Source organism: Curtobacterium sp. PhB172, from assembly GCF_003752545.1.
Taxonomy (GTDB): domain Bacteria; phylum Actinomycetota; class Actinomycetes; order Actinomycetales; family Microbacteriaceae; genus Curtobacterium.
The window spans coordinates 57,391-168,375 of record NZ_RKIF01000012.1; the positions used below are offsets into that span (position 1 = coordinate 57,391).

The following is a 110,985-nucleotide window of genomic DNA, read 5'->3' on the forward strand; positions in this document are numbered from 1 at the left end:
GGGAACCGCGTCGTGATGGTCGTGTGGGCGCCGTCGCGCAGCAGGCGGAGCGCGATGTACATGCCGATCTTCGCGCGGCCGCCGGTCAGCAGCGCCCGCTTGCCGGTCAGGTCGGTCCGGGCATCACGCTTCGCGTGGCTCATCGCCGCGCACGAGGGGCACAGCTGGTGGTAGAACGCGTCCACGACCGTGTACTGCTGCTTGCACATGTAGCAGGGGCGTGACTTCAGCAGGGTGCCGGCGGTGGACGCCGTCGTCGAGGTGCTGATCGGGACGCCGCGGGTCTCGTCGTCGATCCGGTCGGCGGCTCCGGTCGCGGTGGCGGCGATCACCAGGCGGTCGGCCTCGGCGATGACCGCGCGCTTCTCGAGCCGGTGCGCCCGCTTCACGGCCTTGAACATCTTCGCCGTGGCCTGACGCACCCGCACGAAGTCGGGGTGCGTCTCGTCGATCTCGCTCATCTGCTCGAGCACCCGGAGTGTGGCGTCGAGGTCCTCGGGGAGGATGCCGCTGGGTTCGGGGTGCTCGGAGATCACACGGGATTCTACGTTGGATCAGGCCGCGTCGAGCTCCCGCGTCAACGCCGCCACGAAGTCGTCGATGTCCTGCTCCGACGTGTCGTACGCGCACATCCACCGCACCTCGTTGCGGCTGGCGTCCCAGTCGTAGAACCGGAAGTGCTTGCGCAGCCGCTCGGCCACCCCCGCGGGCAGCGTCGCGAACACCCCGTTCGCCTGGGTCTCCTGGCTGAACCCGACGCCCTGGATGCTGCCGTCGGCGATCCGGGCCTCGAGTGCGCCGCGGAGCCGGGCGGCCATGGCGTTGGCGTGCCCGGCGGAGCGCAGGTACAGGTCGTCGGACAGCAGCGCGATGAGCTGCGCGGAGACGAACCGCATCTTCGACGACAGCTGCATGTTCATCTTGCGCAGGTAGTGCAGTCCCTCGGATGCCGCGGGGTTGAGCACGACGATCGCCTCGCCGTAGAGCATGCCGTTCTTCGTGCCGCCGAAGCTCAGCACGTCCACGCCGGCATCGGTGGTGAAGTCGCGCAGGGGTAGGCCGAGGGTCGCGGCGGCGTTGGAGATGCGAGCGCCGTCCATGTGCAGCGTCATGCCGAGCGGGTGGACGTGGTCCGCGATCGCCCGGATCTCGTCGACCGTGTAGGCGGTACCGAGCTCGGTGGTCTGCGTGATCGACACCACGAGCGGCTGGGCACGGTGCTCGTCACCCCATCCCCAGGCCTCCTTGTCGATGAGCTCGGGGGTGAGCTTGCCGTCGGGGGTCTCGACCGGCAGCAGCTTGATCCCCCCGATGCGCTCGGGAGCACCCGCTTCGTCGGTGTGGATGTGCGCGGTCGTGGTGCACACGACGGCGCCCCACCGCGGCAGCATCGACTGCAGCCCGACGACGTTCGCGCCGGTCCCGTTGAACACCGGGAACGCCTGCGCCTGCGAGCCGAAGTGGTCGCCGATCACCTCGTTGAGGCGGGCCGTGTAGACGTCCTCGCCGTAGGCGATCTGGTGGCCGTCGTTGGCCGCGGCGATCGCGTCGAGGATCTCGGGGTGGACACCGGCGTAGTTGTCCGAGGCGAAGCCCCGCAGGTCCAGGTCGTGGAGTCGAAGGGTCACTGGTTCATCCTAGGTTCGAGGCCGCAGCTGGAGCGGCTGAGAGCGGGAGACGGGCGCCGTTCACGTCGGCCGGCGGCGCCGTCCAGAGCCGCACGACTTCGTCGCCGAGCCGCTCTTCGAGACCGGCGAGGGCGCCGACGACGAAGACGGTGGCTGCCGCCGAGTCCGGTGCGTCCTTCTGGAAGCCCTGGGCCACGGCACGGACCCATGCGTCGGAGGCGGCCTTGGCGGCTGCGTAGTTCGCGGCACCCGCGGTGGGAGAGTCGACGGCGGTGGACGAGACGAACGCGAGCCGTCCGGCCGGGGACGCCACCAGGTCGTCGTAGAAGACGCGTGTGGTGTTCCGCAGGGTGCGGAACGCCCGGTCGAAGAAGTCCCAGTCGTCGTCCGACTGGCCGACGATGCCGCCGCCCCCGCGCCACCCACCGACCAGGTGGATCAGCCCGTCGACCGGACCCGCCGTCTCGCGGACCGCAGCCGCGAGCGCGGTGACCGCCCCGAGGTCTGCGAGGTCGCACATGTGGGTCGTGACGCCCGGGACGGAGGCGCGCAGGGCCTCCAGTGCGTCTGGTCTGGTGCCGACCGCGACGACGGCCGCTCCGGCGGAGGTGAGTGCGCGCGCGACGGCCGCGCCGCTGGTGCTGGTCGCGCCCGCGACCAGCACCGTGCGACCGGACAGGGATCCAGCGCTCACGCGGCGACGTCCGGAACGGACGGAGCAGTGGACGGAGCAACCGACGACGAGCCGGTGATGCCGGCCGTCGATGCGATGACCGCAGCCATCTTCTTGTTCAGGGCCTCGTAGAACATCGACAGCGGGAATTCGTCGTCGAGCACGGCGTCGGTGTAGCCCTTGGGCATTCCGGCGAGCGTTTCCTCCGGCAGTCCCCGCGCCCATCTCGATGCCGGGTGCGGCGTGAGCGTCCGGGTCAGCATCTCGTACGCGGCGAGCCAGTGCGCTGATTTCGGTCGGTCGATCGACCGCCGGTACAACTCGTTGATCTGATCGCTGAGCGCGATGATCACATCGGGAACGGCATCCCAGTCGATGGTGAGCTGCGTGTCCGTCCAGTGCAGGACATCGTGCTGGTGCATCCACGCGAACAACAACTGCCCGCCGAGCCCGTCGTAGTTCCGGACACGGCTGCCGGTGATCGCGAACCGGAAGATGCGGTCGAAGACGACGGCGTACTGCACCAGGCGGGCGTGGTCGCGGATCGCGCGTCGGGCATCGTCGAGATCTGCGTCCGGCACCGCGGAAAGCGCGCGTTCGAGCCGCACGGATTCCCGGAACGCCGTCAGGTCGCAGCGGAGTTCTTCCAGCGAGTAGAGGAAGAACGGCATCCGCTGCTTGATCATGAACGGGTCGAACGGCAGGTCGCCGCGCATGTGCGATCGGTCGTGGATGATGTCCCACATCACGAAGACCTGTTCCGTCAGCTCCTGGTCGTCGAGCATTGCTGCAGCGTCGTCCGGCAACTCCAGTTTGGTGATCTCCGCAGCGGCACGGACGACTCGGCGGTAGCGAGCGGCTTCGCGGTCCTGGAAGATCGCACCCCACGTGAACGTCGGGATCTCGCGCATCGCGACCGTCTCGGGGAACAGCACCGCAGAATTCGTGTCGTACCCGGGCGTGAAGTCGACGAACCGCAACGCGACGAAGAGCGTGTTGCTGTAGTCGCCCGCTTCGAGTTCCGCGATGAACTCCGGCCAGATGACCTCGACCAGGACGGCTTCGACCAATCGCGAGGAACTGCCGTTCTGCGTCACCATCGGGAAGACGACCAGGTGGCCGAGTCCGTCGATGCGGTGCTGTTGCGGATGGAATGCGTTCAGTGCGTCGAGGAAGTCGGGAACGCCGAAACCGTCGCGTTCCCAGCGTGCGAAGTCGCGCTGCAGTGCAGCGAGGTACGCCGCATCGTGCGGGAAGAACGGGGCGAGTTCGGCAACGGCCGGGAGGATCGTGGCCAGGTGTTCCGAAGCAGTCGCGTGGTCCGACTGGTCGGGTATCGAGCCGTCGGCCGTCTGCAGCGCACGGAACGACACGACAGCGGCTTTCAGCCGCGTCCACGCGGGATGCTTGGCGACCTCGCGCACCGACGGGCGGTCCTCGACGACCTCGGGTTCTCCGACGATGGCGCCCTGCGTGAACTCCTGGACGAACTGTGACATGTCGAACCTCCCGTCATTGGGCCGGCCGCGGATCTGCGGCGTGGTGGTGCGCTTGTCATGAGCCTAGGGAGGATCGGGGGACGCATTCTTGCCCATCCGCGGGGGAATCGTGCGCCGGGGCATTGTCCGCGCACGCGATGCCGCTCGGCGCGCAACGTTTCGTCGCTGCGGCGTGGATCTGGCGGTCGAGCGCGGTGCCGACTCGGTCGATACGGTTGTCTGCATGGCACGCTTCACGCCCCCAGCCGCCGACGCGATGCGCGCACGACTCCTGCTCGCAGCACGCGACGAGTTCGCCGCGGCTGGGCTCGTCGGCGCCAAGATCGAACGGATCGCCGCGGCGGCGTCGAGCAACAAGGCGCAGGTCTTCCACTACTTCGGCAGCAAGGAGGGGCTGTTCGACGCCCTCCTCGCCCAGACCGTCGCCGAGACGTTCGACGAGGTCCCGGTCGACACCGATGACCTCGCCGAGTGGGCTGCCCGGCTGCACGACTCGTACGTCCGGCGTCCGTGGGCCGAACGGCTCGCCACGTGGCACCGCCTCGAGCGGGGGAGCGACGGTGCGCTCGAAGCCGTCGTCGCGAGCAACGCCGAGGCCGTCGCCGCGGTGGAGCACGCCCAGCGCGCCGGGGTCCTGCCGCGCAGCTACCGGCCGGCGGTGCTGCTCGGTCTGGTGATGCACCTCGCCGCGTTCTGGAGCTCGAGTTCTCCCGAGTACGGCTCGTTGGTCGCGGCGGTCGCACCTGCGCGGCGTCGGCAGATCGTGATCGACGCGGTGAAGGCACTCGTCGGGGGCTGACGTGTCGCACGGCCGGGCGTAGGGTTCGGCCCATGAGCAGCGACAACCGATTCCTCCGCGCGACCTTCGGACGTCCGCTGGTCTGGGTCGGCGTCGTGTGGCTCGCGGTCGGGGTGCTCTGGAGCGTCCTGGCGATCATCGAGCCGAGCACGTTCCGCGCGATCATGGCCGTCCTGTGGCTCGTGCTCGGCGGCAGCATGCTCGCCGTCGCACTCCGCGACAGGAAGCGCGGCCTCGGCCGGTACCAGCGCTAGTCGAGGCGATCCGAGCGCGCAGGCAGGACCCGCACCGGGCCTCCCGTCAGCCTGCCGCGTCCGCGGCCACCCGCAGCGTCCGCTCCGCATCGTCGAGGTAGTCCGCCAACAGCGCCGACGCTCCCGCCTGGTCGCCGGCGCGCAACGCCGCGACGATCGCGTCGTTCCGGTCCACGAACTCGGCGTGGAACGACCCCGGGTCGTCGGTCGTCAGGAAGGCCAGCCGCATCTCGGCGAGCAGCCCGTCCATCAGTCCGTGGATCCGCGCGCTCGGGACCGCGCGCACGAGCTCGGAGTGGAACCGGATGTCCGCGGTGCCCACGGCGCCCCAGTCGCCCGCGGTGGCAGCGTCCCGTGCGGTCGTGACGGCCGCAGCGGCTGCGTCGAGCGCGGGTGACGTCGGCGAGCACGCGCGGACCGCGGCTTCCTCGAGCACCCGTCGGGCGGCGTACAGGTCGGCGACGTCCTCGGTGGAGAGGCGTCGCACGAAGACCCCGCGGTTGAACACGTGCTCGACCAGCCGGTCCCGCGCGAGCAGCCGGAAGGCCTCGCGCAGGGTGTTCCGTGACACCCCGAGCTGGTCGCTCAACCGCTCCTCGGACAGCTGCGTCCCGGGGGAGAACTCGCCCGCCGCGATCATGGTGCGCAGCCGGTCGGCCGTCGTGTCGGCACCGCTGACGGTTCGGGTCATGTCCCGATCCTGACACGGCCTCGGGCATCGCAGGTGCGAACCCCGCACCGTGTGACCGTCGTGTTACAGAGCAGAACACCCCCTTGCGATTGTTGAACAATGCGGTCCAGACTGTCCCGCATGTTCGTCCTCATCGGCGTCGCCGTCGTCATCATCGGGTTCGCGTTGCGCATCAACGCGCTGCTCGTCGTGACCGTCGCGGGCATCGTCACCGCGGCCATCGGCGGGATCGGTCCCGTCGGCATCCTCACCGCCTTCGGCGACGGCTTCGCGTCGAGCCGGTCCGTCACGACCTTCGCGCTCGTCCTGCCCGTCATCGGCCTGATCGAGCGCTACGGGCTGCAGGACCAGGCCAAGCGCCTGATCGCGAAGCTCGACAAGCTCACGACGGGTCGTCTGCTGGCCGGGTACCTGGCCATCCGGCAGGTCACGGCCGCGGTCGGCCTCACCAGCATCGGCGGGCCGGCGCAGACCGTGCGGCCCCTCGTGCACCCGATGGCCGAAGGGGCGGCGATCAAGAAGTACGGCCGGATCGACGAGCGGATGCGCGAGAAGATCAAGGGCTACTCGGCGTCGTCGGACACCGTCGGGGTCTTCTTCGGCGAGGACGTCTTCGTCGCCGTCGGCTCGATCCTGCTCATCACGACCTTCGTCGACGCCACCTACGGTCTGTCGCTCGAACCCATCGACCTGGCGCTGTGGGCGATCCCGACCGGCATCGCCGCGCTCCTGGTCCACGGCACGCGGCTGCTGCTGTTCGACCGCACGCTCGACAAGATGGCCGCCGACGCACGCGTCGACGCCCCGACGCAGGGAGCCGCAGCGTGATCACCAGCGAATGGCTCTACTGGCTCATCGGCGCGTTCTTCATCGCGGTCGCCGTCTTCATCGTCACGGACACCTCGCACGCGAAGCGACTCGGCAACGCGGCGTTCTGGGGGATCCTCGGGGTCTCGTTCTTCTACGGCACCTTCGTCGCCGCGAAGACGGCGCCGTCGTGGGTGCTCGGCATCGCCGTCCTGGTGATGGTCGCGCTCGCCGGACTCGGGTTCACCGGGACCACCAGTCGCACGCGGGTCGCCAGCATCCCCGGTGCCGGCACGGGTGCCGAGACCGGTCCCGCCGAACCCACCGCTGCCGCCACGAAGCCGTCCGCCAGCACGAGCGTCCTCGCGACGACCAGCCCCGACGAGCGCGCGGCGTTCGCCACCCGGTTCGGCAACAGGCTCTTCATCCCGGCGCTGGTCGTGCCCGTGGTCGCCGTCCTCGTGGCGACGCTCGGTCCGCTCGTCTCGATCGGCGGCGAACCGCTGCTCGCCGAGGGCAGCGCGACCCTGACCGGCCTGGGCATCGGGTCGGTGCTGGCTGTGGTCGTCGCGGTGTTCGTCCTGCGCCCGCCGAGGATCGCCACGCCCATCCGCGAGGGCGGCCGACTGCTGCAGGCCATCGGGTGGGCGGCGCTGCTGCCGCAGATGCTCTCCACCCTCGGCATCGTCTTCACCCAGGCCGGGGTCGGCGACGCCGTCGGCACGATCATCAAGTCGATCCTGCCCGGCGGGTCGCTGATCGCCGCGGTCGTCGTCTACTGCCTCGGCATGGCGCTCTTCACGATCATCATGGGCAACGCGTTCGCCGCCTTCCCGATCATGACGGCCGCCATCGGCTGGCCCGTCCTGGTGCAGGGCTTCGACGGCAACCCGGCCGCGATCTTCGCCATCGGCATGCTCGCCGGGTTCTGCGGGACGCTCGTCACGCCGATGGCCGCGAACTTCAACCTGGTGCCGGCTGCCCTGCTCGAGATGCGGGACAAGTACGGTCCGATCAAGGCGCAGATCCCGACCGCCGCCATCCTGCTCGTCGTCAACATGGGAGTCATGTACCTTGTCGCTTTCTGATGCTGCCCCGCTCGACCTGACCCGGGCCGCGTGGGCCGACCGCTTCGCGGCCGTCGCCGCCGAGAACACCACGCGCGAGTACCCGTACGCGGCGCACCACACGACGTCCGGCCCGGACGACCGGGCGCTGCCGGTCGAACTGCACCCCGCCTTCGCGACGTCCTACGACTGGCACTCGTCCGTGCACATGCACTGGCTCGCAGCGCGTCTGGTCGCGCACGGTCTGCCGGCCGATCTGGAGGCCCGGCTCACCACGATCCTGCGGGCCCACCTGAGCGCGGATCACCTGGCGACGGAAGCCGCCTACTTCCACACGACGCCGCACTACGAGCGCCCCTACGGGTGGGCCTGGCTCGCGAAGCTCGCCGCCGAGGTCTCCGCGTCCGAGGTGCCGGCCATCCGGCAGCTCGCCCCCGGGTTCGCGCCCGTCGTCGACGTGCTCGAGGACCTCGTCACCCGGTGGGTCGACGGCGCTGCCCACCCGGTGCGGCACGGGGTGCACTCGAACTCCGCGTTCGGGCTGCTGCTCGTGCTCGAGGCCGCACGGTCGCTCGGCCGCGACGGGCTCGCCGCAACGGTGGAGCGGGCGGCGCGCGACTGGTTCGGCGAGGACGCCGGGTGGCCGTTCGCCTGGGAGCGCAGCGGGCACGACTTCCTGTCCGCCGGTCTGGCCGAAGCCGACCTGATGCGGGCCGTGCTGACCCCGGCCGAGTTCGCGACGTGGTCGGACGGCTTCTTCGCCCAGGTGCGGTCGGGCGACGCGATCCTGCAGTCGACGGTGGTCCGTGACGAGAACGACCCGCAGCAGGTGCACCTGTTCGGGCTCGACCTGTCGCGAGCGGGATCGGCCCGACGCATCGCGGACGCCCTGCGCGCCGGCGAGCTGGACGACGACGGACTCGCGAGCCTGCTCGACGAGGCGGCGGACCGGCTGCTGGCCTCGGGCCTGGCCGCCAGCGTCGGCGAGGAGTACTACTCCACGCACTGGCTCGCGAGCTTCGCCTGGGACGCCATGGAAGCACGCGAGCACGCCGCGCGCTGACCCTCGAACGAGGGGCATGGTCGCCGGTCCGGCGTGCTGCTGTCAACCCCCTGCATCGGTTGCAGAATGCACCTACCCTCGGTGCGCAGCCGAGATCCGGCTGGGTGCCCGCGGGGAACGGGTGCCACCAGTCACACCAGGGAGTGACACATGCAGCACCGCAGGATCAGGCGGACCGCACTCATCGCCGCACTCATCGGAGCCGTCGTCGTGGCGGCACCGCTCGGAGCAGGATCCGTTGCCTACGCGGGGGTCACCGCCCCGGTCGGCAACGTCGGCAAGTTCAAGCAGACCTTCGTCGAGAACTTCAGCACGACGGCCTCGGCCAACGGCCAGTTCGCGAAGACCTACGCGAACTCGTGGCAGCCCTACCCGGACGGGACGGGCGGCACGTACTACTCGGGCTCGCAGGTCAGCGCCCGCAACGGCTACATGGACGTCACGCTCGACGGCAAGCACGGAGCCGCGGGGACCTTCGGGAGCCCGAACGGCGCGTGGTCGCACGTGGGCGGCAAGTTCAGCGTCCGAGCGAAGGCCACCGGCGGCGACGGGAACGGTGCAGCGTTCATGCTGTGGCCGTCGTCGAACGTCTGGTCGGACGGCGAGATCGACTACCCGGAGGCGAACTTCGAGGGGGCGCCGATGCTCCACCACCACTCGATGGTCGCCGGGCAGGAAGCGAACTCGACGAGCATGAGCACCGGGGTGACCTGGCGCAGCTGGCACGTCTACTCGGTCGAGTGGATTCCCGGCAAGTCGGTGCAGTACCTGCTCGACGGCAAGGTCATCAAGACGGTCACGTCGAACGTGCCGAAGACCGCGCACCGGTACATGTTCCAGGTCGGCAACTGGGGTGCCGCCGGGCACCTCGACATCGACTGGGTCAGCACCTACGAGTACACGGGCTGACCCGCAGCAGGTCAGCTGATCGCGATCGTCCGTGCGAACGTCCGCGCGACGGGCGGTGCGGCGACGATCGGTCCGATCGCTGCGGCACCGTCCGGGGTCGCCCGCCATGCCTCGTAGGCGTCGTGGGCGGCCCCGCTCGTCCAGGACTCGACGACGACCATGCGCGTCGGGTCGGCGTCGTCGACCAGCACCTCGAGGGACTCGCAGCCGTCGAAGGCGCGGGTCTGCGCGAGCGTCTCGCGGATCGCCGCCTCGACGGTGTCGGCGGGGACGTCGCTCCGGAACTGGACCTCGAGCAGGACGGTGATCGACATGTGGTGCACCTTTCGTCAGCAGTGTCCGACTCAACCCGCAGCGGCGCCGACCTGTTCCGGATCGGTCAGCGAGCCGGTCGTCAGTGGACGAACCGGAAGCGGATGGTGTCGCCCGGGCGGAGCTGCGCGGCACGGTCGACCGACTCCGGCGTGAGGACCGCCACGACGGGGTAGCCGCCGGTCACCGGGTGGTCGGCGAGGAACAGCACTGGGAAGCCCTCCGGCGGGACCTGCAGTGAACCGGTCTCGACCCCTTCGCTCGGCAGCTCGTGCGTCACGGCGCGGACGAGCGGCTGCGGAGCCGTGGTGCGGACCCCCACGCGGTCGCTGTCCGACCCGACGGTGAAGTCCTGACGGGTCAGGGTGTCGCGCCAGTCCGGCGTGAACCAGTCGTCGCGGGGGCCGGCGGTGACGTCGAGGACGACCGGGTCGTCCGGCCAGTGCTCGTCCGGTTGCGGCACGGCGTCGACGATCGGCCACGAAGCGCGCGCGTCGCCGATCGGCAGGACGTCACCCGGCGACGAGGGCGGAGGCCCGAGGCGTGCGAGCGAGTCCCATGAGCGACTGCCGAGCACGGGCTCGACCGCGAACCCGCCGAGGACGGCGATGTAGGAGCGCAGCCCGGCGGTGGCCGTACCGATTCGGAGCGTGTCACCCGGTGTGAGCATCAGGACCTCGTGCGAGGCCGCACCGCGGACCCGGCCGTCCGCCCGCTCGATCTCGACCGGGCAGGCGGCCCCGGCGGTGGCGACGGCCACGTACGCGTCGGTCCGCAGCGTGACGGAGCCGAGCAGGGCCTCCAGGACGGCCGCATCGGGACGGTTGCCGACCAGTCGGTTGGCCAGTGCTGCGGACCCGCGGTCGGCGGCGCCCGCCGCGCCGAGGCCCATGTCACTGAATCCGGGACGCCCCAGGTCCTGCGTTGCCGCGCCGAAGCCGACCTGCAGGACGGTCAGCGCGCTCATGCCGCACCCGCGTCGACGAACCGGACCCGTGTGCCGGCGGGTGCCAGCGCCGGCGGTTCCCGGTCGAGCGACCACATCGGCACGTCGGTGCGGCCGATGAGCTGCCAGCCGCCGGGGGAGACGCGCGGGTAGACGGCGCTGAACTCGCCCGCCAGTGCGACCGCACCGCTCGGCACGGCGGTGCGCGACGTGCTCCGGCGAGGCAGGTCGAGTGACGGCTCGGTGCCGGTGAGGTAACTGAAGCCCGGGGCGAAGCCGCAGAACGCGCTCGTCCAGAGCTGGCCGGTGTGCCACGCGATCACGCGGTCGCGGCGCATGCCCGTCAGGGCGACGACCTGGTCGAGGTCCTCGCCGTCGTAGACCACCGGGATGACGAGTGGGTCCGCGGCGCTCGCCGCGTCTGCGTCGGCGGACGGGACGACCCGTTCGAGTGCGCCGCGGAGTCTCGCGGCGTCGGTCGTCGCCGGGTCGTAGCGGAGCAGCAGGGTCCGCGCGCCGGACACGACCTCGGTGAGGCCGGGAAGCCGAGTCGCGGTCAGCCCGGCACGGAACGCGGCGACCTGTGGCAGGGAGTCGAAGGTGGCGAGCAAAGCGGAGCGCCCAGCGGGCCGGAGGTCGAGGACGGTCACGGTGCGAACGGCGCGATCGTGACGCCGTGCTCGGTCAGCAGGGCTCGGATCGCACGGGCCATCGCGACGGCACCGGGGGAGTCGCCGTGGACGCAGACGGAGTCGGCGCTGACCCGCAGCTCGGAGCCGTCGACGGCGGTCGCGACCCCGTCGGTGACCATGCGGAGGACGCGGGCGGCGACCTCGTCCGGATCGTGCAGCACCGAACCCGGCGTGCTGCGGGACACCAGGGAGCCGTCGGGTTCGTAGGCGCGGTCGGCGAAGGACTCCGCGACCGCGCGCAGCCCGTGGCGTTCGGCAGCGAGCAGGAGTTCGGAACCCGGCAGCGCGAGCACCGCGAGCGAGCTGTCGACGTCGGCGATCGCCCGGACCACGGCCTCGGCCTGGACCGGGTCGGCGCACGCGGTGTTGTACAGGGCGCCGTGGGGCTTGACGTAGGTGACCGCGGTGCCGGCGACCCGCGCAGTGGCGGCCATCGCGCCGAGCTGGTGCACGACGTCGGCGTGGAGTTCGTCCGGGGTGACGTGCACCGGACGGCGACCGAAGCCGGCGAGGTCGCGGTAGGCGACGTGCGCTCCGATGGCGACCCCGCGCTCGGCGGCAGCGCGGGCGGTGGCGAGCATGATCGTCGGGTCGCCGGCGTGGAATCCGCAGGCGACGTTGGCGCTCGACACGACGTCGAGCATCGCGGCGTCGTCGCCCATCGTCCAGGCGCCGAACCCCTCGCCGAGGTCGCTGTTCAAGTCGATCGTCGTCACGGGGACTCCCTGTCGTCGCGGGTTGTTGAACAATCTACCGAGCGGCGACTCCGCTGTCGACCGGTCGGGGCACGCGGCTGGTGGGTGGATTCCGAGCAGCGGCACGTAGCGTCCGAGGTCAGCACCTGCCGGGGGCGTCGCCCTCGGTTCGACCACTGCACTGGAGCAGACCATGACCGACAGCAGCAACACGCACGACGACGACGCCAAGGCCCCCGTGAACGACTCCGAGGGCATCGAGAAGCCGGGCGGGCTCGGCGACGACAACACCATCCCCAACGACCCGGACGGCCTCGCCGCTGGGCACGTCGGGGACGACTCGCACTTCAACCCGGAAGAGGACGGCGAGAAGTAAGGATCGTTCGTCGACTCGGAACGACGTCCTCGTTGTCGTACGACGACGAGAACGTCGTTCCGAGTCGACCCGGTGTCGTTCCGAGTCAGTCCCTACAACACCCGCTCCAGCAACCGCAGCGTCCCCGCGATGTCCACGTTCCGGTCCAGCAGCCACTGCACCTGCAGCCCGTCGAACGCCGCGATGATGAGGGACGCCACCTGCCCGAGGTCGGCGTCCGAGTGCCGCCCCGACGCCGCGAGCTCGTCATGCAGCTGGGCGACCAGGTTCCCCCGTGCCTCGTCGAACCGTGCGGCGAAGAACTCCCGCGCCGTCTCGTTGCCGGACTCCACCGACGCCCCGAGCAGGGTCGTGTAGAGCGTCACGAGTGCCGGCTCGCGGACGTTCCGGTCGGCGACGATGGCCAGTCGGGTGAAGACCCCGGCCGTGTCGCCGAGCGCCCGGTCCGAGGCGGCATCGCGTTCCCGCAGGACCTCGACCAGCAGCGCTTCGCGTGACGAGAAGTAGTGCTTCAGTGCCGCGTGCGAGACCCCGATCGCATCGCCGATGGCGCGCAGTGAGGTGCCGTCGATCCCGCGCGAGGCGACGACGTCGAGCGTCTGGTCGAGGATCTCCCGCCGACGCTGCACACCCTTGGCGTAGGGGCCCCTGGTGCCGATTCCATCGTTGGAGGTCACGCGTGCCAATGTACCGGCGCAACAATCGGGACAAAAACTTCCGGTCGGAGGTTTCCGGTGCTACAGTCCCGATCACCTAGCAGCACTAGGTATTCGAGGGCCCCGAAGCCCCCTATGACTCGAGGAGGAGTCATGTCGACACCGACGTCGAAGGAAGAACCCACCCGCGGCATCGCCGGGACCGCATCACCAGCGGTCACCGCAGCCGCCGGTGCCACCGCCTCGGACGCCGCGGCGCCCCGAGCGTTCTCGGTCGAGGGGATCACGCAGTCCGTCAGCACGATGCGTGTGGGCCGCGGCTACCTCTGGGGCCTCAGCTTCGCCCAGTTCGGCCTGTTCGTCGCCCTGCTCACACCGGTCTTCGTGAGCATGTCGATCAAGGCGACCGAGCTCAACCCCACGAGCCCCGAGACCGTGGTCGGCTCGGTCCTGCCGTTCGGTGCCCTCGGCGCGCTGTTCGCCAACCCGCTGTTCGGCGCGATCTCCGACCGCACCCGCAGCCGGTGGGGCCGCCGACGCCCGTGGATGCTCGGCGGCGTCATCGTCTTCGTCGGTTCGCTCGCCTGGCTCGCGTTCTCGCCGAACGTCCTGCAGCTCACGCTGGCCTGGGTCCTCGCGCAGGTCACGGCGAACGCCGTCCTCGCCACGCTGACCGCGAGCTTCGCCGACAACGTGCCGGAGTTCCAGCGCGGCAAGGCCTCGAGTGTCATCGCCCTCGCGCAGAACATCGCCATCCTCGCGGGCCTGTACCTCGCCGTGTACCTGGTCGGGAACCTGCCGGTCCTCTTCATCGCCCCGGGTGTCCTGGCGATCATCGCGATCCTCGTCTACTGCTTCGTGGCCCGCGACGACCTGCCGACGACGCCGGTCAAGCCGTTCAGCTGGATCAACCTGATCAGCTCGTTCTGGACCAACCCGATCAAGCACCCGGACTTCGGTCTGGCATGGTGGGGTCGCTTCCTCATCACGTTCGGCACGTTCATGTTCACGACGTACCGCCTGCTCTACATGCAGGACCGCATCGGTCTGCCGCAGGCCGAGGCCGTCGGGGTCGTCGCGTTCGGCGTCCTGCTGTACACGGTCGCCCTGCTCGTCAGCGCCGCCGTCTCCGGTTGGGTGTCGGACCGCGTCCAGCGCCGCAAGGTCTTCGTCTGGGGCTCCACCGCACTGACCGCGGTCGGCCTCGTGATCCTGGCCCACGTCGACACCGTCGGCGGCTTCTACTTCGCCGAGATCGTCCTCGGCTTCGCCTTCGGCATCTACGCCGCCATCGACACCGCCCTGATCGTCGACGTGCTGCCCGACCCGGAACGCCCCGGCAAGGACCTCGGCGTCATCAACATCGCGAACGCGCTGCCGCAGTCGCTCGCTCCGGCCGTCGGCCTGTTCCTGCTCGGCATCGGCGGTGGTCAGAACTACACGCTCATGCTCTGGGGTGCCGGCGTCGCCGTCATCCTCGGCGCCCTCGTCATCCTGCCGATCAAGTCGGTCCGGTAGGCAACGCACCAAACCAGCGGCCTGGAGGCGCGACTCGCGTCTGCAACGCGAGTCGCGCCTCCAGGCAGTCACCTGTACCACTCCCGGAAAGGACCCGACATGGCTCCCGCCATCTCCCTGCAGCTCTACACGGTGAACGCCGCGCTGGAGCCCGACCTCGACGGCGGCGTCCGCCGCCTGGCCGAGATCGGCTTCGACACCGTCGAGGCGTTCGCGTTCGTGGACCGAGCACCGCAGCTCAAGTCCGCGTTCGACGCCCACGGCATCACCGCGAAGACCGGCCACGCGTTCCTGGTCGAGGAGACCATCCCGCTGCCCGACGGCACCGTGATGACCGCTCCGTCGCACGCCGACACCTTCGCCGCGGCGAAGGAACTCGGCCTCGAGATCGTCATCGACCCGTTCGTCGGACCCGACGCGTGGACGACCCGCGAGGGCGTCGAGCGCGTCGCCGCACGACTGAACGCCGCCGCCGTCGAGGCCGCCGAGCACGGTCTGCGCGTCGGCTACCACAACCACGACCACGAGCTCCGGCCGCAGATCGACGGACAGCCCGCGCTGCAGGTGCTCGCGTCGCTGCTCGACCCGGCCGTGGTGCTCGAGCTCGACCTGTACTGGGCGTCGGCCGCGGGCATCGACGTCGTCGCGTTCATCGAGGAGCTCGGTGACCGCATCGTCGCCGTGCACGTCAAGGACGGTCCGATGCGCGACGACATCTCCACCGCGACGATCCCCACCGACCAGACCCCGGCCGGCCAGGGCGACGTCCGGCTCGCCGAGGCACTCCGTGCGGCGACGGCGCTCGAGTACGCCGTGATCGAGTTCGACGGGTTCGACGGGGACGTCTTCGACGGTGTGCAGCAGTCGTACGAGTGGCTCGCGGCGCACCTCGCGCCGGCCGGTTCGTCGTCCGCATCGGAGGTGTCCGCATGACCCGCACCGGACGCGTCGGCATCGGCTTCATCGGCGCCGGCATGATCAGCGAGCAGTACCTGGCCAACCTCACGACGTTCCCCGACGTCGAGGTCGTCCGGATCGGCGACATCGACACGGAGCGCGCCGCGGCGTCGGCTTCGAAGTGGGGTGTCGCGGCCTCGGGCGACGGCGCATCCGTGCTCGCCGATCCCGACGTCGAGATCGTCATCAACCTGACGCTCCCCGCCACGCACGTCGCCGTCTCGATGGACGCCCTGCGTGCCGGCAAGCACGTGTGGAGTGAGAAGCCGATCGGCGTGGACCGTGCCTCGGCCGCGTCGCTCGTCGAACTCGCCGACTCCCTCGGGCTGAAGCTCGGCATCGCGCCCGACACCGTGCTCGGTCCGGGCTGGCAGACCGCCAAGCGTGCGATCGAGGCCGGTGCGATCGGCACCCCGCTCACCGCAGTCACGAGCATGCAGTGGCAGGGGCCGGACGTGTTCCACCCGAACGCGTCGTTCCTCTACGCCACGGGCGCGGGCCCGCTGTTCGACATCGGCCCGTACTACTTCACGGCGCTCGTGCACCTGCTCGGACCGATCGACTCGGTCGTCGCGACGGGTTCTCAGTCGCGGTCGACGCGGCAGTTGGTCGTCGGACCGAACGCGGGCGACTCGTTCCCCGTCGAGGTGCCGACCCACGTCTCCGTCCTGACCTCGTTCGAGCAGGGTGGCAACGCACAGTCGCTGCTGTCGTTCGACACCCCGCTGTTCCGGCACGGCGTGTTCGAGGTCAACGGGACCGAGGGCACGATCGTCCTGCCCGACCCGAACACGTTCGGTGGCGGACACCCGATCCGGATCGCGCGGCCGCTGACCGCGGACGCGACGTTCCCCTTCTCGCAGGAGTGGGACGTGCTGCTCGACGAGGAGCCCACCGTCGGCCGTGGGCTCGGCGTGCTCGACATGGCGCGGGCGATCCGTGGCGGCGGCTCGCACATCGCGACCGGCGAGGTCGGCTACCACGTCCTCGACACCATGGTCGCGGTCGAGGAGTCCATCGCCGCCCGCTCGTTCATCGAGGTCGAGTCGACCGTCGCACCGATCGCGTCGCTGCCCGAGGACTTCGACCCGCTCGCGGCGACGCTGGAGGGCGCGCAGGTCTGAGGGCTGGATCGACCCGGGATCGACTCGGAACGACATCCCCGACGTCGTGCGACGACGGGGATGTCGTTCTGCGTCGGTGTCGGTCTCAGCGCACCGCGTGCTGGCGGAGGGCGACGACGACCTCGTCGAGGAAGTCGTCCACCTGGTCCTGGTCGTAGCCCTCGCGGAACTTCGTGGGCTGGAACCGGGCGGCGGACACCTGCTCCGGTGTGAGCGGATCCACCGGCCGCCCCTGCTCGTATCCGGCGAGGGTGGTCTGGATCCGGTCGAGGAAGGCGTCGACCTCACCCTGGTCGTAGCCCTCCCGCCACTTGGTCGGTCGGAACCGCTTGTCGGACACGTCCTTCGCGAGCATCTGCTCCCCCTTCTGCATGCCCGTCATGCTCTCACGGGCGTGCGAACGGGCCGGGGCAGCGGCGGTACCGGCAGTTCAGCGCAGTGGGAGTCGGCGGCCGAACACGGCGTCGAGGAACCGCGCGAAGCGGGACTCCGTCGGCGGCGCGGTCTGGACCGTGCGCGTCGGCGACCGGAACGCCAGGTCGTGCAGCATGTTCCGCTTCGAGCCGTCCCAGTTCGCGAACAGGTAGGTGCCGCCGATGAACGACATGCTCCTGACCGGCGTGCGCTTCCAGGAGTCGGCAGCCACGTAGTAGCCCGTGTGTCCGGAGCGGATGTGCTGGATCACGGTGTCGACGTCGATGACGCTGGTGGTCGTCACGACGGCGGTGATGCCCGTGCGGTCACGGGCGACGTACTCGATGAGGTGTTCGGTCACAGTAGGACTCTTCGTCACAGAGGCGGGACGCCACGACGGTGAACGTGGCGAAGGGTGTTCGGAACCGCCGTTGCTTCCGACAGCAGAATACGTCCGGTTCGTCGTGGCGTCACCGGAATGTCCGACGGTCGCACACGCTCGAACGTTCAGACGGGCCGTCGGACCACCCACGAAGCGATCAGGTCGACGGCAGCCGTGAAGTCGATGCTGCCCGGTCGGTTGAGGAACGCGTGCCGGCTGTCGGGCAGGACGTGCCGTTCGAGATCGACCCCCGCGGCACCGAGCCGCCGTGCGAACCGGTCGCCGGATGCGCGCATCGTGTCCCGCTCGGCGTCGAGCACCAGGGTGCGCGGGAACGTGCTGAGGTTCTCCGGTGCCGGGAACGCTCCGGCGCCGAGCGGCCCGGCGTAGGTGCGGTTCGCGGCGTCGAGCAACAGTGGAGCGTGCGTGATCCGCCGGTGCCCGCGCACGAGACGCTGCACCGCTGGGTCGCGGGGGATCCGCGCGTGGAAGAACCCGTACGCGAGCACGGTGCCGGCCAGCGCGGGTCCGTGAGGGACCGCGGTGGCGGCGAGGCAGGCTCCAGCGCTCGCGCCACCGAGCACCAGACCGGCCGGACACTCCTCTGCGAGCGAGCGGAGCACGGCCACGACTTCGTCCCGAGCGTGCGGTGCGCGTCGGCGTGCTCGTGGACCCGTCCGCCCGATCCAGGGCAGACCCGGCAGCGGGCCGAGGCGGTAGTCGACGGTGACCACCGGGATGCCGCGGGCGCTGAGCACCCGGGCCACGGCGTCCGACTCGGGCAGGTCCAGGTCGCCCCGGAAGAACCCGCCGCCGTGCAGCCAGACCAGGGTCGGAGCGGCTGCGGGGTCCTGCGGTCGGTAGCGCCGGATGAGGACCGGTCCGTGCGGACCCACGACGTGGTCGTCCGCGACGTCCGCCGATGCGCCGATGCCCTCTCCCCGCATGCCAGCAGACTACGGGCCGGTAACGATGCGAGCGCCGACACCGCGGTCGGTGCACCGTGGAGTGGTGCGCACCTCGAAGACTGCTCTGTTCCTGACCGGCGCGGCCGTGGTCGCCCTGCTGACCGGCTGCTCCGGCGGCGGGGACGGCGGCGACGCGACCCCGACCGTCACCGAGACCGTGACCGCAGCGCCGACGGACACGGCAGCGACCCCGACGCCGACGAGCACGCCGAGCCAGACACCGACGCCCACCCCGACCTGTGGTCCCGCGGCCGGCTCCGAGGCAGCCGCCGCCGGGATCGCCGCGCTGCCGTCGCCCGCCGGCCTCGAGGGCACCGAGTGGGACGCCGCGAACGCCGACTACACCGGCTACGACGCCTGCGCCTCCCTGTCCTGGTCTGTCGTCTCGCCCGAGTTCGCCACGGCCGGCTCGCCTTACGCGATCCTGCTCTTCCACCAGGGCCGGTACCTCGGCACCGCGACCTCCGAGCAGTACGCGTTCGAGCCGACGGTCGAGCGGCTGGCCGACGCCTCGATCAAGGTCACCTACACGTACGCGAAGGCCAACGAGGCGAACGCTGACGCCTCCGGTCGCACCACCGCGACGTACATCTGGAACGACGGCACCGAGCGCGTCGACATGACCGGCGAGGTACCGCCCGTCGGCTGATCCGGCGTCGGCGGCTCAGCGGCGCTCGCGCGCTCCGTGGTGCGGATCGAACTCCCGCCGCAGCGACCGGAGCACCTGCATCAGGATGTGGATCTTCGTCACGCTCGCGCCGAACGGCCGCCCGATGACTGCGCGCGGCAGCAGCACGAACCGGCCCACCGCCTCGGTGACGATCCAGATCCCGGTGTCGGTGCGCTGTCCGCGGACGTCCGTCGAGGCCAGCTCGATCGTCCTGACGTCGTCCCACACCAGGTCGAACACGGGATCGTCGCGCTCGGGTGACCACGCGTGGAGACCCGCCGCGTCGACCGTCCACAGCTCCGGCCTCGGGTCCGGGAAGTCGTCGGCGGCGTACGGGCCCGTGCGGAGGACGGGCAGGTGGAAGCGTGTCGTGGTCCCGTTCCGGCGGATCCGGTCCAGCACCACGCGGTCGCGCCGCCCGCGCAACCAGGACAGCACCGCGGCCACGGGCCCGAACCCGAGCAGCAGCACCGAGAACAACGGCACGGCGAACGGGCGTCGGGCGTCCGAGTGCAGGATGCCGTCGAGGTGGGTCGCCGAGAAGTACACCCCGATCCCGCCGGCCACCGTGACGATCGCGAGGCCGACGAGGAACGGCCACCGCTTCGGTGTCTCCCCGTCGCGCAGCCGCTGCACCCACCGCTCGCCCGAGTACTCCACCACACCATCCTGCCCGGCTGGACCGCACGACGGCCGCGAGCACGAGATGCTGTTCCCATGCAGTTCGCCCGCACCGCCGCACCCGGAGTCGCCGTCGCCGTCGCGATCGGCCTCGTCGCGACCCTGATCGGATCGGTCGTCCCGGTCGTGGGCGGACCCGTCCCCGCCGTCCTGATCGGCGCGGTGCTCGGTTGGCTCGTCCGTCGGCGCACCGGTGGCACCCTCGCCGTGCTCGCTCCCGGCGTGAAGTTCTCGTCGAGCCGTGTGCTGCAGTTCGCGGTGGTGCTGCTCGGCGCGCAGCTGTCGATCGGTGAGGTCCTGCGCATCGGCGGCGAGACCCTGCCGGTCATGGTGACGACCCTCGTGGTGTGCCTCGGTGCCGCCTGGGGGATCGGCCGGCTGCTGCGGGTGTCGAGCGCCCTCCGCACCCTGATCGGCGTGGGGACCGGCATCTGCGGTGCGTCCGCGATCGCGGCCGTCACGCCCGTCATCGGTGCGGTCAGCGCGGACGTCGCCTACGCGATGTCGACGATCTTCCTGTGCAACATCGCCGCGGTGTTCGCCTTCCCCCTGCTCGGCCACGCCCTCGGTCTCAGCCAGCACGCCTTCGGCGTCTTCGCGGGGACGGCGGTGAACGACACGTCGTCCGTCGTCGCCACCGCGACGGTCTACGGTCGCCAGGCGACCGACACGGCGGTCGTCGTGAAGCTGGTGCGGACCCTGATGATCATCCCGATCGTCATCGGGCTGGCCGGACTGGAGGCCCGACGCGCCTCCCGCGAGCAGCTCGCGCCCGACGCGGGGTCGCGCAGCGGCTTCCGTGTGTTCCGGTTGGTCCCGTGGTTCCTGATCGGGTTCCTCGTGGTGGTGCTGCTCCGGACCGTCGGGGTACTGCCGGCTGACGCTGCCCCGGGGTTTTCGACCGCGGCGTCGTTCCTCATCACGGTGGCGCTCGCGGCGATCGGCTGCTCGACGGACTTCGCGGCGCTGCGACGTGCCGGGTTCCGTCCGATGCTGCTCGGCATCGCGCTCTGGGTGTTGGTGGCGGGCACGAGCCTCGGGGCGCAGGCGGTGTTCGGCCTGCTGTAGGTCGGAGCCGGGCGGGGTCTTGCACAAGTCCGACCCATCGTTTATCGTTGTATCGAAATTCGATGGTATCGATGATCGACAGGGGAAGACGCCATGACCGCACCCGTGTACGAACCACCCCGCGGGCGGAACTCCTACCTCGCCTACGTCGCCTGCTGCGTGATCGGCATCGCGCTCGTCGTCTGGCGGTACGTCGACCTGCTCGTCCGCTCGGTCAGCTCCGGGACGGTGTCGGTGCCCGTCCGGATGACCGCGACGAGCGACGTCCCACAGCCGCCCGGCGGGGCGACCGTCACCGCCGACCACCTCGTGCTCCGGGCCCCGATCGCGGACGTGCCGGCGGGGGCGATCGGGTACATCCGGGTCGGTGACGCGCTCGAGGTCCTGCTCGTCAGCGCCCTCATCGCCCTGGTGGCGGCGGTCGCGTGGAAGATCTCGCGCGGCGGGCTGTTCGACCGGTCGACGACCCGCATCCTCGACTGGCTCGCCGCCGCGGTGCTGGTGGCGGGGTTCGTGCCCCAGTTCGTCCGCCGGATGGGGTGGAACTGGGTGGTGTCGGGGCTCGGCTGGGACGGGCGCCTGCCGACGCCCGACGTCGACCACCAGTTCGTGCCCGTGTACCTCGGTCTGCTCGTCGTCATCTGCTTCCGGTTCGCCCTGACCGCCTCGCAGCGGATGGTACGCGACCAGTCCGGGCTGGTCTGATGCCCCCGGAACAGGAGGACGGCCACGCGGTCGTCTGCCACCTCGACGAGCTGCTCGCCGCTCGGGGCATGACGCTGACCGAGCTCGCGGACCGGGTCGGGGTGACCGTGGTGAACCTGTCGGTGCTGAAGAACAACCGGGCGCGCGCGATCCGGTTCTCCACCCTCACCCGGCTCTGCCAGGAGCTCGGGTGCCAGCCGGGCGACGTCTTCTCGGTGCGGACCGACTGAGCCCGGACGCACGGGTCAGATGATCCGCGAGTCGATCACCGCCCGGTCGCCGCGGTACCGCGAGAAGCCGTACTCGACGGGCGTCCCGTCCGCCAGGCACATCAGCCGCTCGATGTGGAAGATCGCCTGCCCGGGGTCGATGTCGAGCAGGTCGGCCGTCCACTGGTCGGCGTTCACGGTGCTCAGCAGCAAGCGTCGAGCCTCCGGACGCGCACCGGCCTTCCGGACCAGCACGTCCGGCACGTACTCGGTGAGCGGCTCGGCGACCAGGTCGGGGAAGCGCTCGTGCGGCACCCAACTCGTCCGGACCCGGCTCGGTTCGCCGTCGAACGAGATGAGGCTCTCGACGAAGAACGCGCTGCTGCCGGTCATCTGCAGGTTGCGTCGGACGGTCTCCGGCGCGGTCACCTGCTGCACGCACAGGTGCACGATGCTGAGCCGGGGTGACTCGAACACGCTGCCGCCAGCCGTCTCGCCGTAGATCGTGACCTCGTCGGACGTGCGGGCCAGGCTCACCGAGGCGACGGGCCGGACACCGAACGTGCCGGATCGCGGTGCACGGGTGAGCAGCCGCTGTTCCTTGAGCAACGTCAGCGCAGCCCGCAGGACGTTCCGCGTCGTGCCGTACAGGTCGAGCAGCTCCCACTCGTAGGGCAGCGGCCCGGTGAACCGGCCCGCGACGATGTCGGCCCGGATCAGGTCGGACACCTGGCGCGCCGCGTCGGAGCGTCGGTTGAACCCGATCCAGTGCCCCGGCGCCGACGGGGTCGTCCCGACGCCCATGTCGGTCCAGGCCGCGGTCGGGGCGAACTCCTCCGGCGCGATCCCGGTCACGAGGCCACCCCCACCGTCGAGACGTCGCCGGTCCAGCCGGCCCAGCGCAGGAACTCCCGCGCCAGGCGCACCGGGTAGTCGGGCGCCTGGATGTCGAGTGAGACGAACACGCGTCGGTAGAACGTCGGTCCGCCGAGCAGGTCGACGGCGATGCCGAGGTCGACGTCCGGACGCAGGTCGCCGGCGTCCATCGCCCGCTGCAGCATCGCGTTCACCCGCAGCCGCCGGTCCAGGTGCCACTCGGTGACGGCCTCCGCGACGCGCGGCTCGTGCGACGCGGTCTCCACGATGAGCGGGAGCGCGCGTCCGACCGGCGTCGCGACCAGGGCGTGCACCCACCCCCGGGTGAGCCCGAGGACCCCCTCGGCGATCGGGGCGTCCTGGATCGTGGGGATGTGCTCCTCCATCAACCGGATGACGGTCTCGGTGAGCAGGACCTCCTTGCTCGACCACCGCCGGTAGATCGTCGCCGCGCCGACCCCGGCCGCATCGGCGACGGCCCGGATCGTGAACGCGCGCGGGTCGCCCTCGGCCAGGATCTCGACGCACGCCGTGTAGACGGACTCGCCGACGGCGGCACTCCGAGGCCGACCGCGGACCGACGCCGCGGTGCTCGTCGCGGGGCTCATGCCACGTTCCAGTGCTCGAGGACCCGGCCCATGCTCCAGACCTCGCCGATCTTGGCGGCGATGTCGAACAGGTTCGCCTCGTGCACGCTCGGCAACCGGTCGCCCACCGCCTCGCGCACGACGATCGGCACGAACCCGTGCTGCATGGCGTCCGTGGCGGTCGCGCGGATGCACCCGCTCGTCGACAGCCCCGCGATGAACAGGGTGTCCACACCGCGGGCGACGAGGTCGGCAGCCAGCGAGGTGCCGAAGAACGCACTCGGGTACTGCTTGGGCACCAGGGTGTCCCCGTCCTGGGGCTCGAGCCCGTCGACGAACGCCCCCGTGGACGCCCCCGGCAGGTACGCGGCGAGCGCCGGCACCTTGCGGAAGAACACCCCGGCGTTCGACCCGTCGGCGGACAGCGCCATGGTGGTGATCGCCACGTGCACCCCGGCGGCGCGGGCAGCGATCGTGAGCTCCCGCATCCGCTCGACGGGTTCCTCGACCCCGGCGTAGAGCCCGCAGTCGGGGTCGACGTAGGCGCGGACCGGGTCGACGACGACGAGCGCAGCGCGTCGTCCTGGCTGCAGCGCGCCGGTGAACCCGGCCGCCGCGTAGTCCTGGTGGTCGTCGGTCATGGGGTCCTGCTTCCGTCGTGGGTGGTCGTTGCCAGGGCGGGGACGGTCACGTGGACGCCCCCGGCTCGGGGACCGGACCCGACCTGTCGGGCCGGAGTGGTGCCTCCCGGTCGGGTGGTCCGAACGGACCGAACGCGACGATGAGCGCACCGAGGGCCGCGCAGCCGGCGAAGGTGAGCGCTGCGGCGCGGACGCCGTCGACGAACACCTGGACGTCGCCGGCCGGCAGGCCGAGCAGGCTGCCGTCGTAGGCGGCTGCCGCCTGGGAGGCGGACAGGCCGCCCGTCGCGATCGCGAGTCCGAGGGCCGTCGAGAACAGGAAGCCAGCGTTCTGCAGGGCGGAGCGGATGGCGTTGGCGATGCCACGTCGGTGTTCCGGGACCCGGGTCATCAGTGCGGACGTGCTCGGCGTCATGAACACGCCCGTCCCGACCCCGACCGCGCCGAGGCCGGTGGCGGTGACGACGTAGGCGCTGCCGTCGGCGAGCGAGACCGCGAGCACCGCGGCGCCGAGGGCGATGAGGAGCATCCCGATGGTCGACAGGGTCCTGGCGGCCACGCGACGGGCGAGGAACCCCGCGGTCACGGCGGCGACGGTCGTGCCGATCGGGGTCGGGAGCACCCAGAGGGCGGCCTCGACGGCGTCCTTGCCGTCGACGGCCTGGAACGACAGGGACGCCAGCAGCACCAGTGCGTAGCTGGACAGGGCGCAGAGCCCAGCGGCGGAGAACAGGGTGATGGTGGCGCGGTCGCGGAAGATCGCCGGGTCGACCAGGGGGTGCGCGACCCGGCGCTGGGTCCACACGAACACGCCGCCGAGGACGACCGCGCCCGAGGCCATCGCCACGACGGGCACGGCCGACCAGCCGACCGAGCCGCCCATCGAGACGGCACCGACGAGCAGGCCGACGGCCGCGACCGAAAGGATCGACCCCGGCACGTCGAGGCGCTCGCCGGAACGGGGGCGGGTGCTGTGCGGGATCAACCGGAGCGACCAGACGAGTCCGGCGAGCGAGATCGGCACACCGGCGAGGAAGATCCAGCGCCACCCGAAGGACTCGGCGACCAGCCCGCCCACGACCGGGCCGATGACCTGCCCCACCGCGGCGACGGTGGCGTTCAGGCCGAGGCCGAGCGACAGGATCGACTCCGGGAAGACGTCGGTGAGCAGTGCGGTCGTGTTCGTGACGATGGCCGCCGCACCCACGCCCTGCACGAGTCGGGCGCCGAGCAGGACGGCGGCGTCCGGTGCGAACCCGCACGCGAGCGAGGCGAGCAGGAAGACGAGGATGCCGGCGATGTACAGGCGCCGCCGACCGACGAGGTCGGCGATCCGTCCGAAGACCAGGATCAGGGTGGTGGTGGTGAGCATGTAACTCAGGAGCACCCAGCTGGACTGCACTGCGCTGGCGTCGAGGTCGCGGCTGACGTCGGGGAGCGCGACGAGCAGGGCGCTCGAGGAGATGAAGACGAGGATGACGCTCAGGCTCGAGGCGCAGAGCACCTGCCAGGCGCGTCGTCGGGCGGCGCCCTCGTCGATGGTGCGGCTACTGATCGGTCGGCCCTCGCACGGCGGACGACGGCGGCACCAGGCGGTGGTGCGTCGTGACCCGTTGGAAGGCGGCGGCCGCGGACAGCACCAGGCGGTCGTCCCACGGCCGCGCGACGAGCTGCACGCCGACGGGCAGACCGTCGGTCGCGGTACCCGCCGGCATCATCAGCGCCGGGAACCCCACGTAGTCGAACAGGCGGGTGTTCCGGGGGATGACGTCGTGCAGGTTGAACCGCTCGCCGTCGACGGACATGGTCAGGTCGTCGAGTCGCGGGGCGGTGGCCCCGATGCCGGGGGTGAGCACCACGTCCACGCCGGCCTCGTCCATCCGGGCGACCATCGCGGCCTGCACGAGCGGGCGGCGGCGGAGCGCCCGGAGGTAGTCCGCCGCGGTCGGCAGGAACGACACGTCGAAGCGCGCTCGGGTCCCGGCGTCGAACAGGTCGGCCGTGGCGGTGTTGGCCTCCTGGTTCGCGGCGAGCTCGCCGTAGAAGACGGTCCAGCACTCCGCGTCGATCGATTCGAGGTCGTCGAACTCGATCGGCACGAGGGTCGCCCCGAGGTCGCGGAACTGCTCGGTCGCGGCGGCGTGGGCGTCGAGCACCGCGGTGTCGATGCGTTCGGTGAACCAGCCGCGCGGCACCCCGATGCGGAGCCCCTCGACCCGTTCCGGTGCTGCTTCGATGAGCGGGACGGCGGTGAACGTCGTCGGGTCCTCGCCGTCGGACCCGGCGATGACCGCCAGGACGAGCGCGAGGTCCTCGGCGGAGCGGGCCATCGGTCCGACGTGGTCGAGGGTCCACGACAGGCTCGCGACCCCGGTGCGCGGCACGAGGCCGTAGGTCGGCTTGATCCCGGTGGTGCCGCAGAGCGCGGACGGCACGCGGATCGACCCGCCGGTGTCCGATCCGAGCGCCAACGGGACGATCCGGGCGGCGAGCGCCGAACCCGACCCCGTGGACGAGCCACCGGTCCACCGCTCGGGGTCCCAGGGGTTCCGCACGGCACCGTAGCGGGCGTTGTGCGGCCCACCGCAGGCGAACTCCGTCGTGGCCGCCGTGAACACGGGGATCGCGCCGGCTGCACGGAGTCGGGCCACGACGGTCGCGTCGGCCGGGGCCACACGGTCGCCGGTCTGGAGCGAGCCGCTCGTGACGATCGTCCCCGCGACGTCGATGATGTCCTTCACGGCGAACGGGATGCCCTCGAGCGGCCGGGCCTCGTCGTCCGCCCAGCGGCGGGTGGACTCGGCGGCGGCTGCCTCGGCTCCGTCGACCAGGCGCAGGACCGCGTCCGACCAGACGTCGTCGCTCGTCCAGTGCGGGGCGAGTGCGGTCAGGACGGCGGACGGGGTGGTGGTGCCGGAACGGTAGGCGTCCAGGAGCTCGACGACCGTGGCTGCGGCGGGGTCGGCGGCGGGCCGGGACGCCGACGGCGCGTCTGCGGGCCGGGACGCCGACGGCGCGTCTGCGGGCCGGGCCGGGGCCGTGTCGGCGCCCGTGCCCGGTGTCGCCGCCACGGCCGGGGCCGCCTCGATCGCTGCGCCCAGGAGCCGACCGAACAGCTGCGCACTGTGTGCCGGTTCCGCGCGCAGCGCCGACGGGGCTGCCGGCAACGGGTTCGCGCGGCTGGCGGCCAGCGCCCGGTCGAGCTGCGGGGCGATGGTGCCGCGGACCACGGCGGCGACGTCCGTCACGCGGGGACCGCCGCCGGTGCGTGGGCGTCGGCGAGGTACCGGAACACCCCGGGCTGGCGGTCGCGTCCGAGCGGGAAGTCGTGGCGTGCCGCGGCGACCTCGCCGACGTCGATGGTGGCCCGGATGATCGGCCCCGCCTGGTGGGCCGGTGCCGAGACGACCAGGTCGCCCCGTGGTGAGACGACCGACGACCGGCCGAAGTAGCTCACGGTCTTGCCGTCGACGGTCTCCTCGCCACCGCGGTTCGGGGCGACGATCCACGTCTGCGTCTCGAGCGCGCGGACCTGCAGTTCCTGGGTGAACAGGGTCTCGCGGAAGCCCATCGACGACACGAGCACGAGCATCACCTCGGCACCGGCGGCCCGCGATGCGAGCCAGTACTCCGGGAAGCTCCGGTCGTAGCAGATGAGCATCCCGAAGCGGGTGCCGAGCGCGTCGAACACGACCGGTCCGGAGCCGGCGGCGAAGTAGTGCTTCTCGTCGACGTCGGAGATCGCGTTGGTCGGGATCGAGGTCTTGCGGTACGACGCCACCTGCTCGCCGTGCACGTCGGTGCCGTGCACGAGCGTGCCGTCGGCGTCGATGAGCACGGCGCTGTTGTACTGCGCGTCGCCGGCGTCCTCGTACAGGCCGAAGGCGACGGCGGTGCCCAGACGCTTCGCCGCGGCGGCGAACCGGGCGGTCGCGGGGCCGGGGACGGGCTGCGCCCAGGCCTTGCGGCTGTCGTTGACCACGCCGCAGAAGTAGGGCGTGGTGCAGAGCTCGGGGAACACGACGAGGTCGGCGCCCTCGGCCGCCCGTTCGAACAGGGCGATGAGTTCGTCGAGCGCGGCGTCGCCGTCGGCCGGGGTCTGTCCGGCCTGCACGACCGCGACCTGGATGACCGGTCGGCTCGCTGCGGCGCTCATGCGGTGACCGCGCTCGGGGCAACGGACTCCACGCCCTCGCGGGTGCGCATGAGCGGCTGGATGCGGGTGCCGAAGTCGTCCATGCCCTGCAGGAAGTCGTCGAACACGACCATGATGCCCTTCGTGCCCTCGACGACGGCGGCCTCGTCGAGCATGGCCGCGACCTGCTCGTACGAGCCGACGAGCGTGCCCATGTTCATGTTCACGGCGCCTTCGGGCAGCGAGATCCGCTTGGCGGTGTTGCCCTCCTCGCCCTCGGTGTCGGTGAGCGCCTGGCCCGTCATCCACGAGATCGCCTCGACGTCGACACCGTCGTTGTAGAGCGCCCACTTGGCCTGGGCGGCCTCCTCGGTCTCGTCGGCGATGATCATGAACAGCACGTACGAGCCCACGTCGCGACCGGTCTTCGCCCGCGCCTCGATGAGGGCCTTGTTCTGGTCGGCGTAGGCGGTCGGGGTGTTCACGCCGACGCCCATCGAGAAGTTGTAGTCGGAGTACTGGGCGGCGAACGCCATGCCCTGCGACGACTGCCCGGCCGAGACGATCGGGATGTGTCCGGTCGGCTTCGGCAGCATCTTGCAGTCGTTCATCGTGAAGTAGTCGCCCTTGAAGTCGGACTCGCCGTGCTCCCACAGCTCCTTCATGACCTGCATGTACTCGGTCTGGTAGGCGTAGCGGCGCTTGAAGTGCACGTCGTCGCCGGGCCACAGGCCCATCTGGTCGTACTCGGCCTTCTGCCACCCCGCGACGAGGTTCAGACCGAAGCGACCGTGCGAGATCGAGTCGACCGTCGCGGCCATGCGCGCCGCGATCGCCGGGGGGATCGTCAGGACCGCAGTCGTGGCGAACAGGCGGATCCGCTCGGTGCGGGCGGCGAGACCGGCCATCAGCGTGAACGACTCGAGGTTCTCGTCCCAGAACCCGCTCGGGCCGCCGTACCCGTGCAGCTTGATCATCGACAGCGCGAAGTCGAAGCCGTACGACTCGGCCTTCTGCACGATCTCGAGGTTCAGGTCGAAGGACGGCTTGTACTGGGGCGACGTGGTGGAGATGAGCCAGCCGTTGCTGCCGATCGGGATGAAGACTCCGATGTCCATGGGGGACTCGCTTTCTGTGGTGGGTGTCGAGCAGGGAGGGGGAGGACGAGGTGGGTCAGGAACGCTTCGCGGCGGCCTTGGCGGCGGTCGCGACGGAGTGCCGCCGGATGGTCTGCGACACGGCGACGGCGACGATCAGGGCGCCGCCGTAGAACAGCTGCTGCACGAAGTTGTCGGCGCCGAGCATCTGCAGGCCGACGACCCCGGAGAACAGGAAGTACACGGCGATGAAGGTGCCGATCGCGTTGAAGCGTCCGGGGATGATGGCGGTCGCGCCGAGGTAGCAGGCGGCGAACGCCGGGAGCAGGAACGACTGTCCGCTCGACGGGTCCGCGCCGCCGAGCGTGCCGGCGTAGACGACCCCGGCGACCGCGGCGGTGAGGCCGGCGCCGACGAACGCACCGACCCGGAGCCGTCGGACGTTCAGCCCGGACAGCTCGGCGACGGTGCGGCCGGTGCCGACGAACAGCAGCCGTCGGCCGACCGGGGTGGCGCTCAGCACGACCAGGACGACGACGGTGGCGATCAGACCGTAGACGAACGCGAGCGGCAGGCCGGCGAGCCCGCGCCACCCGACCGTGGCCTGCACGAGGGCGGGGTCGATGCCCGTCACCGACGACGAGGCGCTCATCCACTGGATGATCCCGATCATGAACGTCGAGGTGCCCAGCGTGACGATGAACGAGTCGATGCGGAACCCGACGGTGAGCAGGCCGTTGACGAGCCCCACCACGACGCCGATGACGAGACCGGCGGCGATCGCGGGCACGAGCGGGACGTCCATCTTCGCGTTGAGCACGGCGATGGTCATGGCGGAGAGCGACATCGTCGAGGCGCCGGACAGGTCGAACTCGCCCGCGGTCAGCGGGAAGAGGAACCCGAGCGCCAGGATGAGCAGCACCGACTGGGACCCGAGGATGTTCTGCAGGTTGCCGAGGGTCGGGTACGTGTCGGGCAGCGCGATGCTGAAGGCGATGACGATGACGAGCCAGGCACCGAGCAGGGCGTAGCGCTCGGTGTGCCCCCACGAGAAGCGCGGGCGGGTCGGACGGACGATCGAGGTCTCGAGGACGGGGTCGGCGGTGGTGGACATCAGGCGTTCTCCTTGACGAGGGAGGGAACAGCAGCAGGGGACGGAGCAGCGGGGGACGGAGCAGCGGGTTGGGCCGCGTCGACGAGGCTCGCCACGACGGCGGCCGCGATGACGTCGCGGTCGACGCGTTCGTCGGTCAGCACGTCGTGCACGCGGCCGTGGGCGAGGACGACGACGCGGTCGCACAGCTGCGCGAGCTGGTCGTAGTCGGTGGAGGCGCAGACGATGGCGACGCCCTGCTCCGCACTCCGGCGGAGCATCGAGAAGATCGCCGCGCGGGCGCCGACGTCGATGCCCTGGGTCGGTTCCTGCAGCAGCACGAGCCGGGGGTCGTCCTGCATCCACTTCGCCAGGACTGCCTTCTGCTGGTTGCCGCCGGACAGCGTGCCGAACAGGGCGGACGGGTCGGCGGGTCGGACGTCGTAGTCGCGGACCAGTCCCGCGACGTGCGACCGTTCCCGCGCGGGGGAGAGGCCGAGCAGTCCTCGGAGCTTCCCGAGGACGGGCAGGGTGACGTTCTGCTCGACGGACAGGGTGAGCGCCCCGCCCTCGCGCTTGCGGTCGGCGGGGACGTACACGACACGGCGGGCGATGGAGGAACCGGGCGAGACCCGGGTCAGGTCGGTCGGGGCAGCCTGCACCCCGTCGTCCCGCACGGTGAGCGAACCGGTCGCGGGTCGTGCGCCGTACAGGCCGGGCAGCACGTCCTCGACCCCGGAGCCGGCGAGGCCCGTGATGCCGACGACCTCGCCGTCGGCGACGTCGAACGACAGGCCGTCGACGACACCGACCCGGAGGTCGCGGACCGCCACCACGGCGTCCCCGGTGGTCGCCGGGCGCGGGGCCCTGGCTGCGGCGCCGTCGAGCCCGCGTCCGACGATGAGCGCGACGAGTTCGTCGGCCGTCGTCGTGGCGGTGTCACGGTGCGCCTGGACCCGGCCGGCCCGCAGGACGGTGACCCGATCGGCGTGCTCGAGGACCTCCGACATGTCGTGCGACACCAGCAGTGCCGAGGTGCGGCCGTCCGCGACGAGGTCCTTGACGACCCGGAACAGCAGGTCGGCGTCCTCCTTCGGCAGGAACACCGTCGGTTCGTCGAGCACGATGAGCGCTCGGTCGTCACCGAGTTCGGCGACGGCTCGCAGGATCGCGACGAGCGCCTTCTGGGTGTCGGAGAGCTCGTCGATCCGTGCGCGGGGGTCGATGTCGACCCCGTACCGCGCGAACAGCTCGGCGGCGGCGCGGTGCTCGGCGCCCCAGCGGACGAAGGGGCCCCGGCCGGCCACGACGGTCGCGAGCCGCAGGTTCTCGGTCACGCCCAGGGACGGGACGAGCGCGAGGTCCTGGTGGACGAAGCTGATCCCGACGCGGCGGAAGTACCCGGGCGGCACCGGCAGTGGCAGTCGGGCGCCACGGACCTCGATCGTCGCTCCCGGCTCCGGCGCGTAGGTACCGGACAGGATCTTGATGAGGGTCGACTTGCCGGAGCCGTTCTCGCCGAGGAGCGCGTGGACCTGGCCCGGCAGGACCTCGAGGTCGACGTCGTCGAGTGCGGTCAGTCCGCCGAAGCGCTTCGTGAGTCCGCTGATCCGCAGCACCGGCACGGCGGTCACTCGGCCGCGCCCCAGATGGCCTCGTAGCCGGTCTTGTACGCGTCGCCGTAGCCCTTGCTCGGCGCCGGCGGGGTGCCCGTCTCGTCGACGTTGTCCTTCGTGAAGACCTTGAGCGGGGTCTTCTCGTCACCGTCCTCGATGATCGGGGTGTCGGTCAGGACACGGCCGGCCTGGTCGAGCGTGGCGTACGCGAGCCACTCCATGTTCTCGCCGATGTCCATCGTGAGGACGCTGCCGTCCTGCAGGATCTTCAGCACGGCGGGGGTGCCGTTGTACGACGAGGTGAACACCTGGCCGGTCTTGCCCGCCGCGGTCACGCCGGCCTCAACGTAGAGGGTCATCGAGTCGTAGACCGGCAGCACGTAGTCGAGGTTCGGATTGGACTGCACGGCGGACTGCACCGTCGACGAGATCTTCGTCGCCCAGTCGGCGACCGGCACGTTCGTCACCTTGACGCTGCAGCCGTCGCACTGCGCCTCGAACTCGTCCTGCATCGCCTGCACGATGCCGTCGGACGGCGGGACCTCGGACGAGGTGATGATCAGGACGTCGCCCTGGCCCTTCGTCTCCTTGATGGCCCAGTCGGCGTTGAGCTTCGCGGCCTCGTGGAACGGGGCGGTCACCTGCGCGGCGACGAGGTCCTGCAGCTGGTCCGGCAGCGCCTCGCCGGTCTGGTACGTGTGGCTGATCAGCACGGGGATCCCCGCGGCCTTCGCACGCTTCAGCGCCGGGACGATGAGTTCACCGTTGACGCCCTGCGCCAGCACGATGATGTCGGCGCCGCGGCTGATCGCCTGGTCGATGCCGGCGGAGTGCTCGGTGGGCGTGCCCTGGTTCGTGTACTCGATCCACTTCGCGCCGTACTGCTCGGCGACCTTCTCGCCGGCCTCGTCGACCGCGGTGATGAAGGGGACTGCGGACGAGTTCGGGATGTTGAAGATCGTCTTGCCGGCGATCCCCGACATGTCGAAGGGCTCGCCCTCGAAGGTGAACTCGGGGTCGACGCTGGCCGCCTTGATCTGGCTCGTGGCGTGCTCGACCCCGGCGGTGTCGTCGCCGGAGGTCGTCGATGCGGTCGACGTGGCCGAGCAGGCGGACAGGAACAGCACGCCGGAGAGTGCGGCGGCGAGGAGCGCGGGGCGGGGGAGACGCGTTCGGGACGGTGCGGGGGACGACATCGGTCGGGGACCTCCTGGACGGGTGGAGCAGGGAAGGTGCGGGGAAGCTGCAGCGGGTACGACGAACACCCCGCGGCGCGGGGTGGCGTGTGCTGGGAGCCGGGAGACGTTCACCGGCGGCGGGGCGTCGGGGTGACGCCGGCCGCTGCAGTGGGGCTGATGCGAATGTAACGGCAGCGGGGAGCCAGCAGGCGGTCGCCCGGTAACGGTCCTGTTAGGCGTTTGTTTCGCTGGTGTTAGGCCACCCGCCGCGATGGTGCGCGCGGGGCGTCCGCCCCGTGGTTCCGCGGGGCACGACTGCGCCACCGAGGCCCGTGCACGCGCGGATCCGGGCGGTGACGGGGCGGCGACGGCGGGGCGAAACACGCCGGACGCATGAGAGGCGACTTCCGGTAACGGCGCTCTCACAATTCGCAGGTGACGGCCGCGCACGGCCGCTGGCGGAATGCCCAGGGGCCCCGGCCGCACAGCCGCGCTGACCGGGACATTCCGGCGTTGCCGGTCCGGGGGCCGCTGGCGTAACCCAGCCGATACGGATCCGGCACGGCGGCGAAACGAACGAGCGGTGGACTGCACCAACGACCGCAGCACCAACCACCACGACAGGAGCACCCCGATGATCACCACCGTCGTCGCCGGCAACCCCAAGCCGGCCTCACGGACGCTCGACGCCGCGACGGTCGTGCTCGAACGACTCACCGGTCGCGCCCCCGACCACGTCATCGACGTCATCGACCTCGGCGCCGGCCTGCTCGGCTGGGGCGACACGGCGGTGTCCGACGCCGTCCGGACCGTCGCCGGCTCCGACCTCGTGGTCGTCGCGTCGCCGACGTTCAAGGCGACCTACACCGGGGTGCTCAAGCTGTTCCTCGACCAGTTCGGCACCGCAGACGGGCTCGCCGGCGTCGTCGCGGTACCGCTCATGCTCGGTGCCGGCCCGGCGCACGCGCTCGCCCCGGAGGTCTTCCTCAAACCGGTGCTGGTCGAACTCGGCGCGACCGTCCCCGCCCCCGCCCTGTACCTGAACGACAAGCAGTACTCGGACCCCGCATCGACCGACGTCTGGCTCGCCCGCTGGCGGGACGTCGTCCTCGGTGCGACCGCCAGCCACCAGGAAGGAACCGCGTCATGATCAGCCCCTACTCCACCGAGGCCCCGGACCTCTCCGCACTCAAGCAGGCGTTCTCGGGCTTCCCCTGCGGTGTCGCCGCACTGTCCGCCGTCGTGGACGGCGAACCGACCGTGCTCGTCGCGTCGTCCTTCACCGTCGGGGTCTCGCAGGACCCGCCGCTGGTGATGTTCGCCGTGCAGCACACCTCGACCACGTGGCCGGTGCTCCGCGACGCCGGCACGATCGGCGTCTCGATCCTCGGCGAGGGGCACGCGCAGGTCACGCGGCAGCTCGCCTCACGCGACAAGTCGGTCCGGTTCGTCGGGGTCGACACGACGGTCGCCGACACGGGAGCGGTCTTCCTGCAGGGGGCGCCGATCTGGCTGGAGTGCTCGGTCGAGCACACCTACCCGGCCGGCGACCACGACATCGTCGTGCTCCGCGTGCTCGGACTCATGTCCGACTTCGCGCACAGCCCGCTGGTCTGGCACCGGTCCGCCTTCGCGACGCTGAGCGCCTGACCGGCGCTGCGTGCCGGACCGACGCTGCCTGCCGGACCGGCACCGGGCAACGGACAGGAGGCCCGTCCCACGTGAGCCGGTCTGCTCACGTGATCCGGGCCTCCCGTCCGCACCGCGGCGTCAGCCGCGCAGCGCCTCCGTCAGCTTCACGCGACTGCCCGTCCGCAGCAGCGCGTTCTCGTAGACGCGGGCGCCCACCAGGACGACCACGACCACCGCGGCGACCACGATCAGGAGCGACAGGATCGGCTCCCACCACTCGGCCGTGCCGAGGAAGATCCGCATCGGCATGCCGATCGGTGCACTGAACGGCACGTACGACATGATGCCGAGCACCGTCGGGTTGTTGTACGCGACGATGATCAGGATGTACGGGATCATCACGAGCATCATCACCGGCGTGGTGACGCTGCCGACGTCCTCCTGACGCGACACCAGCACGGCCGCCGCGGCGAAGAGCGACGCGATGAGCACGAAGCCGACGGCGAAGAACCCGACGAACCACAGGATGCTCGGGCCGAGCATCGAGAACATGTTGTCCTGCCCGGTCACCGCCAGGGTGACGACCGCGGCGATGGCCACGGCGACGATCTGCGCGAACGCCATCACGCTGTTGCCGAGGACCTTGCCGGCGAGCAGCGCCCTGGCCGAGATCGCGGACATCAGGATCTCGACGACCCTGGTCGACTTCTCCTCGACCACGCTCTGCGCGATGGACTGGCCGAAGGTCACGGCCGAGGCGAAGTACACGACGCCGAACGCGATGGCGATGAGGTACACGAGTCCGCCGGGCAGCGCGTCCGGGTCGAGCAGCTCGATCCGCGGTGTGACGCTCAGCGCGGAGACGACGTCGGTCGGGGCTTCGTCGAAGCCGACGACCTTGTAGCCGAGCGGGTCGTCGGACGGCACGATCGCCGCGTCGACGTCGCCGTTCTGCACGAGCCGTTCCGCGTCGGCGACGGAACCGGACTTCGTGACGTCGAGCCCGCTCGTGGTGGGCAGCGAGACGCCGTCGACCACGGCGACCGGCGTGGTGTCGTCGGCGGTGGCCTTGCCGACGATCCCGCCGACCACGATGGACGCGACGACCATGCCGATCAGGATGAGGGCGGAGACCACGAAGGCCTTGCTGCGGATGCGTGCCTGGATCTCGCGTGCGGAGACGAGCCGCACGGCCTGCACGAAGGAGTCGTTCATCGGATGACCTCCCGGAAGACCTCGCTGAGCCGCGGGACCCGCGGGGCGAACGAGCCGACGGTGCCCTGCTGGACGGCCCGCTGCAGGACGTGTTGGGCGGTGGACGGGTCGGCCTCGAAGACGGCGTAGCCGCCGTCGAACTCGCGGACCGTCACGCCGGGCTCGTCGCGGAGCCAGGCGACGTCGCCGTCGACCAGCAGCTCCCAGGCGGCGGGGCCGGCCTGCTTGCGGAGTTCGTCCTGCGGACCGGCGGCGCGGATGGTGCCGCCCGCGATCACGACGACGTCGTCGCAGAGCCGTTCGACGACGTCGAGCTGGTGGCTCGAGAACAGCACCGGGACCCCGCGCGCCGCGGTCTCGCGCAGGACACCGAGCACCGTGTCGACCGCCATCGGGTCGAGGCCCGAGAACGGCTCGTCGAGCACCAGCACCTCGGGGTCGTGGGCCAGGGCCGCGGCGATCTGCACCCGCTGCTGGTTGCCGAGCGACAGCTTCTCGACGGCGTCGTCGGCATGGCCGGTCAGCTCGAGTCGTTCGAGCAGCTCGGTGGTCCGCGTGGTCGCCGCGCGCTTGTCGACGCCGTGCAACCGGGCCATGTAGGTGATCTGCTCGGCCACCGGCATCTTCGGGTACAGGCCGCGTTCCTCGGGCATGTAGCCGAAGCGGCGGCGGTCGGCGGGCCGGACCGCGGAGCCGTCGATCGAGACGGATCCCGCGTCGGCCTGCAGCACGCCGAGCATGATGCGCATGGTGGTCGTCTTGCCGGCGCCGTTGCCGCCGACGAACCCGGTGAGGCGGCCGTTGCCGACCGTGAACCCCACGTCGTCGAGCACCCGGCGGTCGCCGAAGTGCTTGGTCACCCCTTCGATGGTGAGCATGTCGTACCCCTCTCGCGACGGCCTGCGCCGCCTGCGTCGACGCTATTGGCCGGGAGGCCCGGGGCACCTCCGCCATCCGGCGGGACTTGGGTGGGTGGTCGGCTCCACCGCGCGGGGGAGCGGGTGGGCGGCGGGCACGGTCCTGGGTTGTTCGGCCCGTGGGCGGGCACGGTGCTGGGTTGTTCGGCGGGTGGGCGGCGGGCACGGTGCTGGGTTGTTCGGCCGGTGGGTGGGCGGGCGGGCACGGTGCTGGGTTGCTCGGCCGGTGGGTGGGCGGGCACGGTGCTGGGTTGTTCGGCCGGTGGGGCTCTGGTTGCTCGGTGCGTCGTCGTGGCGGGGCACGGTGCGGTCAAGGCTGCACGGGGTGAGCGAGGGCGCACGGTGCGGGCGTGGTGCGGGCGTGGTGTGAGCACGGTGCGAGCACGGCACGGTGCGGACTTGTCCTGCCGGTGCCGGATCGGTCGGCCTCGGTCAGCCGGCGACACCGTGCTCGAACGCCCAGACGACGGCCTGGATACGGTCGCGCAGCGCGAGCTTCTGCAGCACGTTCGACACGTGGGTCTTCACGGTGGCGTCACCGACGTACAGCTCGGCGGCGATCTCGGCGTTGCTGAACCCCCGGGCGAGCAGCCGGAGCACCTCCGTCTCGCGCTCGGTGAGCCCGGCGGCTGCCAGCGCGCCGTCCGCGGTCCGCGCGCTCGCCACCGGTGCGGCCGTCGCTCGGCTGATCACCCGGCGCGTGACGTCGGGCGCGAGCAGGGCGTCCCCCGCGGCGACGGTCCGGACGGCGTCGATCAGCCGTTCGGGGGAGGCGTTCTTCAGCAGGAAGCCGCTGGCACCCGCCTCGAGCGCCTGGAACAGCGCGTCGTCGCTGTCGAACGTCGTCAGGACGAGCACCGCCGGCGGGTCCGGCAACGCTGCGATCCGCCGTGCTGCCTCGAGCCCGTCGACGCCGGGCATCTGCACGTCGAGGCAGACCACGTCGGGGCGCAGGGCCCGGACGGCCTCGACCGCACGGGCGCCGTCGGGGGCTTCGCCGATCACCCGGAACCCCGGCTCGGACTCCAGGATCACGCGGAACCCGGCCCGCACCAGCTCCTGGTCGTCTGCGAGCACGATCGTCAGGTCAGTCGTGCCGTTCAGGTCGTTCGTGCCGTTCAGGTCGTCGGCAGCCATGCCCGCACCAGGTAGCCTCCCCGGGCGCGTGGCCCGATCTCGATCCGTCCGTCCACGGCGGCGACCCGCTCCCGCATGCCGATGTGCCCGAGGCCGCTGCCCGACGGGCTCCGCGCAGCACGGTCGCCGTGCCCGTCGTCGGTGACCTCGACCTCGACGCCGTCGTCGAGGTACCGGAGCCGGACGTCCGCGCGGGCGGTGGGGCCGGCGTGCTTCAGGACGTTCGTCACGGCCTCCTGCACGATCCGGTACGCGACGGCGGCGACCGTCGGCGGCACGGGACGCTCGTCGCCCACGACCACGAAATCGGTCGGGTGACCGGCGACCCGGGCGGACTCGGCGAGCTCGACGATGCGTGCGATGCCCACGGTGCTCGGAGCATCCCCGACACCGCGGTCACCCGTGCCGGGTTCGTCCGCCGACCGCAGGGTGCCGAGCATCCGTCGGAGCTCCTCGACAGCCGTGCGCGCGCTCTCCTCCACCACGCCGAGCGATGCCGTCGCCTGCGCGGGATCACGGTCGATGACCCGTCGGGCAGCGCCGGCCTGCACGCCCATCAGGGACACGTGGTGCGCGACGACGTCGTGCAGCTCGCGGGCGATCCGGACCCGCTCGATCGTCACGGCCTGGGCAGCGCTGCGCTCCCGTTCGGCCGCGAGCTCCGCGGTGCGCTCGTCGAGCTGGTGCCGGGCGACGGCCGAAGCCCACGCCCGGTTGCCCGCGTACCAGGCGGCGCCGAAGTAGATGACGTTGATCACGATGTTCAGCAGCGAGTACGCGATGTACGGCGGGATGAGGGCGCCCTCGTCGTTGGGCAGTGCGTTCGGTACCGCCCAGCCGAACGAGATCGCGAGGAACAGCCACGCGAACATCCCGCCGATGACGACCCACCGGACCACCTCGGCCCGCACCCGGTCGGCGCACCACGCACCGACCGAGTACAGCGAGATGAACAGGGTGAAGTTGACCAGGAACACCTCGGGCACGTGCAGCAGCTGCGTGGCCGCGAACGCCAGCGCGGACACCACGGCAGCGGACATCGGGAACCGGCGACGGAACGCGATCGGGACCGCGTTCGCGACGATCATCAGCGCCGAGACCCACCAGGCCGCCTGGTCGTCGCCGTACGTCCCGGCCGACCCGTACAGGACCGTGGTGACGGCCAGGCCCGCGGCGAGCACGAGCGCGAGCACGGCGTCCTGCCGGTGCTCGCGGCGCCCCACGGGCAGCCGCGACCACTCCGTCGTCGTCCCCATGCAGAGAACGCTAGCGGGTGCCGCCCTCGTCCAGGCCGTCAAGGGCCTCGAGGACCGTCGCGACCTCGGTGCGCGTCGTGTAGTCGACGTGCACGTCCACGAACCGGACCACACCGTGTTCGTCGATGACGAAGACCGAGGGGAACGGGATCGCGGCGGTTCTGTCGGCGTTGCTGTCGGCGACGTCGAACCCGAGCTCCGTGTGGGCTGCTCGAGCCTCCGGGCTCGGTGCCGTGACGACGCCGAACCGACCGGCGAGCACGTTCTCCGGGTCGGACAGGACCGGGAACGCCAGCTCGCCGTTCGCGATCGACAGCTCGGTGCCCTCGGGGGTCTGCGGCGAGACGGCGACGAGGCGTGCCCCGCGTCCCTGCAGTGCGGGGAGCAGCTCCTGCTGGTAGGTGCGGAGCGTGAGGTTGCAGTACGGGCACCAGGCGCCGCGGTAGAACACCAGCACGGTCGGCGTGTCAGAACGCGCGGCGCCCAGTGACGTGGCGGCGCCCGTCGCGTCCAGCAGCGGAGCATCCGGCGCGTCGTCCCCGACGGCGAGGACGCCGTCGGGGACGCCGTCGGCACGCAGGTCGGCCTGTTCCCGGTCGAACACGGCGCTGAGCTCGGGGCCGATCTGCGCGGTGAAGCCGGCGTTGAACTCGTCGACTCGACGAGCGATGGTGTCGTGGGGCATCGGGTACTCCGTGGTCGTGGGCGGCCGGGTCGCCGTCGGAGGGAGCGTAGGCACGTCCCAGGGTTCGCGGTCCCGTCGCCCGTCACGGAGCGTCACGGAAGCGGGTGGTCGGGGAGTAGCCTCCCGCCAACGAGCAGGGGAGTCACCATGCAGTTCCTCGTCAACGTCATCGACGACGGGCAGGCCGTCGCCGCCGGTCGGACGGAGTCCGCCACCGAGGCCGAGGCCACTGCGGTCGACGCCCTGAACGAACGCCTGGGTGACGCCGTCGTGTTCGCCGCCGGGGTGTCCGCGCCCGCCGACGGCACCGTCGTCGACGCCCGCGGTGGTGGTTCGGACACCACGCCCGGACTGGTGGCCGACAGCTCCGAGTTCGTCGCGGGGTTCTGGGTCATGGAGCTGCCGGACGCCGAGACCGCGCTCCGTGTGGCGCACGAGGCGTCGCAGGCGTGCAACCGGAAGATCGAGGTGCGTCCGCTCCTGTGACGGCGGCGTCACCGTGCGGAGGGCCTCCGCGCCTGCCGACCGCGGCGGGCACGGCGCTCGCCGCGGTGACGCCCGCCCCGACCAGGAACGTCGCCGCGTAGCCCGCCGTACTGACGAGCGCTCCCGCTGCCGCCGCTCCCACGGCCTGCCCGAGCACGAGCGCGACGAAGAGCATCGACGTCCCGGCCGACGACCGCGCAGCGTCGAGTTCGGTCGTCCAGGCGATCAACGCGCCGGTCGCGGCCGTGTAGCCCCAACCGAACACCGCACACGCCAGCATCGCCAGCGCCGTGGACTGCGGCGCGGTACCGAGTGCGACGACCGCCACCGCCACGGCGCCCGCGGTCAGCGCCCAGAGCGTCCGTGCGCGGAGTCCGCTCGTCCACCGTGCCGTCACGGCGACCGCAGCACCGCCGACCCCGAGCGCGATCCACGCCGACACCGACACCACGACGGGCGCGCCGGCGTCGACCAGCGCGGAGCGGCCGTACGTCCACACGACCGCCGACCCGGCGCCGAAGAGCAACGCGAGCGCGATGACCCGTCGGTGCGCTGCGAACCACGCCGTCCCCGGTGCGGCTGGCCGGTCGCCACCGGACCCGCTCCCACGGGACACCGCCGACAGCAAGACGCCGACGACGAGTGCGAAGACCCCGGACCACGCCCAGGCCGTCCGCCAGTCCGGCAGGAGCACGAGTGCGAGCGCCCCGGCGGCGACCAGCCCCGGACCGGTCCCCGAGTTGACGACCGCCTGCGCCGTTCCCTGCGCGGAACCGGGCACCGCGCGTGACACGAGCTGCACGAGGGCCGGGGAGGCGAGCCCGGCCCCGGTGGAGGCGACCACGGCGGCGATCCCGAAGGACCACGGCCCCGGCGCCGCTGCCATCGTGAGCGCACCGACCCCGGCGACCGCGGCGGCTGCGGCGACGAGCACCCGGGGAACGCGTGCGGCGACCAGGAACCCGACCACCGCGCCGACGCAGTACATCGCCGAGGCCCCCGAGGAGACCCAACCGGCGGCGTCCGGGCGCAGGCCGAGGTCGCGTTGGACGTCGGGCAGGAAGAGGCCGAACGCCAGGCGTACCAGCCCGTACGTCGCGGCGATGAGGGCCAGCCCGCTGCCGAGGAGGACCCACTGTCGTAACAAAAACGATCGTTTCACTTTTGAGAGCCTAGGGTGCTTGCATGGCGATGCGTCCAGGAACCGAGCAGCGGCTGCTCGACGCGGCCGAGGAGCTCTTCTTCACGCGCGGCATCGCCGCCACCCCGATCGACGCCGTGCTCGACCGCGCCGGGATCTCGAGCGCCACGCTCTACCGCGGCTACGCGAGCAAGGAAGCCCTGGTCGCCGCGGCCCTCGACCGCCGGCACGACGACTGGCTCGCCACGTGGGACCGCGCGGTCGAGGCTGCTCCCGACGATCGTGGGCGCCTGCTCGCGGTGTTCGACGCGCTCGACGACTACCGGTCGACCGCCGCCGGCTCGCGCTGGTGCGCGTTCCTCGGGACCGCTGCCGAGTACGCGGACGCCCCCGCCGAGGTGCACGAGGTGCTCGACCGCGAGACCGGTGCGCTCCGGACCCGGCTGACCGAACGTGCCGCACCCGTCGTCGGTGAGCGCGCCGGCGCCCTGGCCGACCAGCTGCTGCTCGTCGTCTCCGGGTACCTCGCGATGCGTCTGCGCGATCCGTCGGTCGGCACGGCGACGGCGCGCACGGTCGCCGCCGCGCTCGTCGCAGCAGCCTGACCGCTTGTCAGCGCCCCGGGTTCTCCGACGCCACGCTGGGTATCTTGCCCGGTGTGCAGCGACTCTCCTCGACCCTCGTGATGAAGCGCGTGACCTCTGACGGAACGGTGCCCCTCGGATGACCCGTTCGCGCGCGTCGACGATCACCCGTCGGGCGCTGCTGATCGGGGGAGTCGGCATCGTCGCCGCGGGTGCAGCGGCCGAGGCGGTGAACCTCGACCTGCTGCCGGGTCGGTCGACGATGTACCGCGTGCTCGGGCTCAACGGTGCCGACGGCACGATCCCCGACGTCGACCCGGTCCCCTCGGTCTCCGGCACCTTCGTGTCGGCTTCCAGGAAGGGGCGCACGGTCGGCTGGACCATCGCCGCCCCGGCGTCGGACAACCCGCTGCCGGTGGCCGTCGCGTTGCACGGCTACGGCGACGACCACTCGGCGTTCTTCGGGCGGGCGCTCGGCTGGGACCGGTTCCTCGCGGCGCACATCACGGGCGGCGGCGCTCCGTTCGCGATCGCCTCGATCGACGGCGGCAACCGCTACTGGCACCACCGTTCCGACGGGGACGACCCCGCGGCGATGGTCGTCGACGAGTTCCTGCCCCGGATCGCGCGGCGCGGGTTCGACACCGACCGGCTCGCGCTGACCGGGTACTCGATGGGCGGGTTCGGCGCACTCCGGCTCGGCGGGGTGCTCGGTGCGTCCCGCGTCCGCGCCGTGTCGGCCATCAGTCCGGCGCTCTGGACGTCAGCAGCGGACACCGCCCGAGGAGCCTTCGACGACGCGGCCGACTTCCGTGCGAACACGGTCCTCGGTCGGCAGCGCGCGCTCGACGGGATCGCGGTCCGTGTCGACTGCGGCAACGGTGACGGGTTCGCTCGGGCGGCCCACGCCTACGTCGACGGTTTCGCGACGCCACCCGCCGGGGGCTTCGAGCCCGGCGCCCACACGCACGGCTACTGGCGCCGCCTGGCACCGCAGCAACTCGCCTTCCTCGGCCGCCACCTCGGCCGCTGACCCAGCCCGCGCCCTGGGCGGTCGCCGAGGCGGACGGGAGGCCCGTGGCGGCCCCGCACCGCGCCTCCAGGCCGCCGACCGGTCGCGCCCACGGCCCGTGCCGTGTGGCGAGCAGCGCTCAGCCGCGCCCGCGGTTGCGGCGCCGGATCTCCTTCGGCGCCCGACCAGCCATGAAGGACCTCGCAGGATCGACGAGGAAGCCCTGCCGCAGGGCCTCGCGCCCGACGAGCATCCGGAACCCCATCTGGTCGCGGTTGCTCAGGGTGACCTCGGACACGACGGCGCGCCCGGCCAGGGTGATCGTGGTGAGCACGACGATCCGCTCCTGAGTGTGCCCCGTCGAGCTGCGGATGATGCGCCGGTCGTGCACGTCGCACTCGATCGTGACGGCGTCGGCATCGGTGTCCTGCCACGGGTGCACCGAGAACCGGACCCGGTTGCCGGGGAGTTCTTCGAGGTCGAACGCGTGCAGTGCCGAGCTGCGCGCACCGGTGTCGAGCTTGACCTTGATCCACGGCAGCCCGAGGTCCGGCAGGCCGGCCCACTCGCGCCAGCCGGCGACGACGAGCCCACCGTCGGGGGACTTCGGAGCACGGGCCATGTGCCCATCCTGTCCCATGCGCGACCGTGCCGGTCAGGCGGGCGGGTTCGGCACCATCCGGACGGCGCTCTTCCGCGGCGGCCCGGGCAGCACCGTGACGCCGGCTGCCTCGGCCGCACGTGCTCCGTCGATGACCGCGGTCGCGCCGCCGAGCGACGGTGCCGGCCCCGCGGTTCCGAACAGTGCCCACGCCTCGCCCCCCGGGTCGAATCGCGAGTCGTAGCGGAGCGCATCGACCCGGTCCTTGAACAGCTCGGCCCATGCCTGGGTGACGGCGTAGTCGCCCATGGTCGTGAGTTCGCTCGTCACCCCGAAGCGTGCGGCGCCGGCGCCACTGACGTGGGCGGAGCTCGCATCGGACGGCGGCGTGATCGTCGAGACGCGGAGGACGGCAGCGTCGGCAGCGCTCACTTCGTTGCGGCGGACCTTCGGGCCGAAGAACTCTCGGACAGCGGTCGAAGCTGCGGCTGCGAAGCAGCACGTGCCGTTCGGGTCCCGGAGGTTGAAGCGACCGTGGGGGTGGCTGGCGAAGTACCAGGGCGCGAACTCGGCGAGGTGCGCGCGGAACGCCTCGGCGGGGAGTCTGCCCCCGTCGGGGAAGCCGGTCAGGTCGAGACCGGCCGGTGGTGCGGCCTGGACGACGTCGGTGCGTGCGGCGGTGGTCATCCGAGTCGGAACGCTCCGGCGAGCGCGGCGAGACGGACCGCTTCGTCCGCGCGGTCCGTCCGGAGCGCCTGGGCCGGCGTGAGCCCGTCGAGTTCGTCCGCCGGCGCGTTCAACCACACGGCATCGCCCCAGGGGTCGACCCGCTCGGGGTCCAGGCCAGCCAGGACGTCGCGCAACCGTGGCAGCAGGATGCCCCGTGCATCGAACTGGAACGACGGGTAGAGCCGGAAGCCATCGGCTGACATCACGCAGAGCACGTCGCCGACCTTGGCTTGCGCGTCGAGGGTCTGGCGGCTCATCCGGAACCAGTTCCGCAGGCCGGCGGTGTCGTAGAACGGTCCGACGCGGTCGTCGAGTACATCGGCGCCGGGGATGCTGGCGAGCATCCGCTCGGCGACGGCGTCCATCGATCCGTTCACGCGCTCGACCTCGGCGAGGTCGATCAGGTCGACGTGCCGCAGGAGTGCGGCCACGAGGCGATCCCGGAGGTCGTCGGCCGGACCGGTGGAGGTGGCGGTCGGCGCCGTGACCGGCTCGGTCGAGGACGGTCTCCGCGATCGGACACGCCACTCGGACGACGCGGCTCGCCGCGACGTCGATCGTCCGGACCCTGCGAGCCGAGGGGTCCGGTTGCTCCGGGTCGCCCGGAGACCGTGCTGGTTCTTCGTCATTGCGTACCGTCCGATCAGTCAATCCAACGTACCGCACATGCGTCAAGAAAGTACAACGCGCTCGCTCTCCGAGGCGGTCGGCGGCATCGCGGCGCGGGCGTGCTTGGATGGACCGTCGCCGTCGATCCCACCCCGCGGAGAACCCCTCGATGAAACTCGCCATCCTGTCCCGCGCCCCGCAGGCGTACTCGACCCAGCGCCTCCGTGCTGCGGCGCTCGACCGCGGCCACGACGTCAAGGTGCTGAACACGCTGCGCTTCGCGATCGACCTGTCCGGCGAGGACCCGGACCTGCTGTACCGCGGCAGGCTCCTGTCCGACTACGACGCGGTGCTGCCCCGGATCGGCAACTCGATCACCTACTACGGCACCGCGGTGGTGCGGCAGTTCGAGCAGATGGACGTGTACACGCCGAACACCGCGACCGGCATCACGAACTCCCGCGACAAGCTCCGGGCGAACCAGATCCTGTCCCGCCACCACATCGGCATGCCCGCGACGACGTTCGTGAACAGCCGGGCCGACGTCCGCGGCGCGATCGAACGGGTCGGCGGGGCCCCGGTCGTGATCAAGCTGCTCGAGGGCACGCAGGGGATCGGCGTGATCCTGGCACCGGAGGAGAAGGTCGCCGAGTCGATCGTCGAGACCCTGCACTCGACGAAGCAGAACGTCCTGATCCAGTCGTTCATCTCGGAGAGCCGTGGCCGTGACATCCGCGCCCTCGTCGTCGGCGACCGGGTGGTGGCCGCGATGCGCAGGACGGCGTCGGGGGACGAGTTCCGGTCCAACGTGCACCGTGGCGGCACCGTCGAGAAGGTCACGCTGTCGCCCGAGTACGAGGCGGTCGCTGTTCGGTCGGCGCAGATCATGGGGCTCAAGGTCGCCGGTGTCGACATGCTCGAGGGCAACGACGGTCCGCTCGTGATGGAGGTCAACTCGTCACCGGGGCTCGAGGGGATCGAGCGTGCGACGGGCCTGGACGTCGCCGGCGCGATCATCGACTTCATCGGCAACCAGGTGGCCTTCCCCGAGATCGACGTGCGCCAGCGGCTCAGTGTCTCGACGGGCTACGGCGTCGCCGAGCTGCTCGTGCACACCAACGCCGACCTGGTCGGGAAGACGATCAAGGAGTCCGGGCTGTGGGACCGGGACATCACGGTGCTGACCCTGCACCGGGGCGCGACCGTCATCCCGAACCCGCGCAGTGGCGTCGAGCTGCAGGCCAGTGACCGGCTGCTCTGCTTCGGCAAGCTCGAGGAGATGCGCTCGATGGTGCCCGACCGTCGACGCCGTCGCAGCAAGATCCGGAAGCTCCCGAAGGACGCCTGACACCGCGCGTCCAGCCGAGCCGGACTGCACACACAGGTGAAATGAGGAAGTATGTGTCGGTGACGATCATGACGGAACGGCCGGTCGACCGGGCAGCGAGCAGTGACCGGGCGCCGAGCAGTGAACCCGAGCAGCCCGGCAACGCCACGGCGAAGCACCACAACGTCTCGCTGCTGTCCGTGGCGACGACGACCGCCGAACGCGTGACGACCTCTGCGGACATCGAAGCGCGGCTGCGTGGCGTGCTCCGCCGCCTCCGTCTGCCGATGGGACTGCTCGAGCGGGTCGCCGGTGTGATCGAGCGCCGCAACTGGGGCGAGGGCCAGACCTTCCAGGACGCCGCCATCGACGCCGGCCGTCGTGCCATGGCCGAGGCGGGGGTGCGCCCGGACGAGATCGGCCTGCTGATCAACACCTCGGTGACCCGTCCGCACCTCGAGCCGTCGGTCGCCGTGCGCCTGCACCACGGGCTCGGTCTGCCGTCGTCCGCGATCAACTTCGACATCGCGAACGCCTGCCTGGGGTTCGTCAACGCCATGAGCGTCGCCGCGGGCATGATCGACTCCGGTCAGATCAAGTACGCGCTCGTCGTCGACGGTGAGGACGCCGACCAGGTGCAGCTCAACACCATCGACCGCCTGAACCAGGGCGGTCGGAACCGCAAGGACTTCATGAGCGAGTTCGCGAGCCTGACCCTCGGGTCCGGTGCCGCGGCCGCCGTGCTGGGCCCGGCGGACCTGCACCCCGAGGGACACCGGATCGTCGGCGGCGTCACCCGCGCGGCGACCCAGTGGTACGACCTGTGCGTCGGCAGCGTGGACGGCATGTTCACGGACGCCAAGATGCTGCTCAAGGGCGGCATGGAGCTCGTCGTCGCGGCCTGGACCGAGGCCCGCGCCCACTTCGACTGGGCCGACATGGACCGCTACGTCCTGCACCAGGTCTCCGACGTGCACACCAACGCGTTCGTCGAGGCCATCGGCATCCCGCGCGACAAGGTCCCCACCACCTACCAGCGCTTCGGCAACGTCGGCCCGGCGTCGATCCCGATCACCCTGGCCGACGAGGTCGAGTCCGGCGGCATCCGCCGCGGTGACCGCGTGTTCCTGGGTGGCGTCGGTTCCGGCATCAACACGGCGATGATGGAACTCCACTGGTGAGGTCCCGGCTGCCCCGCGTCGCCGCGAGCACGGCTCCGGCGACGCAGGCGCCCTCCCTGCCCGGACTCGACCCGGCCTGGTCGCGCCTGGTCACGGTGCCGGAATGGTCCGAGAACCGTTCGGGAGGTGGGCCCACGCGGGCCGGTTCCGGGGCGTCGCGGAGCTTGCGGAGCGACGTTCCGGCCGAGCCCGTGGGGACGGATCGCGCCGCGCGCACCTGGCACCTCCTGGACACGGCCGGGTCCCTGGCGGCGCTCGGCGTGGAACCGGTCGGCACCATCCTGTGCGTGCACGGCAACCCGACGTGGTCGTACCTGTGGCGGTCGGTGCTCCGCACCTCGCTCGAGGTCGCCCAGGCCGGTGGCCCGGCCTGGCGCGTGGTCGCCGTCGACCAGCTCGACATGGGCTTCTCGGAGCGCACCGGGGTGGAACGGGGGCTGCCGCAGCGCGTCGCGGACCTCGGCGCCCTGACCGACGAACTCGGGCTGACCGGCCCGGTCGTCACCCTCGGCCACGACTGGGGCGGAGTCGTGTCGCTCGGCTGGGCGGTCGACCACCCCGACGTCCTGGCTGCCGTGGTGACGTGCAACACCGCCGTGCACCAGCCCGACGACGCCCCGATCCCGGCGCCGCTGCGGCTCGCCCTGGGCCCGGGGCTGCTCGGCCGTGCGACCGTCGTGACGCCGGCGTTCCTCGAGACGACGCTCGGCATCGCGCACCCGAAGCTCGACCGTGCCGTGGCCGACGGCTACCGTGCCCCCTACCGCGGTGCCGCGCGTCGTGGTGGCATCGGCGGGTTCGTGGCGGACATCCCCGTCGACGCCCGGCACCGGAGTGCGCCCGAGCTCGACCGGATCGCCGCCGGGGTCGCTGCGCTCGACGTCCCGGCGCTGCTGCTCTGGGGTCCCCGCGACCCGGTGTTCCTGGAGCGCTACCTCGACGACCTGTCCGAGCGGCTGCCGCAGGCCGACGTGCACCGGTTCGAGGGTGCCGGCCACCTGCTGCCCGACGACGCCGACGTGGCGGGGGCGGTGTTCGACTGGATCGGCGACCGCCTGCCGGACGGACACGTGCCTGCTCCAGCCGAGAAGGGCCTCCCGGTCGACGCCGACCAGTCGACCGACGTGAGCCGCCCGCTCGGCGCCGCGCTCGAGGACCTGCGCGACAGCGACGAACCCGCCCTGGTCGAGATGGCCGCGGCCGGCGGCCCCCGGACGATCACGTGGCGTCTGCTCGCCCGTCGGGTGGACGAGATCGCCGCCGGGCTGGACGACCTCGGTGTCCGGAGCGGTGACCGGGTCTCGCTCCTCGTCACCCCGGGAGCCGACCTGACGGCCGTCCTGTACGCCTGCGTGCGGATCGGCGCGGTCGTCGTGGTGGCGGATGCCGGACTGGGGCTGCGCGGCCTGACCCGTGCGGTCCGCGGAGCCCGGCCCGACTGGATCATCGGCGCGCTGCCCGGCCTCGGAGCCGCTCGTGCACTCGGCTGGCCGGGTCGGCGCATCGCGACGGTCCCGCTGCCCGCACCCGCACGGCGTGCGCTGCGCGTCGAGCACACGCTCGTCGACGTCGCCCGGCGGGGAGCCCGTCGGCTCGCCCACGGTTCCGTGCTGCCCACGGTGCCGGCGTCCGACGCCCCCGCCGCGATCCTGTTCACCTCCGGGTCGACCGGACCGGCGAAGGGCGTCGTCTACACGCACGGACAGCTCGGTGCCGTCCGCGACGTCCTGGCGGCCCAGTACGACATCGGTGTCGGCACCGGCCTCGTCGCGGGCTTCGCCCCCTTCGCGCTGCTCGGTCCGGCCCTCGGTGCCCGGTCGGTGGCGCCGGACATGGACGTCACCGCGCCCCGGACCCTGACGGCGCACGCCGTTGCGGCCTCGGTGGCCGCGGCGGACGCGACGGTGGTGTTCCTGTCGCCGGCGGCGTTGGCGAACGTCGTGGCGACGGCATCGGTGCTGACCGACGCCGATCGCGCGGCGCTCGCGCGCGTCCGGTTGTTCCTGTCGGCGGGCGCCCCGGTGTCGGCCGCGCTGCTGACCGCGGCGACCGAGCTGATGCCGAACGCGAGTGCGCACACCCCCTACGGCATGACCGAGGGGCTGCTCATGACCGACGTCGACCTGGACGGCGTCCGTTCGGCAGCGGCCTCGGACGACGAGGGCATCTGCGTCGGACTCCCGGCGGCGAACGTGCGGGTGCGGATCGCGCCGCTCGACACCGCGGGTGCTGCGACCGGTGCGCTGACCGACGCGGCGGGCGTCACGGGCGAGATCGTCGTCGTGGCACCGCACGTGCGCGACCACTACGACCGGCTCTGGCGGACGAACCGCGTCGCGCGGCTCGGCGTCGAGGACCCGCGCGGACACCGCACCGGTGACGTCGGACACCTGGACGCCTCCGGGCGCCTCTGGGTCGAGGGGCGGATGCAGCACGTGCTCACCACCCCCGACGGTGTCGTCACCCCGGTCGGACCGGAGCAGCGCATCGAGGGCGTTCCCGGGGTCGGCCGTGCCGGCGTGGCGGGGATCGGCCCGCGCGGGACGCAGCAGGTCGTGGCCGTCGTCGAGACCACCGGCGGGCGACGTGCCCGACGGCCCGCCCTGGCTCCGCCGGCGTTGGCCGCGTCGGTCCGGGCCGCGGCCGGGGTCCCGCTCGCAGCGGTGCTGACCGTGCCCGTGCTGCCGACCGACATCCGGCACAACTCGAAGGTCGACCGCGCCCGGCTGTCCCGCTGGGCCACCGTGGTGCTATCGGGTGGACGGATGGTCCGCCCGTGAGGGTCCTGGTCACCGGGGCGAGCGGGTTCCTCGGACAGGCCACGGCCGCAGCCGTGCGGGACGCCGGACACGAGGTCCGCACGTTCCAGCGACGGCCGTCCGGGGTCGCGGGCGTGCGGGACGTCGCCGGATCGATGACCGACGCCGCAGCCGTGGCACGCGCGGTCGACGGTGTCGACGCCGTCGTGCACCTCGCCGCGAAGGTCTCCCTGGCCGGTGATCCGGCCGACTTCGTCCGCGTGAACGTCGAGGGCACTCGAACGCTCGTCGACGCCGCACGTCGTGCCGGTGCCCGGCGCTTCGTGTTCGTGTCGTCGCCGTCGGTCGCGCACACCGGATCGTCGCTCGTCGGGGCCGGAGCGGGCGTCGCCGAACCGCAGCACGCGCGCGGCGACTACGCCCGCACGAAGGCCGCGGCCGAACTGCTCGCGCTCGACGCCGACGCTCCGGGGTTCGCCGTCGTCGCCGTCCGGCCGCACCTGGTGTGGGGCCCGGGGGACACGCAGTTGATCGGCCGCATCGTCGAGCGGGCACGGGCCGGGCGACTGCCGTTGCTCGACTCCGGTGCCGCTTTGATCGACACCCTGTACGTGGACAACGCCGCGTCGGCCATGGTCGCGGCGCTCGAGCACGCTGCCGACGACGGGGTGCACGGCAACGCCTACGTCGTCACGAACGGCGAGCCCCGGCCGGTCGCGGACCTGCTCGCCGGGATCTGCGCGGCCTCGGGGGTCGCGGTACCGCGGTGGCACGTGCCGGCAGCGGTCGCACGGGCCGCGGGGTCGCTGGTCGAGGCCGTGTGGCGGGTGCGTCCGGGGCAGGACGAGCCGCCGATGACGCGGTTCCTCGCCGAGCAGCTCTCCACGGCGCACTGGTTCGACCAGCGCCGCACCCGAGCCGACCTGCAGTGGGCCCCGTCGGTGTCGATCGACGAGGGCCTCGCGCGCTTGGCAGCGGCTCAGACCTCGTCGGCCGCCACGTAGACCCAGGCCGACCGACCCGAGGTGAGCTCGACCCGGATGCGCTGGTAGTCCGACACCTCGTACGCGTCGACGGCACGCAGGTGCCACTCGTGGCCCAGGGTCAGAGCCACGCCGTCGACGACGTCGCCCGCTGCGCCCCGGCGGAGGATCGGGTGGCGGTCCGAGCCACTCGCCCGGATGACCTCGGGGTCGGTGATCGTCACCCAGTCGAGTCGCCAGCCGGGCAGCGTGTCCGGGGTGGTGGGGACGTGTTCGCCGAACAGCGACTCCTGCACGAGCGGCTGCCGCAGCGTGCCGTACGAGAACACCCGGTGTGTGGTGCCGGGCCACGCTGCGGAGCGTCGGATCGGCTTCGGACCGATCGTCGGGGTCGACGTCCACACGAGTGCTCCGGTGACTCCGGTGAGGCCGAGGTGGAGCAGCCCGGCGACGACGAGGAGGATCCCCCAACCGGCGCCGACGGCGATCGCGATGATGCCGACGACGAGACAGACGAGCGCGAACGCGCCGAGACCGATGACCCAGCGCTGGCCGGGGGAGAGACGCTTCACGTCGCGAGGGTAGCGGACGGGAGGCCCGGATCACGTGCGCCGATCGGCGCAGGTGATCCGGGCCTCCTGTCCGGACGCGGCGTCAGCCGCAGAACTCCGTCGGTGGCGACTGGTCGACGGTGCTGACCCAGACCGAGTTCGCCCGCTCGCCCGAGCCCACGGATGGGAACCGGAAGCTCACGAACACCCCGTTGACGGTGGTCGTCCAGCCGCCGTAGGGCGAGTCCGACGGCTGGGCGGCGTCGTTGCCCGGCTCCGTGTAGTGCAGGTCCGGGTACGCCGCTCGCAACTCGGTGAGGGTGCTGCCGGTCCCGAGTCCCGCAGCCGTCGTCGGTCCCGCCACCTCGTCGGAGTTCATCCCGACCATGACGCTCGCGATCGTTCCGTCGTCCGCCTTCACGACGGTCAGTGCCGGGTTGTTGCGGTCGTCCGCGTACCAGAACACCACGTTCGGGTTCAGGCAGCCGTCGCTCGCCGTGTACACGCCGTCCAGGTCGTCCGTCTCGGCGGTGTACTCCCCGCCGAGCGCGATCGGCCCCACCTCGCTGCCGGAGATCGTCCACGTGTCCGGGTCCGACAGCGAGTACGGCGCCCGTGTGGAGGTGGGCGTCGCCGATGGTGTCGACGTCGGCGTCGGCTGTCCGACGACCGGGGCGCCCGACGGCGTCTCGGTCTGCGTCGGTTCCGTGGACGGTGACGCGGTCGGAGTGGGCTCCGCGGTGATCGACGTCGGGATGAGGCCGAGTGCGACCCCACCGCCGGCGGCTCCGAGCAGGAGCACCCCGACGACGCCGATCGCGATGCCGACACGACGGCCGTGGCGCTTCGGGCGAGGGGTGGCCCGCTCGAGGACGTTCTGCTTCATCGAGACGAGCATGCGCTGCAGGTCGTCTCCCTCGGGAGGTTCAGTGTTCATCGTGCGTCACCGCCTTCCTGAGTCGTCGGCGGGACCGCGAGACCCGCTGGGTGACCGCTCCGACACTGAGTCCGAGCAGCTGTGCGGCCTCGGCGTAGGAGTACCCCTGCAGCAGGCACAGCTCGCAGATGCGGCGATCGGTCTCCGGCAACGCGGCGATCTCGCTCCGGACCCACCGGAGTTGCTCGGAAGCATCGGTGGTGTCGGCGGGGGCGGCGAGGTCGAAGGGCAGTTCGTCGCCGGCGTGCTTCGCGTTGCGGCGACCGAGGTTCTTCGCGTGGTTGCGGCACACGACCAACAGCCACGGCAGGAGCGTGCCGGTGGGGAGCTGGAGGCCGTCGGCGCGTTGCCAGAGCGTCAGGAACGTGTCCTGGACCAGTTCCTCGACGTCCTGCTTGCTGCCCGCGATCGCCCACGCGTACCGGGTGAGCGTGGGCGCGAACCGGTCGAACGCGGTCGCGAGTGCTGCTCTGTCCCCCGAGGCGAGGCGCCGTGCGAGGCCGGCGTCGTCATCTGCGGTGTTGTCCACGGTGCTCCCTTCACTACGACAATGTCGTGAAGAGGCCGAACATGACACGGATCACGACACGATTCGTCCGTGTCGTGATCCGATGGTGATGCGGGAGGTGTCAGCCGTGCCGCTTCGCGGCCTTGGCGATCTTCTTGCCCAGCTTCTTGCGGGCCTTGCGGGCGTGCGGGTCGTTCCAGGCCTTGCGGACGGTCTCGCCCTTGGACGTCTTGATCACCGGACGGTTGGCGCGGGAGCCGAACCAGAACCCGACGAGGACGATCAGGACGATGACGATGATGCGGTTGCGCATGGTGGGACTCCTTGGTCGATGGTGCAGGTGCCGGCGGATCAGCCGGTGAAGCGTTGCCAGAGCTCGGTGATGATGGGCCACACGTCGCCGGCGCGGTCGGCGGACCCGACGGCCACCAGCACCACGGGGACGATCGTGACGGCGATGCTCACCAGGACGGCGAGCACGACCGAGATCGTCGCCGTCGTGGTGTGCCGACGGGTGAGCGCCGTCGCGAGGAGCGCCAGCACGACGACCAGCCCGAGGACCGCGACGACCGTGACCCGCACGAACGGGAACGGCACGAGGCCCGCGGTCGTGGCGGTGATGCCGCCGAGGAACCCGACCAGGGGCAGGAACGCCCCGAGCAGGACCCCGGCGACCAGGACCACACCGACGCCGCCGGCGATCCAGACACCGCGCGGCCGGGGTCGTCGGGTGCGGGGCCGACGACCGCCGGACCAGGCGGTGGTCACGGTCGGTCCGTGGTCGGGGCGGCCGGCTGGTCGCCGTCGCGGGCTGCTGCCCGCGCTGCCTCGCTCGCGTCGGCTGCGGCGTCGGCGGCGTCCTGCGCGGCGTCCTCGGCGGAGTCGGCGGCACGCACGGCGGCGTCGGCAGCGGTCTCGGAGGACACGACGGGGGTCGCAGTGTCCTCGTCGGCTGCGACGGCCGCACGTGCACGGCCGGCGGCGTCGCGCGCGGTGTCAGCGGCGTCCCGTGCGCCCTCGGACGCACGGTCGAGCGCATCGGACGCGGCTTCGTGCACACGGCCGGCGGTGGCGGTCGTCGCGTCCACGGCCTGTGCAGCGGCGTCCGCGGACACGTCGGCCGCACGCTTGGTGGCGTCGGCTGTCGCATCGGCAGCCTGCTTGGTCGCCTCGGCGGTGGCCGCCGCCGCACGCTTGGCGGTGTCGACCGTTGCGTCGGCCGCACGCTTGGTGGCGTCGGCGGTGACCTCGGCGGCCTGCTTCGTGACGTCGGCCGTGGCGTCCGCAGCGCGCTTCGTCGCCTCGGCCGTCGCGTCGGCCGCCTGCTTCGTGGCGTCGACGGTCGCCGTCGCCACACGCTTCGTGGTCTCGCTCGTCGCCTTCGCGGCGTCCTGCACGGCATCGCCGACAGCAGTGGCCGCTCGCTCGACGGGCGAGGGCTCGTCGTCGAACGGTCCGTGCACGTCGAGCACGCGGACGTCAACGGTCGTCGGCACGGATGCGACCTGGCCGGCTGCTGCGGCGACCTGTCGTTTCACCTCGTCGGCGACCTCGCGGACGTTCCGCGGGTAGGTCACGATCACGGAGACCTGCACCGCGAAGGTGCCGTCCTCGTCGTCGACCTGCACACCGGCGGTCCCGGCGGAGCGGCCGAGCCGCTTCCGCACTTCGTCGGCTGCTCGGGACACGGTCCCGCCGAGGTGGTGCACGCCGGGCACGCCGAGCGCCGTCTCCGCCGCGGTTCGCGCGATGAGCATCGCGGGGGTCGCGTCGTCGGGCAGCGGCTCCGTCAGTTCTGCGGGCAGGGCCACCTCGGTGACCTGCGTGTGCGCATGGGGGTCGTGCTGCATGGTTCCTCCTCGTTCGGGTCCGCGGAACGCATCGGGGCACTCGACGTCGCGAGTGCCCCGACACGCATCGAGCGTCCTAGTTCTTGAAGACGTCCTTGACGTCCTCGCCGGTCTTCTTGACGCTCGCGGAGGCCTGGTCCTTCTGGCCCTCGGCGACCTTGGAGTCGTCGTTCGTGGCGTTCCCCACTGCCTCCTTCGCCTTGCCGGCGAGGTCCTGGGCAGCGTTCTTGATCTTGTCGTCGAGTCCCATGACGGGTCCTTTCATCGGTCGGGCGTTCGCCCGGTGGTGGGTGTTGCGTGGGTCTTCGGTGGGCCGGGAGGCCCGGGGTCGCGTCCGGCTGACGGGTGTCAGTGGACGCGGGTCGACTTCGCGAGCGCCGAACGGGTCCCACCGGTCAGGTGGACCAGGACGGGCACCTCGCGGCCGAGCGTGCGGTCGAGGACCGCGACGGCGCGGTCGACGGCGTCGAGCACCGAGACGGCGTCCCCGCCGCGGCGGACCGCGACGCGGATGCGAGCGGCACGCTGCTTGCGCACCAGGTAGGTGTCGACGCGGGAGCCGACGACGTCGCGGACACCGGCGAGCTCGTGCTCGACGACGTCGCGGACGAGTGCGACGTTCACCGTGACGGCGTCCTCGCCCGAGCGCTCGCGGACGGCGACGGACGTGCCGCCCCCGCCGCGGGTGAACACCCAGACCAGGGCGAGCACGATCACGACGGCGCAGGCGGCGGCGACGATCCAGAGCGAGGACGCGGGGACGTCCAGGCTGCTCGGCAGGTCGATGGTGGGCTTGATCGCGTCCTGCACGGCGGGCACAACGCCCGCGCCGATCGTGAGACCGACGACGACGGCGACGAGGCCGAGGACGAAGAGGATGATCCGGTTCATGGTCCGGTTGCTCTTGGTCATGCGAGGGTCCCCTTCTCGTCGACGCGGACGCGGATGTTCCGGCCGAATCGTTCGTCGAGACCACTGAGGCGGTCGCGGACGGCTGCCTGCACGGCCTGCTCGTCGACCGGGATGCCGGTGACGGGCACGATCCGGACGTCGGTGCGCCGACCGCGGGCGGTGGCCGAGGCGTTGCCCTCGGGGACCCCTGCTGCCGTGCCGGCGGCGTTGGCCGCCGTGGAGGCGACGATGCGGGTGTCGATGACGACGGCACCACGGTCGTGCTGGACGACCGAGCGGTGCTGGCGACCCGGCTTCAGGGCCAGGACGATCAGCACGATGCCGAGGACCACGAGCACGACGGCGATGACCTCGGCGATCGTGACGAACGCGGCGTCGGGCTGCAGTGCGGCGTCGACGGCGGTCTGCGGGTCGGCGAGGAGCGGAGGCCGCCCGATCGCCCGCAGGACCGACTCGGTGCCGATCCACGCGGCGACCAGTGCGAGGACCACCAGCGCCACCGCCACTGCGGTCGAGCGGGAGCGGTGCACGCTCCGACGACGGATGCGTCGTTCGACGGAACCGTTGCTCATGATGGTCTCCTACCGGGTTCGGGACTCGCGCTCGCGCACGATCCCGGTGAGTTCGATGTGGGCACTGCCGACGCGGCGGCCGGTGAGTTCGCTCACGCGGCGCTTGACCTCGTCGGCGACCTGGGCCGAACGGGCGACGAGGTCGTCGCCCGCGGCGATCGGGCCGGTGACGTCGAGGGCCATCGCTCCGGCCGCGTCTCCGAGACCGACCCTGACCCGCTTGGCGGGGGCGCCGAGCCGTTCGGCTGCGACGGCCCGCGCCAGCGAGGTCAGTGCACGAGCGGTGATCTCGACGCGGCCCGGGACGACGTCCGGGCCGGCGTTCACCGGGAGCTCCGGCGCCCGGTGAGCACGTCGGTCAGGGCGCCACGGTCGATCTTGCCGGTGGCGAGGGCGGCCACGAGGGCCCCGATCGCACCGAAGACGATGACCAGGACGAAGCCCCAGAACCCGAACTGCAGTGCGACGACTGCGAGGACGGCGCCGATGAGGGCACCGATCAGTGTGTTGCTCATGCGACTCGCGCTTCCTTCTTCTCGTCGTTGTCGTCGTCGTCGTCACCCGGGATGAAGACGTCCTGGACGGTCACGTTGACCTCGGCGACCTCCATGCCGACGATCTGCTCGAGGGCACGTGCGACGCTGCTGCGGACGCCGTCGGCGACCTGCTGGAGCGACACCGGGTACTCGGCGACGATGACGATGTCCGCGGCGACCTGCTTCTCGCCGACCTCGACCTTGACGCCCTGACCGTGGTCGCGCTGGCCGATCGCGTCGCGGAGGGCGCCGATCGCACGGGCAGCGCCGCCGCCGAGCGAGTGCACGCCGTTGACCTCGCGGGCCGCGATGCCGGCGACCTTCGACACGACGGTGTCGTCGATGACGGTCTTGCCGGTGACGCCGCTGTTCGAGCCGGCGTGCGAAGTGGTCCGGGCCGCAGCGGTGGTTGCCGGGGTGGTGGTGATGGAGTCAGCCATGGTTCGTTCCTTCCGAGTGACCCGCCGGGCGTTCCCAGCGGTTGCTGTTCACGGATGAGACGGGCTGCACCAGAGATTCGTCACACATGACTTTTCGGATTCGGCGGAAGTCCAGGAATCTCCGGAAACACGGGGATGTGGCTGTACCCCCTGGCCGTCCGCTCAGGCGGTTTCGCGTGTTCCGTCCGCCGCGTTGCGTTCTGCAGCGGCGCGGATCGCCCGGGCACACGCCATCGGGGACTCGCCCCGCTCGGCCCGGAAGAGCTGCTGCAGGCGTCGCGGCAGGACCCCGGCGGCGTCGGCGATGTCCTGCAGGGAGAGGTCCTCGTCGGTGTGCTCCTCGATGAACGCGACCGCGCGGCGGACGCGCCACGACGACCGACCGCTGTCGGGGCGTGCGGCCAACGACGTGCGGAGCGTGGCGGCGGGGTCCTCGCCGAACCGCTCGCGGTAGGCGGTGGCGAACCGGCCCGGGTTGGTGAAGCCCCACCGACGCGCGACCACGGCGACCCCGTCCGCACCGGGGGCCCGGTCGTCGCCCGCGCGCAGGAGCTCACTCCGGGCACGGTCGAGCCGGTGCTCGCGCAGGAACCGGTGCGGCGTGGAGTCGAGGGTGCGGGCGAACACGTCCTGCAGTCCCCGCTGGCTGAGCCCGCACGCCGCGGCGATGTCCGACACCGCCGGACGTTCGGCCGCGTGCTGCTCGACGTAGCGGATCGCGTCGCGCAGGCGGTTCGCGACGGGGACGTCGTCGCCGCGGTTGCGGATCGGGAAGGTGTCGAGCACGACGATCGCCAGGCGACGGTTCAGGGCCGTCCGCATCGGACCGACCACGCGGTCGTCCACGAGGGCCGGGCCGAGCTCCCCGATCAGGTGGCGCAGCGGTTCGCGGCGAGCGATGACCTCGTCCTGCTGCTCGAACAGCAGTGGGCCGTCCGGCAGCCGGTAGCCGAGGTCGCGCCCCACGGTCCGCAGGAACGAGTCGGCGATGTGCACCCCGTTGTAGACGGTGCCGTCCGACTCGAAGCGGTACGCCTCGGACGCACTCGCGATGTACGGGCTGCCCGGCTCGACCACGCGCGTGCGGTCGGGGAAGTGCATCTCGAGTCGGCCCCTGGTGAGCCAGAAGACCACGTGGTCCGCCCGCGCCCCGATCACCCCGCCGCGTCGCCCACCCTCGGCACGCATGGTCCGCAGCGTCAGGTCGTCGTCGCCCACCACGGTGTACTCGTAGCGGGTGTCGTTCGTCGCGTACGTCTCCGAGGCGAAGTCGGACCCGTGGTACTCCGCCTCGAAGATGTCGGAGTAGTCGGAACCGTCGCCGTCGGCGAACCGCAGTCTGCGGAAGCCGTTCGTCGCCGGATCGGTCATGGTCGAAATCATGACATCGACGGCACGGCGAGGTGAATACCCTCGTTCGTGTCCGGGGGTCGATCCGAGGGAATACCCTAGGGGGGTACCGTATTGAGGACCGTGGAGGCCACCATGCACGAACACGTCGGGTACATCGGCGACAAGGACGACCTGCTCAAGCGGCTCCGTCGCGCCGAGGGCCAGGTACGCGGCATCGCCCGCATGGTCGAGGACGAGACGTACTGCATCGACGTCCTCACCCAGATCTCGGCGGCGAACCGGGCGCTCGAACGCGTGGCGCTGTCGCTGCTCGAGGACCACCTCAAGCACTGCGTCGCCGAGGCGGTCGCCGAGGGTGGCGACGCCGCGGACGAGAAGGTCCGCGAAGCGAGCCAGGCCATCGCCCGGCTCGTGCGCTCGTGACCGCCGCCCGCACCCGAACCACAGGAGGAGACACCGTGACCACCGAACTGCTGCTCGTCGAGGGCATGACCTGCGAGCACTGCGTGCTGAGCGTGACCGAGGAACTCACCGAACTCGAGGGGGTGTCCGACGTCGCCGTCGCGCTCGTCCCCGGCGGTGCCTCGTCGGTGACCGTCACCTCGGACGCACCCGTCGACGCCGGTGCCCTCCGCGGTGCGGTCGCCGAGGCGGGGTACGAGGTCGTGCCGTCGTGACGGACGGCATCGTCGAGCTCGACATCACGGGCATGACCTGCGCCTCGTGCGCGAACCGCATCGAACGGAAGCTCGGCAAGCTCCCCGGGGTCACCGCCACCGTCAACTACGCCACCGAGAAGGCACAGGTGCAGGTCGCCGCGGACGGCCCCGCCGACCCCGCTGCCCTCATCGCCGCCGTCGAGTCCGCGGGTTACGGTGCGACCGTCCCTGCGCCGCCGGCCGACACGACGGAGCCGGACGACGACGCCGACGACCCGGCCGCTGCGCTGCGCCGACGACTCGTCGTGTCGACGGTCCTGGCCGTGCCGGTCGTCCTGCTCTCGATGGTGCCGGTCCTGCAGTTCCCGAACTGGCAGTGGCTCGCGCTGACGCTCGCCGCGCCCGTCGCGGTGTGGGGTGCGCTCCCGTTCCACCGCGCCGCGTGGGTGAACGCCCGACACGGTGCCGCGACCATGGACACCCTGGTCAGTGTGGGTGTGCTGGCCGCCTTCGGCTGGTCCCTCTACGCCCTCTTCTTCGGCGACGCCGGCACCACCGGCATGCACATGACGTTCTCGTGGATCGCGACCGATCCCGAGGCGACCGACCTGTACCTCGAGGTCGCCGCGGCCGTGACGGTGTTCATCCTGGCCGGCCGGTACATGGAGGCCCGCGCCAAGAAGCAGTCCGGGGCGGCACTCCGCGCCCTGCTCGAACTCGGCGCGAAGGAGGCCACGGTGCTGCGCGACGGCGTCGAGCAGCGGGTCGCCGCGTCGGCGCTCGTCGTCGGGGACGTCGTCGTCGTGCGGCCAGGGGAGCGGATCCCCAGCGACGGCCTCGTGCAGGACGGGTCCTCGGCCGTGGACCGCAGCATGGTCACCGGCGAATCCGTCCCGGTCGAGGTCGGACCGGGCGACCGGGTGACCGGCGCGACGATCAACGTCGGCGGCCGGCTCGTGGTCGCCGTCACCCGCGTCGGCGCCGACACCGAGCTCGCCCGGATGGGACGGCTCGTCGAGGACGCGCAGACCGGCAAGGCCGACGTCCAACGCCTGGCCGACCGGGTCTCCGGCGTCTTCGTGCCGATCGTCATCGGGCTCGCCGTGCTGGCGTTCGTCGGCTGGCTCGTGCTCGGCGGCTCGGTCACGGCGGCGTTCACCGCGGCCGTCGCCACGCTCATCATCGCCTGCCCGTGCGCCCTCGGACTCGCGACGCCGACCGCACTGCTCGTCGGCACCGGCCGCGGGTCCCAGCTCGGCATCCTGATCGGTGGCCCGCAGGTGCTCGAACGGACCCGTGGCGTCGACACCATCGTGCTCGACAAGACCGGCACCGTCACCACCGGCGAGATGACCCTGCGCGCCGTGACCTCGATGGACGCGACCCTCGACGCGGACGCCGTGCTCCGACTGGCCGCCGCCGTCGAGCACGGATCGGAACACCCCGTGGCACGAGCGGTCGTGCGGGCCGCGACAGCCCGGCAGCTCGACGTCCCGGCCGCCGAGCAGTTCGACTCCACCCCCGGCGCCGGCGTGCAGGCCGTCGTGGACGGCGACGTCGTGCTCGTCGGCGGGACCGGCTGGCTCGCCGCGTCCTGGGCGGTCGTCGTGCCCGACGACGCCTCGGCCGCGATCACCGCCGCCGAGGCCGACGGGGGCACCGCGGTCGTCGTCGCGCGGAACGGCCGCGTGCTGGGCGTCGTGGTCGTCGGCGACACCGTGAAGCCCGAGGCAGCCGACGCGGTCGCGCGCTTCGTGGCCCTCGGTCTGCACCCCGTCCTGCTCACCGGCGACAACGACGGCGCCGCACGGGCCGTCGCCGCACGGGTCGGCATCGACGAGGTGCACGCCCGCGCGACCCCGGCCGGCAAGCTCGACGCCGTCCGGGGCATGCAGGCCCAGGGGCGGAGCGTGGCCATGGTCGGTGACGGCGTCAACGACGCTGCGGCGCTCGCCGCGGCCGACCTCGGCATCGCGATGGGGGCCGGCACCGACGCCGCGATCGCGGCCAGTGACATCACGGTCGTGAGCGGTCGGCTCACCGTCGTCGCCGATGCCGTCCGACTGTCGCGCGCCACGCTCGGCATCATCAAGGGCAACCTGTTCTGGGCGTTCGCGTACAACGTGGCGGCGATCCCGCTCGCGATGGCGGGGCTGCTCAACCCGGTACTCGCCGGCGCCGCCATGGCGTTCTCGTCGGTGTTCGTCGTGACGAACAGCCTGCGGCTGCGGCGTTTCGCACCCCGGCCCTGAGGTCGACCACCCGCCGGACGTGACGCGCGCAGCGAACGCGCCCCGTGCCTCCCGTCCGGCGGTGCGCGCGACGGTGCCGACGGCACTACGCTCGAAGACGGTCCGCGACGCACTGGTGCGGTGACCTGCGGGCTGTACGTCTCGAACGTGATCCCAGGAGGACCGAAGTGACCGAATCCGCTCCCGTCGACCCCACATCGACCGAAGGCTGGAAGAAGCTCGACAGCATCGCTGCCGACTTCACCCCTGACCTGCGCGGGTGGTTCGACAGCGACCCCGGCCGTGCCGAGCAGTACACGTTCCAGGCAGCCGACCTGACCGTGGACCTGTCGAAGGGCCTCGTCACCGAGGACATCCTCGCCGCCCTGCTGCAGGTCGCGAAGGACACCGGCGTCGCCGAGCGCTTCCAGGCGATGCTGTCCGGCGAGCACATCAACGTCACCGAGGACCGTGCCGTCCTGCACACCGCGCTCCGCCGTCCGAAGGCGACCGAGGGGCTCGTCCCGGCGGCGCCGCTGACCGTCGACGGCCAGGACGTCGACGCCGACGTGCACGCCACGCTCGACAAGGTCTACGCGTTCGCGTCGCAGGTGCGTGACGGCTCGTGGACCGGTGTCACCGGCAAGCGCATCGAGACCGTCGTCAACATCGGCATCGGTGGGTCCGACCTCGGCCCCGTCATGGTCTACGAAGCACTCAAGCCGTACGTCCAGCCCGGCCTCGAAGCGCGCTTCGTGTCGAACATCGACCCCGCGGACATCTACGAGAAGACCGTGGACCTCGACCCCGAGACGACGCTGTTCATCGTCGCGTCGAAGACCTTCGGCACCCTCGAGACCCTGACGAACGCGCGCCTCGCACGCCAGTGGCTGTGGGAGCGGCTCGGCCTGACCGACGCCGGTGACGACGAGAAGACGAACGCCGTCGCGAAGCACTTCGTCGCCGTCTCCACCGCGCTCGACAAGGTCGAGGCCTTCGGCATCGACCCCGAGAACGCCTTCGGGTTCTGGGACTGGGTGGGCGGCCGCTACTCCGTCGACTCCGCGATCGGCACGAGCGTCATCGTCGCGATCGGCCAGGAGAACTGGGAGCAGTTCCTCGCCGGCTTCCACGCCATCGACGAGCACGTCCGCACCACGCCGCTCGAGCAGAACGTCCCGGTCCTGATGGGCCTGCTCAACGTCTGGTACACGAACTTCCTCGGTGCGCAGAGCCACGCGGTCCTGCCGTACACGCAGTACCTGCACCGCTTCGCCGCGTACCTGCAGCAGCTCACCATGGAGTCGAACGGCAAGCGGGTCCGCTGGGACGGCTCGCCCGTCACCACCGAGACCGGCGAGGTCTTCTGGGGCGAGCCCGGCACGAACGGCCAGCACGCGTTCTACCAGCTCATCCACCAGGGCACCCGCCTGATCCCGGCCGACTTCATCACGGTCGCGAACCCGGCCCGTCCGCTCAAGGACGAGACCGGTGACGGCAAGGGCGTCGCACCCGGCACCGACGTGCACACGCTGTTCCTGGCGAACTTCTTCGCGCAGACCAAGGCGCTCGCGTTCGGCAAGAGCGCCGACGAGGTCCGTGCCGAGGGCACCACCGACGAGGGCATCGTCGCGGCGCGCACGTTCCCGGGCAACAAGCCGACGACGTCGATCCTGGCGCCGGAGCTCACCCCGAGCGTGCTCGGCCAGCTCATCGCGCTCTACGAGCACATCGTGTTCACCGAGGGCACGATCTGGGGCATCGACTCGTTCGACCAGTGGGGCGTGGAGCTCGGCAAGCAGCTGGCGCTGCAGGTCACGCCCGCCGTCGAGGGCGACCAGGCCGCGCTCGACGCGCAGGACGCCTCGACCAAGGCGCTCATCGCGAAGTACCTGGAGCTGCGCAAGTAGCGAGGTGCCCACCTGACGGACGGGAGGCCCGTGGCGGATCCGCCACGGGCCTCCCGTCCGTCTGCCGGTCGCGCTGGCCGCGGGGCGGACGCGGCCCGAGACTCGGGGTGAGCGACAGTTCTCGGGACGCGCGCGCCGAGAACTGTCGCTGAGCGCGAGTCTCGGGCCCTGCGCTCCGAGACTCGCGGTCAGCGAGCGAGCGGGTCGAGGTTGAGCGTCGTTCCTTCGTACAGGTGCTGGTCCGTCCCGAACACCTGCACGCCCTCGTTGAGCCAGACGAGCGCCCGCACGCTGATGCCGAAGCGGGCGGCGACGTCGTCGATGAGGTCGTCCGGCGCGACCGTGTACGACCGCGGCGCCCCGCCCGTCGTCGTCGCGGTGACCGGACCCGTCGCGTTCGCCCGGGCGCCGGCGTCCTCCGGGTGCACGTTCGTCTGCCGCGCCGGGACGGACCACCGCACGGTCGTCACCGCGAGCACCTTGCCGGCCCCGATCTCGACCGGGACCTCCTGCCCCGGAGCCGCCGCGGAGTAGGTCACGAGCGTGGTGAGGTGCGACGGGTCGACGCCGGATCCGCTCAGCGGGACGTCCGCCGCGGTCGCCGTGCTGGTCGACCCACCGAGCGTCCGGTCGCCGACGCCGGGGTAGGTCAGGCCGTCGCCGACCGCGCGCGGCAGGTCGAACAGGCCGACCCCGACCGGCACCGGCAGGGTCGAGGTGAAGCCGGAGTACTGCGCGGTGAACGTGTCGTCGCCGACCGCGACCACGCGGAACCGGAAGTGCACGCTGCCCTTCGGGGACGCGACGTCACCCTGGGCGAGGACGGTCCCGGCGGGGATCGGCGTCAGCGTCGGAGCCGGAGCCGCCGACTCGGTCGGTTCCGGGGTCGGCGTGCGGGGGTGGGCCGACGACTCGAGGAGGTCGCCCTCCGGGTCGGCGTCGGGCGTCGGTGTCGGGGTGGCCGACGGGGTCGGCGTCGTCGCAGGGGTGGACGGGGGGGGAGGGCTCGGTCCGACCCGCGCAGCAGCGAGCACCCCGACAGTGCCACTGTGGCCGCGACGACGACCCCGATCGCGAGCGTCCGGTTCATGATTCCCCCTCAGCTCGATGCTAACCGCGCGATGTCCCCGGGGCGAGCGCAGCGCCTCCGTCCTGTGTCTGCAGACTTCCCGCGGATCCTCCGGCGTCCACGACGAGTGATACCATCGGTATCAACGAGAGCAGGTGGTCATGGGCGTCAGGGTGGTCCCCGGGCGACGCGGTGGGTCAGACCCCCGTCGACCCGACACAGAAGCCGTCGTGCGCGCGTTGGCCGGTCGGACCGACAGTGCGCCCGCGACCGTCCGTGCGGCGGTCGAGCACGTCCTGCACAGTCGTGAGCAGCAACACCACGCCGAGATGGAACTGCGGCGCGGGATCTTCAAGCTCGCCGACCTCGGCGTCCCGCAGCGCGAGATCGCGAAGCTCGCCGGGATCTCCCAGCCCGAGGTCTCGCGGCGGCTCTCCCGCCGGACCCTGACCACGAAGCGGCCGTCTCCGCGTGAGGTCATCTCCCGGCGCGAAGGCGGCCAGATCGACTCGGAGACGATGCTGCGCGAGCTGTCGTCGATGGCGTTGACGCACCGCACCCCGAAGCGTGGTGCGGCGTTCGACGGTGCCGCCTCGGCCACCGGCACCACGAAGGAACTCGCGGCGGCGTTCCAGGACGGCCTCCTGTCCGAGGTCGAGTACGAGACCGTCCGCCGGGCGATCGCCGAGCGGCAGACCCGCAAGCGCACCCGGTGACGGAACTCCGCGACCGGGTGGCCGTCGAGCTGGGCCGTGCGCTCCGGGCCGACTCGCTCGACAACCCCTGGTCGGACACGGCAGGCGCGAGCACCAGGACGATCTACGCACCGGATGGCTTCCTGTACGAGGCGAGCCGCCTGCGGTTCCACGAGTCCGTGCTCGAGGAGCACCGCGCGCTCACCCCGTCGCCGGTCACCGACGGTTCGCTCGCGGTGGTCGTGACGGCCGGGCCGCCGGGGTCGGGGAAGTCGACCGCCCTGGAGCGGATGCCGGAGCTGTGCGGGTACCGGTCGATCGACGCCGACGAGTTCAAGGACCCGCTGCTCCTGCGCGCACAGGCGGACGGTCTGGTGGACCGGTGGACGGCTCGCCGCCTGGCCGACGACCGGCCGGTGCAGCTGCGTGAGATCGCCGGGTTCGTGCACGCCGAGTCGACCACCGTGGCCGACACGCTGCGCCGCCGCGCCCTCCGCAACGGCGAGAACGTCGTCGTGCACGGCACCCTGTCGAGCGTGGACTACCTCGACGACCTCCTCGCCGAGCTCGACGACGCCGGCTACGAGAAGCTGCGCATCGTCACCGTCGAGGTCCCGCTCGAGACGGCGATCGCGCAGGCGACCGATCGGTGGTGGAGCGTGCGTGATGCCGCCACGGATCCGCTCGGTGGTCGGTTCGTCCCGGAAGCAGCCATCCGTCGCTACTACCCGACCGGATCGACCGAGTCGGTGTGCGGCGCGAACGCCCGGGTCCTCGGTGACCGGGCAGCCGACCTCGGCTGGGACGTGTCGATCGTCTGAGCGGTCGCCGGTGTCGGTCGGAACGGCTACCGTCGAGGCCATGGAGCGTTCGGAGATCCTCGCCGCGGCTGCCGCCGCGCACGCCGCCCGCATCGCAGAAGAAGGCGGTGACGACGGCGCTGCTCGTGAACGGGCAGAGAGTGTCCGGCGCCGGGCCGACGGCCTCACCGACCGGTACGACACGGTCGAGGGCGCGAGCGAATCCGACGCGCGTGACGCCGCGCGCCGTCGAGCGGGCGAGGCCGACCGGGCGGCCTCCCGGACCGAGGGCGTGCTGTCCGACTGGCACCGCATGGGCACGCGACGGGGTGTGACGCCGGACGCCCAGGTGCGCACGGCGTGGACGGTCACCGGGGTGCCCGAGCGCGGTGACGCCCGAGCACTGGCGAACGTGCTGCTCTCGACGGCGGGGCACGCGGGCCGGGTGGCCGACGCCGCGCGACGCAACCCGGCGCTGTCCGGTGCCGCGAGCGCAGCTGCTCGACGGACCGTCCGGCGCTACACCGACCACGGCGCGGACATGGCCTCGCTCGGCGACGTGCTGGGGGACAGCCCGGAGCCCGACGAGTCCTGACGCTCACCCGGAGTGCGTTGGAGCGCTCCTGCTCTGATCAGGCGTTATGTGGACCGATCCAATCGTCCTGACGACAGAATGTCCAATTGACAGGACATGGATTCGGGTTACCATCGGTGCACGCACTGAAGCGCGATCACCGACGAAGGAGTCACCGAATGGTCGACATCAAGCCGACAGCCCCGACTGTCGCACTGCCCCCGATCGGGACCGGACCACACCGACGCCGCCTCGGCGTCCTGGCCCTGGTCGCCACGTTCGGCGGGCTGCTCTTCGGGTACGACACCGGTGTCATCAACGGTGCCCTGAACCCGATGAAGGCCGAGCTCGGCCTCACGAACTTCACCGAGGGCGTCGTCACCAGCTCCCTGTTGTTCGGCGCCGCGATCGGTGCCATGCTCGGCGGCCGCATCGCCGACGGGTGGGGGCGTCGCAAGACGATCATCGCCCTCGCCGTGACGTTCTTCCTCGGCACCTTGATCTGCGTCTTCGCACCGACGTTCGGCGTCATCGTCGTCGGCCGTGTCCTCCTCGGCCTCGCGGTGGGTGGTGCATCGACCGTCGTCCCGGTGTTCCTCGCCGAACTCGCGCCGTACGAGATCCGGGGTTCGCTGTCCGGCCGCAACGAGCTCATGATCGTGATCGGGCAGCTCGCCGCGTTCGTGGTCAACGCCATCATCGGCAACCTGTGGGGTGAGGGCAACGGCGTCTGGCGCGTCATGCTGGCCGTCTGTGCGCTTCCTGCCATCGCACTCTTCGTCGGCATGCTCCGGGTGCCGGAGTCGCCGCGCTGGCTCGCGTCGAAGGGGCGGTACGACGAAGCGCTGTCCGTCCTGCAGCAGGTCCGCACCACGGAGCGTGCGACCGCCGAGCTCGACGACATCAAGCGGAGCAACGACCTCGAGGCGAAGGCCGATCGCGTCAGCGGGTGGCAGACGCTGCGCGGCAACAAGTGGCTCATCCGCATCGTGCTCATCGGTGCCGGGCTCGGCGTCGCCCAGCAGCTCACCGGCATCAACTCGATCATGTACTACGGCCAGACCGTCCTCATCGAGTCCGGGTTCCAGGCGTCGGCAGCCCTCATCGCGAACATCGCCCCCGGCGTGATCGCCGTGGTCGGTGGCGTCATCGCGCTGTACAACATGGAGAAGATCAACCGCCGGACGACCCTGATCATCGGGTTCTCGCTCACGACGGTCTGCCACTTCCTGATCGGCATCGCCTCGGTCGCACTCCCCGAGGGCAACCCGGCTCGTCCGTGGGTGATCCTGTTCCTCGTCGTCGCGTTCGTCGGCTCGATGCAGACCTTCCTCAACATCGCCGTGTGGGTGGTGCTGTCGGAGATCTTCCCGACCCAGATCCGCGCGCTCGGCATGGGCATCTCGGTGTTCTGCCTCTGGATCGCCAACGCGTTCCTCGGGCTCTACTTCCCGACCATCGTCGCCGCCACCGGCATCACCGGGACGTTCTTCGGCTTCGGCGTCGTCGGTCTGCTCGCACTGCTCTTCATCTGGAAGTTCGTGCCGGAGAGCCGCGGCCGCACCCTCGAAGAGGTGGAAGAGGGCGTCACCACCGGCAACATCTTCACGGTCCCGCAGAAGGCGTCGCGCGGCTAGGTCACGCGCGTGGCGCGGTGATCGCGCGTGCAGACGGCGAGGGAGGACGGTGCCAGCTGGCACCGTCCTCCCTCGCAGGCTCGGTCGGCGCGCCCCGCGCAACGCTTCGCGTTGCCGCTGAGCGGGGCGCGCCCGTCCGTCACGCTGTCGCGTCTACGGGCGCAGGAGCACCTTGCCGACGCGGCCGGCGGTGTCCGAGGCACGCACGGCGTCGCGGACGTCCTCGAAGGCGAAGGTCTCGGCGACGGGGAGCGTCAGCGAACCGTCGAGCACGCGCGTGATGAGCTCGCCGAAGAGCTGGCCCTTCGTCTCGGCCGGCATCGTCTTGCTGACGACGCTGCCCCAGAAGCCCTTCACGGTGAGCTGGCCGAAGATGACCTTGCCCGACGGGATCTCGAGCGTGGGCGAGGCCATCGCGCCGAAGACGACGAGGGTCGCGTTCTCGCCCAGCACGCTGGCGATGTCGCCGGCGGCCTTGCCGCCCACGGACTCGACACCGGCGACGATCGGAGCGCCTCCGGTGATCGCGGCGACCTGGTCCTTCCAGTCGTCCGCGTCGGTGGCGACGATGCGCTCGATGCCCTGCTCGCGCAGCTCCTCGACACCGGCGGCGCGACGCACCAGGCCGATGACGTTGATGCCGCGGGCCGCGCCGAGCTGGGCGACCATGCGCCCGACGGCACCGTTCGCGGCGTTCTGGATCAGCCAGTCGCCCTCGTGCAGGTCGAGCGAGTGCAGCAGGCTGATGGCGCTGAACGGCATCGAGACGAGCTGTGCCGCGGCCTCGTCGGTCATGGCGTCCGGCACCGGGACGAGCCCGGCGGCGTTCGCGGTGTAGTACTCGGCCCAGACGCCGAAGGCGCCGCCGGCGACGCGCTGGCCGACCGTCAGGTTCGTGACGCCCTCGCCCAGGGACTCGACGACGCCGAGCGCCTCGGTGCCGGAGGCTGCGGGCAGCTCGGGCTTGAAGCCGTAGGTGCCGCGGACGGTCCACAGGTCGTGGTTGTGGATGGGGGAGAGGACCGTGCGGACGAGGACCTCGCCGGCGCCGGGCGTGGGCACCGGGCGCTCCTGGACGCCGAGGACCTCGGCGGGCTCGGCGAAGGTCTCGTGGACGACGGCGCGCATGGTGGTGGGGGTGGTGTCGGTCATGCTCAGTCCTCCGAGACGGTGATGGTGACGTCGATGTTGCCGCGGGTCGCGTTCGAGTACGGGCAGACCTGGTGCGCGGCGTCGGCGAGGGCCTGGGCCTGGTCGTGCTCCAGGCCGGGCAGGACGACCTCGAGCAGGACGGCGAGCTGGAAGCCGCCCTCGCCGTTCGGGCCGATCTGGACGCGGCCGCCGACGGACGAGTCGGCGATCTTGACCTTCTGGCTGCGGGCGACGCCCTGCAGCGCGGAGTGGAAGCAGGCGGCGTACCCGGCGGCGAAGAGCTGCTCGGGGTTCGCGCCGTTGCCGGAGCCGCCCATCTCCTTGGGGATGGCGAGGTCGAACTCGACCGTGCCGTCGCTCGTGGCGACGTGGCCGTTGCGGCCGTCACCCGTGGCGAGGGCCTCGGCGGTGTAGAGGGCTTCCATGGTGTTCCTTCCTTCGTGGGGTCAGTGGTCCGCGGCGGCGCGGTCGGGCGTCGCGGCGGTGTCGTTCGTGGCCGCGGCGTGCATCGTCTCGGTCAGCCGGTGCAGGGTCGCGATGAGCTCCGTGGCGGCCTGCTCGTCGGGGAGCCCCATGCCGGCGGCGATCGTCGCCGGGATGTGCGCGAGGTCGGCACGGATGGTGCGGCCGCGGTCGCCGAGCATGATCGTCACGACGCGCTCGTCGGCGCTGCGGCGCTCGCGGCGGACCAGCTCGGACTGCTCCATGCGGCGGAGCAGAGGCGACAGGGTGCCGGAGTCGAGCTGCAGGTGGTCACCGAGGCTCGAGACGGTCTGGTCGCCCTCGATCCACAGGGTCACGAGCACGAGGTACTGCGGGTAGGTCAGTCCCCAGGGTTCGAGCAGCGAGCGGTACGCCTGCGTGGTCGCGCGGCTCGCTGCGTAGAGGGAGAAGCACACCATCTCGTCGATCACGGGCATGCCACCAGGATCGCACGCAACTCGGTTGTGCACAACCCAACACGTACTCTGGCCCGGACGGTTAGGCTGACGTGACCCACGATGACCAGCAGCGACCTCGACTCCACCACGACCCCCGGCTCCGGGACCGCGTCGTCCCACGGCAAGACGATCCTGATCGGTGAGCACGCCGTGGTCTACGGCGCACCCGCACTCGTCCTGCCGGTGCTCGACGCCCGGGTCGTCGCGACCGTGAGCCCCGTCACCGCCGGCGTCGACGAGGCCACCGGCACGGTCGTCGGGCACACCCTCGAGTCCACGGTGCACACGGGGCCGCTCGACCTCGCACCTGCAGCCGTGATGCCGACCGTCACCGCCGTCACCGCGACCCTGCGACACTTCGGCGTCACCGACCGGCACTTCCACGTCCGGGTCGACAGCGAGGTCCCGACCGCCCGGGGCATGGGGTCGAGCGCAGCGGTCGCCGCCGCCGTGACGGCAGCCGTCGCGGACGCCCTCGGCGAGACCCTCGACGCCGAGACCCACCACGACCTCATCCAGGAGTGCGAGCGGGTCGCCCACGGCCGCCCGTCAGGACTCGACGCCCGCGGTGTCGTCGCCGCGGTGCCGGTCTGGTTCGAGGGCGGCCGCATCGAGCCCGTCGCCCTCGGGGCCCGCTTCACCTTCGTCGTCGCCGACACCGGTGTCCCCGGCCACACCCGGCAGGCGGTCGCGGCCGTGCGGGAACGGCACGACCAGGACCCGGTCGCCGTCGACGCGGTCATCGACCGGATCGGCGCGCTCGCACGGCGGGCACGGGGGACACTCGAGGCTGGCGACGCACAGGGGCTCGGTGCCACGATGGACGCCGCGCACGACCTGCTCAGCGCACTCGACGTGTCGAGTGCCGACCTGGACCGGCTCGTCGACGCCGCACGTGCTGCGGACGCCCTCGGCGCGAAGCTGACCGGCGGCGGGCGGGGCGGGTGCGTGCTCGCACTCGCCGCGGACGACGACCACGCGGACCGCATCGCGGCCGCACTCCGCGGCGCAGGGGCCGCAGCCACCTGGACCACCACGATCGGAGCCCGCGCTTGATGACCGCCACCGCCGTCGCGCACCCCAACATCGCCCTCGTCAAGTACTGGGGCAAGGCGGACGCGCAGCTCGCGCTGCCCGCCACGGGCAGCGTCTCCATGGGCCTCGACGTGTTCCCCACGACGACCACCGTCACGGTGGACGGCGGCTCCGGTGACGGCCAGGAGGCGCGTGACCGGTTCACGCTGAACGGTCACGTCGTCGAGGACGGCGCCCTGGTGCGCGTGCAGCAGTTCCTCGACCTCGTGCGGGAGCTCGCCGGCAGCGACGCCCGCGCGTCCGTCGTGTCCGAGAACACCGTGCCGACCGGCGCCGGACTCGCCTCGAGCGCGTCGGGGTTCGCGGCGCTCGCCACCGCGGCCTCGGCGGCGTACGGCCTCGACCTGTCCCCGCGCGACCTCTCCCGCCTGGCCCGACGCGGTTCGGGGTCCGCGACGCGGTCGATCCCCGGCGGCGTCGCCGTGTGGCACGCCGGCGACGACCAGGGGTCCTTCGCCGAGCCGATCCCGGCACCGCCGATGGCCATGGTGGTCGTGACGATCGACGCCGGACCGAAGCCGATCGGTTCGCGCGAGGCGATGCGGCGCACCATCGCCACGTCGCCGTTCTACCCGGCGTGGGTCACGTCGACCACCGAGACCGTCGGCGACATGCTCGACGCCTGCGCAGCCGGCGACTTCACGCGCATCGGCGAGATCACCGAGAGCAACGCGCTGCGCATGCACGCCACGATCGAGGGCGCCTTCCCGCCCATCCGCTACCTCAACGCGCGCAGCGTCGCCGTGTTCGACGCCGTGGGCGAACTCCGCGCCGCCGGGCTCGAGGCCTACGCCACCGCCGACGCCGGCCCGAACGTGGTCGTGCTCTGCCGGCCCGAGGACCGCTCCGCCGTGGCCACCGCGCTGGCGTCCTTCGGCGACGTCGTCGAGTCCGGCACCGGACCTGCCGCTCGGGTGCTCCGCTCCGAAGAGATCGGGGTCGCCGCAGCGAGCGACAGCCCCGACCAGAAGGAGTCCGTGCAGTGATCGAGTTCCGCGCCCACGGCAAGCTGTTCGTCGCCGGCGAGTACGCCGTCGTCGAGCCCGGCCAGCCGTCCGTCCTCATCGCCCTCGACCGCGCCATCACGGCACGCGTGTCCGAGGCGCACGGTGCGGGCAGCGTGCACTCGGAGGAGTACGGCCACCTGCCGCTGACGTGGACGCGCGACGAGGACGGCCTCGCCCTGGACCGCGAGCACCACCCCTACGACTACGTGATGGCGACGATCGACCTCGTCGAGAAGCTCCGCGCCGAGCGGGGGATCGCCCCGCGCTTCCACGACCTGCGGATCGAGAGCCAGCTCGACGACGCCAGCGGCCGGAAGTTCGGGCTCGGATCCTCGGCGGCGGTGACCGTCGCGACCGTCGGTGCCCTCGACCGCTTCTACGGGATCGGCCTGACGCAGCGGCAGCGCTTCCAGGTCGCCCTGCTCGCCACCATCCGGGTGAACCCGCGGGCATCCGGCGGGGACCTCGCCGCGAGCACCTTCGGTGGGTGGCTGCGCTACAGCGCCCCGGACCGCGACCACCTCGCCTCGTTCGTCGACGAACGCCGCGTGTCCGACATCCTCACCGACGCCGACGCGTGGGCGGGCTTCGACGTCCAGCGGCTGCCGGCCCCCGAGAACCTGCAGCTCCTGGTCGGCTGGACCGGCTCGCCGGCCTCGACCACGAAGCTCGTCGGGGTGGTGCGTCGGCACCGCAACGGCGGGTACCAGGCGTTCCTCGACGAGAGCCGCAGCTGTGTCGACGACCTGACCACGGGCCTCCAGACCGGCGACGCAGAGCAGACGCTCGACGCGCTCCGACGTGCCCGGGTGCTGATGCAGCGCCTCGGCGACTCGGTCGGGTCGAAGATCGAGACCGAACGCCTCGCGACCCTGTGCGACGTCGTCGAGGCGGCCGGCGGAGCGGCGAAGCCGTCCGGCGCCGGCGGCGGCGACTGCGGCATCGCACTCGTCCCCGCGGACATCGACCCCGCCGGCATCCACCGCGCCTGGGAGGCGCACGACATCAGACACCTCAGCGTCGCGGTGCGAGCACCAGAAGGAGCCCTCGATGAGTGACCTGCTCACGCCGATCCCGACCAAGTGGGTCGGACCGATCCGCATCAGCGGCAACGCGGCCCAGGGCGAGCACGAGGTCCCGCTCGCCACGTACGAGTCGCCGCTCTGGCCGTCCGTCGGCCGCGGCGCCCGGATCTCGCGCATGGTCGACGACGGCATCGTCGCGACCGTCGTCGACGAGCGCATGACCCGCTCGGTCGTCGTCCGAGCAGCCAGTGCCGCGGCGGCGCACGTCGCCGCGGGGCAGATCCTCGCGCGACAGGACGAGCTCGAGGCGCTGGTCGCCGGGCAGAGCCGGTTCGCGAAGCTCATCGAGGTGCACCCCGAGATCGTCGGTGACCTGCTGTTCCTGCGGTTCGCCTTCACGACCGGTGACGCCTCTGGCCACAACATGGTCACGCAGGCGGCGGACAAGCTCCTGCCCGCGATCCTGGCGTGGCAGCCGGGCCTGCGCTACGTGTCCGTGTCGGGCAACTTCTGCACCGACAAGAAGGCCAGCGCGGTGAACGGCATCCGTGGTCGTGGCCGCAACACCATCGCCGAGATCGTGATCCCCGGCGAGATCGTCGAGAAGCGCCTGCGGTCGAGCACCGAGCGCATCGTCGAACTGAACATCGCGAAGAACCTCATCGGCTCGACCATCGCCGGGGCGCTCCGCTCCGCGAACGCGCACTACGCGAACATGCTGCTCGGCTTCTACCTGGCCACCGGGCAGGACGCCGCGAACATCGTCGAGGGCTCGCAGGGCATCACGAGTGCCGAGAACCGCGACGGCGACCTGTACTTCGCCACCTCGCTGCCGCACCTGATCGTCGGCACGGTCGGCAACGGCAAGGGCGGGGACCTGCCCGTCGTCGAGGACGCCCTGGTGCGCCTCGGCTGCCGCGAGGACCGCGAGCCCGGTGCGAACGCCCGTCGTCTCGCTGCCCTGTGCGCCGCCACGGTGCTGTGCGGGGAGCTCTCGCTCCTCGCCGCCCAGACGAACCCGGGTGAGCTGATGGCCGCCCACGTCGCCATGGAGCGACGCGGCACGAAGCAGGCCGGAGGCGCAGCATGACGCGCATCGGCATCCACGACATCGCCATCGCGACCGGGCACCACGTGCTCGAGCTCGACGACCTGGCCGAGCGCCTCGGCGTCGACCCGGCGAAGTACCACGTCGGCATCGGCCAGGACGCCTTCAGCGTGCCCGCCCCGGACGAGGACATCGTCACGATGGGGGCCGCCGCGGCCAAGGAGGTCATCGACCGCCACGGTGTCGAGGGCATCCGCACCGTGCTGTTCGCCACCGAGTCCGGCGTCGACCAGTCCAAGGCTGCCGGCGTCTTCGTGCACGGACTGCTCGGCCTGCCGAAGAACGTCCGCGTCGTCGAGCTGAAGCAGGCCTGCTACGGCGGGATGGCCGCCGTGCAGCTCGCGCTCGGCATCATCGCCCGGGCACCGCACGAGCGCGTACTCGTCATCGCCGCCGACGTCGCCCGCTACGACGTCGACACCGCCGCCGAGCCCACGCAGGGTGCCGGTGCGGCCGCGATCCTGATGTCCGCCGACCCCGACCTGATCGAGATCGAACCGGCCGCGGGCGTGTTCACCGCCGACGTCGACGACTTCTGGCGTCCGAACGACCGCTCCACCGCACTGGTCGACGGCCGTCTGTCCGTCAGCGCCTACGTCGATGCGTTCGTCGGCGCCTGGGACGACCTGGCGGACCAGGGCGGACCGGCGTACGAGGACATCGTGCGCTTCGTCCACCACCAGCCGTTCACGAAGATGGCGCTCAAGGCCCACCGGAAGCTGACGCAGCACGTGGGCGTGCCGTTCGACGAGTCGGAGCTGTTCGTCGGCTTCACGTACAACAAGCAGACCGGCAACACCTACACGGCGTCGCTCTGGATCGGGCTCGCCGCGCTCCTCGACCTCGACGAGGACCTGGCAGGTGAGCGCATCGCCCTCTTCAGCTACGGCTCGGGCAGCGTCGGCGAGCTCCTCACCGGCATCGTGCAGCCGTCCTACCGTGAGCACCGTCGCGTCGGCCGCGTCCGGCAGCTGCTCTCGGCCCGCGTGCCGCTGACCGTGGACGCGTACCGCGAGCTGCACGCGACCGGCGCCGCGACGAGCGACGACGTCGAGCGACCGCGCGTCACGGCTGGGCCGTACCGCTTCGCCGGGGTGCGCGGCGGCGCGCGCCACTACGAGGCGACAGCGCAGGCCTGACCCCTCCGCGCACGCCTGACCCTCCGCGAAAGCGACAGATCTGTGCGGAACGTTCGCAGGGATCTGTCGCTTCCGCGCGACGGACGGGAGGCCCGTGGCGGTTCCGCCACGGGCCTCCCGTCCGTCCGTTGGTCACGTGGCGGACAGGACCTCGCGTTCCAGACGCTGGTAGCTGGTCTCCATGCCGTCGGTCATGCCGGTGGCCAGGATCACGTCGCGCTGCGTCTGGTCGGGGTAGGTGATGCGCAGCGTCAGCAGGGTGACGCCGTCGGCCTCGTCGAACTGCAGGTCGTTCGTGTTCGGCGGGAACGGCGCACCGGTCATCCGCTCGGTCGACACCATCCGCCGCTCCGGTTCCACGACGAGGTTCTCGCCCTCGAAGCCGAACGGCTCGCCCTCGGTGTCACCCGTCGGCGCCCACGCCTGCCGGAACGTGCCACCCGGGGTCAGGTCGTTCTCGTACACCGTCATCTCCCACCCGTCCGGTCCGAGCAACCACTGCCGGACGAGCTCGGGCTCGGTGTGCGCCCGCCACAGCAGGTGGCGTGGTGCTGCGAAGGCCCGCGTGATGCGGACGTGGGTGTCGTCGACGAGCTCGGCGACGGTGCCGTTGCCCAGCGCGTACTCGCGCAGGTCGGCGAGGACGGCGTCGAGCTGTCCGAAGGCCTGCTCGTAGCCCTCGACCATGCCCATGTCCACCATGGTCTCGAGGTCGGCGGTGGACCCGAACGACGACCGGACGGTCACTCGCGACCCGGTTCCGACGGTCTCGAACGACAAGACGGTCTCGCTGGCAGGCAACGCGTCGTCGACCTCGCCGTCGGCGTCGGTGAAGAGGTCGCGGAACACGATGCGGTGTGGCTCGTCGACGTCGGTGACCTGCCAGACGGCGTGGAACCGCTCGCCCTGAGGTGACGTCATCCGGTAGTCGGCGCGGCCGCCGGGCCGCAGGTCGAACGAGGTGAAGGTGGCGGGGAAGCCGGGCGGACCCCAGAAGCGTTCGAGCTGACGGGGATCGGCGAAGGCGCCCCAGAGGCGCTCGACCGGGACGGGGAACTCGGCGACGAGCGTCAGCGCGAGGGCCTCGGGATCGGTGTGGACGGACGTGGTGGGCATCATTGCTCCTTGTCGGTGTCGAGCAGGGTGTCGAGGCGGTCGAGCCGACCCCGCCAGAGGTCGCCGTAGGCGTCGAGCAGGTCGCGGACCCGGGCGAGCTGCCCCGGCTCGGCGCGCACGATGCGGGTGCGGCCGCGTGCTTCCTTGCTCACGAGTCCGGCTCCTTCGAGGACGGCGACGTGCTTCTGGACGGCGGCGAACGACATCGAGTACGCGTCCGCCAGGTCACTGACGGACGCGGACCCGACGAGCGTGCGTCGGACGATGTCACGACGGGTCGCGTCGGCCAGTGCGTGGAACACCCGGTCGACCTCGGCGTCGGACAGTGCAGTTCGTACAACCATTTGGTTGTACGTTACGACTGTCCACCCTCGTGCGCAAGGGGGACGTGCAGGTAGTCTGTCCGCGGAGATCGAAAGGGGCGATGCAGTGGGCTCGAGCGCGTCGGACACCGTCAGTGCCCTCGTCGCGACCCTTCCTCCGTCGCCGAGGCTCCCCGACGTCGTCGCCGGGGTCGGGCGGTTCGTCGGCAAGCCGACCCGCGTGGTCGACGTCGACGGCCCGAGCTGGGGACCGCTCACCGCGCTGGTGTCGCAGTTCGAGCACGAGAACCTCGTCCTGGTGCCGGCCGGCGCTCCCGAGCTGTACCGGATGCACTGCGTCCTGCACGAGCTCGGACACCTCGTGCACGGCGACGCCGGGGCCCCGACCACCACCTCGATCGTCGAGTTCGCCTCGGGCGGGCACGTGTGCCGCCGCGCCCTCGACGGCGACACCGGACTGGTGAGCATCTCGGACGACGACGAGCACTTCGCCGAGCGGTTCGCGTACGAGCTGGCGACCGTGCTGCTCGCCGGCAGCGCGAGCGCGGACGAGCGGGCCTACGGCTGATGGCCGTCCTGCACGCCGCCGCCTTCTGGTGCGCGGCGCTGATCTTCCTCGCCCGCACGCCCTACGTGCTGCGGAACCCACGTGGCCGCGCCGCCTGGGGCGCGACCGGCGTCGGTGCGCTCGGGCTGCTGACGCTCGGCAGCGTCGTGCCGCAGACCGTGCTCGACGGCGCCCTCGGGGGCACGAACCTCATCAACCTGGTGCAGAACGTGTGCGCCACGGCGGCCTTCTGGCTGATGCTCCGGGCGAGCACGTCCGATCTGCCGAAGCGGCCGGGGTTGGCGAGCCCGCTCGCGCTCCTCGTGGTGGTCGTGGCCTTCGCCGTCCCGTTCTTCGCGGTGCGCGACCGGGGCGGCACCGACTTCCACTTCATCGTGCGGGAGATCCACCAGCCGGCGATGTGGCTCTACGGGTCGGTCTACATGGTCGGTGTCGGCGTGATCGCCGCCGCGACGCTCCGGTACGGCGTGCTGCGCAACCCGGTCGCGCTCGTGGTCTTCCGGGTGGGGCTCTCGCTCGTGGTCATCGCGAGCATCGACGAGCTGCTCTCCCTCACCGCCGACCACTTCGGGTGGTTCCCCGCTGCGCTGCGGGACGGACTCCGTCTGGGCTTCGACCCGCCGTTCTACCTGGGCATCGTCCTCATCGTCGTCGCGATGGCATCCCTGACGTTCCGCCGGTGGTGGCGGGACGTGACGTGTCGTCGGCACCACCGACTGCTCCGCCGCATCGCCCGGCGCCACGAACTGCGCGCCGTCGAACGGGACGGCGACGTGCAGGCACGGACCTACGACCTCGTCATCGCGATCCGCGACGCCGAGGTGCAGGGCCGCACCCTCGACGACGCCGAACTCGCCCAGGTGCGCTCGGCGGAACTGACCCTGACCCGCAGTCTCGGAGGCTGATGCGATGACGATCGTCTGGTGGGTGCTCGGTGTGCTCGTCGTGCTGGCGGCGGCGTTCCTGCTCGTGGTGCGGAAGGTCGTCGGCAAGATCGTGCTGCCCGGCGGCGACCGGTGGACCCCCGTGCTCGAGACGACCGACGACTCGATCCGGCTCCCGATCACCGACGACACCGTGCGCCCGGGGGAGTACGGCCTGTGGCACGACGGCACCGGGCACACCACGGTCGGACCGGTGCTCGACGTCGACGAGGCCGCCGGCACCGTGCGGCGTGCGGTGGTCCGGACGACGGGCGACGTGTCGACACGGGTGCGTTGGAGCGGGCACGTGCACCCGGACCCCGCCGCGATGGACGTCGACTGGGCGGAGGTCGACCTGCCGACGCCCGTGGGCCCTGCGCCGGCGTGGGTCATCCGGCCCGGTGGCCCCGAAGCCGAGCTCGCGCAGGCCACCGCCGACGCGCCCGGCGCCGACGCGCCCGGCGCCGGCGCGCCCGGCGCCGACGCGCCCGGCGCCGGCGCGCCCGGCGCGACCTGGGCCGTCCACGTGCACGGCATCCGCACCACCCGCGTGACGGCGCTCCGGACCGTGCCGGCGGCACTCGAGGCCGGCTGGACCTCGATCGTCCCGTCGTTCCGCGGCGACGGCGAGGCTCCCTGGCAGGGCCGCGCCTCGCACCTCGGCGCCCGCGAGTGGCCCGACGTCGAGGCCGCACTCGACCACGCCGTCGCGAACGGGGCCGAACGGCTCGTCATCGTGGGCTGGTCGATGGGCGCGACGATCACCCACGAACTGCTCGCCCGGTCGGCGCACCGCGACCGGTTCGTCGGACTGGTCCTCGTGTCGCCGGCGCTCGACTGGGCGACGACGGTGCGCTCCCAGGCCGGTCGTGCCGGGCTCCCCGGGTTCGTCGTCGGTGCCGCGCTCCGGGCGATGGCGCTGCCGCTCGTGTGCCGCCTCGTCGGGCTCCGATCACCCGTGGACGTCCGCGCACTCTCCTGGTTGCACGCGCCGCGGAGCCTGCCGCCGACCCTGCTCATCCACTCGTCGGGGGACACCACGGTGCCCTTCGCCGTCAGTCGGGAGTTCGCCGACGCGCACCCCGACACCGTGACGTTGGCGGTGAGCGAGCCCGCCGAGCACGCCTGGGAGCGGAACGTCGACGCCGTCTGGTTCGACTCCACGATCACGAACTGGGCGAGATCGCTCGACCACACCGGCGCCATGGAGTAGAAGGGGCCATGGGTCAGCTCATCTACGACGGCCAGCCGCTCGACCTCCGCATCGACGACCGCGCCATGACACACCTGCAGATCGTGATCGTGAACATGCTCCGACGCGAGCACCGGTTCGCGTTCTCGTGGAAGGACGACGTCATCCACGGCAACGGCCGCAGCACGATCTGGCTGAACCCGAACGTCAGCCTGCACTTCAAGTTCTCCGGTAGCCGGGTGCCGTCGATCAACCGCAGCTGGCTCGAGGACCTGTACGCCTCGGCCACGTCCGGGTCGGGGCTCGTCCTGACGCCGGAGCCGACGGACACGAGCACGGCGGCCGACTCGGCGTGGTCGCGGGCGGTCGCACCGGGGGACGCCGACGACGCTTCGGGGACACCGAGCGGTAGCACGGCTGAGTGATTGCCGTCAACGGGTTCCGAAGATCCGGTGATCGTCGTACGGTTTCTGTACCGCGGATCAGAGTCGTCCCTTCGGGCCGGCATCCAGGGAGCCGGTGACGGCAACGAACCGCGGCAGGAGGGGGACCCGAATGACCGTGACGCAGTGCGCGCCCGGCGCCGACCAACCATCGGCGATCGAGTGGCGAGCACGACGGGAGTCCCGGATCAGGAGACTCGTCGTCCAGGAAGCCGGGTCATCGCACCCGGGTCCTTGCGTCACGCCACTGGGCTCGTCGGTCAGGCCTCACTGACCGGCACCCTTCCACAGGACGCCCCGGCAGTCGGATTCGGGTTCCGCTACCGGGGCGTTCTGCTGCCCGGGCGTTCTGCTGCTCGCATCGGGCGTGGGCTGCTGGCTCAGTAGACGTCGCGGACGTACCGCTTCGTGCGGCGCAGGTCGGCCAGGTACGACAGCGCGTCGTCCTCGTCCCGCCCACGGCCGGTGCGGATGACGTCGAGCAGCGCGGCCTCGACGTCCTTCGCCATCCGCGAGGCGTCGCCGCACACGTACACGTGGCCGCCGTCCTCGAGCCAGGCGAACAGCTCGGCGGACTGCTCGCGCATCCGCGTCTGCACGTAGACCTTCTCGGCCTGGTCGCGTGAGAACGCCAGGTCGAGGCGGTTCAGCACGCCCTGCTCCTGCAGCTCGGTGAGCTCGTCCTGGTAGACGAAGTCGGTGTCGCGGTGCTGGTCGCCGAAGAACAGCCAGTTGCGCCCCGTCGCACCCGCCGCGGCCCGCTCGTGCAGGAACCCGCGGAACGGGGCGATGCCGGTGCCCGGACCGATCATGATCATCGGTGCGGACGCGTCGGCCGGCACGCCGAACGACGCGTTCGGCTGCAGGTAGACGTCGACCGTACGGTCGGGGGCGACCCGGTCGGCCAGGAACGTCGACGCGACGCCGGCGTACATCCGGTGCGGGTCGCCGTACCGGACGGACGCGATGGTCAGGTGGATGCGGTCCGGGTGCGCCAGCGGGCTCGACGAGATCGAGTACTGGCGTGCCTGCAACGGGCGCAGGTTCGGCAGCAGCTCGTCGAGTCCGGGAGCGGCCGGTCCGGCGTCACGCAGCAGGTCGAGGACGTCACGGCCCCACAGCCAGCGGTCCAGTTCGTGCTTGTCGCCGTGCGAGACGACCGCGGCGAGTTCGCTCGCCGGGGCGCGCTGCACGAGGTCCGCGATGAGGTCCTTCGACGGCGTGCGGATCTCACGGTCGCTCCGCAGGACCTCGGTGATCGGTCGGCCGTCGAACGACTCGCCGCCGTTCGCGCCGACCTGCTCGAGCAGCTCCGCGACGAAGACCTCGTCGTTGACCGGCACGACCGCCAGGGCGTCGCCGGCGGCGTACTCGATGCCGGAGTCGCCGAGGTCGAACTCGTAGTGCCGGATCTCCTTCGCGCTGCGCGGCGAGGAGAGCAACCGGTTCTCGGCCAGCCGCGACGGGTACGGGTTGCGCTTGTTCCACTGCGACCCCGGCCGGGAGGCACGGCCCGCGCCCGCCCCGCCGGTCGCGGTGGCACCGTCGCCGGCACCACTGCCCGTGGTCGCGCCGGGTGCGCCCGTCACGCCGGCCTCGGCTGCGAGCCGGTCGAGCACGGCGGCGCTCCAGAGTGCGGCGGCGTCCTCGAAGTCGACGTCGCAGTCCACGCGGTCGTGCACCCGGGTCGCGCCGAGCTGCTCGAAGCGGGTGTCGAGGAGCTTGCCGGCCTGGCAGAACTCGTCGTAGCTGGTGTCCCCGAGGCCGAGGACGGCGTACTGCAGCCCCTCGAGCCGCGGCACGGTGGACGCCTGGACCGCGTCCCAGAACAGGCCGGCGTTGTCGGGCATCTCGCCCTCGCCGTACGTCGAGGTGACGACGAGCACGTGGGTCATCTCGGCGAGCTGCTCCGGGGTGACGGCGTCGAGTGCAGCGGCACGGCCACCGAGCCCGCGGGCCTTCGCGCCGGCGACGAGCACGTCGGCCAGGAACTCCGCGTTGCCGGTCTGCGTGCCGAACAGCACGTCGATCGTCGTCGTGGGGGCGGCGCCGGACGCCTTCTTGCCGGCGGCGGCGATTCCGGCGATGAACCCGGCCAGCCAGGACTCCTGGGCGGCCGAGAACGGTGCGTCGACGGGGATCAGCGATCCGGTCGGGGGGAGCAGGCTCACGCGGACACCGCCTCGGTCGGCGCCTGGGGTGCACGGCGGGCGATGTCCTCGAGCGCCGCGGTGGCGAGCAGCTCGTCGAAGCGGGCCTCGCGGACGCGGCCGTCGTTCTTGGCGTTCTGGTGCATGATCCACCCCGTGGTGCCCGGTGCGTCCATGCTGCGGTTGTTCCGCTGCGTGAGTGCACGCTTGTAGTCGTCGAGCCGCTTGATCGCGATGAGCGTCGCGAGCTGGTCGTCCGCGAACCGGTCGAGCGTGCCGCGCAGGTACTTCACGACGCGCTGCTTCACCGAGAAGTCCTCGGTCAGGACGAGGTTCTTCACCGCTTCGGTGACGCGGGGGTCGTTGGGACCCGCACCGGGGACGCGCTCGAGGGCGACGTCCTGGGCGACACCGAGCACCGTGTACGACGACAGCAGCGAGAACATGTCGTCGCCCTGGTCGCCGAGGGCCGGGGCACGGCCGTCGAGGACGGTGCGCTGGTCGCGGTAGTCGACCTTGAACGCACGGAGCTTGTCCGTGGCGATCGAGGACGCGAGCTCGTCGAGCAGCTCGGGGCGGGTGGCCGCCGCGAGGATCTCGCCGGCGTCCTGCGAGAGCAGCAGGGCGCGCGGCATGCCGACGAAGACGTGCTGCCGGGTGGTCTCCCAGTCGGCGAGCAGCCGCTCGGCCAGCGCCGACCCGGTCGCCTCGAGGTGCCACTCGAGCAGCAGGCGCGCGCCGGCCTCGTGGAACGCGCCGCGCTCGGTGTCGGTGACGGGGAACACGAGGAGTGAGTCGGTGCTGGCGCGCTGGGCGACCTGACCGGACGGGTCGTACTGGTACAGGAACCCGCCGGACATGCCGTTGCCGAGGCCCTTGCCGAACGCGCCGAGGTTGAACACGGCGCCGCCCGTCATGTACTCGCACCCGAAGTCGCCGACGCCCTCGACCACGGCCGTGGCGCCGGAGTTGCGGACGGCGAAGCGGTCTCCGGCCTCGCCCTCGACGAACGTGCGGCCGCCGGTGGCCCCGAAGAGCGCGAAGTTGCCGATCAGCACGTTCCCGCCCTGGTCGGCACTGCCGCCGCCCGGTGCGCGGACGATGATCCGACCGCCGCTCTGGCTCTTGCCGACGCCGTCGTTCGCGGTGCCGGTGTGCTCGAGCACGATGCCGTCGTTGTTGAACACGCCGTACGACTGACCGGCCGAGCCCTGGGTGCGGATCGTGACCGCACCGTCGACCAGCCGGCGGCGCCCGCGGTCGTCGGTCGCCACGGCGGGCAGCCCCCGGACGTCCTCGGCGCGGAGCTCGTGGTTGAGCAGGCGCTCGACGTCGATGCCGAGCTGGCCGCCGACGGACTTGTCGCTGTTGCCGAGCAGGACCCCGTGCACGAGCACGTGCTCCTGGGCGTGGTCGACCAGCGCCGTGCGGATGCGCTCGAGCAGCGCGTCGTCGGTGTGGAAGTCCTTCTCCAGGTACTCCGGGTCCGTCACGACCTTCTCCGGCACCTGCGCGAGCAGGGCGCGGGCGTCCAGACGCCCGACGCTCGCCGGGTGGTCGAGGAGCTGCAGCAGGTCGGTGCGACCCCGTGCCTCGCGCAGCGAGCGCAGGCCGAGGCGGGCGAGGATCTGCCGCACGTCGTGGGCGATGTTGAGCAGGTACTGCGCAAGGGCACGCGGGTCGCCCTCGAACGCCTCGGCGTTCGTGGTGAGGCCGGCCGGGCACTTCACGTTGCAGTTCTTCGCCATGACGCAGCCGAGCATCATGAGCGCGGTCGTGCCGAACTCGAAGCTGTCGCCGCCGAGCAGGGCGCTCGTCACGACGTCGGACCCGGTCTGGTGCGCGCCCGAGCACCGGAGCGTGACCTTGGAGCGCAGGCCGTTCGCGACGAGGGCCTGGTGGACCTCGGCGACGCCGATCTCCGCCGAACGTCCCGCGTACTTCAGGCTCGTGACGGCCGCGGCGCCGGTACCACCGGTGTTGCCCGCGACGTTGATGACGTCCGCGCCGGCCTTGGCGACGCCGACCGCGATGGTGCCGATGCCCTCGGAGGACACGAGCTTCACGATCACCCGGACGCGGGCGGCCTTGCAGTCGTGGATGAGCTGCGCCAGGTCCTCGATCGAGTACGTGTCGTGGTGCGGCGGCGGCGAGATGAGCTCGACGCCGGGCGTGCCACCACGGGCCGCGGCGATGTCCACCGTGACCTTCGGCGCGGGCAGCTGACCGCCCTCGCCGGGCTTCGCGCCCTGACCGATCTTGATCTCGAGTTCCTCGAGCATGGGGTCGGCGAGGTAGCCCGCCCAGATGCCGAAGCGCCCCGAGGCGAACTGCTTGATCCGCGAGCCGCGGATGGTGCCGTAGCGGGAGTGGTGCTCGCCGCCCTCACCGCTGTTCGACATGCCGCCGACCATGTTCGTGCCGTGCGCCACCGCTTCGTGCGCGGTGGCGACGAGGGCGCCGTGGCTCATCGCGCCGGATGCCAGGGTCCGGGTGATCTCGTGCGCCGGCTGGACCTCGTCGAGCTCGACGCTGTCGGGCGCGCTCTCGAGCAGGGCGAGCAGCCCGACGGCCGCGCCGGTGGCGCGGAGCGTCACCTGGGTGTCGTCGACGGAGTCGACGTCGACCTGGCCCGGGTACAGCAGCCCGAGGCCGTCTGCCAGGGCCTGGTGGCGCAGTGCACCCGTGGTGCCCGTCGACGCGAGTTGCAGGCGGAACTGCTCCGTGCCTCCCGGAAGACCGTCGGAGGACGCCGGACGCGAGCCGGACAGCCCGCGCACCGTGACGCTGGCGTTGCCGGTCGTCGAGAACCGACCCAGCTCGCGGGCGAAGTCCTCGGCCGTGTCGATGCCGGTGACGTCCGCGGGCAGCGCGAGCACGTCGCGGAGCGCTGCGGGGCGGCGGGACCGCTCGTCGTGTGTGGTCTGCAGGAAGGTGACGTAGCCCGGCGTGATGCGGTGCGCGTCGATCTCGGCGTCGCTCAGCCGGTCGTACCCGGTGTTCCGGTACGCGGCGTCGGTGATGCCGAAGGAGTCGTCGAGCTGGCCGAGCGTCAGCAGGCGCAGTGCGTCCGAGTCGCCGGAGCGCTCGAAGGACGGACGCTCCTCGGTCATGCCGCCGAACCCGCGGACGCTCGCGACGCCGAACGAGTGGCCGGCACCGTCCGAGCGCTCCTTGAACAGGCCGAGCAGGGGGACCTGGCCCTCGGCCGCGACCGAGCGGGCACGCTCGTGCCAGTCGGTCGCCGCCTGGGCGATGCGGGCGAAGCCGACGCCGCCCACCGGGGCCTGCATGTGCGGGAACACCCGTGCCAGGACGTCGTCGCCGGTGTCCAGGTAGTTCGGCTCGAAGAACGCGCCACCGATGTAGCTCTCGGCGGTGCAGAGGCCGACGCGGCCCATGGTCTTCGCGAGCGCCTTCTCGGCGGCCTTGCGGAACTGCTTCAGCGCGAGGTCCGTCGCGGTGAGCTCACCGGCGGGGGCCGGCGCGGCGGGGTACTTCTCCTCGGCACGCAGGCGCGCGCTCAAGCTGTACACAGCCGAGGCGCCGAAGCCCAGGGCCGTCGCCACGTGGTGTGACGACGGCAGCTGACCGCTCTCGGCGACGACGGACACCCGCAGGCGCAGCCCGGTCTCGATGAGCCGCTGGTTCACGGCGGCCACGGCCAGGATCACGGGCAGGGGCGCACGGGTCGACGACACCTCGCGGTCGGTCAGCACGGCGATGCCGCCGGACGTCCCCGCGAACTGCTCCACGGCGTCGCACAGGGCGTCCACGGCGTCGCGCACGGCGTCCGCGTTCGCCTGCTCGTCGCCGAGCACCGGCACGTAGAGCATGTCGAAGCGCTCGAGCGGCACGATGTCCTGGTCGCGCAGGCGCACCATGTCCAGGTGGCCGAGGATCGGCGACTGCACGACGAGCTGTCGGCTCGTCGAACCCGTGCCGTCCGGCTTCGCCCCGAGCGCCACGCGCATGCTCATGCCGTCGGCTTCACGGATCGAGTCGAGCGGCGGGTTCGTCACCTGGGCGAAGCGCTGCGAGAAGTACTTCGCCATGCCGCCCTCGGTGTCGCTCAGCGCGTTGATGGCGTTGCCGTAGCCCATCGCCGAGATCCGCTCAGAGCCGTTCTGCAGCATCGGGTCGAGCATGAACCGGAAGCTCTCCTGGTTCAGCGAGTACGCCACGTACCGGCCGGCGAGCGACAGGTCGCCCTCGTAGCCCAGGGTGGTCGTCGTGCGCTCGTAGTCCGGAGCGGGCAGGTCGTCGAGGTCCACACGGGCAGCGTCGAGCAGCGTGCCGTAGTCGCGGCGGGCCGCGAGCATGCGCAGCACCTCGTCCGTGCGCATCCGGGTGCCGGTGCGGTGGTCGACGACGAGCATGCCGCCGGCCTCGATGCGGCCGCGGTGCACGACCTCGTCGGCGTCGAACGTGACCTGACCGGCCTCGGACGAGACCATCAGGTACTCGGTGGTCTCCACGGTGCGCAGCGGACGCAGCCCCAGGCGGTCCAGGCGCGCGCCGACGACGTCGCCGTCGCTGAAGATCACGGCGGCGGGGCCGTCGTTCTTCTCCTCGTACAGCGAGAAGTACTCGAGCATGTCCCGTACGTCGGCGGTCAGCGTGCGGTCGTTCTCCCACGCCGGCGGCATGAGCGAGACCACGGCCTCGACGATCTCGAGTCCGTCGTCGAACACGCGGCTCTGCAGCGTCTGGTCGAGGCGACTCGAGTCCGACTGCCCGGGCGGGCGGACGATGCTGCGGGTGCGGGCTCGCGCCAGCGCCTCGTCCGACAGCCGGTTCTTCCGGTCGGTGTTCAGCTCGCCGTTGTGCGCCATCAGCCGGAACGGCTGCGCCATCGTCGGGTGCGGCTCGGTGTTCGTCGAGAACCGGGTGTGGAAGTACAGCGTCCGCACCGAGTGACGCGGGTCACGCAGGTCCGTGAAGTACCCGATGACCTCGCCCGAGTTCAGACGGCCCTTCAGGATCTGGGTCCGGGCGCTGAGCGACAGCGGGTACAGCGCCGCGTGCTCGGCGCGCTGCTCGGCGGCCTCGCCGTAGGACACCGACTCGATCGTGAGCAGGGCACGGTTCGCCGCCGCGTCGACCTCGGTGCGGTCCCACTGCTCGGGCGCGCGGAAGACCCACTGCACGATCGGCAGCTGGTACTGCTCGGCCTCGGGCCGGGCGACGGAGTGGTCCACCGGGACGTCGCGGACGACGAGCAGCTCGAAGCCCTGCTGCTCGATGGCGTCCGTGACGGTCTGCTGCGCACGGGCGCGCTCAGCGTCCGCCGCCGCACCTGCGCCGCTCGGCACGAAGCAGTTCGCGACGCCGAAGTGTCCGGCGCGGAGCTCCTGGCCGGTGATGGCGCTGAAGAACTCCACCGACAGGTCGATGCTCACACCGGCGCCGTCACCGACACCCTCGGCGGACTTGCCGCCGCGGTGGGGGATGGCGCAGAGCGCTTCGTCACCCTTGCGGATGACGTCGTGGTGGGGCGTGCCGTCGAGTCGGGTGATGAAACCGACGCCGCAGTCGCTCGATTCGCGGGCAGGGTCGTAGAGACCGAAAGATGTGGGGTTCACGTGTGCGGGTCCAGTGGGGCGTTGCCGGCAGCGGACGGCCAGGCTGCATCGATGGAGCGCTCGCCGCGGGCAGACCGGTGTTGGCAGTCGGGCCCTGTGGGGATGTGGTGCGGTACGGCGATGCTACGGCGCGGTATACCGCCCACGCAACACCGCGCGGTGCGGCGCACCGTGCGCGCCTGTCCGGCTGGTGCGAGGTTGCCCGCTCGGTGCGCTGTTGTTGCGCTGCACGGAGCGTGAAACCTCGCACGGGATGGGCCACACCGCACGGTGCGACGGGCCGCGCGGGCCGAACGACGCCGCACCGAGTGGCCAGCCCGGCACGGTGTCAGGCCGCGCGCTCGCCGGTCCGTTCGTCGACGGCGATCGGCTCCGTCACCGCCGTGCTGGCGTCGGCGGCGGGGGTCGTGCCGGGGCGGATGAGCTCCGGTCGACGGCGGCCGCTGCGGAACACCCACGCCTTGAACAGCACGAACCGGACGCAGGTCGCGACCAGGTTGGCGGCCGTCAACACCAGGATCTCGGCACCGTGCGACGCTCCCGGCACGCTGCTGCGCAGCACGACCAGCGACCCCGACGTGATCGCCCAGGCGACGCCGAACACGACCAGCCCCTGCACGTGGTGTCGCCCCGCTCCGGCCCGCCCGCGGAGGCCGAAGGTGAAGCGCCGGTTCAGTGCGGTGTTGCCGATCGCCGTCAGCAGCAGTGCCAGGAAGTCCGCCGTCTGCGCCCCGATCGCCGGACGGAACAGCGCGTACAGCACCGCGAACGCGACGGTCGACAGCACCCCGATGGCGCCGAAGCGCAGCACCTGCCCGAGGAACCCGACGTGCGGCGGCGTGAACGGACGGCGGCCGATGGTCTCGTACACGGCACCCACCGGCACCCGCCCGCTGGCGATGCCCCGCGAGACGCGCCACATGCCCTTGAGGTCCTCGGTGGCAGTCGAGGCGATCTGCACCGACGAGTTCACGTCGTCGACCCAGTCCACCGGGACCTCGTGGATGCGCAGTCCCGCGTGCTCGGCGAGGACGAGCATCTCGGTGTCGAAGAACCACGCGTCGTCCTCGCACAGCGGCAGCAGCTGGTCGGCCGCCCGTTTCGTGACCGCCTTGAACCCGCACTGCGCGTCCGAGAACGACACCCCCATCGTCGTCCGGAGCAGCAGGTTGTACGAGCGGGAGATGAACTCGCGCTTGCTGCCCCGCACCACCCGCGACGAGTCCGCCAGCCGCGTGCCGATCGCCAGGTCGGAGTGCCCGGAGAGCAGCGGCGCCACGAGCGGCTCGAGTGCCGCGAGGTCCGTCGACAGGTCTTCGTCGACGTACACGAGCACCGTCGCCGGAGACGCACCCCACACGGCCTTGAGTGCCCGCCCACGACCCTTCTCGGTCAGGTGGACCGCGTGCACGCCGGGCAGCATGGCGGCCAGGTCGTCGGCGATCCGCGCGGTGTCGTCGGTCGAGGCGTTGTCGGCGATCGTGATCCGCCAGGTGTGGTGCAACGACGTCCGGCAGAACGTGTGCAGGCGTCGCACGTGGGCCGCGAGCGTGTCCTGCTCGTTGTAGCAGGGGACGACGATGTCGATGTCGAGGGTCTGGTTCGTCTCCGTCATGCCGCTCATGCTCGGCAGCGGGCACATGCGGACCGAGGCAGTGCGCTGTGCTCCCGGTAAGAACGGCGTTCGGCGACCGTTCACGTCACGGTCGAACACGACAGGTGTCGCGCGGATACGGTCGACGGACGATGACGACCGAGCGCGACGACGCACACCGATCGGCGGTGCTGCTCCCGGGGGAGCGGCTCGGCCTGGCGCTCGACGAGCGGTGTCCGGAGTTCGAGGAGCTCCTGCTCACGCCTCCGCTGCACGGCATCCGACCGGCCGGCCACGACTGGCTGCGACGCCGGTACGCCGAGATCGTCCCGCTCGTGCTCCCCGCCGCGCTGCGGGCAGTCGAGCGCGGTGAACCCGTCGACCGCGAGTGCCTCGCTCAGCTGCGCGAGGTGGCGGCCGCGAGCGCCGAGGACCCCCGCGTCGACGTGTCGGTCGTGCTCCGCGGGGCCCTGCCGGCGATCCGGGTCTTCGCCCTCGTCATGCACACGGCCACCCGCGACCACGCCGTCACGCTCGACCACGCCGGCCGGACGATGCTCGCGATGAGCCGCGCCTCCCTCGTCGCCCACGAACTCGGCTCGTGCTGGGCCGAGGCCTGGGCCGAGCAGCGACGGCGATCGGCGGGCGAGTCCGCGGCGGCGGTCACCACCGGGGAGATCGACCTCGTCGCCCGTGCGCCCGGCCTCGACGAGACCGAGGAGCAGATGCTCGCGCTCGCCGCGCAGGGGCTCTCCAACGACGAGATCGCGAAGGAGACGGCCTACAGCCGCCAGGCCGTCGCGTGGCACCTCGGACGGCTGATGAAGTCGTGGAAGGCGCCGAACCGGACGGCGCTGGTGTCGGTCGCCTTCGTGAAGGGGTGGATCCGTGCACGGCGTGAGGTCCGCGGTGCAGCACGGACCTGGCCCCCGGCGATCGAGCCCGCCGCCGAGCGTCCCGCCACGCACGACGACGCCCCCTGAGACCGTGGTCCCCGGGGGCGTCGGCGCAGCGCTGGCGGATCAGCGCTGGCGGATCAGCGCCGGCGGATCAGCCGCCGTTCACGTGGATGACGTTGTCGATGCGTTCGATGTTGCCGAACGCACCCCAGTTCAGCCAGCCGCCGTCACCGTTGTTCGTGATCGAGCCGGGGCCCTTGAACCAGTAGATGACGTAGTTGCCGCCCTTGATGTCGATCGACTGCGCGTCCGCGACGTCGCCGGACACCGTGATGTCCTGGTTCTTGTTGACCACCGCGACGGTGAGGCGGTCGGGGTTGCCGGCGTTCCAGTAGCCGACGTCGAGCGCGGCCTGCACGGCGCCGCCGCGGTCGCTCTGGTCGTTCACCGCGTCCTTGATCGCGTTCACGATCGCGACCGGGTCGAGGTTCACGTTGACGTTGCCGCCGACGGAGGCCGAGGTGCTCGGTGCGGGTTCGGCGGCCTGTGCCGGTGCCGCGACGAACGCCCCGGCGATGACGGCGCCACCGAGGGCGGTGCCGGCGAGGAGCTTGACGGACTTGCGCTTGAACGAGTTCATGATCGTGTTCCCATCTCTGCGGTGGTGACCCGTGTGGGTCGTCCAGCTCGGACAGGACCCAGCCTGCGTCGCCGGGTGCCCGGTCGCACGCGTTCAGCCCGGACGTTGGACGATCGTCTGACGATCCGGACGGTTGCGCCGGGCGTGTGCCATCCTCCGGCGCGGGCTGCTGGTGGCGTGTGAAATGCGACGCTGGTAGGGTCGGATCTGCTCGTTGCGTTGAGCTTCGGGAAGTGGACCCGGGACCCATCCGGACGGTTGGGCGCTCGGGTCTTGCGCTTTCCCGGCGAGTTCTGCGGATCAGACGTCGACGACCGTGACGACTGACCCGCAACGCCGTCTCCAATCGCCGCCCTTCGCCCACGCCCAGCCGAGGGCATCAGGCAACGCCAGGAGTGGCTCGTGCGCGGCGGTCTCGTGTCGGTGTGTGAACGCGGCGGGGTCTTCGCCCGCGTGCACGGCTTCGACGATCCACTGCCGGTCCTTCCGGACGAGGGTCTCGTCGAGCTCGAAGCAGACGTCGGCGGTCGGTCCGTTCCCGATCGACTCAACGAGGCGCCGGATGCACGACGAACGACGCTGCATGTCCGTGCGGCCGTCCTTCGGCGCCCGGAAGATCGTCACCTCTGGATCGATCGGTGCGATAGTCGCGAGGATCAGGCGGCGACGTGCGTCGCTCTCCTTGCGCATGTGCAGCCGTGACTGTCCGCGCAGGATGAGCGCGGAGACAGATGTGCGCGCCGGGCGGAGCTGCGTCCTCGGCAGCGTGACCGCGACGAGCAGGTAGTCCCGGACCTTGGACTCGTCGACGAAGACTGCTCGGCGCTGATCGTGCCCATCACCCATGGCCGCCTCTCCTGGCGTACCACTCTACATATCAGTCGGCGAGCATTGTCAGTGTGGCAGCAGGATCTGCACGATCGCGACGACTGCGAGGACCGCGATCGGCACGCCCGCGATCCACATCCCTGCACGGACCTGGGTCCGGCGGATCGTCGGCGGTGCGTGGGAACTCCGGGCGAACTCGGTCGCTGCGACGAGCTCGGGTGCGGCCGCCGGCGGCGCAGGTTCGGGTTGCGGACGGTCGTCTTCGAACGCGGGCACTTCGACCACGAGTTCCGACGGGTCCGGGCGGCCCGGAAGCTTGCCGTACTCCTTCGTCATGCGACCAGTATGCGACGCCGTCGGGATCGGCATCCTTCGTGAGCAGGAATGGTCGAGTGGGGCCGGAGCACGCGACCATTTCTGCTCACGAAGCGGGCGAGGCGGACGTCACGAAGCGGGCGAGGCGGACGTCACGAAGCGGACTGCCCCGGCAGGTCCACCGTGAACGCCGTCCGACCGGGGCCGGAGGCCACCCGCACGCTCCCGCCGTGCGCCGACACCACGGCCTGCACGATCGCCAGCCCGAGGCCGCTCGTCCCCTGTCCCTGCGCACGGGTCCGCGAGGCCTCACCCCGGGTGAACCGGTCGAACAGGGTCGGAAGGGCTTCCGAGGGGATCGGCGGCCCGTCGTTGGCCACGACGAGGCGAGCGGCCGCACCAGCACCGGACGGCCCCATCCGCTGCAACGACACCACCACCGCGGTGCCGGTCGGGGTGTGCGTCCGGGCGTTCGCGAGCAGGTTCGTCACGACGCGGCGCAGCTGCTCCACGTCGCCCGTCACGGTCAGCGGGTGGTCGTCGACGATCTGCAGGGTCCACCGGTGCCCGGGCGCGGTGGCCCGGGCGTCCATCGTCGCCTCGACCACGATCGAGGTCAGGTCGACGGGTTCGCGCACGATCGGGGACACCGGAGCCCCGGACGCCAGGGCCGTCGCGTCGAGCCGCGCGAGCAGCAGGAGTTCCTCGACGAGGTCGCCCATCCGCACGGCCTCCCGGCCGATCCGGTCGACGTTCCGGTGGATCGCGTCGAGGTCCGACGAGCGCGCGGTCAGCTCGGCGTAGGCCCGGACGGTCGCGATCGGCGTCCGCAGCTCGTGCGAGGCGTCGGCGACGAAGGTCCGCATGCCGGCCTCGGCGTCGCGGCGCACCGTCAGGGCTCGGGCGACGTGCCCGAGCAGCCGGTTCAGCGCGGTGCCGACCTGCCCGACCTCGCGGTTCGCGGTGAGGTCGGCATCGGCGACCCGCACCGGGATGTCGGTGTCGCCGCGTTCCAGGTCGAGGTCGGTCACCCCGGAGGCGACCGCGGCGACGCGTTCGAGCGGTCGGAGGGACCGCCGCACGAGCAGCGCGAGGGCCCACGCGGCGACGACGAGGCCCAGCACCGTGACGATCCCGATGACGAGCAACAGGCGGGCGATGGCGGCGTTCAGGTCACCGAGGGGGAGTGCGGTGACGAACACGTCGCCGTCGTCCCCGACCGCCTGCACCCGGTAGGTGCCGAGCGAGCCGAGGTCGATCGTCGCCGGGTCGGCGCCGCTGTCGACCGCGGTGAGCGTCTGCCGTTGCGCCGACGACAGCCCGTGCTGGTCGCCGTCGCTGTCGGTGTACCCGCCGAGCACGACATCGCCGTCGCGGACGATCGCGACGACGGTGCCGGCGGACTGCCCCGGCGCCCCGATGAAGGCGTTGTCCGGATCCGGACGGTCCGACGACGATCCGGACGACGACCCGGGCGGCGGGCCGGTGGGAGCGTCCGCACCGTCCCGGCCGCCGACGGTCCGGTTCGCCGCCGTCGACAGCTCCGCGTCGAGGCGGTCGACCAGGTACCCCCGGAACGCGACGACGGTCACCGCTCCGACGACGACGTTCGTCGCGACGAGCAGGAGCGCGACGGCCGCCACGACCCGCCACCGCAACGACGGCACCCGTCCGGCGCGGGTCGGACGGGCCCGGATCGCCTTCCCGGGGCGGGTCACGTCGTCGGCCGCAAGACGTACCCTGCCCCGCGCACCGTCTGCAGCATCGGCTCGCGTCCGGCGTCGAGCTTCTTCCGCAGGTACGACACGTACATGTCGACCAGGTTCGACGACGACCCGAAGTCCATGCCCCAGACGCCCGCGAGCAGCTGTTCCCGCGAGAGCACCCGGTTGGCGTTCCGCGCCAGGTGCCGCAGCAGCTCGTACTCGGTCGGGGTGAGCTCGATCGGTTCGCCGGCACGGCTGACGGCGCGGGCGTCCTCGTCGAGGCGGAGGTCACCGACCACCACCTCAGCGCTCCCGCCCACCGCAGCGACCCGAGCGGAGGTCCGTGCCAGGATCCGCGCCCGGACGAGCAGCTCGTCGATGCCGAAGGGCTTCGTCAGGTAGTCGTCGCCGCCGCCGGTGAGTCCGGCGAGCCGGTCCTCCGGGGCGTCGCGCGCGGTGAGGAAGAGCACACGGACGGCGTCGCGGGAGTCGCGGAGCCGTTCGAGCACCTCGAAGCCGTCGATGTCCGGCAGCATCACGTCGAGGACGATGACGTCGGGCTGGAACTCCCGCGCGGCGAACAGGACGTCTCGCCCGCGGTGCACGGCTCGCACGGCCCAGCCGTCCCCCTCGAACGCCAGGGCGACGGCGTCGGCCAGGGCGTGCTCGTCGTCGACGACGAGGGCGCGGACGGGGGTGCCGTCGGTGCGCTGCAGCGGTTGGCCGGTCACGCCCGCGAGCCTATCCACCGCGCCCTCGTCGTCGATCACTTGGCGGTGCTCAGGTCGTAGACGGTCTGCCCGCCGACCGTGGTCGACTCGTAGTTCGCCGCGACCCACTCCTGGATCGCCGAGGCGGTGGACGACCCGCCGCCCATCCCGCCGCCACCCGAGCCGGACGAGACGTAGTAGCCGATGTCCCCGTCGGCGACGTACGCCTTGAACTGGGCGAGCGTGGGTGCCGGGTCGCTCGACCAGCCGCCGATCGCCATCACGGCGGTGTCGGTGTCGAGTTCGAGCTGCGCGGCCGACTGGGATCCGTTGACGGCGGCCGCCCACTTCGCGTCGGACGCCTCGAGCAGCTCCTGCAGGGCGGACGAGGTCGACGCACCTTCGCCACCGCCCCCGGTCTGGAGGCCCGTCCCCGACCCACCCTCGGAGGTCGCGTCGTCCGTGCCGTCCTGGCCACTGCCCGGTGCCGTGCCGGACGTGCCGTCCGGCATCTCCGGCGCCTCGCCGGACGCGCCCTCCGGCGGGGTCCCGCCGGGACCCTGCTGGGAGTCGGACGTGCTGTCGGAGCCGCCGTCGTCGGAGCCGGAGGTCGACCCACCCGGTCCGCCCGTGCCTCCCGGGAAGCCACCGGTGCCGCCGCCCATCCCACCGGAGCTGCTGCCCGCAGGACCGACGCTCGGGATCGAACCGGAGTGCGCGACGGTCGTCGTGGCGAGGGCGTAGGCGGTGGTGCCGGACAGCCCGAACAGGGTGCCGGCGAGCACGCCGACCGTGACGAGCTTCCGCAGCGTCGGGATGCTGCCGATCACGATCAGCGCTGCCGACAGCAGGCCGCCGGCCAGCATCACCCAGCGGAGCCAGGGCAGCCACGTCGGGTTCTCGTTCAGCAGGCACCAGCCCCAGAAGGCGGTGCTGCCGATCATCGCGGCGAGGCCGATGCGGCCGAGGAAGCGTTCCCGTGCGTGCCAGAGCAGTGCGCCGCCGGTGCCGACGAGTCCGGCGATCGCCGGTGCCAACGCGACCGTGTAGTACGGGTGGATCGTGCCGGACATGTACGAGAACACGAGTCCGGTGACCAGGAGCCAGCCGCCCCACAGGACGAGTCCGGCGCGGGCCGGGTCGGCCAGGTGACGGCGTCCGACGACGACCAGACCGACCACCAGCGCGATGAGCGCTGCGGGCAGGAGCCACGAGATCTCGAGCCCCATCTCGGACGAGAACAGCCGGTTCGGGCCCGTCGAGCCACCGAAGGAGCCACCCGCGGTACCGCCGGTCATGCCACCGCCTCCGCCACCGTTGCCCGAGCCGCCGAAGATCCGACCGAGGCCGTTGTAGCCGAACACCAGGTCGAGGACGGTGTTGTTCGTCGAACCACCGATGTACGGGCGGGACTCCGCCGGCCACAGCCACACGGCGACGACCCACCAGCCGGCCGACACCACGAGGGACCCCGCGGCGATGAGCAGCCCGATGACGCGCTTGCCCCAGGTGGTGCGGGCGGCCAACAGGTAGACGAGGCCGAAGGCCGGTAGGACGAGCAGCCCCTGCAGCATCTTCGTCAGGAACGCGAAGCCGAGGGCGACCCCGGCCAGCGCGATCCACTTCCAGCTGCCCCGCGGCAGCGCCCGCACGGTGCAGTACGCGCCGGCGGTCATCAGGAACACGAGCATCGCGTCCGGGTTGTCGAAGCGGAACATCAGGGCCACCGCCGGCGTGGCCGCGACGACGAAGCCGGCGAGCAGCGCGCCGACGTTCGCGGTGGTGGTGCCGACGCGGGCGAGGGTGCGACGGACCGTGCCCCACACCAGCGCGACCGAGCCCACGGCCATGAGCGCCTGGGGGAGCAGCAGACTGAAGCTCGAGAAGCCGAACAGCCGCGCGGACACCACCATCACCCAGAGCGACGCCGGGGGCTTGTCGACCGTGATGAAGTTCGACGAGTCGAGGGAGCCGAAGAAGAACGCCTCCCACGACTTCGTGCCGGCCTGCACGGCGGCGGCGTAGAAGCTGTTGGCGTACCCCGAGACGCTGAGGTCCCAGAGGTACACCACGGCGGTCACGGCGAGGAGCGCCCAGAACGCCGGCCGGAGCCAGCGGGCGTCCTCGCGCTCGCCGAGGAACAGGCGGGCGAGCGGCTTGCGACGCCGATCCTGCGCGTCGGTGTGCGCGGCATCGCGTCGATCGGTCACGGGTACCGGGTACGTGGTCATGTCGATGAGCATCCGGGGCGTTCCCCGAACGCGGCACTGTGCCGGCTGTGCGCGGCCTAAGGAACGTCGGGCGCGGCCGGCGCGGCCGGCGCGGCGCACCGTGCGCGGTCGTCCGGCCCGTGCGGGGTTGACCGCTCGGTGCGCGGTTGTAGCGCCGCACGGAGCGCGCAACCTCGCACCGAGCGAGAGAACCCGCACCGTGCTCGGTCAGGCGTACCGGTGCGCCGCGTGCAGCGCGGCCCCCGTGTAGGTCCCGCCGAACAGGAACACGTGCAGCAGCAGCGGCGCGAGCTGGTGGAGTTCGACGCGCTCCTGCCAGCCGTCGGCGAGCCGCGACTCCCGGTCGTAGGCGGCGAGCACCGTCTCGAGGCGCGGCAGCCCGAACAGTCCGAGCAGCGCGAGATCGGTCTCGGCGTGCCCGCCGTGCGCGATCGGGTCGATGAGCACCGCGCCGGTCGGTTCGGACGCGTCCGTCGGCCAGAGCACGTTGCCGGCCCACAGGTCGCCGTGCAACCGCGCGGGACGGTCCCCGACGAGTGCGGGCTGCGGCGACCCGAGCGTGCCGTCCTGCACCCGGTCGGCGACCCGGTCGAACACGGCCGCCTGGGCGTGGTCGAACCCGCCGGCGTCGACGATGCGCCGGACGAAGTCGCGGATCCGGTACTCGGCGAAGAACGCACCCCAGGTGGTCGGTGCGTGCGCGGCGTCGACGAACGGCGTGCGGGACCGCCCCATCCGGAGCGCCGAGCCCGTCGTCCAGCCGGCGGGGGGTGCGCCCCAGTGGTCGGCGCCAGCGGCGTGGGTGTGCGCGAGGGAGCGTCCGAAGCGTTCGGCCTGTGCGGCGGTGGGGGAGCCGTCGGAGATCAGCTCGAGGTCGAGCACGGTCGGGCTCGGCCGGCCCAGCACCCGCGCGATCCTGGTGCCGCCCACGTCCTCGGCCTCGGCGAGCCAGCCGAGGCCGGCGGCTTCGGCTGCCGCTTCGTCCGGGGTGGTGAAGGTCTTCACGTGCGTCTCGGCCATCGGTCCATCCTGCCGAGGGGTCCCCGTCGTCCGTTCAGCAGGTCGTCAGACCGCGTCGACCAGCGCCCTCGCCAGCGGGTGCCACTCGCGCGACGACGGGCCGCTCAGCACCAGGGTCCGCTCGAGGCGCCGCGCCATCGGCACCATCACGAGGTCCGGCGGCAGCATCACCCGGCCGAGCGTCGGCACGATCGAGACGCCCTCGCCCCGTTCGATCATCCCGAACATGGTGCTCATCTCCCGCACGCGGTGGGCGTACCGGAAGGGGCGTCCGTCGAGCTCGTGCAGCTTCTGGATCTGGTACTCGCACCCGCCGCCGCCCGCGACCAGGCCGTCCTCGTGCAGGTCGTCGAGCGTGAGCGCGGGCAGCTCGGCGAGCGGGTGGTCGCGCCGCACGACGGCGGCCATCTCGTCCCGGGCGACGACGACGCCCCCGGCCGGCACCGGCGCGGGGTCGACGAGCACGGCGGCGTCCACGGTGCCGCTCTCGAGCCACTCGGGCATCTCGTCGTCGTCGCCCTCGTAGACCTGCACGTCGACGTCGGGCAACGTCACCGCCCACAGCTCGCGGAGCCGCGGCAGCAGGCCCTGGCAGACGGTGGGGACGGCCGCGAGTCGCACGGTGCCGCGCGCCGTGGCGGGCCGGACCACTGCCTCCAGGGCGTCGACCGAGGCGAGCACGCTGCGGGCGTGGGCGAGCAGGCGGTCGCCCAGGGGTGTCGGGACGGCGACCGCGCCGCGCCGGACGACCGGGCCGCCGACCTCGCGCTCGAACCCGGCGACGGCGTGGGACACGGCGGACTGGCCGACGCCGAGCACGGAGGCCGCGGACGTGAACGACCCGGCGTCGAGCGTGGCGACGAACGCACGGAGCTGGGGGACCGAGACGGTCATGCGTGCTCCTCATGTCAGCATGAACCCCATGCGTTTGCCGCATGGGCGTTGGTGGTTCGACACTAGGCCACATGAACGCCCTCCTCTACGGTCTCGTCGCCCTCACCTGGGGCTCGAGCTTCCTCTTCGCGAAGATCGGCCTCGACGGACTCGCACCGCAGCAGGTCGCCACCGTCCGGACCGTCCTGGGCGGCGTGACGCTCGTCGTGCTGCTGCTCGCGACCCGTTGTCGCTGGCCGCGGGAACCCCGCGTGTGGGCGCACCTGGCGGTCGTCGCGTTCTTCCTGAACGCCCTGCCGTCGTCGCTGATGGCGTGGGCCGAGCAGACCGTGCCGTCCGGGCTCGCGAGCATCTACAACGCGACGACCCCGATCATGACGCTGGCGGCGCTCGCGGTGCTCGTGCCCTCCGAACGGCTGCGGGGCCGGCAGGTGGCCGGGATCGTGGTCGGCATCGTCGGGGTGCTGGTGCTCGTCGGTCCGTGGGACCTGCTCGGCGACCCGGCCGTCCTGGCGAGCGTCCCGGGACAGGTCGCGTTGCTCGGCATGACCGCCTCCTACGGCATCGGGCTCGCCTACCTGCGGCGGGTGGCGGTGGGCAGCGCGTACGACCCGGTCACGATCGCGACGGTGCAGCTCACGCTGGCGTCCGGCATGCTCCTGCTGGTCGCGCCCGCCATCGCCACCGGCCCGGTACAGCTGGACGGGAGGATCGTGGCCGCGATGGTCGCGCTCGGTTGCGTCGGCACGGGGCTGGCCTACGCGTGGAACACGCGCCTTGTCCAGGCGTGGGGCGCCGGTCGGGCGTCGACGGTCACCTACCTGACGCCGGTGGTCGGCGTGGCGCTCGGCGTGCTCGTGCTCGGTGAGCGCGTGCGGTGGAACGAGCCGGTGGGCGGACTGGTCGTGCTGCTCGGCATCGCGCTGGCCTCGGGAGTGCTCGGCCGTCGGAGTCTGCGTCGCCCGGCACGCCCCGCCCGTACGCTGGCCGGGTGACCTCCGGCCGGGACCCCCATGTGGTGCGACTGCTGTTCGCCTCGTCCCACCCTGGCCCGACCGTCACGGTCACGGTGCTCGCCGCTGTGATCGCCGCGGCCGTCGGACACCCCGTGTGGCTCGTGCTCCTGGTCGCGCTGACGGTGGTCGCCGGGCAACTGTCGATCGGCCTGGCGAACGACTGGATCGACGCCGACCGCGATCGCGCCGTCGGCCGGAGCGACAAGCCCGTCGCCCGCGGGCTCATCGCGGTGGAGACGGTCCGCACGGCGGCGTTCGTGACGGCCGGTGCCGCTGTGGTCCTCTCGCTGTTCCTCGGGCCCGTCGCCGCCGTGGCGCACCTGGTGCTCGTCGCCGCCGGGTGGGCCTACGACGCCGGGCTGAAGCGCACCGTGTGGTCGGTCGTGCCGTTCGTCGTCGCGTTCGGGCTGCTGCCCGTGGTCGCGGTGTCCGCCGGTCCCGAGCAGCTGTGGCCGGCGTGGTGGGCGATCGCCACCGGTGCGGTGTTCGGCGTCGCGATCCACTGCACGAACGTCCTGCCCGACCTGATCGACGACGCCGCCACCGGGGTCCGGGGGTTCCCGCACCGCCTCGGGCTCCGGGGAGCCGGCATCGTCGCGTTCGGGTCGCTCGTCGTCGCGGCCGGCCTGGTGCTCGGCGGGCAGGTGCTCGGTGACGACCCGGTCCGCGACATCGGGGTCGTGCTCGCCGTGCTCGGGGCGGTCGTCGTGTTGGCGCTCGCCGTGGTGGGGGTCCGGCTGGTGCTGGCGGGACGGGCATCGCGCACCCTGTTCCGGCTCGTCATCGCGTCGTCCCTGGTGCTCGTCGTCGAGCTCGGGTTCGCCGGGGCGCGACTCGTCGCCTGACGCACTTCCGTGCGGGCACCGCGCGGCTCGCCTGACGCGCTTCCGCGGCGCCGACGCGAGCCGTCAGGCCCAGCGCATGGCGTAGAGCCGGGCCAGGCCGTGCGCGGTCGGCAGCGACAGGACCGTCCGGAGCAGCGCCTCCCGTCCGATGGTCGAGACGGCACCGAGCGGACGACCGAGCCCCATGTTCGCCTCGGCCTGCCGGGCCGCACGGCGGGCGGCTGCCTGCCGGCGGGCGGCGTAGCCGGGCCACGGTCCGGCCACGCCGGTCCGGACCGCGCCGGCGAGCAACGGCGCGAGCTCGGCCGCGTCGAGCCAGCCGAGGTTCATGCCCTGCCCGCCGATCGGGCTGATCTCGTGCGCGGCGTCGCCGACGAGCACGACCCGGCCGACCCCGACTCGGTCGGCGACGCGGCGCCGCACCCGGAAACCGCTGAGCATCGTGCACGAGGCCGGTTCCGGGACGACGCCGGTGCGTGCGGCGACGATCGCGGCCAGTCGTGCCGCTGTCTCCGGGTCGGGCGTCGCGCCGCTCGGGGCGAACGCCAGCGAGTCCGGCACGAGGGCGACGTACCGGCGCCGACCGTGCGGCAGGGGGAAGGACTCGACGACGCCTCCGGGGCCGACGTCCACCAGGGCGGCGGTCCGGGCGTCGGCGCCCTCGGGGTCGGCGAAGTCGCCCATCACGTAGCGGTCGGGGTAGTCACGTCCGGTGGTGCCGATGCCGAGCAGGTCACGGACGACGCTCCGTGCGCCGTCGGCCCCGACCACGAAGGCGGCGCGCACGGTGACCGGTGCGCCGTCCGGGCCGGTGCCGACCGCGTCGACGTGGTCACGGAGCCGGGACAGGGCGGTCACCGTCGTCCCGGTGCGCAGCGCTGCTCCGTCGGCAGCGGCCAGCCGGTCCCGTAGCAGTGACTCGGTGCGGTGCTGGTCGAGCGTCGCGACGTACGGGTGGGTGTCCGAGGCGCGGTCGAAGGTCAGCGTGCCGAGCGTCCGCCCCCGGCTCCGCGCGACGCCGGTGTGCACGAGGGTGGCCTCGGCGAGCACCGGGACGTCGAGCCCGATCGCAGCGAAGGCATCGAGGGACGGCGGGTGGATGCCGATGGCGCGGGAGCCCTCTGGTGGACCGGGGCGACGCTCCCAGACCTGCACGGCGATGCCCCGGGCAGCCAGCAGCGCGGCGAGGAAGAGGCCGACGGGACCACCGCCGACGACGAGGACGTCGGTGCGCTCCGTGGTCACGGGCCGAGCCTACGGTCGGGTGGTCGAGGTGCGTCCAGCTGCGGTGCTCGAGCGCAGACGGTGCCGGAGACGTTCGACCGGGACCTCGACCGCGTAGGCGGCACCGATCGACACGAGCAGCACGACGCCGACCAGACCGACCGTGCCCCACGCGCCGATCGCGAACGTGCCGAGCAGCGCGATGACGAGCGGGTGCCACAGGTAGGCCGAGTACGACACCCGTCGTCCGAACCACGCCACCGGGGTCCAGCTGAGCGCGGTGGCGACGGGCGAGCGCACCGACACCAGGCCACCGACGAGCACCGCCGAGATCAACCCGGTGACCGGCAGGACGACACCGAAGGTCCAGGCGTGCTGCGTCCAGTCGTCGTCGATCCAGAGCAGCACACCCGCCAGGAGACCGAGGCCCGTCCAGGTCGCGACGTGTCCGGCGACCCCGGCTGCCCGGACGCGCACCCGTTCGTCGTCGAGCAGCAACGCGAGCGCGCACCCGATCGCGAGCGGCACGACGCCGAGCACCGGCGAGAAGTACACGTCGGGGGTGGCGCCGCCGCTCGGGGGCCGGTAACTCGCCCACGATGCTGCCGACGCCCCGACCACCAGGACGCCGAGGCCAGTCAGCAGCCAGCGCCGTCGGGCCCGCAAGCTTGCGAGCAGGATGAGCACGGGTGGCCAGACCAGGTAGAACTGCTCCTCCATCGACAGGCTCCACGTGTGCGCGAACACACCCTGCGTGGTGTCCCAGAACGCGCGGAAGAGGTTGCCGGTGTAGGTCAGGGCGATGACCCCTGCCTCGCCGGCCGAGAACGACGCGCCCTTGTAGTCACCGACCCAGTTCCACAGCAGCAGGCCCACCGCGACGAACACGAGCAGCGCGGGGTAGAGCCGGAGCAGGCGCTTGAGCCAGAACGATCCCAGCCGGACACGACCGGTGCGTCGGCGTTCACCGAGCAGCAGCGTGGTGATCAGGAAGCCGGACAGCACGAAGAACACCGTCACGCCGATGAAGCCGCCCTCGAACTGCGGGACGTGCAGGTGGTACAGGACGACGGCGAGGATCGCGATGGTCCGGAGTCCGTCGAGGGCGGGTGCTCGGTGGGTGAGCGGGGGCGGTGGCGTCCGGCCCGTCGGGTGGCCAGGCGCCGTCGTCGCGTGGACCCGCTCGGGCGAGAGCACGTCGGTCGTCACGGGCACCTCCTGCGCGATCGCGAGGCCACGGCAGCGGGACGCGTCGTGACCGGATCGTCACATGATGCGCGCGGCAGGTAAGAGCCGACTCAACGCCCGGGGTGCACCAGCGTCGCCAGGGCGTCGAGTCGTTCGTGCACGATCGCAGCGAACGGGCGGTCCTCACCCGGGGCGATCCACTGGGCGAAGGACAGGTGGAACACCGTCACGGCGGTCTCGGCGGCCATCGTCGCCGCCGGTTCGGGGACGCCGCGCTCGCGCATGACCTCGCCCAGGCGTGCCTTCAGGGTGGCGAGCTTGCCGAGCTCCCGTTCGCCGAGCGCTGCGTTCGCGTCGATGATCGTCTGCCGGGCCCGCGACCACGACCGGCGGTCCTCGGGGAAGAACCCGGCGGCGGCGTCGAGGGCGCGTCCGACCAGGTCGAACGGTGCCGCGTCGGCCGGGGCGGCCGTGATCGGGTCGACGAACATCGCGAGGAAGTCGTCCTGGCCGGCGAACAGGACCTCGCGCTTGTCCGCGAAGTGCCGGAAGAAGGTGCGCTCGGTGACCTCGGCCTCGGCCGCGATCCGCGCGACCGTGGTGCCGTCGTATCCCTCGGACGCGAAGAGCTGCAGCGCGACCGCCTGCAGTCGTTCACGCGTTCCGGGTTGCCATCGAGCCATGCGCAGAGTCTACTGATCAGGACACCTTGATGACAGCGGCTGACATCGAGTGCTACGGTGATGTCAGTTCATGACATCAGCGCCGTGGACGCCTGCGAAAGGACCACTCATGCACGTGTTCGTCACCGGGGCCTCCGGCTGGATCGGCTCCCACACCGTCGACGACCTGCTCGCCGCCGGACACACCGTCACCGGGCTCGCCCGGTCCGACGCCTCGGCCGCAGCGCTCGAGGCGAAGGGCGTCACCGTCGTCCGGGGGGACCTCGACGACCTGGACGCCATCCGCCGCGGAGCCGCCGAGGCCGAGGGCGTCCTGCACCTCGCCAACAAGCACGACTGGGCGAACGCCGCCGCCACGAACGCCAGCGAGCGGGCCGCCGTCGAGACCATCGGTGCAGCGCTCGTCGGCACCGACCGCCCGTTCGTCCTCGCGTCGGGCGTCGCCGGGCTCGCCCAGAGCCGCCCCTCGACCGAAGCGGACGCCAACCCGTTCGTCGGCCCGGAGAGCATGCGCGGCGGCAGCGAGAACCGCGGCTTCGACTTCGTCGACCAGGGGGTGCGCACGATCGCGGCCCGGTTCAGCCCCACCACGCACGGCACCGGTGATCACGGCTTCATCGCCGCGATCGTCGGGGCAGCCCAGCAGCGCGGCGTCTCGGGCTACGTGGGCGACGGCACCAACAGCTGGTCCGCCGTGCACGTCACCGACGCCGCCCGGCTCGTCCGCCTCGGGCTCGAGGAGGCCCCGGCCGGCACGCGGCTGCACGCCGTCGCCGAGACCGCGATCCCGACACGCGCGATCGCCGAGGCCATCGGTGAGGTCCTCGGGCTGCCGGTGACCTCGATCGACCCGGCTGACGCGGACACGCACTTCGGGTTCATCGGCCGGTTCTTCGGCATGGAGATGTCTGCCACGTCCGAGGCTACCCAGGAGCTCCTCGGGTGGGAGCCCACCGGCCCTGGGCTGCTCGAGGACATCGCCGCCGGCGCCTACTCCGGCGTGCGGGTCGCGTAGGCGACGCGGCTCGGGCCCGACTCGGAACGACGAGTTCGATGTCGCACGACGTCGACATGGTCGTTCCGAGTCGGCGCCAGCCCCACGCGCCCCGGCAACGGACGGGAGGCCCGTGGCGGCCCCGCCCCGCGCCTCCCGGCCGTCGCCGGTCCGAACCACGGCGCATGGTGAGCAGAAATGGTCGGGTTCAGTCACCGGACCCGACCATTTCTACTCACGAAGCGAACCGCGAAGCGACGCGCGACGCGCGAGCGCGTCGCCCCCGCGCTACTCGGACTTCTGCATCTGCCACGGCTCCGGCTCGCGGTCGCCGTTCGGGCGCACGGGCCGGACGTCGCCGACGATCGGGATCGCGCGCTTCCGCATGAACCACAGGTAGCGGACGAAGAAGTGCGACAGCGTCGACAGCCGGTTGCCGTTGCCGAGCAGCGACGCGATGTGCACCGCCACCCACGCCAGCCACGCGACCGGCCCGACGAGCGTGATGCCACCCCGCAGCTGCGCGACGGCGGCGTTCGTGCCGATGGTCGCCATCGTGCCCTTGTCGAAGTACTTGAAGTGCTCGGTGGGCTTGCCCTCGAGCAGACGCTTGATCTGCTTCGCGACGTGCCGTCCACCCTGCAGCGCCGGCTGGGCCAGCTGCGCGAGGGCCTCGGACTGCGCCGCGATGTCGCCGGCCGAGAAGATCCGCTCGGCGCCGTTGACGCGCAGGTCGTCGCCGACTTGGATACGTCCGCCGCTGGTCTGCGGCAGGCCCCAGCCCGAGACCTCCTTGTGGGCCGCGACGCCGGTGGCCCAGATGACCTGCGAGGCGGGGATGAACTCGCCGTCGGCCGTCATCACGCCGTCGGTCTTGACCTCGGAGACGCCGGTGTTCAGCCTCAGGACGACGCCGCGCTTCCGCAGGACCTTGGCCGCGTACCGGCGCAGGCGCGGGGCGAACGGCTTGAGCAGTTCGCCACTGCGGTGCACGAGGGTGATCGTGATGGCACCCTTGTCCAGCTCGGGGTACGCCCCCTCGAGCGCCTGGTCGCGGAGCTCCGCGAGCGCACCGGCCATCTCGACGCCGGTCGCGCCGCCGCCGACGATCACGATCTTGATCTCGTCGGGCCCCTGGTTCGCCGCGGCTTCTTCCAGCCGGGTGAACAGCTCGTCGCGGATGCGCAGGGCCTGCGAGCGGGAGTACATCGAGTACGCGTACTCGTACGCGCCCGGGGTGCCGAAGTAGCTCGTGTTCACGCCGTTCGCGAGCACCAGGTAGTCGTAGTGCAGGTGCTCGCCGTCGGACATCTCGGCGATGCGTTCGTCGGTCCGGATGCCGGTGAGCAGGCCGTGCCGGAACTCGGCGTTGTCCTGCTTGGCGCGCAGGCTGCGGAGGAAGTACGTCACGTCGCCGGCGTTCAGCCCGCCCGTCGCCACCTGGTACATGAGGGGCTGGAACATGTTGTAGACGTGCCGGTCGACGAGCGTCACCCGGACGGGAGCGTCCGCCAGCTCGCGCATGGCAGCGACACCGGCGAATCCACCGCCGACGATGACGACGTGCGGGCGGGTGTCCTGGGGCATGCTGATCCGGCTTTCTTCGGTTCGTGAGGTGGTCACCCACGAGGGTACGCGCGCTGTGGACCGCTCCCGTCCACTGCCGACCGGGAGGCCCGGGTCGGCTCCGTCAGGCGTCGAGCCGTGCGTAGGTGCTCACGACGTTCCCCTTGCTCGTCACGGTGCTGTCGACCAGCCGCAGGCGCGTGGCCGGGTCGGTCGGCTCGAAGAGCCTCCGGCCGGCGCCGGCGATCGCCGGGTGCACCATCAGCTGGAGCTCGTCCAGGAGCCCCGCGAACAGCAGGTGCCGGACGACGCTCACGCTGCCGCACACCGCGATGTCGGCGCCGTCGCGTTCCTTGAGCTCGCGGACGAAGGCGTCGAGGTCACCCGGGATCCTCGTGGTGTTCTGCCACGTCAGGTCGTCGCCGAGCGTCGTGGAGGCCACGTACTTCTCGATCGGGTTGATCCACTGCCCGAAGCCGTCGTCGGGGTGTGCCGGCCACCACTCGGACCACTCGAGGTAGCTGTTCCTGCCGAGCAGGACGGTGTCGGTGCGCGCCATGAACGCGCCCATCCCGGCCCCGAGCTCGTCGTCGAAGCTGTCGTACTGGAACTCGTACGGGTCCTGCACGACGCCGTCGACCGACGTGAACAGCCCTGCGGTGACCTTGCGCATGGCCGGAGCGTACTGCGGATCAGCTGCCGGTGCCGCTGTCGCTGCTGCTGCTGCCGTCCGTGCCGCTGCCGGATCCGTACCCGGGGAGCTGCCCGGTGCCGTTGCCCGGGAACTGGTTCGTGCCGCCGTTGGTCCCGCCGTTCGTGCCGGGCACCTGCGTCGTCGACTGGGACTGGTCGCCACCGATCGCATGCCCGATGGCGAAGCCGATGCCACCGCCGACGAGCAGTGCTGCGAGTCCGACGATCGCAGCCAGGACGGGCCAGAACCACGGCGGCTTCGGTGCGCTCTTCCGGTTCGTCGGGGCCGAGGCGCCGTACCACGGGGTGGCGCCGTTCGGGTCACCGGCGTTCCAGGATCCGGCGTCCGACCGGTAGGGCTGCTGGGCGTACTGGTTCGGTGCGGGTGCGGGTGCGGGTGCCGGCGCGTCGAGGGTGGCGGTCGAGGTCGGCGTCGGGGCCGAACCCCAGCCGGCCGGTGCCGCTGCCGAGGGAGTGCGGGCGGCGTTGCCCGGCTCGTGGCCGTTCGTGGGAGTGGTGTCGCTCATGGAAGGCAGTGCACACCGCGCCCCTATGTGTGGCCGATGACGAGCCTGACGCAGTGCTGCGAACCGCCGCGTACCCTCGGGGCGTGCGCGATGAGCTGGAGACGGACCCGACCACGTCGCGGACCGAGGCGGCGCGCACGGGCCGACCCGTGCCTCCCGGCATCCCGCTGGTGCGACGCGCGAGGTGGGCCGCACTCGACTGGTGGTACGCGATCTCGTGGCAGGTGCGGAGCCTCGGGCCCACCACCGCTGACGACTACCGGACCGGCGACGGCCAGCCCGTCGTCGTGATCCCCGGCGTCTACGAGACCTGGCACTTCATGCGGCCGCTCATGGACGCCCTGCACGACCGCGGGCACCCGGTGCACGTGCTGCCGGTGCTGCGGCACAACCTGCGGCCGGTGCCGGACTCGGCGCGCGATGTGTTCGCGTACCTCGAGGAGCACGACCTGCGGAACGTGCTCGTGCTCGCGCACAGCAAGGGCGGGCTCATCGGGAAGTACGCGATGACCCAGCTCGACGACCACGGCCGCATCGACCGCATGGTCGCCGTGTCGACGCCGTTCGCCGGGTCGGGCTACGCGCGACTGGCTCCGGTACGGCACCTGCGGGTGTTCCGGGCGGCCGACCCCGTGCTGGCCGGACTGGCGCGGGAGCTCGACGCGAACGCCCGCATCACCTCGGTCTACGGGGTGTTCGACACGCTCATCCCCGAGGGCAGTGAGCTGTCCGGGGCGACGAACGTGCGGCTGCCGGTGGGCGGGCACTTCCGAATCCTCGGTGACGCCCGCACGCGCGCCGCGGTCCTGGCGGCCGCCGCCCCGGCCTGAGGCGCGCCCGTCCCGCCCCCGTCCTCGTCCCGCCCCGTCCCCGTCCTCGAGGTTCCGAAATCTCGGCATGTCGGCGCTCGGATCGCCGCAGTGCGGAACCTCGACGGAGATCACCCGGCATGTTGTGGAACCTCGGGGCGCGGCCAACCTGTCTCAGGCCCCGGGCAGGAACAGGCAGAACGGGTGCCCGTCGGGGTCGAGCAGCACCCGGACGTCGTCCTGCGGTTGGAACGCGGCCTGTGTGGCACCGAGCTCCTCGGCTCGGGCGACGGCTGCCGGCAGGTCCTCCACCTGGAAGTCGAGGTGCAGCTGCATGCCGGGGGCGTCGGCGGTACCGGGCCAGGTCGGTGCGACGTACTCGGGCTCGTGCTGCACGGACAGGCCGGGGCCCTCGGCGGGCCGGATGCGGGCCCAGGTCGGGTCGTCCTCGTACACGGTCCACCCGGTCAGGGCGCCGTAGAACCGTGCGAGGGCGATCGGCTCCGGGGACTGCAGGACGGTCGCGGCGAGCGTCGGCATCGAGGCGTCTTCGCTGGTCATGCCGCGCAGCGTACGCCGATCAGCGATCAGCGATCAGCGATCAGCGATCGGCGGACAGCGATCAGCGGTCGGCGACGCTCGCGCGCTCGACGATGCGGTGCGGCACCACCACGGTCTCGGGCGGCAGGCTCCGGTCCTCGATCCGTCGGGTCAGCAGGTCGAGTGCTGCCGTCGCGAACGCCCGCCGGTCGAACGACACCGTGCTGAGTGCGGGGATCGCGTACGCCGCACCGTCGATGTCGTCGAACCCGATGACGCTGACGTCCTCGGGGACGCGGACACCTCGGGCGGCCAGGACGTGCAGTACGCCGAAGGCGATCGAGTCCGTGAAGGCGAACACGGCGTCGGGCAGGGGGTGCGCGTCGAGCCAGGTCGCGAACGCCGTCGCCGCCGAGCTCGTCGTCCAGGACGGCAGCGGCACCCGCAGCGCCGGGTCCGGTTCGATCTCAGCAGTGGCGAGCGCGGCGAGGTACCCGCGCTCCCGCAGCTCGCTGGTGGCGGTGGGCTCGGACGCCCGGGCGGCACCGACGACCGCGATCCGGCGGTGGCCCCGGGACACCAGGTAGGCGGTGACCTGCTCGGCGGCGGCCCGGCTGTCGACGTGCACCTGGTCGACGTGCTCGGGTTCGACCTCGCCGATCACGACGGTCGGCGGGAGCCCCTCGGTCGATGCCAGGACGCTCGCGCTCAGTGACACCGGGTTGAGCACGAGGCCGTCGACGAGGTGGGCGCGGGCTCGTGAGACGAGTTCGCGCTCGCGGGCCGGGTCGTTGCCGGTCTGGTCGAGCTGGACGACCCATCCGCGTTCGCGGGCGAGTTCGACGAACCACTGCGCGAGTTCGGCTGAGTAGGCGCTGCCCATCTCGGGCAGGGTCAGGGCGATCGCGCCGGAGCGGCCGTTCCGCAGCCCGCGGGCGGACAGGTTCGGCACGTAGTCGAGTTCGGCGACGGCCCGCTCGACGCGCTCGCGGGTCTCCGGGCGCACCACCACGCCGCCGTTGATGACGTTGGAGACGGTCTTCGGCGACACCCCGGCGAGGGTGGCCACGTCCCGCACGGTTGCGCGCATCGGGACGAGCGTAGCGCGGGCCGGGCCCCGGGCGTCAGCCGGTACGGGCCCGAACGTCAGCTGGCGCGGACCCGGACGTCAGCCGGCGCGGGCCCGTGCGACGGCCGCCACGACCTCGGGCTGCAGGAACGGCGCCATGGACCGCGCGTAGGTCTGCGTGACGTGCTGCACCTGGCGGTAGACGACGACGCCGCCGATCACCGCCGGGCAGGTGCCGTCCGCGCAGAACATCGCGCTCGAGTCGATGAGGGTCACACCGGGCGTCGACCTCGCGGCCTGGGCGATCGGGTCGTCGAGCAGCCCGTCGGCCTCGGCGAAGTCGCACGCGGCACCGTCGCCGTGCTGCTCGACGCAGCTCGGCACGTCGGACACCCCGCCGATGCCGGGGTCGGGGTTGTCCCGCAGCGCGACGACGCTCGAGCCGGCCTGCTGCAGCCGCTTCCACGTCGTGGCGTAGGCCGCGGCGGCGTCGTCGCGGACCTCGGGCGTCAGGGCGGCGGCATCGCTGACGATGCCGTGCGGCCACGGCGTGCGGGACATCGCGGCGACGAACACGACGTCGTACCGCTCCCGCTGCAGCCGCTCGAGCGTGTCGGCCTTCCACGTGTTGCACGACGGGGTCACGAGCGCGCGGGTCATGGGGCAGCCGGAGTGCAGGTAGGTGGTCAGGCTCCAGTGCTCGGCCTGGGCGATGAGCGCCAGGGACGGCACGTAGTTGGCGGCGTGCGAGTC

At 71.8% G+C, this 110,985-nt stretch carries 116 protein-coding genes and 2 pseudogenes (2 of these 118 cut by a window edge); 45 read left to right on the plus strand and 73 right to left on the minus strand.

Going from position 1 to position 110,985, the window contains the following annotated elements; genetic code table 11:
• The 4 genes in view from EDF42_RS17205 to EDF42_RS17220 are tightly spaced (at most 18 nt apart) and all read right to left on the minus strand, a layout consistent with a single transcriptional unit that may run on beyond the window.
• Window positions 1-536, minus strand: the 5' end (the start) of a protein-coding gene (locus EDF42_RS17205; RefSeq protein ID WP_123673646.1) for an SDR family NAD(P)-dependent oxidoreductase. The gene continues 931 nt to the left of window position 1, outside the view; 536 of the gene's 1,467 nt are visible here — the first part of the coding sequence; the start codon lies at window positions 534-536; its stop codon lies off the left edge, out of view.
• Window positions 537-554: 18 nt separating this feature from the next.
• Window positions 555-1,628 (minus strand): low specificity L-threonine aldolase, encoded by a 1,074-nt coding sequence (locus tag EDF42_RS17210; protein WP_123341210.1) that lies wholly within the window; start codon window positions 1,626-1,628, stop codon window positions 555-557.
• A 4-nt stretch (window positions 1,629-1,632) separates the two neighbouring features.
• The gene (locus EDF42_RS17215; RefSeq protein WP_260235553.1) at window positions 1,633-2,322 is read right to left on the minus strand and encodes an SDR family oxidoreductase; all 690 of its coding nucleotides are present in this window, start codon (window positions 2,320-2,322) and stop codon (window positions 1,633-1,635) included.
• Window positions 2,319-3,800, minus strand: coding sequence for a DUF6421 family protein (locus EDF42_RS17220; protein ID WP_123673648.1), 1,482 nt, complete (start codon window positions 3,798-3,800; stop codon window positions 2,319-2,321). Before EDF42_RS17220 ends, EDF42_RS17215 begins: the two co-directional genes overlap by 4 nt.
• Window positions 3,801-4,023: 223 nt before the next feature.
• Between EDF42_RS17220 and EDF42_RS17225 the strand changes: the two genes are divergently transcribed.
• Together EDF42_RS17225 and EDF42_RS17230 are read left to right on the plus strand one after the other, a co-directional pair.
• A complete protein-coding gene (locus tag EDF42_RS17225) occupies window positions 4,024-4,599 on the plus strand; it encodes a TetR family transcriptional regulator (RefSeq protein ID WP_148067855.1) in 576 nt (191 codons plus the stop codon).
• Between the two features lie 32 nt (window positions 4,600-4,631).
• Window positions 4,632-4,853 carry a hypothetical protein gene (locus EDF42_RS17230; protein ID WP_123341204.1) on the plus strand — a complete coding sequence of 74 codons (222 nt, stop codon included), beginning with the start codon at window positions 4,632-4,634 and terminating at the stop codon, window positions 4,851-4,853.
• 46 nt (window positions 4,854-4,899) lie between these two features.
• Here EDF42_RS17230 and EDF42_RS17235 read toward each other — a convergent pair whose 3' ends face one another.
• Complete coding sequence (locus EDF42_RS17235; RefSeq protein WP_123673651.1) at window positions 4,900-5,544, minus strand: GntR family transcriptional regulator; 645 nt, start codon at window positions 5,542-5,544, stop codon at window positions 4,900-4,902.
• A gap of 120 nt (window positions 5,545-5,664) precedes the next feature.
• Between EDF42_RS17235 and EDF42_RS17240 the strand changes: the two genes are divergently transcribed.
• The 4 genes from EDF42_RS17240 to EDF42_RS17255 all read left to right on the plus strand — a co-directional run bounded on the left by EDF42_RS17240 (window position 5,665) and on the right by EDF42_RS17255 (window position 9,390).
• Window positions 5,665-6,372 (plus strand): DUF969 domain-containing protein, encoded by a 708-nt coding sequence (locus EDF42_RS17240; RefSeq protein ID WP_123291728.1) that lies wholly within the window; start codon window positions 5,665-5,667, stop codon window positions 6,370-6,372.
• The gene (locus EDF42_RS17245; RefSeq protein WP_123673653.1) at window positions 6,369-7,439 is read left to right on the plus strand and encodes a DUF979 domain-containing protein; all 1,071 of its coding nucleotides are present in this window, start codon (window positions 6,369-6,371) and stop codon (window positions 7,437-7,439) included. The genes EDF42_RS17240 and EDF42_RS17245 overlap by 4 nt, the downstream gene beginning before the upstream one ends.
• Window positions 7,426-8,481, plus strand: a complete 1,056-nt coding sequence (locus EDF42_RS17250) for a DUF2891 domain-containing protein (RefSeq protein ID WP_260213598.1) — start codon at window positions 7,426-7,428, stop codon at window positions 8,479-8,481. Before EDF42_RS17245 ends, EDF42_RS17250 begins: the two co-directional genes overlap by 14 nt.
• A 150-nt stretch (window positions 8,482-8,631) precedes the next feature.
• Window positions 8,632-9,390, plus strand: coding sequence for a glycoside hydrolase family 16 protein (locus EDF42_RS17255; protein WP_123673655.1), 759 nt, complete (start codon window positions 8,632-8,634; stop codon window positions 9,388-9,390).
• Between the two features lie 11 nt (window positions 9,391-9,401).
• Here EDF42_RS17255 and EDF42_RS17260 read toward each other — a convergent pair whose 3' ends face one another.
• The 4 genes from EDF42_RS17260 to EDF42_RS17275 form a co-directional block, all read right to left on the minus strand.
• A complete protein-coding gene (locus EDF42_RS17260; RefSeq protein WP_111086660.1) occupies window positions 9,402-9,704 on the minus strand; it encodes a putative quinol monooxygenase in 303 nt (100 codons plus the stop codon).
• An 80-nt stretch (window positions 9,705-9,784) separates the two neighbouring features.
• Window positions 9,785-10,669, minus strand: a complete 885-nt coding sequence (locus EDF42_RS17265) for a biotin-dependent carboxyltransferase family protein (protein WP_123341200.1) — start codon at window positions 10,667-10,669, stop codon at window positions 9,785-9,787.
• Window positions 10,666-11,298 (minus strand): allophanate hydrolase subunit 1, encoded by a 633-nt coding sequence (locus tag EDF42_RS17270; RefSeq protein WP_123341199.1) that lies wholly within the window; start codon window positions 11,296-11,298, stop codon window positions 10,666-10,668. The genes EDF42_RS17265 and EDF42_RS17270 overlap by 4 nt, the downstream gene beginning before the upstream one ends.
• The gene (locus EDF42_RS17275; protein ID WP_123673657.1) at window positions 11,295-12,056 is read right to left on the minus strand and encodes a LamB/YcsF family protein; all 762 of its coding nucleotides are present in this window, start codon (window positions 12,054-12,056) and stop codon (window positions 11,295-11,297) included. The genes EDF42_RS17270 and EDF42_RS17275 overlap by 4 nt, the downstream gene beginning before the upstream one ends.
• Before the next feature lie 172 nt (window positions 12,057-12,228).
• Between EDF42_RS17275 and EDF42_RS17280 the strand changes: the two genes are divergently transcribed.
• Window positions 12,229-12,411 (plus strand): hypothetical protein, encoded by a 183-nt coding sequence (locus tag EDF42_RS17280; protein ID WP_123673659.1) that lies wholly within the window; start codon window positions 12,229-12,231, stop codon window positions 12,409-12,411.
• Between the two features lie 92 nt (window positions 12,412-12,503).
• On the opposite strand, the gene EDF42_RS17285 is transcribed toward EDF42_RS17280, so the two are convergent.
• Window positions 12,504-13,088 (minus strand): TetR/AcrR family transcriptional regulator, encoded by a 585-nt coding sequence (locus tag EDF42_RS17285; protein WP_123673661.1) that lies wholly within the window; start codon window positions 13,086-13,088, stop codon window positions 12,504-12,506.
• 132 nt (window positions 13,089-13,220) lie between these two features.
• Between EDF42_RS17285 and EDF42_RS17290 the strand changes: the two genes are divergently transcribed.
• The 3 genes from EDF42_RS17290 (at window position 13,221) to EDF42_RS17300 (ending at window position 16,666) form a co-directional block, all read left to right on the plus strand.
• Window positions 13,221-14,585: an MFS transporter gene (locus EDF42_RS17290; RefSeq protein ID WP_123341195.1), complete on the plus strand. Its 1,365-nt coding sequence runs from the start codon at window positions 13,221-13,223 to the stop codon at window positions 14,583-14,585.
• Between the two features lie 99 nt (window positions 14,586-14,684).
• Window positions 14,685-15,518: a sugar phosphate isomerase/epimerase gene (locus tag EDF42_RS17295; RefSeq protein ID WP_123341194.1), complete on the plus strand. Its 834-nt coding sequence runs from the start codon at window positions 14,685-14,687 to the stop codon at window positions 15,516-15,518.
• The gene (locus EDF42_RS17300; protein ID WP_123673792.1) at window positions 15,515-16,666 is read left to right on the plus strand and encodes a Gfo/Idh/MocA family protein; all 1,152 of its coding nucleotides are present in this window, start codon (window positions 15,515-15,517) and stop codon (window positions 16,664-16,666) included. Before EDF42_RS17295 ends, EDF42_RS17300 begins: the two co-directional genes overlap by 4 nt.
• 100 nt (window positions 16,667-16,766) lie before the next feature.
• On the opposite strand, the pseudogene EDF42_RS19295 reads toward EDF42_RS17300, so the two are convergent.
• The 4 genes and pseudogenes from EDF42_RS19295 to EDF42_RS17315 form a co-directional block, all read right to left on the minus strand.
• Window positions 16,767-16,889, minus strand: a pseudogene (locus tag EDF42_RS19295) (DivIVA domain-containing protein); the annotation flags it as partial.
• Window positions 16,890-16,928: 39 nt separating this feature from the next.
• Window positions 16,929-17,048 (minus strand): annotated as a pseudogene (locus tag EDF42_RS19300) (DivIVA domain-containing protein); the annotation flags it as partial.
• 48 nt (window positions 17,049-17,096) lie between these two features.
• Window positions 17,097-17,441 carry a hypothetical protein gene (locus tag EDF42_RS17310; protein ID WP_123673665.1) on the minus strand — a complete coding sequence of 115 codons (345 nt, stop codon included), beginning with the start codon at window positions 17,439-17,441 and terminating at the stop codon, window positions 17,097-17,099.
• A 146-nt stretch (window positions 17,442-17,587) separates the two neighbouring features.
• The gene (locus EDF42_RS17315) at window positions 17,588-18,409 is read right to left on the minus strand and encodes an alpha/beta hydrolase (RefSeq protein WP_123673667.1); all 822 of its coding nucleotides are present in this window, start codon (window positions 18,407-18,409) and stop codon (window positions 17,588-17,590) included.
• A gap of 64 nt (window positions 18,410-18,473) precedes the next feature.
• Between EDF42_RS17315 and EDF42_RS17320 the strand changes: the two genes are divergently transcribed.
• Complete coding sequence (locus EDF42_RS17320) at window positions 18,474-19,079, plus strand: LppP/LprE family lipoprotein (RefSeq protein ID WP_148067857.1); 606 nt, start codon at window positions 18,474-18,476, stop codon at window positions 19,077-19,079.
• Between the two features lie 15 nt (window positions 19,080-19,094).
• On the opposite strand, the gene EDF42_RS17325 is transcribed toward EDF42_RS17320, so the two are convergent.
• Window positions 19,095-19,760, minus strand: a complete 666-nt coding sequence (locus EDF42_RS17325; protein WP_123341190.1) for a hypothetical protein — start codon at window positions 19,758-19,760, stop codon at window positions 19,095-19,097.
• 57 nt (window positions 19,761-19,817) lie between these two features.
• Between EDF42_RS17325 and EDF42_RS17330 the strand changes: the two genes are divergently transcribed.
• From EDF42_RS17330 to EDF42_RS17340, 3 genes are all read left to right on the plus strand, one after another.
• Window positions 19,818-20,849: a YeiH family protein gene (locus EDF42_RS17330; RefSeq protein WP_123341189.1), complete on the plus strand. Its 1,032-nt coding sequence runs from the start codon at window positions 19,818-19,820 to the stop codon at window positions 20,847-20,849.
• A 93-nt stretch (window positions 20,850-20,942) separates the two neighbouring features.
• Window positions 20,943-21,554 (plus strand): hypothetical protein, encoded by a 612-nt coding sequence (locus EDF42_RS17335; protein ID WP_123341188.1) that lies wholly within the window; start codon window positions 20,943-20,945, stop codon window positions 21,552-21,554.
• Window positions 21,554-21,784, plus strand: a complete 231-nt coding sequence (locus EDF42_RS17340) for a helix-turn-helix transcriptional regulator (RefSeq protein WP_123341187.1) — start codon at window positions 21,554-21,556, stop codon at window positions 21,782-21,784. Before EDF42_RS17335 ends, EDF42_RS17340 begins: the two co-directional genes overlap by 1 nt.
• A 15-nt stretch (window positions 21,785-21,799) precedes the next feature.
• Here the strand turns inward: EDF42_RS17340 and EDF42_RS17345 are convergent, their stop codons facing one another.
• Genes EDF42_RS17345 through EDF42_RS17390 form a run of 10 tightly spaced genes read right to left on the minus strand, consistent with a single transcriptional unit; the run spans window position 21,800 to window position 33,004 of the window.
• Window positions 21,800-22,618, minus strand: a complete 819-nt coding sequence (locus EDF42_RS17345) for a GntR family transcriptional regulator (protein WP_123341186.1) — start codon at window positions 22,616-22,618, stop codon at window positions 21,800-21,802.
• On the minus strand, window positions 22,615-23,247 hold the full coding sequence (locus EDF42_RS17350; RefSeq protein WP_123673672.1) for a TetR-like C-terminal domain-containing protein: 633 nt from the start codon (window positions 23,245-23,247) through the stop codon (window positions 22,615-22,617). The genes EDF42_RS17345 and EDF42_RS17350 overlap by 4 nt, the downstream gene beginning before the upstream one ends.
• A complete protein-coding gene (locus tag EDF42_RS17355; RefSeq protein ID WP_123341184.1) occupies window positions 23,244-23,867 on the minus strand; it encodes an isochorismatase family protein in 624 nt (207 codons plus the stop codon). The genes EDF42_RS17350 and EDF42_RS17355 overlap by 4 nt, the downstream gene beginning before the upstream one ends.
• 46 nt (window positions 23,868-23,913) lie before the next feature.
• Window positions 23,914-25,371: an MFS transporter gene (locus EDF42_RS17360; protein WP_185002567.1), complete on the minus strand. Its 1,458-nt coding sequence runs from the start codon at window positions 25,369-25,371 to the stop codon at window positions 23,914-23,916.
• 43 nt (window positions 25,372-25,414) lie between these two features.
• Window positions 25,415-27,115: an amidase gene (locus EDF42_RS17365; protein WP_123341182.1), complete on the minus strand. Its 1,701-nt coding sequence runs from the start codon at window positions 27,113-27,115 to the stop codon at window positions 25,415-25,417.
• The gene (locus EDF42_RS17370; RefSeq protein WP_123341181.1) at window positions 27,112-28,023 is read right to left on the minus strand and encodes a carbon-nitrogen hydrolase family protein; all 912 of its coding nucleotides are present in this window, start codon (window positions 28,021-28,023) and stop codon (window positions 27,112-27,114) included. Before EDF42_RS17370 ends, EDF42_RS17365 begins: the two co-directional genes overlap by 4 nt.
• Window positions 28,020-29,120, minus strand: a complete 1,101-nt coding sequence (gene rutA, locus EDF42_RS17375) for a pyrimidine utilization protein A (protein ID WP_123341180.1) — start codon at window positions 29,118-29,120, stop codon at window positions 28,020-28,022. Before rutA ends, EDF42_RS17370 begins: the two co-directional genes overlap by 4 nt.
• Before the next feature lie 55 nt (window positions 29,121-29,175).
• The gene (locus EDF42_RS17380) at window positions 29,176-30,213 is read right to left on the minus strand and encodes an ABC transporter permease (protein ID WP_123341179.1); all 1,038 of its coding nucleotides are present in this window, start codon (window positions 30,211-30,213) and stop codon (window positions 29,176-29,178) included.
• Entirely contained in the window at window positions 30,213-31,826 is a 1,614-nt protein-coding gene (locus EDF42_RS17385; protein ID WP_260213585.1) for a sugar ABC transporter ATP-binding protein, read from the minus strand. Before EDF42_RS17385 ends, EDF42_RS17380 begins: the two co-directional genes overlap by 1 nt.
• Window positions 31,823-33,004 (minus strand): sugar ABC transporter substrate-binding protein, encoded by a 1,182-nt coding sequence (locus EDF42_RS17390; RefSeq protein ID WP_123673674.1) that lies wholly within the window; start codon window positions 33,002-33,004, stop codon window positions 31,823-31,825. Before EDF42_RS17390 ends, EDF42_RS17385 begins: the two co-directional genes overlap by 4 nt.
• Window positions 33,005-33,569: 565 nt before the next feature.
• Here EDF42_RS17390 and EDF42_RS17395 point away from each other — a divergent pair.
• Together EDF42_RS17395 and EDF42_RS17400 are read left to right on the plus strand one after the other, a co-directional pair.
• Entirely contained in the window at window positions 33,570-34,136 is a 567-nt protein-coding gene (locus EDF42_RS17395; protein WP_260235555.1) for an NADPH-dependent FMN reductase, read from the plus strand.
• On the plus strand, window positions 34,133-34,636 hold the full coding sequence (locus tag EDF42_RS17400) for a flavin reductase family protein (RefSeq protein ID WP_123673676.1): 504 nt from the start codon (window positions 34,133-34,135) through the stop codon (window positions 34,634-34,636). Before EDF42_RS17395 ends, EDF42_RS17400 begins: the two co-directional genes overlap by 4 nt.
• Window positions 34,637-34,756: 120 nt before the next feature.
• Here EDF42_RS17400 and EDF42_RS17405 read toward each other — a convergent pair whose 3' ends face one another.
• The 5 genes from EDF42_RS17405 to EDF42_RS17425 all read right to left on the minus strand — a co-directional run bounded on the left by EDF42_RS17405 (window position 34,757) and on the right by EDF42_RS17425 (window position 39,828).
• On the minus strand, window positions 34,757-35,833 hold the full coding sequence (locus EDF42_RS17405; protein WP_123673678.1) for an ABC transporter permease: 1,077 nt from the start codon (window positions 35,831-35,833) through the stop codon (window positions 34,757-34,759).
• A complete protein-coding gene (locus tag EDF42_RS17410) occupies window positions 35,830-36,711 on the minus strand; it encodes an ABC transporter ATP-binding protein (RefSeq protein WP_123673680.1) in 882 nt (293 codons plus the stop codon). Before EDF42_RS17410 ends, EDF42_RS17405 begins: the two co-directional genes overlap by 4 nt.
• A gap of 471 nt (window positions 36,712-37,182) precedes the next feature.
• The gene (locus tag EDF42_RS17415) at window positions 37,183-37,887 is read right to left on the minus strand and encodes a response regulator transcription factor (protein ID WP_123341173.1); all 705 of its coding nucleotides are present in this window, start codon (window positions 37,885-37,887) and stop codon (window positions 37,183-37,185) included.
• Complete coding sequence (locus EDF42_RS17420; RefSeq protein ID WP_260213580.1) at window positions 37,869-39,143, minus strand: sensor histidine kinase; 1,275 nt, start codon at window positions 39,141-39,143, stop codon at window positions 37,869-37,871. Before EDF42_RS17420 ends, EDF42_RS17415 begins: the two co-directional genes overlap by 19 nt.
• Window positions 39,144-39,153: 10 nt before the next feature.
• Window positions 39,154-39,828, minus strand: coding sequence for a peroxiredoxin-like family protein (locus EDF42_RS17425; protein WP_123673682.1), 675 nt, complete (start codon window positions 39,826-39,828; stop codon window positions 39,154-39,156).
• A gap of 147 nt (window positions 39,829-39,975) precedes the next feature.
• Here EDF42_RS17425 and EDF42_RS17430 point away from each other — a divergent pair, with 147 nt between their 5' ends.
• The gene (locus EDF42_RS17430; protein WP_123673684.1) at window positions 39,976-40,314 is read left to right on the plus strand and encodes a YciI family protein; all 339 of its coding nucleotides are present in this window, start codon (window positions 39,976-39,978) and stop codon (window positions 40,312-40,314) included.
• Here EDF42_RS17430 and EDF42_RS17435 read toward each other — a convergent pair.
• Window positions 40,220-41,476 (minus strand): MFS transporter, encoded by a 1,257-nt coding sequence (locus tag EDF42_RS17435; RefSeq protein ID WP_185041037.1) that lies wholly within the window; start codon window positions 41,474-41,476, stop codon window positions 40,220-40,222. The two genes, EDF42_RS17430 and EDF42_RS17435, sit on opposite strands and share 95 nt — an antisense overlap.
• 23 nt (window positions 41,477-41,499) lie before the next feature.
• On the opposite strand from EDF42_RS17435, the gene EDF42_RS17440 reads away from it, so the two are divergent.
• Together EDF42_RS17440 and EDF42_RS17445 are read left to right on the plus strand one after the other, a co-directional pair.
• Window positions 41,500-42,060: a TetR/AcrR family transcriptional regulator gene (locus EDF42_RS17440; protein ID WP_123341169.1), complete on the plus strand. Its 561-nt coding sequence runs from the start codon at window positions 41,500-41,502 to the stop codon at window positions 42,058-42,060.
• Between the two features lie 118 nt (window positions 42,061-42,178).
• Complete coding sequence (locus EDF42_RS17445) at window positions 42,179-43,072, plus strand: alpha/beta hydrolase family protein (RefSeq protein WP_221181045.1); 894 nt, start codon at window positions 42,179-42,181, stop codon at window positions 43,070-43,072.
• A 118-nt stretch (window positions 43,073-43,190) separates the two neighbouring features.
• On the opposite strand, the gene EDF42_RS17450 is transcribed toward EDF42_RS17445, so the two are convergent.
• The 3 genes from EDF42_RS17450 to EDF42_RS17460 are packed head-to-tail and all read right to left on the minus strand — an operon-like array spanning window position 43,191 to window position 44,812.
• Window positions 43,191-43,673 (minus strand): RimK/LysX family protein, encoded by a 483-nt coding sequence (locus EDF42_RS17450; RefSeq protein WP_123341168.1) that lies wholly within the window; start codon window positions 43,671-43,673, stop codon window positions 43,191-43,193.
• A gap of 33 nt (window positions 43,674-43,706) precedes the next feature.
• Window positions 43,707-44,339 (minus strand): RES family NAD+ phosphorylase, encoded by a 633-nt coding sequence (locus EDF42_RS17455; RefSeq protein WP_123341167.1) that lies wholly within the window; start codon window positions 44,337-44,339, stop codon window positions 43,707-43,709.
• Window positions 44,336-44,812, minus strand: coding sequence for a hypothetical protein (locus EDF42_RS17460; RefSeq protein ID WP_148053910.1), 477 nt, complete (start codon window positions 44,810-44,812; stop codon window positions 44,336-44,338). Before EDF42_RS17460 ends, EDF42_RS17455 begins: the two co-directional genes overlap by 4 nt.
• Window positions 44,813-45,159: 347 nt before the next feature.
• On the opposite strand from EDF42_RS17460, the gene rimK reads away from it, so the two are divergent.
• The 4 genes from rimK to EDF42_RS17480 are packed head-to-tail and all read left to right on the plus strand — an operon-like array spanning window position 45,160 to window position 51,261.
• Complete coding sequence (gene rimK, locus EDF42_RS17465) at window positions 45,160-46,338, plus strand: 30S ribosomal protein S6--L-glutamate ligase (protein ID WP_111084765.1); 1,179 nt, start codon at window positions 45,160-45,162, stop codon at window positions 46,336-46,338.
• A gap of 41 nt (window positions 46,339-46,379) precedes the next feature.
• Window positions 46,380-47,498 (plus strand): 3-oxoacyl-ACP synthase III, encoded by a 1,119-nt coding sequence (locus EDF42_RS17470; protein WP_228505810.1) that lies wholly within the window; start codon window positions 46,380-46,382, stop codon window positions 47,496-47,498.
• A gap of 8 nt (window positions 47,499-47,506) precedes the next feature.
• A complete protein-coding gene (locus EDF42_RS17475; RefSeq protein ID WP_123673798.1) occupies window positions 47,507-50,278 on the plus strand; it encodes an alpha/beta fold hydrolase in 2,772 nt (923 codons plus the stop codon).
• A complete protein-coding gene (locus tag EDF42_RS17480) occupies window positions 50,275-51,261 on the plus strand; it encodes an NAD(P)-dependent oxidoreductase (protein WP_123673687.1) in 987 nt (328 codons plus the stop codon). Before EDF42_RS17475 ends, EDF42_RS17480 begins: the two co-directional genes overlap by 4 nt.
• On the opposite strand, the gene EDF42_RS19305 is transcribed toward EDF42_RS17480, so the two are convergent.
• The 13 genes from EDF42_RS19305 to EDF42_RS17545 all read right to left on the minus strand — a co-directional run bounded on the left by EDF42_RS19305 (window position 51,237) and on the right by EDF42_RS17545 (window position 58,917).
• Window positions 51,237-51,812, minus strand: a complete 576-nt coding sequence (locus tag EDF42_RS19305) for a gamma-glutamylcyclotransferase family protein (protein WP_260213573.1) — start codon at window positions 51,810-51,812, stop codon at window positions 51,237-51,239. The genes EDF42_RS17480 and EDF42_RS19305 overlap by 25 nt on opposite strands.
• Window positions 51,813-51,894: 82 nt before the next feature.
• Complete coding sequence (locus EDF42_RS17490; protein WP_148067859.1) at window positions 51,895-52,728, minus strand: hypothetical protein; 834 nt, start codon at window positions 52,726-52,728, stop codon at window positions 51,895-51,897.
• On the minus strand, window positions 52,718-53,257 hold the full coding sequence (locus tag EDF42_RS17495) for an RNA polymerase sigma factor (protein ID WP_123341163.1): 540 nt from the start codon (window positions 53,255-53,257) through the stop codon (window positions 52,718-52,720). The genes EDF42_RS17490 and EDF42_RS17495 overlap by 11 nt, the downstream gene beginning before the upstream one ends.
• Before the next feature lie 100 nt (window positions 53,258-53,357).
• Entirely contained in the window at window positions 53,358-53,549 is a 192-nt protein-coding gene (locus EDF42_RS17500) for a hypothetical protein (protein ID WP_123673690.1), read from the minus strand.
• Window positions 53,550-53,587: 38 nt separating this feature from the next.
• Window positions 53,588-54,004 (minus strand): MFS transporter permease, encoded by a 417-nt coding sequence (locus EDF42_RS17505; RefSeq protein ID WP_123673692.1) that lies wholly within the window; start codon window positions 54,002-54,004, stop codon window positions 53,588-53,590.
• A complete protein-coding gene (locus EDF42_RS17510; protein ID WP_123673694.1) occupies window positions 54,001-55,086 on the minus strand; it encodes an Asp23/Gls24 family envelope stress response protein in 1,086 nt (361 codons plus the stop codon). Before EDF42_RS17510 ends, EDF42_RS17505 begins: the two co-directional genes overlap by 4 nt.
• A gap of 76 nt (window positions 55,087-55,162) precedes the next feature.
• Window positions 55,163-55,336 (minus strand): CsbD family protein, encoded by a 174-nt coding sequence (locus EDF42_RS17515; RefSeq protein ID WP_123341159.1) that lies wholly within the window; start codon window positions 55,334-55,336, stop codon window positions 55,163-55,165.
• Window positions 55,337-55,434: 98 nt separating this feature from the next.
• Window positions 55,435-55,998, minus strand: coding sequence for a hypothetical protein (locus EDF42_RS17520; RefSeq protein WP_123339563.1), 564 nt, complete (start codon window positions 55,996-55,998; stop codon window positions 55,435-55,437).
• Window positions 55,995-56,570: a DUF6286 domain-containing protein gene (locus EDF42_RS17525; protein WP_123673696.1), complete on the minus strand. Its 576-nt coding sequence runs from the start codon at window positions 56,568-56,570 to the stop codon at window positions 55,995-55,997. Before EDF42_RS17525 ends, EDF42_RS17520 begins: the two co-directional genes overlap by 4 nt.
• 9 nt (window positions 56,571-56,579) lie before the next feature.
• On the minus strand, window positions 56,580-56,897 hold the full coding sequence (locus tag EDF42_RS17530; protein ID WP_123291765.1) for a hypothetical protein: 318 nt from the start codon (window positions 56,895-56,897) through the stop codon (window positions 56,580-56,582).
• Window positions 56,894-57,085: a DUF2273 domain-containing protein gene (locus EDF42_RS17535; protein WP_123291766.1), complete on the minus strand. Its 192-nt coding sequence runs from the start codon at window positions 57,083-57,085 to the stop codon at window positions 56,894-56,896. Before EDF42_RS17535 ends, EDF42_RS17530 begins: the two co-directional genes overlap by 4 nt.
• A complete protein-coding gene (locus EDF42_RS17540) occupies window positions 57,082-57,546 on the minus strand; it encodes an Asp23/Gls24 family envelope stress response protein (protein ID WP_123673698.1) in 465 nt (154 codons plus the stop codon). Before EDF42_RS17540 ends, EDF42_RS17535 begins: the two co-directional genes overlap by 4 nt.
• A 162-nt stretch (window positions 57,547-57,708) precedes the next feature.
• Window positions 57,709-58,917, minus strand: coding sequence for an AraC family transcriptional regulator (locus tag EDF42_RS17545; protein WP_185041039.1), 1,209 nt, complete (start codon window positions 58,915-58,917; stop codon window positions 57,709-57,711).
• A gap of 114 nt (window positions 58,918-59,031) precedes the next feature.
• On the opposite strand from EDF42_RS17545, the gene EDF42_RS17550 reads away from it, so the two are divergent.
• The 4 genes from EDF42_RS17550 to pgi all read left to right on the plus strand — a co-directional run bounded on the left by EDF42_RS17550 (window position 59,032) and on the right by pgi (window position 63,699).
• On the plus strand, window positions 59,032-59,322 hold the full coding sequence (locus tag EDF42_RS17550) for a metal-sensitive transcriptional regulator (RefSeq protein ID WP_111084793.1): 291 nt from the start codon (window positions 59,032-59,034) through the stop codon (window positions 59,320-59,322).
• A gap of 35 nt (window positions 59,323-59,357) precedes the next feature.
• On the plus strand, window positions 59,358-59,576 hold the full coding sequence (locus EDF42_RS17555) for a heavy-metal-associated domain-containing protein (RefSeq protein ID WP_333925306.1): 219 nt from the start codon (window positions 59,358-59,360) through the stop codon (window positions 59,574-59,576).
• A 32-nt stretch (window positions 59,577-59,608) separates the two neighbouring features.
• Complete coding sequence (locus EDF42_RS17560) at window positions 59,609-61,810, plus strand: heavy metal translocating P-type ATPase (RefSeq protein WP_395865883.1); 2,202 nt, start codon at window positions 59,609-59,611, stop codon at window positions 61,808-61,810.
• A gap of 167 nt (window positions 61,811-61,977) precedes the next feature.
• Window positions 61,978-63,699, plus strand: coding sequence for a glucose-6-phosphate isomerase (gene pgi / locus EDF42_RS17565; protein WP_123673704.1), 1,722 nt, complete (start codon window positions 61,978-61,980; stop codon window positions 63,697-63,699).
• Between the two features lie 188 nt (window positions 63,700-63,887).
• Here the strand turns inward: pgi and EDF42_RS17570 are convergent, their stop codons facing one another.
• The gene (locus EDF42_RS17570; protein ID WP_260235557.1) at window positions 63,888-64,733 is read right to left on the minus strand and encodes a LysM domain-containing protein; all 846 of its coding nucleotides are present in this window, start codon (window positions 64,731-64,733) and stop codon (window positions 63,888-63,890) included.
• A 265-nt stretch (window positions 64,734-64,998) separates the two neighbouring features.
• On the opposite strand from EDF42_RS17570, the gene EDF42_RS17575 reads away from it, so the two are divergent.
• From EDF42_RS17575 to EDF42_RS17590, 4 genes are all read left to right on the plus strand, one after another.
• The gene (locus tag EDF42_RS17575; RefSeq protein WP_123673706.1) at window positions 64,999-65,484 is read left to right on the plus strand and encodes a hypothetical protein; all 486 of its coding nucleotides are present in this window, start codon (window positions 64,999-65,001) and stop codon (window positions 65,482-65,484) included.
• Complete coding sequence (locus EDF42_RS17580) at window positions 65,481-66,284, plus strand: zeta toxin family protein (RefSeq protein ID WP_123338485.1); 804 nt, start codon at window positions 65,481-65,483, stop codon at window positions 66,282-66,284. Before EDF42_RS17575 ends, EDF42_RS17580 begins: the two co-directional genes overlap by 4 nt.
• A gap of 40 nt (window positions 66,285-66,324) precedes the next feature.
• Complete coding sequence (locus EDF42_RS17585; RefSeq protein ID WP_123338486.1) at window positions 66,325-66,858, plus strand: hypothetical protein; 534 nt, start codon at window positions 66,325-66,327, stop codon at window positions 66,856-66,858.
• Window positions 66,859-67,016: 158 nt separating this feature from the next.
• On the plus strand, window positions 67,017-68,474 hold the full coding sequence (locus tag EDF42_RS17590) for a sugar porter family MFS transporter (RefSeq protein WP_123338487.1): 1,458 nt from the start codon (window positions 67,017-67,019) through the stop codon (window positions 68,472-68,474).
• A gap of 153 nt (window positions 68,475-68,627) precedes the next feature.
• Here EDF42_RS17590 and EDF42_RS17595 read toward each other — a convergent pair whose 3' ends face one another.
• The 3 genes from EDF42_RS17595 to EDF42_RS17605 are packed head-to-tail and all read right to left on the minus strand — an operon-like array spanning window position 68,628 to window position 70,546.
• Complete coding sequence (locus tag EDF42_RS17595) at window positions 68,628-69,602, minus strand: zinc-binding dehydrogenase (protein ID WP_185002892.1); 975 nt, start codon at window positions 69,600-69,602, stop codon at window positions 68,628-68,630.
• Window positions 69,603-69,628: 26 nt separating this feature from the next.
• Window positions 69,629-70,051 (minus strand): organic hydroperoxide resistance protein, encoded by a 423-nt coding sequence (locus tag EDF42_RS17600; protein ID WP_123338489.1) that lies wholly within the window; start codon window positions 70,049-70,051, stop codon window positions 69,629-69,631.
• Window positions 70,052-70,072: 21 nt separating this feature from the next.
• On the minus strand, window positions 70,073-70,546 hold the full coding sequence (locus EDF42_RS17605) for a MarR family winged helix-turn-helix transcriptional regulator (protein WP_185041041.1): 474 nt from the start codon (window positions 70,544-70,546) through the stop codon (window positions 70,073-70,075).
• A gap of 81 nt (window positions 70,547-70,627) precedes the next feature.
• On the opposite strand from EDF42_RS17605, the gene mvk reads away from it, so the two are divergent.
• Genes mvk through EDF42_RS17630 form a run of 5 tightly spaced genes read left to right on the plus strand, consistent with a single transcriptional unit; the run spans window position 70,628 to window position 75,941 of the window.
• The gene (gene mvk, locus EDF42_RS17610) at window positions 70,628-71,623 is read left to right on the plus strand and encodes a mevalonate kinase (RefSeq protein ID WP_123338490.1); all 996 of its coding nucleotides are present in this window, start codon (window positions 70,628-70,630) and stop codon (window positions 71,621-71,623) included.
• Window positions 71,623-72,648 (plus strand): diphosphomevalonate decarboxylase, encoded by a 1,026-nt coding sequence (mvaD, locus tag EDF42_RS17615; RefSeq protein ID WP_260235558.1) that lies wholly within the window; start codon window positions 71,623-71,625, stop codon window positions 72,646-72,648. Before mvk ends, mvaD begins: the two co-directional genes overlap by 1 nt.
• Entirely contained in the window at window positions 72,645-73,727 is a 1,083-nt protein-coding gene (locus EDF42_RS17620; protein ID WP_111084745.1) for a phosphomevalonate kinase, read from the plus strand. The genes mvaD and EDF42_RS17620 overlap by 4 nt, the downstream gene beginning before the upstream one ends.
• Window positions 73,720-74,784, plus strand: coding sequence for a hydroxymethylglutaryl-CoA reductase (locus tag EDF42_RS17625; protein WP_123338492.1), 1,065 nt, complete (start codon window positions 73,720-73,722; stop codon window positions 74,782-74,784). Before EDF42_RS17620 ends, EDF42_RS17625 begins: the two co-directional genes overlap by 8 nt.
• Window positions 74,781-75,941, plus strand: coding sequence for a hydroxymethylglutaryl-CoA synthase (locus EDF42_RS17630; RefSeq protein ID WP_123338493.1), 1,161 nt, complete (start codon window positions 74,781-74,783; stop codon window positions 75,939-75,941). Before EDF42_RS17625 ends, EDF42_RS17630 begins: the two co-directional genes overlap by 4 nt.
• A 132-nt stretch (window positions 75,942-76,073) precedes the next feature.
• On the opposite strand, the gene EDF42_RS17635 is transcribed toward EDF42_RS17630, so the two are convergent.
• Window positions 76,074-77,057, minus strand: a complete 984-nt coding sequence (locus EDF42_RS17635) for an SRPBCC family protein (protein ID WP_123673709.1) — start codon at window positions 77,055-77,057, stop codon at window positions 76,074-76,076.
• On the minus strand, window positions 77,057-77,401 hold the full coding sequence (locus EDF42_RS17640) for a helix-turn-helix transcriptional regulator (protein WP_123673711.1): 345 nt from the start codon (window positions 77,399-77,401) through the stop codon (window positions 77,057-77,059). Before EDF42_RS17640 ends, EDF42_RS17635 begins: the two co-directional genes overlap by 1 nt.
• A gap of 85 nt (window positions 77,402-77,486) precedes the next feature.
• Here EDF42_RS17640 and EDF42_RS17645 point away from each other — a divergent pair, with 85 nt between their 5' ends.
• From EDF42_RS17645 to EDF42_RS17660, 4 genes are read left to right on the plus strand one after another with little or no spacing between them, the layout of a single operon-like run.
• Entirely contained in the window at window positions 77,487-77,948 is a 462-nt protein-coding gene (locus tag EDF42_RS17645; RefSeq protein WP_123673713.1) for a hypothetical protein, read from the plus strand.
• Entirely contained in the window at window positions 77,948-78,853 is a 906-nt protein-coding gene (locus tag EDF42_RS17650) for a hypothetical protein (RefSeq protein ID WP_123338523.1), read from the plus strand. Before EDF42_RS17645 ends, EDF42_RS17650 begins: the two co-directional genes overlap by 1 nt.
• 4 nt (window positions 78,854-78,857) lie before the next feature.
• The gene (locus EDF42_RS17655) at window positions 78,858-80,084 is read left to right on the plus strand and encodes a S9 family peptidase (protein WP_123673715.1); all 1,227 of its coding nucleotides are present in this window, start codon (window positions 78,858-78,860) and stop codon (window positions 80,082-80,084) included.
• Window positions 80,085-80,092: 8 nt separating this feature from the next.
• Entirely contained in the window at window positions 80,093-80,488 is a 396-nt protein-coding gene (locus EDF42_RS17660; protein WP_123673717.1) for an ATP-dependent DNA ligase, read from the plus strand.
• 398 nt (window positions 80,489-80,886) lie between these two features.
• Here the strand turns inward: EDF42_RS17660 and EDF42_RS17665 are convergent, their stop codons facing one another.
• From EDF42_RS17665 to EDF42_RS17675, 3 genes are all read right to left on the minus strand, one after another.
• Window positions 80,887-82,677, minus strand: coding sequence for a sulfite reductase subunit alpha (locus EDF42_RS17665; RefSeq protein WP_123673719.1), 1,791 nt, complete (start codon window positions 82,675-82,677; stop codon window positions 80,887-80,889).
• A complete protein-coding gene (locus EDF42_RS17670; protein ID WP_123673721.1) occupies window positions 82,674-88,241 on the minus strand; it encodes a glutamate synthase-related protein in 5,568 nt (1,855 codons plus the stop codon). The genes EDF42_RS17665 and EDF42_RS17670 overlap by 4 nt, the downstream gene beginning before the upstream one ends.
• Before the next feature lie 328 nt (window positions 88,242-88,569).
• Window positions 88,570-89,856 (minus strand): bifunctional glycosyltransferase family 2/GtrA family protein, encoded by a 1,287-nt coding sequence (locus EDF42_RS17675; protein ID WP_260235559.1) that lies wholly within the window; start codon window positions 89,854-89,856, stop codon window positions 88,570-88,572.
• A 131-nt stretch (window positions 89,857-89,987) separates the two neighbouring features.
• Between EDF42_RS17675 and EDF42_RS17680 the strand changes: the two genes are divergently transcribed.
• Window positions 89,988-90,818, plus strand: coding sequence for a helix-turn-helix transcriptional regulator (locus EDF42_RS17680; RefSeq protein ID WP_123673725.1), 831 nt, complete (start codon window positions 89,988-89,990; stop codon window positions 90,816-90,818).
• A gap of 67 nt (window positions 90,819-90,885) precedes the next feature.
• Here EDF42_RS17680 and EDF42_RS17685 read toward each other — a convergent pair whose 3' ends face one another.
• The 8 genes from EDF42_RS17685 to EDF42_RS17720 form a co-directional block, all read right to left on the minus strand.
• Window positions 90,886-91,374, minus strand: a complete 489-nt coding sequence (locus EDF42_RS17685) for a hypothetical protein (RefSeq protein ID WP_111084734.1) — start codon at window positions 91,372-91,374, stop codon at window positions 90,886-90,888.
• 300 nt (window positions 91,375-91,674) lie between these two features.
• A complete protein-coding gene (locus EDF42_RS17690; RefSeq protein ID WP_123338531.1) occupies window positions 91,675-92,220 on the minus strand; it encodes a hypothetical protein in 546 nt (181 codons plus the stop codon).
• A 48-nt stretch (window positions 92,221-92,268) separates the two neighbouring features.
• A complete protein-coding gene (locus tag EDF42_RS17695; protein ID WP_123338532.1) occupies window positions 92,269-92,538 on the minus strand; it encodes a hypothetical protein in 270 nt (89 codons plus the stop codon).
• Window positions 92,539-92,669: 131 nt separating this feature from the next.
• The gene (locus EDF42_RS17700; RefSeq protein WP_185041043.1) at window positions 92,670-94,235 is read right to left on the minus strand and encodes a cell wall metabolism sensor histidine kinase WalK; all 1,566 of its coding nucleotides are present in this window, start codon (window positions 94,233-94,235) and stop codon (window positions 92,670-92,672) included.
• Window positions 94,232-94,954, minus strand: a complete 723-nt coding sequence (locus EDF42_RS17705; protein WP_123339010.1) for a response regulator transcription factor — start codon at window positions 94,952-94,954, stop codon at window positions 94,232-94,234. Before EDF42_RS17705 ends, EDF42_RS17700 begins: the two co-directional genes overlap by 4 nt.
• A 35-nt stretch (window positions 94,955-94,989) precedes the next feature.
• Window positions 94,990-97,164 carry a glycosyltransferase family 39 protein gene (locus tag EDF42_RS17710; protein ID WP_260235560.1) on the minus strand — a complete coding sequence of 725 codons (2,175 nt, stop codon included), beginning with the start codon at window positions 97,162-97,164 and terminating at the stop codon, window positions 94,990-94,992.
• A 207-nt stretch (window positions 97,165-97,371) separates the two neighbouring features.
• The gene (locus EDF42_RS17715; RefSeq protein ID WP_123673727.1) at window positions 97,372-98,184 is read right to left on the minus strand and encodes a fructosamine kinase family protein; all 813 of its coding nucleotides are present in this window, start codon (window positions 98,182-98,184) and stop codon (window positions 97,372-97,374) included.
• Between the two features lie 45 nt (window positions 98,185-98,229).
• Complete coding sequence (locus EDF42_RS17720) at window positions 98,230-99,078, minus strand: LysR family transcriptional regulator (protein WP_123673729.1); 849 nt, start codon at window positions 99,076-99,078, stop codon at window positions 98,230-98,232.
• Between the two features lie 71 nt (window positions 99,079-99,149).
• Between EDF42_RS17720 and EDF42_RS17725 the strand changes: the two genes are divergently transcribed.
• Both EDF42_RS17725 and EDF42_RS17730 read left to right on the plus strand, forming a co-directional pair.
• Window positions 99,150-100,073 carry a DMT family transporter gene (locus EDF42_RS17725; RefSeq protein WP_123673731.1) on the plus strand — a complete coding sequence of 308 codons (924 nt, stop codon included), beginning with the start codon at window positions 99,150-99,152 and terminating at the stop codon, window positions 100,071-100,073.
• Entirely contained in the window at window positions 100,070-100,939 is an 870-nt protein-coding gene (locus EDF42_RS17730) for a UbiA family prenyltransferase (RefSeq protein WP_260235561.1), read from the plus strand. Before EDF42_RS17725 ends, EDF42_RS17730 begins: the two co-directional genes overlap by 4 nt.
• Window positions 100,940-101,002: 63 nt before the next feature.
• On the opposite strand, the gene EDF42_RS17735 is transcribed toward EDF42_RS17730, so the two are convergent.
• From EDF42_RS17735 to EDF42_RS17745, 3 genes are all read right to left on the minus strand, one after another.
• Window positions 101,003-102,184, minus strand: a complete 1,182-nt coding sequence (locus EDF42_RS17735) for an NAD(P)/FAD-dependent oxidoreductase (protein ID WP_123673735.1) — start codon at window positions 102,182-102,184, stop codon at window positions 101,003-101,005.
• A gap of 9 nt (window positions 102,185-102,193) precedes the next feature.
• On the minus strand, window positions 102,194-103,372 hold the full coding sequence (locus tag EDF42_RS17740) for an acyltransferase (protein WP_185041047.1): 1,179 nt from the start codon (window positions 103,370-103,372) through the stop codon (window positions 102,194-102,196).
• An 89-nt stretch (window positions 103,373-103,461) separates the two neighbouring features.
• On the minus strand, window positions 103,462-104,034 hold the full coding sequence (locus EDF42_RS17745; protein ID WP_123673739.1) for a TetR/AcrR family transcriptional regulator: 573 nt from the start codon (window positions 104,032-104,034) through the stop codon (window positions 103,462-103,464).
• A 109-nt stretch (window positions 104,035-104,143) separates the two neighbouring features.
• Between EDF42_RS17745 and EDF42_RS17750 the strand changes: the two genes are divergently transcribed.
• Complete coding sequence (locus EDF42_RS17750) at window positions 104,144-105,049, plus strand: SDR family oxidoreductase (protein ID WP_123673741.1); 906 nt, start codon at window positions 104,144-104,146, stop codon at window positions 105,047-105,049.
• Between the two features lie 267 nt (window positions 105,050-105,316).
• Here the strand turns inward: EDF42_RS17750 and EDF42_RS17755 are convergent, their stop codons facing one another.
• The 3 genes from EDF42_RS17755 to EDF42_RS17765 form a co-directional block, all read right to left on the minus strand.
• The gene (locus EDF42_RS17755; protein WP_258373215.1) at window positions 105,317-106,651 is read right to left on the minus strand and encodes an NAD(P)/FAD-dependent oxidoreductase; all 1,335 of its coding nucleotides are present in this window, start codon (window positions 106,649-106,651) and stop codon (window positions 105,317-105,319) included.
• Between the two features lie 67 nt (window positions 106,652-106,718).
• Window positions 106,719-107,267, minus strand: coding sequence for a dihydrofolate reductase family protein (locus tag EDF42_RS17760; protein ID WP_123673743.1), 549 nt, complete (start codon window positions 107,265-107,267; stop codon window positions 106,719-106,721).
• A 19-nt stretch (window positions 107,268-107,286) separates the two neighbouring features.
• The gene (locus EDF42_RS17765; protein ID WP_123338543.1) at window positions 107,287-107,814 is read right to left on the minus strand and encodes a hypothetical protein; all 528 of its coding nucleotides are present in this window, start codon (window positions 107,812-107,814) and stop codon (window positions 107,287-107,289) included.
• An 83-nt stretch (window positions 107,815-107,897) separates the two neighbouring features.
• On the opposite strand from EDF42_RS17765, the gene EDF42_RS17770 reads away from it, so the two are divergent.
• Entirely contained in the window at window positions 107,898-108,644 is a 747-nt protein-coding gene (locus EDF42_RS17770; RefSeq protein WP_311316752.1) for an alpha/beta hydrolase, read from the plus strand.
• A gap of 153 nt (window positions 108,645-108,797) precedes the next feature.
• Here the strand turns inward: EDF42_RS17770 and EDF42_RS17775 are convergent, their stop codons facing one another.
• From EDF42_RS17775 to EDF42_RS17785, 3 genes are all read right to left on the minus strand, one after another.
• Window positions 108,798-109,184, minus strand: coding sequence for a VOC family protein (locus EDF42_RS17775; RefSeq protein WP_260212498.1), 387 nt, complete (start codon window positions 109,182-109,184; stop codon window positions 108,798-108,800).
• 61 nt (window positions 109,185-109,245) lie between these two features.
• Window positions 109,246-110,253 (minus strand): LacI family DNA-binding transcriptional regulator, encoded by a 1,008-nt coding sequence (locus EDF42_RS17780; protein WP_123338544.1) that lies wholly within the window; start codon window positions 110,251-110,253, stop codon window positions 109,246-109,248.
• Between the two features lie 78 nt (window positions 110,254-110,331).
• Window positions 110,332-110,985 carry the 3' portion of an acyltransferase family protein gene (locus EDF42_RS17785; protein WP_148067861.1) on the minus strand. 1,542 nt of this gene lie beyond the right edge of the window, so the window shows 654 of its 2,196 coding nt (coding positions 1,543-2,196); its start codon lies off the right edge, out of view — the gene reads right to left on this strand; its stop codon occupies window positions 110,332-110,334.

Excerpts from the sequence above, each read along its gene's own strand:
- EDF42_RS17370 (WP_123341181.1), bottom strand. The coding sequence starts at position 28,023 with ATGAGCGCCGCAGCGAGCCGACCGGTCATCCAGGTCGCGGTCGTGCAG.
- EDF42_RS17550 (WP_111084793.1), top strand. The coding sequence starts at position 59,032 with ATGCACGAACACGTCGGGTACATCGGCGACAAGGACGACCTGCTCAAG.
- EDF42_RS17265 (WP_123341200.1), bottom strand. The coding sequence starts at position 10,669 with ATGAGCGCGCTGACCGTCCTGCAGGTCGGCTTCGGCGCGGCAACGCAG.
- EDF42_RS17680 (WP_123673725.1), top strand. The coding sequence starts at position 89,988 with ATGACGACCGAGCGCGACGACGCACACCGATCGGCGGTGCTGCTCCCG.
- EDF42_RS17595 (WP_185002892.1), bottom strand. The coding sequence starts at position 69,602 with ATGCGCGCCGTCGTCCACGAGACCTTCGCCGAGCCCGCCGAGGTCCTC.
- EDF42_RS17425 (WP_123673682.1), bottom strand. The coding sequence starts at position 39,828 with ATGCCCCACGACACCATCGCTCGTCGAGTCGACGAGTTCAACGCCGGC.
- EDF42_RS17450 (WP_123341168.1), bottom strand. The coding sequence starts at position 43,673 with ATGGCCCGTGCTCCGAAGTCCCCCGACGGTGGGCTCGTCGTCGCCGGC.
- EDF42_RS17390 (WP_123673674.1), bottom strand. The coding sequence starts at position 33,004 with ATGTCGTCCCCCGCACCGTCCCGAACGCGTCTCCCCCGCCCCGCGCTC.
- EDF42_RS17650 (WP_123338523.1), top strand. The coding sequence starts at position 77,948 with ATGGCCGTCCTGCACGCCGCCGCCTTCTGGTGCGCGGCGCTGATCTTC.
- EDF42_RS17330 (WP_123341189.1), top strand. The coding sequence starts at position 19,818 with ATGCAGTTCGCCCGCACCGCCGCACCCGGAGTCGCCGTCGCCGTCGCG.
- EDF42_RS17280 (WP_123673659.1), top strand. The coding sequence starts at position 12,229 with ATGACCGACAGCAGCAACACGCACGACGACGACGCCAAGGCCCCCGTG.
- EDF42_RS17765 (WP_123338543.1), bottom strand. The coding sequence starts at position 107,814 with ATGAGCGACACCACTCCCACGAACGGCCACGAGCCGGGCAACGCCGCC.
- EDF42_RS17445 (WP_221181045.1), top strand. The coding sequence starts at position 42,179 with ATGACCCGTTCGCGCGCGTCGACGATCACCCGTCGGGCGCTGCTGATC.
- mvk (WP_123338490.1), top strand. The coding sequence starts at position 70,628 with ATGACCAGCAGCGACCTCGACTCCACCACGACCCCCGGCTCCGGGACC.
- EDF42_RS17685 (WP_111084734.1), bottom strand. The coding sequence starts at position 91,374 with ATGAACTCGTTCAAGCGCAAGTCCGTCAAGCTCCTCGCCGGCACCGCC.
- EDF42_RS17510 (WP_123673694.1), bottom strand. The coding sequence starts at position 55,086 with ATGCAGCACGACCCCCATGCGCACACGCAGGTCACCGAGGTGGCCCTG.
- EDF42_RS17455 (WP_123341167.1), bottom strand. The coding sequence starts at position 44,339 with ATGACCACCGCCGCACGCACCGACGTCGTCCAGGCCGCACCACCGGCC.
- EDF42_RS17775 (WP_260212498.1), bottom strand. The coding sequence starts at position 109,184 with ATGACCAGCGAAGACGCCTCGATGCCGACGCTCGCCGCGACCGTCCTG.
- EDF42_RS17230 (WP_123341204.1), top strand. The coding sequence starts at position 4,632 with ATGAGCAGCGACAACCGATTCCTCCGCGCGACCTTCGGACGTCCGCTG.
- EDF42_RS17440 (WP_123341169.1), top strand. The coding sequence starts at position 41,500 with ATGGCGATGCGTCCAGGAACCGAGCAGCGGCTGCTCGACGCGGCCGAG.
- EDF42_RS17695 (WP_123338532.1), bottom strand. The coding sequence starts at position 92,538 with ATGACGAAGGAGTACGGCAAGCTTCCGGGCCGCCCGGACCCGTCGGAA.
- EDF42_RS17600 (WP_123338489.1), bottom strand. The coding sequence starts at position 70,051 with ATGGAAGCCCTCTACACCGCCGAGGCCCTCGCCACGGGTGACGGCCGC.
- EDF42_RS17750 (WP_123673741.1), top strand. The coding sequence starts at position 104,144 with ATGCACGTGTTCGTCACCGGGGCCTCCGGCTGGATCGGCTCCCACACC.
- EDF42_RS17630 (WP_123338493.1), top strand. The coding sequence starts at position 74,781 with ATGACGCGCATCGGCATCCACGACATCGCCATCGCGACCGGGCACCAC.
- EDF42_RS17520 (WP_123339563.1), bottom strand. The coding sequence starts at position 55,998 with ATGACCAAGAGCAACCGGACCATGAACCGGATCATCCTCTTCGTCCTC.
- EDF42_RS17625 (WP_123338492.1), top strand. The coding sequence starts at position 73,720 with ATGAGTGACCTGCTCACGCCGATCCCGACCAAGTGGGTCGGACCGATC.
- EDF42_RS17535 (WP_123291766.1), bottom strand. The coding sequence starts at position 57,085 with ATGAGCAACACACTGATCGGTGCCCTCATCGGCGCCGTCCTCGCAGTC.
- EDF42_RS17560 (WP_395865883.1), top strand. The coding sequence starts at position 59,609 with ATGACCTGCGCCTCGTGCGCGAACCGCATCGAACGGAAGCTCGGCAAG.
- EDF42_RS17675 (WP_260235559.1), bottom strand. The coding sequence starts at position 89,856 with ATGACGGAGACGAACCAGACCCTCGACATCGACATCGTCGTCCCCTGC.
- EDF42_RS17400 (WP_123673676.1), top strand. The coding sequence starts at position 34,133 with ATGATCAGCCCCTACTCCACCGAGGCCCCGGACCTCTCCGCACTCAAG.
- rimK (WP_111084765.1), top strand. The coding sequence starts at position 45,160 with ATGAAACTCGCCATCCTGTCCCGCGCCCCGCAGGCGTACTCGACCCAG.
- EDF42_RS17420 (WP_260213580.1), bottom strand. The coding sequence starts at position 39,143 with ATGGGGACGACGACGGAGTGGTCGCGGCTGCCCGTGGGGCGCCGCGAG.
- EDF42_RS17470 (WP_228505810.1), top strand. The coding sequence starts at position 46,380 with ATGAGGAAGTATGTGTCGGTGACGATCATGACGGAACGGCCGGTCGAC.
- EDF42_RS17725 (WP_123673731.1), top strand. The coding sequence starts at position 99,150 with ATGAACGCCCTCCTCTACGGTCTCGTCGCCCTCACCTGGGGCTCGAGC.
- EDF42_RS17315 (WP_123673667.1), bottom strand. The coding sequence starts at position 18,409 with ATGCGGGGAGAGGGCATCGGCGCATCGGCGGACGTCGCGGACGACCAC.
- EDF42_RS17335 (WP_123341188.1), top strand. The coding sequence starts at position 20,943 with ATGACCGCACCCGTGTACGAACCACCCCGCGGGCGGAACTCCTACCTC.
- EDF42_RS17405 (WP_123673678.1), bottom strand. The coding sequence starts at position 35,833 with ATGAACGACTCCTTCGTGCAGGCCGTGCGGCTCGTCTCCGCACGCGAG.
- EDF42_RS17515 (WP_123341159.1), bottom strand. The coding sequence starts at position 55,336 with ATGGGACTCGACGACAAGATCAAGAACGCTGCCCAGGACCTCGCCGGC.
- EDF42_RS17715 (WP_123673727.1), bottom strand. The coding sequence starts at position 98,184 with ATGGCCGAGACGCACGTGAAGACCTTCACCACCCCGGACGAAGCGGCA.
- EDF42_RS17350 (WP_123673672.1), bottom strand. The coding sequence starts at position 23,247 with ATGAGCCCCGCGACGAGCACCGCGGCGTCGGTCCGCGGTCGGCCTCGG.
- EDF42_RS17290 (WP_123341195.1), top strand. The coding sequence starts at position 13,221 with ATGTCGACACCGACGTCGAAGGAAGAACCCACCCGCGGCATCGCCGGG.
- EDF42_RS17780 (WP_123338544.1), bottom strand. The coding sequence starts at position 110,253 with ATGCGCGCAACCGTGCGGGACGTGGCCACCCTCGCCGGGGTGTCGCCG.
- EDF42_RS17710 (WP_260235560.1), bottom strand. The coding sequence starts at position 97,164 with ATGACCACGTACCCGGTACCCGTGACCGATCGACGCGATGCCGCGCAC.
- EDF42_RS17295 (WP_123341194.1), top strand. The coding sequence starts at position 14,685 with ATGGCTCCCGCCATCTCCCTGCAGCTCTACACGGTGAACGCCGCGCTG.
- EDF42_RS17340 (WP_123341187.1), top strand. The coding sequence starts at position 21,554 with ATGCCCCCGGAACAGGAGGACGGCCACGCGGTCGTCTGCCACCTCGAC.
- EDF42_RS17760 (WP_123673743.1), bottom strand. The coding sequence starts at position 107,267 with ATGCGCAAGGTCACCGCAGGGCTGTTCACGTCGGTCGACGGCGTCGTG.
- EDF42_RS17430 (WP_123673684.1), top strand. The coding sequence starts at position 39,976 with ATGCAGTTCCTCGTCAACGTCATCGACGACGGGCAGGCCGTCGCCGCC.
- EDF42_RS17235 (WP_123673651.1), bottom strand. The coding sequence starts at position 5,544 with ATGACCCGAACCGTCAGCGGTGCCGACACGACGGCCGACCGGCTGCGC.
- EDF42_RS17490 (WP_148067859.1), bottom strand. The coding sequence starts at position 52,728 with ATGAACACTGAACCTCCCGAGGGAGACGACCTGCAGCGCATGCTCGTC.
- EDF42_RS17380 (WP_123341179.1), bottom strand. The coding sequence starts at position 30,213 with ATGTCCACCACCGCCGACCCCGTCCTCGAGACCTCGATCGTCCGTCCG.
- EDF42_RS17720 (WP_123673729.1), bottom strand. The coding sequence starts at position 99,078 with ATGACCGTCTCGGTCCCCCAGCTCCGTGCGTTCGTCGCCACGCTCGAC.
- EDF42_RS17415 (WP_123341173.1), bottom strand. The coding sequence starts at position 37,887 with ATGGCTGCCGACGACCTGAACGGCACGAACGACCTGAACGGCACGACT.
- EDF42_RS17540 (WP_123673698.1), bottom strand. The coding sequence starts at position 57,546 with ATGGCTGACTCCATCACCACCACCCCGGCAACCACCGCTGCGGCCCGG.
- EDF42_RS17300 (WP_123673792.1), top strand. The coding sequence starts at position 15,515 with ATGACCCGCACCGGACGCGTCGGCATCGGCTTCATCGGCGCCGGCATG.
- EDF42_RS17640 (WP_123673711.1), bottom strand. The coding sequence starts at position 77,401 with ATGGTTGTACGAACTGCACTGTCCGACGCCGAGGTCGACCGGGTGTTC.
- rutA (WP_123341180.1), bottom strand. The coding sequence starts at position 29,120 with ATGGACATCGGAGTCTTCATCCCGATCGGCAGCAACGGCTGGCTCATC.
- EDF42_RS17660 (WP_123673717.1), top strand. The coding sequence starts at position 80,093 with ATGGGTCAGCTCATCTACGACGGCCAGCCGCTCGACCTCCGCATCGAC.
- EDF42_RS17590 (WP_123338487.1), top strand. The coding sequence starts at position 67,017 with ATGGTCGACATCAAGCCGACAGCCCCGACTGTCGCACTGCCCCCGATC.
- EDF42_RS17690 (WP_123338531.1), bottom strand. The coding sequence starts at position 92,220 with ATGGGTGATGGGCACGATCAGCGCCGAGCAGTCTTCGTCGACGAGTCC.
- mvaD (WP_260235558.1), top strand. The coding sequence starts at position 71,623 with ATGACCGCCACCGCCGTCGCGCACCCCAACATCGCCCTCGTCAAGTAC.
- EDF42_RS17545 (WP_185041039.1), bottom strand. The coding sequence starts at position 58,917 with ATGACCGATCCGGCGACGAACGGCTTCCGCAGACTGCGGTTCGCCGAC.
- EDF42_RS17500 (WP_123673690.1), bottom strand. The coding sequence starts at position 53,549 with ATGCGCAACCGCATCATCGTCATCGTCCTGATCGTCCTCGTCGGGTTC.
- EDF42_RS17745 (WP_123673739.1), bottom strand. The coding sequence starts at position 104,034 with ATGGCTCGATGGCAACCCGGAACGCGTGAACGACTGCAGGCGGTCGCG.
- EDF42_RS17240 (WP_123291728.1), top strand. The coding sequence starts at position 5,665 with ATGTTCGTCCTCATCGGCGTCGCCGTCGTCATCATCGGGTTCGCGTTG.
- EDF42_RS17225 (WP_148067855.1), top strand. The coding sequence starts at position 4,024 with ATGGCACGCTTCACGCCCCCAGCCGCCGACGCGATGCGCGCACGACTC.
- EDF42_RS17260 (WP_111086660.1), bottom strand. The coding sequence starts at position 9,704 with ATGTCGATCACCGTCCTGCTCGAGGTCCAGTTCCGGAGCGACGTCCCC.
- EDF42_RS17355 (WP_123341184.1), bottom strand. The coding sequence starts at position 23,867 with ATGACCGACGACCACCAGGACTACGCGGCGGCCGGGTTCACCGGCGCG.
- EDF42_RS17220 (WP_123673648.1), bottom strand. The coding sequence starts at position 3,800 with ATGTCACAGTTCGTCCAGGAGTTCACGCAGGGCGCCATCGTCGGAGAA.
- EDF42_RS17585 (WP_123338486.1), top strand. The coding sequence starts at position 66,325 with ATGGAGCGTTCGGAGATCCTCGCCGCGGCTGCCGCCGCGCACGCCGCC.
- EDF42_RS17410 (WP_123673680.1), bottom strand. The coding sequence starts at position 36,711 with ATGCTCACCATCGAAGGGGTGACCAAGCACTTCGGCGACCGCCGGGTG.
- EDF42_RS17525 (WP_123673696.1), bottom strand. The coding sequence starts at position 56,570 with ATGAGCAACGGTTCCGTCGAACGACGCATCCGTCGTCGGAGCGTGCAC.
- EDF42_RS17635 (WP_123673709.1), bottom strand. The coding sequence starts at position 77,057 with ATGCCCACCACGTCCGTCCACACCGATCCCGAGGCCCTCGCGCTGACG.
- EDF42_RS17605 (WP_185041041.1), bottom strand. The coding sequence starts at position 70,546 with ATGCCCGTGATCGACGAGATGGTGTGCTTCTCCCTCTACGCAGCGAGC.
- EDF42_RS17655 (WP_123673715.1), top strand. The coding sequence starts at position 78,858 with ATGACGATCGTCTGGTGGGTGCTCGGTGTGCTCGTCGTGCTGGCGGCG.
- EDF42_RS17255 (WP_123673655.1), top strand. The coding sequence starts at position 8,632 with ATGCAGCACCGCAGGATCAGGCGGACCGCACTCATCGCCGCACTCATC.